Annotated in this window: 107 protein-coding genes, 3 tRNA genes and 7 pseudogenes (2 of these 117 only partly in view); 57 read left to right on the top strand and 60 right to left on the bottom strand. The window is 66.2% G+C overall.

Annotation, left to right across the window (positions count from 1 at the left end; translation table 11 throughout):
* From G6N08_RS14055 to G6N08_RS14040, 4 genes are all read left to right on the top strand, one after another.
* A protein-coding gene (locus tag G6N08_RS14055) for an amidohydrolase family protein (RefSeq protein WP_163758234.1) crosses the window boundary here: on the top strand, positions 1–286 show its end. 905 nt of this gene lie to the left of the window's left edge; only the last 286 of its 1,191 coding nucleotides appear in the window; the start codon falls outside the window, past its left edge; it ends in the stop codon at positions 284–286.
* Between the two features lie 9 nt (positions 287–295).
* Positions 296–2,023, top strand: coding sequence for an N-acyl-D-amino-acid deacylase family protein (locus G6N08_RS14050; RefSeq protein ID WP_163758231.1), 1,728 nt, complete (start codon positions 296–298; stop codon positions 2,021–2,023).
* 65 nt (positions 2,024–2,088) lie between these two features.
* Complete coding sequence (locus tag G6N08_RS14045) at positions 2,089–3,318, top strand: cytochrome P450 (RefSeq protein ID WP_170301283.1); 1,230 nt, start codon at positions 2,089–2,091, stop codon at positions 3,316–3,318.
* A gap of 58 nt (positions 3,319–3,376) precedes the next feature.
* Positions 3,377–4,216, top strand: a complete 840-nt coding sequence (locus tag G6N08_RS14040) for an MOSC domain-containing protein (protein WP_246216762.1) — start codon at positions 3,377–3,379, stop codon at positions 4,214–4,216.
* A 72-nt stretch (positions 4,217–4,288) separates the two neighbouring features.
* On the opposite strand, the gene G6N08_RS14035 is transcribed toward G6N08_RS14040, so the two are convergent.
* From G6N08_RS14035 to cobC, 4 genes are read right to left on the bottom strand one after another with little or no spacing between them, the layout of a single operon-like run.
* Entirely contained in the window at positions 4,289–5,389 is a 1,101-nt protein-coding gene (locus tag G6N08_RS14035; RefSeq protein ID WP_163758229.1) for a bifunctional RNase H/acid phosphatase, read from the bottom strand.
* Positions 5,389–6,123, bottom strand: coding sequence for a zinc ribbon domain-containing protein (locus G6N08_RS14030; protein WP_163758227.1), 735 nt, complete (start codon positions 6,121–6,123; stop codon positions 5,389–5,391). The genes G6N08_RS14035 and G6N08_RS14030 overlap by 1 nt, the downstream gene beginning before the upstream one ends.
* A complete protein-coding gene (locus tag G6N08_RS14025) occupies positions 6,123–7,256 on the bottom strand; it encodes a Nif3-like dinuclear metal center hexameric protein (RefSeq protein ID WP_163758225.1) in 1,134 nt (377 codons plus the stop codon). Before G6N08_RS14025 ends, G6N08_RS14030 begins: the two co-directional genes overlap by 1 nt.
* Entirely contained in the window at positions 7,253–8,296 is a 1,044-nt protein-coding gene (cobC, locus tag G6N08_RS14020; RefSeq protein WP_163758223.1) for an Rv2231c family histidinol phosphate aminotransferase CobC, read from the bottom strand. Before cobC ends, G6N08_RS14025 begins: the two co-directional genes overlap by 4 nt.
* A gap of 85 nt (positions 8,297–8,381) precedes the next feature.
* On the opposite strand from cobC, the gene G6N08_RS14015 reads away from it, so the two are divergent.
* Genes G6N08_RS14015 through G6N08_RS14005 form a run of 3 tightly spaced genes read left to right on the top strand, consistent with a single transcriptional unit; the run spans position 8,382 to position 10,388 of the window.
* Positions 8,382–9,041, top strand: coding sequence for an HAD-IA family hydrolase (locus tag G6N08_RS14015; RefSeq protein ID WP_246216761.1), 660 nt, complete (start codon positions 8,382–8,384; stop codon positions 9,039–9,041).
* Positions 9,042–9,087: 46 nt separating this feature from the next.
* A complete protein-coding gene (locus tag G6N08_RS14010) occupies positions 9,088–9,567 on the top strand; it encodes a low molecular weight protein-tyrosine-phosphatase (RefSeq protein ID WP_371869062.1) in 480 nt (159 codons plus the stop codon).
* Complete coding sequence (locus G6N08_RS14005) at positions 9,567–10,388, top strand: SURF1 family cytochrome oxidase biogenesis protein (protein WP_163758221.1); 822 nt, start codon at positions 9,567–9,569, stop codon at positions 10,386–10,388. The genes G6N08_RS14010 and G6N08_RS14005 overlap by 1 nt, the downstream gene beginning before the upstream one ends.
* On the opposite strand, the gene G6N08_RS14000 is transcribed toward G6N08_RS14005, so the two are convergent.
* The 6 genes from G6N08_RS14000 to G6N08_RS13975 form a co-directional block, all read right to left on the bottom strand.
* Positions 10,321–11,340, bottom strand: coding sequence for a cobalamin biosynthesis protein (locus G6N08_RS14000; RefSeq protein WP_246216844.1), 1,020 nt, complete (start codon positions 11,338–11,340; stop codon positions 10,321–10,323). The two genes, G6N08_RS14005 and G6N08_RS14000, sit on opposite strands and share 68 nt — an antisense overlap.
* Positions 11,341–11,478: 138 nt before the next feature.
* Positions 11,479–12,618, bottom strand: coding sequence for an epoxide hydrolase family protein (locus G6N08_RS13995; RefSeq protein WP_163758217.1), 1,140 nt, complete (start codon positions 12,616–12,618; stop codon positions 11,479–11,481).
* Between the two features lie 145 nt (positions 12,619–12,763).
* A tRNA-Val gene (locus G6N08_RS13990) sits at positions 12,764–12,838 on the bottom strand.
* Between the two features lie 56 nt (positions 12,839–12,894).
* Entirely contained in the window at positions 12,895–13,356 is a 462-nt protein-coding gene (locus G6N08_RS13985) for a peroxiredoxin (RefSeq protein ID WP_163758215.1), read from the bottom strand.
* Positions 13,356–13,781: a DUF3052 domain-containing protein gene (locus tag G6N08_RS13980; RefSeq protein WP_163758213.1), complete on the bottom strand. Its 426-nt coding sequence runs from the start codon at positions 13,779–13,781 to the stop codon at positions 13,356–13,358. The genes G6N08_RS13985 and G6N08_RS13980 overlap by 1 nt, the downstream gene beginning before the upstream one ends.
* Positions 13,782–13,859: 78 nt before the next feature.
* Positions 13,860–14,432 carry an Rv2240c family protein gene (locus G6N08_RS13975; protein ID WP_163758211.1) on the bottom strand — a complete coding sequence of 191 codons (573 nt, stop codon included), beginning with the start codon at positions 14,430–14,432 and terminating at the stop codon, positions 13,860–13,862.
* A 191-nt stretch (positions 14,433–14,623) separates the two neighbouring features.
* Here G6N08_RS13975 and aceE point away from each other — a divergent pair, with 191 nt between their 5' ends.
* The 7 genes from aceE (at position 14,624) to G6N08_RS13940 (ending at position 24,271) form a co-directional block, all read left to right on the top strand.
* A complete protein-coding gene (gene aceE, locus G6N08_RS13970) occupies positions 14,624–17,416 on the top strand; it encodes a pyruvate dehydrogenase (acetyl-transferring), homodimeric type (protein ID WP_163758210.1) in 2,793 nt (930 codons plus the stop codon).
* Positions 17,417–17,508: 92 nt separating this feature from the next.
* Complete coding sequence (locus G6N08_RS13965) at positions 17,509–18,795, top strand: PucR family transcriptional regulator (RefSeq protein ID WP_163758207.1); 1,287 nt, start codon at positions 17,509–17,511, stop codon at positions 18,793–18,795.
* 128 nt (positions 18,796–18,923) lie between these two features.
* Positions 18,924–19,829, top strand: a complete 906-nt coding sequence (locus G6N08_RS13960) for an ACP S-malonyltransferase (RefSeq protein WP_163758206.1) — start codon at positions 18,924–18,926, stop codon at positions 19,827–19,829.
* Positions 19,830–19,916: 87 nt separating this feature from the next.
* Positions 19,917–20,273 carry a meromycolate extension acyl carrier protein AcpM gene (acpM, locus tag G6N08_RS13955; RefSeq protein WP_163758204.1) on the top strand — a complete coding sequence of 119 codons (357 nt, stop codon included), beginning with the start codon at positions 19,917–19,919 and terminating at the stop codon, positions 20,271–20,273.
* Positions 20,270–21,520, top strand: a complete 1,251-nt coding sequence (kasA, locus tag G6N08_RS13950) for a 3-oxoacyl-ACP synthase KasA (protein ID WP_163758202.1) — start codon at positions 20,270–20,272, stop codon at positions 21,518–21,520. The genes acpM and kasA overlap by 4 nt, the downstream gene beginning before the upstream one ends.
* A 26-nt stretch (positions 21,521–21,546) precedes the next feature.
* Positions 21,547–22,824 carry a 3-oxoacyl-ACP synthase KasB gene (gene kasB, locus G6N08_RS13945; RefSeq protein ID WP_163758200.1) on the top strand — a complete coding sequence of 426 codons (1,278 nt, stop codon included), beginning with the start codon at positions 21,547–21,549 and terminating at the stop codon, positions 22,822–22,824.
* Between the two features lie 25 nt (positions 22,825–22,849).
* Positions 22,850–24,271 (top strand): acyl-CoA carboxylase subunit beta, encoded by a 1,422-nt coding sequence (locus G6N08_RS13940; protein WP_163758199.1) that lies wholly within the window; start codon positions 22,850–22,852, stop codon positions 24,269–24,271.
* 58 nt (positions 24,272–24,329) lie between these two features.
* On the opposite strand, the pseudogene G6N08_RS20785 reads toward G6N08_RS13940, so the two are convergent.
* Positions 24,330–24,518: pseudogene (locus G6N08_RS20785) on the bottom strand (FAD-dependent monooxygenase); the annotation flags it as partial.
* Between the two features lie 56 nt (positions 24,519–24,574).
* Entirely contained in the window at positions 24,575–26,107 is a 1,533-nt protein-coding gene (locus G6N08_RS13930) for a glycerol-3-phosphate dehydrogenase/oxidase (RefSeq protein WP_371869027.1), read from the bottom strand.
* A gap of 159 nt (positions 26,108–26,266) precedes the next feature.
* Between G6N08_RS13930 and G6N08_RS13925 the strand changes: the two genes are divergently transcribed.
* Positions 26,267–27,847, top strand: a complete 1,581-nt coding sequence (locus G6N08_RS13925; RefSeq protein WP_163760614.1) for an FAD-binding oxidoreductase — start codon at positions 26,267–26,269, stop codon at positions 27,845–27,847.
* Positions 27,844–28,800 carry a diacylglycerol kinase gene (locus G6N08_RS13920; RefSeq protein ID WP_371869026.1) on the top strand — a complete coding sequence of 319 codons (957 nt, stop codon included), beginning with the start codon at positions 27,844–27,846 and terminating at the stop codon, positions 28,798–28,800. The genes G6N08_RS13925 and G6N08_RS13920 overlap by 4 nt, the downstream gene beginning before the upstream one ends.
* Here the strand turns inward: G6N08_RS13920 and G6N08_RS13915 are convergent.
* Together G6N08_RS13915 and G6N08_RS13910 are read right to left on the bottom strand one after the other, a co-directional pair.
* Positions 28,781–29,293, bottom strand: coding sequence for a DUF3145 domain-containing protein (locus G6N08_RS13915; RefSeq protein ID WP_163758194.1), 513 nt, complete (start codon positions 29,291–29,293; stop codon positions 28,781–28,783). The genes G6N08_RS13920 and G6N08_RS13915 overlap by 20 nt on opposite strands.
* Before the next feature lie 126 nt (positions 29,294–29,419).
* Positions 29,420–30,244, bottom strand: a complete 825-nt coding sequence (locus G6N08_RS13910) for a serine hydrolase domain-containing protein (RefSeq protein ID WP_163758192.1) — start codon at positions 30,242–30,244, stop codon at positions 29,420–29,422.
* A gap of 152 nt (positions 30,245–30,396) precedes the next feature.
* On the opposite strand from G6N08_RS13910, the gene G6N08_RS13905 reads away from it, so the two are divergent.
* Both G6N08_RS13905 and G6N08_RS13900 read left to right on the top strand, forming a co-directional pair.
* Positions 30,397–31,485 (top strand): S-(hydroxymethyl)mycothiol dehydrogenase, encoded by a 1,089-nt coding sequence (locus G6N08_RS13905; RefSeq protein ID WP_163758190.1) that lies wholly within the window; start codon positions 30,397–30,399, stop codon positions 31,483–31,485.
* Positions 31,482–32,105 (top strand): MBL fold metallo-hydrolase, encoded by a 624-nt coding sequence (locus G6N08_RS13900; RefSeq protein ID WP_163758188.1) that lies wholly within the window; start codon positions 31,482–31,484, stop codon positions 32,103–32,105. Before G6N08_RS13905 ends, G6N08_RS13900 begins: the two co-directional genes overlap by 4 nt.
* A 103-nt stretch (positions 32,106–32,208) precedes the next feature.
* On the opposite strand, the gene G6N08_RS13895 is transcribed toward G6N08_RS13900, so the two are convergent.
* A complete protein-coding gene (locus G6N08_RS13895; protein WP_246216759.1) occupies positions 32,209–33,807 on the bottom strand; it encodes an Hsp70 family protein in 1,599 nt (532 codons plus the stop codon).
* 58 nt (positions 33,808–33,865) lie between these two features.
* Positions 33,866–34,939, bottom strand: coding sequence for an NAD(P)H-dependent amine dehydrogenase family protein (locus G6N08_RS13890; protein WP_163758186.1), 1,074 nt, complete (start codon positions 34,937–34,939; stop codon positions 33,866–33,868).
* 534 nt (positions 34,940–35,473) lie between these two features.
* On the opposite strand from G6N08_RS13890, the gene G6N08_RS13885 reads away from it, so the two are divergent.
* The 4 genes from G6N08_RS13885 (at position 35,474) to G6N08_RS13870 (ending at position 38,471) form a co-directional block, all read left to right on the top strand.
* Positions 35,474–36,757: a cytochrome P450 gene (locus tag G6N08_RS13885; protein ID WP_163758184.1), complete on the top strand. Its 1,284-nt coding sequence runs from the start codon at positions 35,474–35,476 to the stop codon at positions 36,755–36,757.
* A gap of 180 nt (positions 36,758–36,937) precedes the next feature.
* Entirely contained in the window at positions 36,938–37,294 is a 357-nt protein-coding gene (locus G6N08_RS13880; protein WP_371869061.1) for a hypothetical protein, read from the top strand.
* Position 37,295: 1 nt separating this feature from the next.
* Positions 37,296–37,535: a hypothetical protein gene (locus G6N08_RS13875; protein WP_163758182.1), complete on the top strand. Its 240-nt coding sequence runs from the start codon at positions 37,296–37,298 to the stop codon at positions 37,533–37,535.
* Between the two features lie 279 nt (positions 37,536–37,814).
* Positions 37,815–38,471 (top strand): cutinase family protein, encoded by a 657-nt coding sequence (locus tag G6N08_RS13870; RefSeq protein WP_218033406.1) that lies wholly within the window; start codon positions 37,815–37,817, stop codon positions 38,469–38,471.
* 136 nt (positions 38,472–38,607) lie between these two features.
* On the opposite strand, the gene G6N08_RS13865 is transcribed toward G6N08_RS13870, so the two are convergent.
* The 4 genes from G6N08_RS13865 to G6N08_RS13850 all read right to left on the bottom strand — a co-directional run bounded on the left by G6N08_RS13865 (position 38,608) and on the right by G6N08_RS13850 (position 42,329).
* Entirely contained in the window at positions 38,608–39,480 is an 873-nt protein-coding gene (locus G6N08_RS13865) for a glycoside hydrolase family 16 protein (protein WP_163758178.1), read from the bottom strand.
* Positions 39,481–39,559: 79 nt separating this feature from the next.
* On the bottom strand, positions 39,560–40,012 hold the full coding sequence (locus G6N08_RS13860) for a VOC family protein (protein WP_163758175.1): 453 nt from the start codon (positions 40,010–40,012) through the stop codon (positions 39,560–39,562).
* Entirely contained in the window at positions 40,009–41,175 is a 1,167-nt protein-coding gene (locus G6N08_RS13855) for a M24 family metallopeptidase (RefSeq protein WP_163758173.1), read from the bottom strand. Before G6N08_RS13855 ends, G6N08_RS13860 begins: the two co-directional genes overlap by 4 nt.
* The gene (locus tag G6N08_RS13850) at positions 41,172–42,329 is read right to left on the bottom strand and encodes a M24 family metallopeptidase (RefSeq protein WP_163760606.1); all 1,158 of its coding nucleotides are present in this window, start codon (positions 42,327–42,329) and stop codon (positions 41,172–41,174) included. The genes G6N08_RS13855 and G6N08_RS13850 overlap by 4 nt, the downstream gene beginning before the upstream one ends.
* Before the next feature lie 211 nt (positions 42,330–42,540).
* Here G6N08_RS13850 and G6N08_RS13845 point away from each other — a divergent pair, with 211 nt between their 5' ends.
* The 4 genes from G6N08_RS13845 to G6N08_RS13830 all read left to right on the top strand — a co-directional run bounded on the left by G6N08_RS13845 (position 42,541) and on the right by G6N08_RS13830 (position 47,447).
* Positions 42,541–43,809 carry a cytochrome P450 gene (locus tag G6N08_RS13845; protein WP_163760604.1) on the top strand — a complete coding sequence of 423 codons (1,269 nt, stop codon included), beginning with the start codon at positions 42,541–42,543 and terminating at the stop codon, positions 43,807–43,809.
* Between the two features lie 177 nt (positions 43,810–43,986).
* Positions 43,987–45,276, top strand: a complete 1,290-nt coding sequence (locus G6N08_RS13840) for an alpha/beta hydrolase (protein ID WP_163758171.1) — start codon at positions 43,987–43,989, stop codon at positions 45,274–45,276.
* A 138-nt stretch (positions 45,277–45,414) separates the two neighbouring features.
* A complete protein-coding gene (locus G6N08_RS13835; protein ID WP_163758169.1) occupies positions 45,415–47,007 on the top strand; it encodes a Na+/H+ antiporter in 1,593 nt (530 codons plus the stop codon).
* A gap of 53 nt (positions 47,008–47,060) precedes the next feature.
* Complete coding sequence (locus tag G6N08_RS13830; protein WP_163758167.1) at positions 47,061–47,447, top strand: DUF2237 family protein; 387 nt, start codon at positions 47,061–47,063, stop codon at positions 47,445–47,447.
* A 49-nt stretch (positions 47,448–47,496) separates the two neighbouring features.
* On the opposite strand, the gene G6N08_RS13825 is transcribed toward G6N08_RS13830, so the two are convergent.
* Complete coding sequence (locus G6N08_RS13825) at positions 47,497–47,892, bottom strand: hypothetical protein (RefSeq protein WP_163758165.1); 396 nt, start codon at positions 47,890–47,892, stop codon at positions 47,497–47,499.
* Positions 47,893–48,135: 243 nt separating this feature from the next.
* Here G6N08_RS13825 and G6N08_RS13820 point away from each other — a divergent pair, with 243 nt between their 5' ends.
* On the top strand, positions 48,136–48,753 hold the full coding sequence (locus tag G6N08_RS13820) for a hypothetical protein (RefSeq protein ID WP_163758163.1): 618 nt from the start codon (positions 48,136–48,138) through the stop codon (positions 48,751–48,753).
* Between the two features lie 2 nt (positions 48,754–48,755).
* On the opposite strand, the pseudogene G6N08_RS13815 reads toward G6N08_RS13820, so the two are convergent.
* A pseudogene (locus G6N08_RS13815) lies at positions 48,756–48,974 on the bottom strand (acyl-CoA dehydrogenase family protein); the annotation flags it as partial.
* A gap of 125 nt (positions 48,975–49,099) precedes the next feature.
* Between G6N08_RS13815 and G6N08_RS13810 the strand changes: the two are divergent.
* Positions 49,100–50,380: an amidohydrolase family protein gene (locus tag G6N08_RS13810; protein WP_163758161.1), complete on the top strand. Its 1,281-nt coding sequence runs from the start codon at positions 49,100–49,102 to the stop codon at positions 50,378–50,380.
* Positions 50,381–50,505: 125 nt separating this feature from the next.
* On the opposite strand, the gene G6N08_RS13805 is transcribed toward G6N08_RS13810, so the two are convergent.
* The 5 genes from G6N08_RS13805 to G6N08_RS13785 all read right to left on the bottom strand — a co-directional run bounded on the left by G6N08_RS13805 (position 50,506) and on the right by G6N08_RS13785 (position 55,685).
* Entirely contained in the window at positions 50,506–50,853 is a 348-nt protein-coding gene (locus G6N08_RS13805) for a VOC family protein (RefSeq protein WP_163758159.1), read from the bottom strand.
* A 295-nt stretch (positions 50,854–51,148) separates the two neighbouring features.
* The gene (locus G6N08_RS13800) at positions 51,149–52,417 is read right to left on the bottom strand and encodes an amidohydrolase family protein (RefSeq protein WP_163758157.1); all 1,269 of its coding nucleotides are present in this window, start codon (positions 52,415–52,417) and stop codon (positions 51,149–51,151) included.
* 39 nt (positions 52,418–52,456) lie between these two features.
* Complete coding sequence (locus tag G6N08_RS13795) at positions 52,457–53,230, bottom strand: class II aldolase/adducin family protein (RefSeq protein ID WP_163758155.1); 774 nt, start codon at positions 53,228–53,230, stop codon at positions 52,457–52,459.
* A complete protein-coding gene (locus G6N08_RS13790) occupies positions 53,217–54,851 on the bottom strand; it encodes a class I adenylate-forming enzyme family protein (RefSeq protein WP_163758153.1) in 1,635 nt (544 codons plus the stop codon). The genes G6N08_RS13795 and G6N08_RS13790 overlap by 14 nt, the downstream gene beginning before the upstream one ends.
* Before the next feature lie 66 nt (positions 54,852–54,917).
* Complete coding sequence (locus G6N08_RS13785) at positions 54,918–55,685, bottom strand: SDR family oxidoreductase (RefSeq protein ID WP_163760602.1); 768 nt, start codon at positions 55,683–55,685, stop codon at positions 54,918–54,920.
* Positions 55,686–55,787: 102 nt separating this feature from the next.
* Between G6N08_RS13785 and G6N08_RS13780 the strand changes: the two genes are divergently transcribed.
* Positions 55,788–56,759, top strand: coding sequence for an aldo/keto reductase (locus tag G6N08_RS13780; RefSeq protein WP_163758151.1), 972 nt, complete (start codon positions 55,788–55,790; stop codon positions 56,757–56,759).
* 33 nt (positions 56,760–56,792) lie between these two features.
* Here G6N08_RS13780 and G6N08_RS13775 read toward each other — a convergent pair whose 3' ends face one another.
* Complete coding sequence (locus G6N08_RS13775) at positions 56,793–58,247, bottom strand: aldehyde dehydrogenase family protein (protein ID WP_163758149.1); 1,455 nt, start codon at positions 58,245–58,247, stop codon at positions 56,793–56,795.
* Between the two features lie 208 nt (positions 58,248–58,455).
* Between G6N08_RS13775 and G6N08_RS13770 the strand changes: the two genes are divergently transcribed.
* The 4 genes from G6N08_RS13770 to G6N08_RS13755 all read left to right on the top strand — a co-directional run bounded on the left by G6N08_RS13770 (position 58,456) and on the right by G6N08_RS13755 (position 62,780).
* On the top strand, positions 58,456–59,310 hold the full coding sequence (locus G6N08_RS13770) for a sulfurtransferase (protein WP_163758147.1): 855 nt from the start codon (positions 58,456–58,458) through the stop codon (positions 59,308–59,310).
* 607 nt (positions 59,311–59,917) lie between these two features.
* Entirely contained in the window at positions 59,918–60,709 is a 792-nt protein-coding gene (locus G6N08_RS13765) for a DUF732 domain-containing protein (RefSeq protein WP_163758144.1), read from the top strand.
* A gap of 260 nt (positions 60,710–60,969) precedes the next feature.
* Positions 60,970–62,094 (top strand): glycoside hydrolase 5 family protein, encoded by a 1,125-nt coding sequence (locus G6N08_RS13760; protein ID WP_163758142.1) that lies wholly within the window; start codon positions 60,970–60,972, stop codon positions 62,092–62,094.
* Positions 62,094–62,780: a Type 1 glutamine amidotransferase-like domain-containing protein gene (locus tag G6N08_RS13755; RefSeq protein ID WP_163758140.1), complete on the top strand. Its 687-nt coding sequence runs from the start codon at positions 62,094–62,096 to the stop codon at positions 62,778–62,780. Before G6N08_RS13760 ends, G6N08_RS13755 begins: the two co-directional genes overlap by 1 nt.
* A gap of 44 nt (positions 62,781–62,824) precedes the next feature.
* On the opposite strand, the gene G6N08_RS13750 is transcribed toward G6N08_RS13755, so the two are convergent.
* Positions 62,825–62,898, bottom strand: a tRNA-Ile gene (locus G6N08_RS13750).
* 5 nt (positions 62,899–62,903) lie between these two features.
* A pseudogene (locus G6N08_RS13745) lies at positions 62,904–63,371 on the bottom strand (tyrosine-type recombinase/integrase).
* Positions 63,372–63,684: 313 nt separating this feature from the next.
* Between G6N08_RS13745 and G6N08_RS13735 the strand changes: the two are divergent.
* The 5 genes and pseudogenes from G6N08_RS13735 (at position 63,685) to G6N08_RS13720 (ending at position 67,652) form a co-directional block, all read left to right on the top strand.
* Positions 63,685–65,022, top strand: a complete 1,338-nt coding sequence (locus G6N08_RS13735; RefSeq protein WP_163758134.1) for a HEPN domain-containing protein — start codon at positions 63,685–63,687, stop codon at positions 65,020–65,022.
* A 100-nt stretch (positions 65,023–65,122) separates the two neighbouring features.
* A complete protein-coding gene (locus G6N08_RS21350) occupies positions 65,123–65,560 on the top strand; it encodes a type I restriction enzyme endonuclease domain-containing protein (RefSeq protein ID WP_371869025.1) in 438 nt (145 codons plus the stop codon).
* Entirely contained in the window at positions 65,539–65,910 is a 372-nt protein-coding gene (locus G6N08_RS13730; protein WP_371869060.1) for a type I restriction enzyme endonuclease domain-containing protein, read from the top strand. Before G6N08_RS21350 ends, G6N08_RS13730 begins: the two co-directional genes overlap by 22 nt.
* Positions 65,868–66,167, top strand: a pseudogene (locus tag G6N08_RS20780) (integrase core domain-containing protein); the annotation flags it as partial. The gene G6N08_RS13730 and the pseudogene G6N08_RS20780, both read left to right, overlap by 43 nt.
* 984 nt (positions 66,168–67,151) lie before the next feature.
* Positions 67,152–67,652, top strand: coding sequence for a hypothetical protein (locus G6N08_RS13720; protein WP_163758127.1), 501 nt, complete (start codon positions 67,152–67,154; stop codon positions 67,650–67,652).
* A 104-nt stretch (positions 67,653–67,756) separates the two neighbouring features.
* Here the strand turns inward: G6N08_RS13720 and G6N08_RS13715 are convergent, their stop codons facing one another.
* The 3 genes from G6N08_RS13715 to G6N08_RS13705 form a co-directional block, all read right to left on the bottom strand.
* Complete coding sequence (locus G6N08_RS13715) at positions 67,757–68,041, bottom strand: ribbon-helix-helix domain-containing protein (protein WP_163758125.1); 285 nt, start codon at positions 68,039–68,041, stop codon at positions 67,757–67,759.
* 2 nt (positions 68,042–68,043) lie between these two features.
* Positions 68,044–68,388, bottom strand: coding sequence for a hypothetical protein (locus G6N08_RS13710; RefSeq protein WP_163758123.1), 345 nt, complete (start codon positions 68,386–68,388; stop codon positions 68,044–68,046).
* A 71-nt stretch (positions 68,389–68,459) separates the two neighbouring features.
* Positions 68,460–68,744: a hypothetical protein gene (locus G6N08_RS13705; protein ID WP_163758121.1), complete on the bottom strand. Its 285-nt coding sequence runs from the start codon at positions 68,742–68,744 to the stop codon at positions 68,460–68,462.
* A gap of 8 nt (positions 68,745–68,752) precedes the next feature.
* Here G6N08_RS13705 and G6N08_RS20775 point away from each other — a divergent pair.
* The 5 genes and pseudogenes from G6N08_RS20775 to G6N08_RS13685 form a co-directional block, all read left to right on the top strand.
* Positions 68,753–69,424 (top strand): annotated as a pseudogene (locus G6N08_RS20775) (SDR family NAD(P)-dependent oxidoreductase); the annotation flags it as partial.
* Between the two features lie 3 nt (positions 69,425–69,427).
* Positions 69,428–69,619 (top strand): annotated as a pseudogene (locus tag G6N08_RS21495) (IS1634 family transposase); the annotation flags it as partial.
* Between the two features lie 275 nt (positions 69,620–69,894).
* Complete coding sequence (locus tag G6N08_RS13695) at positions 69,895–70,413, top strand: hypothetical protein (protein WP_163758117.1); 519 nt, start codon at positions 69,895–69,897, stop codon at positions 70,411–70,413.
* A gap of 22 nt (positions 70,414–70,435) precedes the next feature.
* On the top strand, positions 70,436–70,828 hold the full coding sequence (locus tag G6N08_RS13690; RefSeq protein WP_163758116.1) for a transposase: 393 nt from the start codon (positions 70,436–70,438) through the stop codon (positions 70,826–70,828).
* A gap of 111 nt (positions 70,829–70,939) precedes the next feature.
* Positions 70,940–71,254 (top strand): hypothetical protein, encoded by a 315-nt coding sequence (locus G6N08_RS13685; RefSeq protein ID WP_163758113.1) that lies wholly within the window; start codon positions 70,940–70,942, stop codon positions 71,252–71,254.
* 15 nt (positions 71,255–71,269) lie between these two features.
* Here the strand turns inward: G6N08_RS13685 and G6N08_RS13680 are convergent, their stop codons facing one another.
* The 3 genes from G6N08_RS13680 to G6N08_RS13670 are packed head-to-tail and all read right to left on the bottom strand — an operon-like array spanning position 71,270 to position 74,998.
* Complete coding sequence (locus tag G6N08_RS13680) at positions 71,270–72,106, bottom strand: carboxymuconolactone decarboxylase family protein (protein WP_163758111.1); 837 nt, start codon at positions 72,104–72,106, stop codon at positions 71,270–71,272.
* Positions 72,107–72,113: 7 nt separating this feature from the next.
* A complete protein-coding gene (locus G6N08_RS13675) occupies positions 72,114–73,484 on the bottom strand; it encodes a TldD/PmbA family protein (protein WP_163758109.1) in 1,371 nt (456 codons plus the stop codon).
* Entirely contained in the window at positions 73,481–74,998 is a 1,518-nt protein-coding gene (locus G6N08_RS13670; RefSeq protein ID WP_163758107.1) for a TldD/PmbA family protein, read from the bottom strand. The genes G6N08_RS13675 and G6N08_RS13670 overlap by 4 nt, the downstream gene beginning before the upstream one ends.
* A gap of 32 nt (positions 74,999–75,030) precedes the next feature.
* Here G6N08_RS13670 and G6N08_RS13665 point away from each other — a divergent pair, with 32 nt between their 5' ends.
* The 3 genes from G6N08_RS13665 to G6N08_RS13655 are packed head-to-tail and all read left to right on the top strand — an operon-like array spanning position 75,031 to position 78,054.
* Positions 75,031–75,915, top strand: a complete 885-nt coding sequence (locus tag G6N08_RS13665; RefSeq protein ID WP_163758105.1) for a carbohydrate ABC transporter permease — start codon at positions 75,031–75,033, stop codon at positions 75,913–75,915.
* Complete coding sequence (locus G6N08_RS13660; RefSeq protein WP_163758103.1) at positions 75,902–76,717, top strand: carbohydrate ABC transporter permease; 816 nt, start codon at positions 75,902–75,904, stop codon at positions 76,715–76,717. Before G6N08_RS13665 ends, G6N08_RS13660 begins: the two co-directional genes overlap by 14 nt.
* The gene (locus tag G6N08_RS13655) at positions 76,714–78,054 is read left to right on the top strand and encodes an ABC transporter substrate-binding protein (RefSeq protein WP_163758100.1); all 1,341 of its coding nucleotides are present in this window, start codon (positions 76,714–76,716) and stop codon (positions 78,052–78,054) included. The genes G6N08_RS13660 and G6N08_RS13655 overlap by 4 nt, the downstream gene beginning before the upstream one ends.
* A gap of 62 nt (positions 78,055–78,116) precedes the next feature.
* On the opposite strand, the gene G6N08_RS13650 is transcribed toward G6N08_RS13655, so the two are convergent.
* On the bottom strand, positions 78,117–78,959 hold the full coding sequence (locus G6N08_RS13650; protein WP_174813296.1) for a CbiQ family ECF transporter T component: 843 nt from the start codon (positions 78,957–78,959) through the stop codon (positions 78,117–78,119).
* Positions 78,956–80,914: an ABC transporter ATP-binding protein gene (locus G6N08_RS13645; protein ID WP_163760600.1), complete on the bottom strand. Its 1,959-nt coding sequence runs from the start codon at positions 80,912–80,914 to the stop codon at positions 78,956–78,958. Before G6N08_RS13645 ends, G6N08_RS13650 begins: the two co-directional genes overlap by 4 nt.
* Positions 80,915–81,091: 177 nt before the next feature.
* On the opposite strand from G6N08_RS13645, the gene G6N08_RS13640 reads away from it, so the two are divergent.
* Positions 81,092–81,601, top strand: coding sequence for a MarR family winged helix-turn-helix transcriptional regulator (locus G6N08_RS13640; protein WP_163758098.1), 510 nt, complete (start codon positions 81,092–81,094; stop codon positions 81,599–81,601).
* Positions 81,602–81,691: 90 nt separating this feature from the next.
* Positions 81,692–84,445, top strand: coding sequence for an ATP-binding cassette domain-containing protein (locus tag G6N08_RS13635; protein WP_163758095.1), 2,754 nt, complete (start codon positions 81,692–81,694; stop codon positions 84,443–84,445).
* On the opposite strand, the gene G6N08_RS13630 is transcribed toward G6N08_RS13635, so the two are convergent.
* Entirely contained in the window at positions 84,417–85,571 is a 1,155-nt protein-coding gene (locus tag G6N08_RS13630) for an esterase-like activity of phytase family protein (RefSeq protein WP_163758093.1), read from the bottom strand. The two genes, G6N08_RS13635 and G6N08_RS13630, sit on opposite strands and share 29 nt — an antisense overlap.
* Positions 85,571–85,780 (bottom strand): hypothetical protein, encoded by a 210-nt coding sequence (locus G6N08_RS13625; protein WP_163758091.1) that lies wholly within the window; start codon positions 85,778–85,780, stop codon positions 85,571–85,573. Before G6N08_RS13625 ends, G6N08_RS13630 begins: the two co-directional genes overlap by 1 nt.
* 69 nt (positions 85,781–85,849) lie before the next feature.
* Between G6N08_RS13625 and G6N08_RS13620 the strand changes: the two genes are divergently transcribed.
* Entirely contained in the window at positions 85,850–87,787 is a 1,938-nt protein-coding gene (locus tag G6N08_RS13620; RefSeq protein WP_163758090.1) for an acyl-CoA dehydrogenase family protein, read from the top strand.
* A gap of 106 nt (positions 87,788–87,893) precedes the next feature.
* Here G6N08_RS13620 and G6N08_RS13615 read toward each other — a convergent pair.
* Positions 87,894–87,966: transfer RNA gene (locus tag G6N08_RS13615), tRNA-Asn, on the bottom strand.
* A gap of 134 nt (positions 87,967–88,100) precedes the next feature.
* Here G6N08_RS13615 and G6N08_RS13610 point away from each other — a divergent pair.
* A complete protein-coding gene (locus tag G6N08_RS13610) occupies positions 88,101–88,352 on the top strand; it encodes a hypothetical protein (protein WP_163758088.1) in 252 nt (83 codons plus the stop codon).
* 12 nt (positions 88,353–88,364) lie between these two features.
* Here G6N08_RS13610 and dnaG read toward each other — a convergent pair whose 3' ends face one another.
* The 3 genes from dnaG to G6N08_RS13595 all read right to left on the bottom strand — a co-directional run bounded on the left by dnaG (position 88,365) and on the right by G6N08_RS13595 (position 92,360).
* On the bottom strand, positions 88,365–90,278 hold the full coding sequence (dnaG, locus tag G6N08_RS13605; protein ID WP_163758085.1) for a DNA primase: 1,914 nt from the start codon (positions 90,276–90,278) through the stop codon (positions 88,365–88,367).
* Between the two features lie 64 nt (positions 90,279–90,342).
* Entirely contained in the window at positions 90,343–90,924 is a 582-nt protein-coding gene (locus tag G6N08_RS13600; protein ID WP_163758083.1) for a superoxide dismutase family protein, read from the bottom strand.
* 185 nt (positions 90,925–91,109) lie between these two features.
* Positions 91,110–92,360: a deoxyguanosinetriphosphate triphosphohydrolase gene (locus G6N08_RS13595; protein WP_246216755.1), complete on the bottom strand. Its 1,251-nt coding sequence runs from the start codon at positions 92,358–92,360 to the stop codon at positions 91,110–91,112.
* 139 nt (positions 92,361–92,499) lie between these two features.
* On the opposite strand from G6N08_RS13595, the gene G6N08_RS13590 reads away from it, so the two are divergent.
* Positions 92,500–94,482: a TPM domain-containing protein gene (locus G6N08_RS13590; RefSeq protein WP_163758079.1), complete on the top strand. Its 1,983-nt coding sequence runs from the start codon at positions 92,500–92,502 to the stop codon at positions 94,480–94,482.
* Between the two features lie 36 nt (positions 94,483–94,518).
* Here the strand turns inward: G6N08_RS13590 and G6N08_RS13585 are convergent, their stop codons facing one another.
* The gene (locus tag G6N08_RS13585) at positions 94,519–95,910 is read right to left on the bottom strand and encodes a glycine--tRNA ligase (protein WP_163758077.1); all 1,392 of its coding nucleotides are present in this window, start codon (positions 95,908–95,910) and stop codon (positions 94,519–94,521) included.
* A gap of 181 nt (positions 95,911–96,091) precedes the next feature.
* On the opposite strand from G6N08_RS13585, the gene G6N08_RS13580 reads away from it, so the two are divergent.
* Positions 96,092–96,484: an ArsR/SmtB family transcription factor gene (locus tag G6N08_RS13580; protein ID WP_371869024.1), complete on the top strand. Its 393-nt coding sequence runs from the start codon at positions 96,092–96,094 to the stop codon at positions 96,482–96,484.
* On the top strand, positions 96,481–96,870 hold the full coding sequence (locus G6N08_RS13575) for a Fur family transcriptional regulator (protein WP_163758074.1): 390 nt from the start codon (positions 96,481–96,483) through the stop codon (positions 96,868–96,870). The genes G6N08_RS13580 and G6N08_RS13575 overlap by 4 nt, the downstream gene beginning before the upstream one ends.
* A gap of 48 nt (positions 96,871–96,918) precedes the next feature.
* Here the strand turns inward: G6N08_RS13575 and G6N08_RS13570 are convergent, their stop codons facing one another.
* Genes G6N08_RS13570 through recO form a run of 3 tightly spaced genes read right to left on the bottom strand, consistent with a single transcriptional unit; the run spans position 96,919 to position 99,036 of the window.
* Positions 96,919–97,335 carry a hypothetical protein gene (locus G6N08_RS13570; RefSeq protein WP_163758073.1) on the bottom strand — a complete coding sequence of 139 codons (417 nt, stop codon included), beginning with the start codon at positions 97,333–97,335 and terminating at the stop codon, positions 96,919–96,921.
* A complete protein-coding gene (locus G6N08_RS13565; RefSeq protein WP_163760596.1) occupies positions 97,335–98,240 on the bottom strand; it encodes a decaprenyl diphosphate synthase in 906 nt (301 codons plus the stop codon). The genes G6N08_RS13570 and G6N08_RS13565 overlap by 1 nt, the downstream gene beginning before the upstream one ends.
* On the bottom strand, positions 98,212–99,036 hold the full coding sequence (gene recO, locus G6N08_RS13560) for a DNA repair protein RecO (protein WP_163758071.1): 825 nt from the start codon (positions 99,034–99,036) through the stop codon (positions 98,212–98,214). The genes G6N08_RS13565 and recO overlap by 29 nt, the downstream gene beginning before the upstream one ends.
* A gap of 61 nt (positions 99,037–99,097) precedes the next feature.
* On the opposite strand from recO, the gene G6N08_RS13555 reads away from it, so the two are divergent.
* On the top strand, positions 99,098–100,573 hold the full coding sequence (locus G6N08_RS13555; protein ID WP_163758069.1) for an amidase: 1,476 nt from the start codon (positions 99,098–99,100) through the stop codon (positions 100,571–100,573).
* A 6-nt stretch (positions 100,574–100,579) separates the two neighbouring features.
* Here G6N08_RS13555 and era read toward each other — a convergent pair whose 3' ends face one another.
* From era to hrcA, 9 genes are all read right to left on the bottom strand, one after another.
* Positions 100,580–101,491, bottom strand: coding sequence for a GTPase Era (gene era / locus G6N08_RS13550; protein ID WP_163758067.1), 912 nt, complete (start codon positions 101,489–101,491; stop codon positions 100,580–100,582).
* A gap of 76 nt (positions 101,492–101,567) precedes the next feature.
* Positions 101,568–101,888 carry a cytidine deaminase-like protein gene (locus G6N08_RS13545; protein WP_163758065.1) on the bottom strand — a complete coding sequence of 107 codons (321 nt, stop codon included), beginning with the start codon at positions 101,886–101,888 and terminating at the stop codon, positions 101,568–101,570.
* Entirely contained in the window at positions 101,881–103,155 is a 1,275-nt protein-coding gene (locus G6N08_RS13540) for a hemolysin family protein (protein ID WP_163760594.1), read from the bottom strand. Before G6N08_RS13540 ends, G6N08_RS13545 begins: the two co-directional genes overlap by 8 nt.
* Positions 103,156–103,184: 29 nt before the next feature.
* Positions 103,185–103,721, bottom strand: a complete 537-nt coding sequence (gene ybeY, locus G6N08_RS13535) for an rRNA maturation RNase YbeY (protein WP_163758063.1) — start codon at positions 103,719–103,721, stop codon at positions 103,185–103,187.
* Positions 103,722–103,749: 28 nt separating this feature from the next.
* The gene (locus tag G6N08_RS13530) at positions 103,750–104,799 is read right to left on the bottom strand and encodes a PhoH family protein (protein WP_163758061.1); all 1,050 of its coding nucleotides are present in this window, start codon (positions 104,797–104,799) and stop codon (positions 103,750–103,752) included.
* A 44-nt stretch (positions 104,800–104,843) separates the two neighbouring features.
* Complete coding sequence (locus tag G6N08_RS13525) at positions 104,844–105,395, bottom strand: nuclear transport factor 2 family protein (protein WP_163758059.1); 552 nt, start codon at positions 105,393–105,395, stop codon at positions 104,844–104,846.
* 142 nt (positions 105,396–105,537) lie between these two features.
* The gene (locus tag G6N08_RS13520; protein WP_163758057.1) at positions 105,538–106,284 is read right to left on the bottom strand and encodes a 16S rRNA (uracil(1498)-N(3))-methyltransferase; all 747 of its coding nucleotides are present in this window, start codon (positions 106,282–106,284) and stop codon (positions 105,538–105,540) included.
* Between the two features lie 19 nt (positions 106,285–106,303).
* Positions 106,304–107,455 carry a molecular chaperone DnaJ gene (dnaJ, locus tag G6N08_RS13515; protein ID WP_163758056.1) on the bottom strand — a complete coding sequence of 384 codons (1,152 nt, stop codon included), beginning with the start codon at positions 107,453–107,455 and terminating at the stop codon, positions 106,304–106,306.
* A 60-nt stretch (positions 107,456–107,515) separates the two neighbouring features.
* Entirely contained in the window at positions 107,516–108,547 is a 1,032-nt protein-coding gene (hrcA, locus tag G6N08_RS13510) for a heat-inducible transcriptional repressor HrcA (protein ID WP_163758054.1), read from the bottom strand.
* 179 nt (positions 108,548–108,726) lie between these two features.
* On the opposite strand from hrcA, the gene G6N08_RS13505 reads away from it, so the two are divergent.
* From G6N08_RS13505 to G6N08_RS13495, 3 genes and pseudogenes are all read left to right on the top strand, one after another.
* A complete protein-coding gene (locus G6N08_RS13505) occupies positions 108,727–109,041 on the top strand; it encodes a type II toxin-antitoxin system VapB family antitoxin (RefSeq protein WP_163758052.1) in 315 nt (104 codons plus the stop codon).
* A 74-nt stretch (positions 109,042–109,115) separates the two neighbouring features.
* A complete protein-coding gene (locus G6N08_RS13500) occupies positions 109,116–109,724 on the top strand; it encodes a carboxymuconolactone decarboxylase family protein (protein ID WP_163758050.1) in 609 nt (202 codons plus the stop codon).
* Positions 109,721–110,595 (top strand): annotated as a pseudogene (locus tag G6N08_RS13495) (sigma-70 family RNA polymerase sigma factor). Before G6N08_RS13500 ends, G6N08_RS13495 begins: the two are co-directional and overlap by 4 nt.
* A 23-nt stretch (positions 110,596–110,618) precedes the next feature.
* Here G6N08_RS13495 and G6N08_RS13490 read toward each other — a convergent pair.
* The 3 genes from G6N08_RS13490 to G6N08_RS13480 all read right to left on the bottom strand — a co-directional run.
* Entirely contained in the window at positions 110,619–111,155 is a 537-nt protein-coding gene (locus tag G6N08_RS13490; protein ID WP_163758048.1) for an MTB12 family secreted protein, read from the bottom strand.
* 304 nt (positions 111,156–111,459) lie between these two features.
* A complete protein-coding gene (gene mbtG / locus G6N08_RS13485; RefSeq protein WP_163758045.1) occupies positions 111,460–112,758 on the bottom strand; it encodes an NADPH-dependent L-lysine N(6)-monooxygenase MbtG in 1,299 nt (432 codons plus the stop codon).
* On the bottom strand, positions 112,755–115,343 hold the 3' portion of the coding sequence (locus tag G6N08_RS13480) for a non-ribosomal peptide synthetase (RefSeq protein WP_163760592.1). It continues 1,767 nt past the right edge of the window; the window shows 2,589 of its 4,356 coding nt (coding positions 1,768–4,356); the start codon falls outside the window, past its right edge; the stop codon is at positions 112,755–112,757. The genes mbtG and G6N08_RS13480 overlap by 4 nt, the downstream gene beginning before the upstream one ends.

Genomic DNA, 115,343 nt, shown 5'->3' with positions numbered 1-115,343 from the left:
CTGGACATCCGAGCTGCTGCCCAGCGAGGTGCTGCGGCGCAACTTCTGGTTCTGCTCGATCGATGACCCGCACGCGTTCGGGGCGCTGGACGCCATCGGCGCCGAACGCATCCTCGTCGAAAGTGATTACCCGCACGCCGATTCGACCTGGCCGGACACCCAGGAGGTGGTCGCGCGCAATGTCGCGGGTCTCTCGGCTGATGACGCGGCCCGCATCACCCACCGCAACGCCGCAGAGTTGTTCCGCCATCCGCTGCCGGATAGCAGCTGGCTGGCCGCCATCTAGGGGGTTGGGATGCTCGACCTGCTGATCCGCGACGCCCGAATTGTCGACGGCACCGGCGCGCCCGCCCGCCGCGGCGATGTCGGGGTGCAAGACGGGCGGATCGCCGCCGTCGGTGACATCGACGAGCTGGCGTCGAAAACCATTGATGCACAAGGGCTTACGCTGGCACCGGGTTTCGTGGATTTGCACACCCACTATGACGCGCAGCTGTTCTGGGACCCAACCGCCAGCCCGTCGGTGCAGCACGGCGTCACCACGGTCTTCGGCGGCAACTGCGGGTTCACGCTGGCGCCTGCGGCACCCGAGCAGCACGAGTACCTGACCCGTATGCTGGCCCGGGTCGAGGGCATGCCGCTGGAGGCGCTGCAAGCCGGGCTGGACTGGTGCTGGTCCTCGTTCGGGGACTGGCTCAAACGGCTCGACGGGCACACCGCCGTCAACGCCGGGTTCCTGGTCGGGCATTCGGCGCTGCGGCTGGCCGCGATGGGCGAGGACGGGGTCGGCGCCGCGGCGACACCTGAGCACATCGGGCGGATGGTGGCGCTGCTGCACGAGTCGCTGGCGGCCGGGGCGATGGGGTTTTCGACGTCGCAGTCGCACACCCACAACGACGGCTCCGGGCATCCGGTGCCGTCGCGGGCCGCGTCACGCGAGGAGCTGGTGGCGCTGGCGGGCAGCCTGCGCGACCATCCGGGCACCACGCTGGAAGCGATCATCCCCGGCTGCCTGTCCGGGTTCACCGACGAGGAGATCGCGCTGCTCACCGACATGTCGGTGGCCGCGAACCGGCCGCTGAACTGGAACCTGCTGGGGGTGTCGGCGGCCAACCCCACCGGGCACCAGGGCCAGCTGCGCGCCTGGCAGGCGGCCGCCGAGCGGGGCGGGCGGGTGGTCGCGCTCACCTTGCCGCACGCCATGACGATCCGGCTGTCGTTTCTCACCGGTTTCGTGCTCGACGGTCTGCCGGGCTGGCGCGACATCATGCACCTGCCGGTGCCCGAGCGGCTTCGGGCGCTCGCCGACCCGCAGGTGCGCCGGCGCATGAACGAGGGCGCTCACTCCGAAGCAGCCGGCATCCTGCGCGGCCTGGCGCAGTGGGAGCGGCTGATCATCGCCGAAACCTTCGCCCCGCAAAACGCCGACGCCACCGGGCGCACCGTCGGCGAGGTGGCCGCCGCCCGCGGGGGTGCACCCTTCGACACGCTGTGCGACATTGTCATCGCCGATGAGCTGCGCACCGGGCTGACCCCGCCGCCGACCGGCGATGATCTCGCCGACTGGAAGCTGCGCGCCGAGGTGTGGCACCACCCGGGTGCGGTGATCGGCGGCTCAGACGCCGGGGCGCATCTGGACATGATGTGCGGGGCGATCTACACGACCTCGCTGCTCGGGCGCGGGGTGCGGGAGCACCGGGTGGTCACCCTCGAGGAGGCGGTGCGGCTGATTACCGACGTGCCGGCGCGGCTCTACGGGCTGCGCGAGCGCGGCCGGATCGCGCCCGGCTGGCACGCCGATCTGGTGCTGTTCGACCCGGCCACCGTCGACCACGGGCCCGAGCGCACCCGCTATGACTTGCCCGCCGGCGCCCCCCGGCTGGTCGCCGACGCCGTCGGGATCACCTCGGTGTGGGTCGGCGGTGTCGAGGTATGCCGCGATGGCGTCGCCACCGGCGCCACTCCCGGCACCGTGCTGCGCTCCGGACGCGACACCGAAACCGTGCCGGCCGGGGCGCGCTAGCCGCCCGGGACGATGCGGGCCGTGATCGGCCCGAGGAGGAGGCGGGCAATCGAGATAGGAGCGAGATGACCCACCCGGCTATCGGCCCGGATCTCGACGAGTTCGACCCGGCAGAGCTGCAACAGGGGCTGCTCATGCAGGTCGAAAACGTGCATGAGCGGCTGCGTGAGGCGCGTGAGCGCCATCGCGTCATGCTCGGCAGCCCGTTCAGCGAAACCGCGAGCCAGCAGCTGGGCGCCGACGGTGTGACCGTGCTCGGCTACGACGAGTGCCAGACCGTGCTCACCCACCCCGAGACGTTCTCCTCAGCGATCTACGAGCAGATCATGGGCCCGGTCATGGGCCGCACCCTGCTCGAGCTCGAAGGCAGCGAACATCGGGCCAGCAGAGCATTGGTGTCCCCGTCGTTCCGGGCGGCGCTGCTGGAGCGCTGGCGCAGCGAGCTGGTGGAGGTGGTGGTCGACGAGCTCATCGATCGGTTCGCTTCGCGCGGGCGCGCCGAGCTGGTGCGTGAATTCACCTTCGCGTTCCCCGTGCAGGTGATCGCACGGATCATGGGCCTGCCCCGCCGGGACTATCCGCGGTTTCAGCGGCTTTCCATTGAGCTGCTCAACGTGGTCTACGACTGGGACCGCGGTATCGCCGCGTCGGCGGCGCTGAAGGAGTATCTCGGCGGGGTGCTCGCCCAGCGGCGGCGCGAACCGCAGGACGACCTGATCAGCACCCTGGCCGAATCGGAGATCGACGGCGCCCGGCTCACCGACCCCGAAATCTTCGCGTTCCTGCTGCTGATCCTGCCGGCCGGGGTGGAGACCACCTACCGGGCCTCGGGCAACCTGCTGGTCGCCCTGCTCACCGAGCCGGCGCTGTGGGACGCGGTGCGCGCGGATCGCGGTATGGTCCGCGGCGCCATCGAGGAGGGGCTGCGCTGGGAACCGCCCATCACCTCGGTGATGCGAAGGACAGTGCGCGACTGCGAGCTCGGCGGGGTCGAGATCCCGGCGGGCACCAACGTCAATGTCAGCGTCGCAGCCGCCAATCGCGACCCCACCCGCTACCGGGACCCGGACCGCTTCGACCCCGCCCGTAAGAACATCGCGCACCTGACGTTCGGCGGCGGCCCGCACCTATGCCTGGGTATGCACCTGGCCCGGATGGAAGCGGCCGTCGCGATCAACGCGCTGCTCGACCGGGTGCCGGATCTGCGGCTCGACCCGGCAGCGCCGCCGCCGCGGGTCGTCGGCGTGGCATTCCGTTCGCCGACCGCCCTGCCGGTGCGGTTCACACCGGTGTAGACCGCGCAGCTCACCTACTCCCCCGGTCGGGGCCGCCGCTGTGGTAGGCAGGGTTGAGATGGCTGTCGACCCCGCGGTGCAGATGCGGGTGGTGAGTTTGCATCGCTACCCGGTGAAGTCGATGCTCGGCGAGGACGTGGACAGCGTCGTCGTCGACGAGCGCGGCGTGGTGGGAGATCGGCGGCTGGCGCTGATCGACAGCCTGACCGGGCGGGTCGCCAGCGCGAAACAGCCACGGCTGTGGCGGGATTTGCTGCAGTGCCGCGCCAGCGGGGACCCCGGAGCGGTCCGTATCCGGCTGCCCGACGGAGTCTGTGTGGCCGCCGAGGCACCCGAGACCGACGATTTGCTCAGCCGCGTCGTGCGTCGGCCGGTGCGCATGGTGAGCACGCGCCCGCCAGGGGCCGCCTTGGAACGACCCGACCCGGAGTGCGTGCTGGAACTGGGCGTGGACGCCGAAGTCGACGCTCGCGTTCTGGAGATCGCCCAAGCCACTCCCGGCGACTCCTTCACCGACCTGGCCCCGCTGCACGCGATCACGACGGCCACTGTCGAGCGCATCGGCGTGGAGGCGTTGCGCTACCGGCCCAACCTGGTGATCGCGACACCGCCCGGATTCCCACCCTACGCGGAAAACAACTGGACAGGAAAAGAGTTGACCGTCGGCGAAGCCCGGCTACGTGCCCTGAAACCCACCTCGCGGTGCGCGGTTCCCACGCTCGAGCACGGCGCGCTGCCGGCTGCCCCGCACGCGCTGCGCATACCCCTGGCCGAGAACCGGGTCGACACGGGTTCTGGGCGAGTGCCTTGCGCCGGAGCGTATTTCACGGTACTGACCCCCGGCCTCATCCGCACCGGTGACCCCGTCACCGTGCACGAACAGCCAGTCCGCGCATAGTGGCGAGCCCGCGCCCCGCCGCTCCGCGGCCCGCATCGCCGCCGAATGACCGAGAACCGGATCACGGGTAAATCACGGGTGAAAGGTCTGGTTCACCAGCCGCACCGCCGATGCCCCGTCGGGATAGAACTCGGCGATGCTCAACGACGCCAGATCCAGATGCAGCCGATACAAGATTCCCGGTCCCGCGTCCAGAGCGATGCGCAGCAGCATCTTGATCGGTGTCACATGCGATACCACCAGCACGTTCGTTCCGCCGCGCTCGGCGCTGATCCGGTCGCGCGCCCGGCGCACCCGCACGTAGACGCTGTCGAAGCTCTCACCGCCCGGCGGCGGGATGCTGGTGTCGTGCAACCAGCGCCGATGCAGCTCAGGATCGCGTTGGGCAGCTTCGGCGAAGGTCAGCCCCTCCCAGGCGCCGAAGTCGGTTTCGACCAGGTCGTCGTCGACCGCCACATCCAGGCCCAGGGCCTTGGCGACGACCGCCGCGGTGTCATAACACCGCTGCAGCGGCGAGCTGAACACCGCCGTGATCCCGCCGCGCCGCGCCAGGTAGCGTGCCGCCGCGTCGGCCTGGCGCCAACCCACGTCGGTCAGCGCCGGGTTACCCCGACCCGAATAGCGGCGCTGCACCGACAGCTTCGTCTGGCCGTGCCGCAACAGCAGCAGCCGGGTGGGTGTGCCACGGGCACCGGTCCACCCCGGCGGTGACGGTGTATGGGATGCCGCTGTTTTCGCAGGTTCTGCGATCGACTCTGCGGGTGTCTCCACAGCGGCGGCATCCATCGCCTCGTTGGCCAGCCGATCGGCGTACGCATTGCGTTCCCGCGAAACCCAGGAATAACTGACTTGGTCGAATTTCGACGCCAGCTCGCGGGCTTGGGCATACAGCTGCGCCAGAGCAGGGTGCTTGACCTGCCAGCGCCCGGACATCTGCTCAACCACCAGTTTGGAATCCATCAGTACCGCCACCTCGGTGGCTCCGAGTCTCGCGGCCTCCTCCAAACCGGCGATCAGGCCGCGATATTCGGCGACGTTGTTGGTGGCCCGTCCGATCGCCTTTTTGCTCTCCGCCAGCACTGTGGTGTGGTCGGCAGTCCACACCACTGAGCCGTATCCAGCTGGTCCCGGATTGCCCCGCGACCCGCCATCGGCTTCGACGATGACTTTCACTAACCGAAGTCCTTAACCCGCAACAAGATCGCGCTGCATTCCGGGCAGCGCAGCACGTCGTCCTCGGCTGCTGCTGATATCCGCGCCAGCTCGCCCCGGCCGATTTCAATCCGGCACGCACCACACCGGCCGTTTTCCAACACCCCGGCACCGGGCCCTCCCCGGGCACGCTGCCGTTCGTAGAGAGCGACAAGTTCGGGATCCAGCGCTGCGGTCAACTCCTCACGCCGCAGCACCCGCTGATGGCGGGCCCGGTCAATCTCGGCCAGCGCGGCGTCCAACGCCTGCTGCGCACTGGCCAGCTCACCTTGCAGCTTGGTGATCTCCGCCGATTCGGTATCCTGGCGTTCCTGCAGGTCCTCACGCCGCTCCATCATCTCCAAAAGCGAATCTTCCAGACTGGCCTGGCGGCGTTGCAGGGTTTCCAGCTCATGTTGCAGATCAGACAACTGTTTGGCATCCGTTGCGCCCGAGGCAAGCAACGAGCGGTCCCGCTCTTCGCGGCGGCGCACCGCGTCGATTTCCGACTCGACGCGTGAAATTTCGGCATCCAAGTCCGCCAAAGCGATTCGCGCGGAAGCCAAGCGGTCTTTGGCGGCGGCATGTTCGGCGTGTACACGTTGGTGGTTTTGTTTTTCCGGCAGGTGGGTGAGCCGATGCTGGATCCGGGACAGCTCAGCATCCAACTCCGCCAACTCCAGTAGCGAACGTTGCTGTGCCACAGCTGCTTTCATCAGTGATCTCTCCGGATTTCGTTTGCGAGGTTCCACGGATCGGTGCGGACGGCGCACACCCGGACCGGCAGCTTCGTGCCGAAAGCCGACCTGAGCAGCTCGGCCGCCTGTTCGCACCAGGGGTATTCGCTGGCCCAGTGCGCAACGTCGATGAGGGCGACATCCGAAGCCCGGCGATGTTCGTCAGCCGGATGGTGGCGCAGGTCGGCGGTGACGTAGGCGTGCACACCGCTGGACGCCACAGTAGCCAGCAGCGAGTCCCCGGCTCCGCCGCACACCGCCACGCGTGACACCGGCATCTCGGGGTCGCCGGATGCGCGCACTCCCCACGACGTCGGGGGTAATGCGGCTGCCACCCGAGATACGAAAGCCCGCAACGGTTCCGGGTGCGGCAACGAGCCGATCCGGCCCAGCCCCACATCCCCGGGCAGCGGCGCCAGCGCGAAGACGTCGAACGCCGGCTCCTCGTAGGGGTGTGCGGCGCGGATCGCGGCCACGAGCTGCGCCCGCGCCCGCGCGGGCGCGACGACTTCGACGCGATCCTCGATCACCCGCTCAACGGCGCCCACTTTGCCTACTGTGGGCGACGCCCCGTCGTGCGGGAGGAACTGTCCGGTACCGGTGACGCTCCAGCTGCAGTGCGAATAATCACCGATGTGGCCGGCGCCGGCCTCGAACACGGCCACCCGCACCGCTTCTGCGTGCTCGGGCGGCACGTAGATGACCCATTTGTCGAGATCACCCGCCGGCAGCGGATCGAGCACCTCCTCGACGGTCAGGCCCAGTGTGTGCGCCAGCGCGTCGGACACCCCCGGTGATGCAGCGTCGGCGTTGGTGTGTGCGGTGAACAGGGACCGCCTGGTCCGGATAAGCCGATGCACGAGCGCACCTTTGGGCGTGTCGGCTGCCACGGTGTGCACCCCGCGCAACAGCAGCGGGTGGTGGGCCAGCAGCAGGCCGCGCTCGGGGACTTGGTCGACGACCGCCGGTGTCGGGTCCACCGCAACCGTCACCGACTCCACCACATCCTCGGGGTCTCCGCAGACCAGGCCAACCGCATCCCAGGACTGGGCCAGCCGCGGGGGGTAGGCCTGGTCGAGCACGCCGATCACCTCGGCTAGCCGCACACTCACCTGGTGGCTCCACTCGCCAACTCCCCGGCGATCGCCTCGACCAGCAGCGGCCACTCCGCGCGCACCGCAGCCCGCAAATAGTCCCCTTCCAGCCCGACGAACGTATCACACCGGCGTACCGCGATACCCTTGTCACGCAGCCGAGTTCGCATCAGTTCACCGTCGGGCACGCGGAACAAGACGAACGGTGCCCGTCCCTCAACCACATCGACACCCACCGAGCGCAGGCCAGCCACCATCTGTGTGCGCAACTGCGTCAACCGCGCTGCCTCGGCCGCGGCAGCGGCCACCGCCCGCGGCGCGCAGCAGGCCGCGATCGCCGTCAGCTGCAAAGTGCCCACCGGCCAGTGCGCGCGCCGCGCGGTCAGCCGGGCCAGCACGTCGGGTGAGCCGAGCACATAACCCACCCGCAATCCGGCCAGCGACCACGTCTTGGTCAGGCTGCGCAGCACCAGCACGTCGCCAAGCGAGTCACCGGCCAGCGATTCGGGCTCGCCGGGAACCGCATCGGCGAACGCCTCGTCGACCACCAGGATCCGGCCCGGTCGGCGCAGCGCGAGAATCTCGTCGCGGCTGTGCAGCACCGCGGTCGGGTTGGTGGGGTTGCCGACCACCACGAGATCTGCCTCGTCGGGGGGGCGTGCGCCGGCGAGGCGGAATGGTGGCCGCAGCACCACATGGCAAACCGGCACCCCCGCCGCGGCCAGCACCGTGTCCGGCTCGGTGAACGAGGGCGCGATGATCGCGGCCCGTGTCGGACCCAGATTGGGCAGCAACGCAAAGCCTTCTGCCGCCCCGGCCAGCAGCACGACCTCCTCGCGGGTGCGGCCATGGCGCGCGGCGACGGCGTCGCGCGCATGCCGCTCGTCGTCGCCGCCCGGGTACCGCGCCAGATCCACCAGCCGGGCGGCCAGCCGCTGCGTCAGCCACGCCGGGGGTCGCTCGTGGCGGATGTTGACGGCGAAATCCAGCAGTCCGGGCGCCGCGGCCTGATCGCCGTGGTATCGCGGCGCGGGCGGGCTGGAGTTCAGAATCGTCACAAGGTCAAACAGTAGTGGCCCGCCGGACTGCCCGGCGTCGGGAGCGTGGCCAGACGCCGGCCGGCGCATCGCGGACAATGGAGGGGTGACAGGCGTTGCGGCAGACAGGCCCCAGTTGGTGATCTTCGACCTTGACGGCACTCTCACCGATTCGGCGGACGGGATCGTCTCCAGTTTCCGCCACGCATTGCACCAGGTCGGAGCCCGGGTGCCCGACGGCGACCTGGTCGCTCGCGTTGTCGGCCCACCCGCACACCACACGTTTGCCGCGCTCAAACTCGGCGAGCTCACCGGCCCCGCAGTGGCCGCGTATCGGGCCGACTACAGAACTCGCGGCTGGGCGATGAACAGGGTGTACGACGGGATCGCGGAGCTGCTGTCCGACCTGGGCGCCGCCGGTGTGCGGATGGCGGTCGCGACCTCCAAAGCGGAGCCCACCGCGCGGCGCATCCTGGCCCACTTCGGGCTCGACCGGCACTTCGAGGTCATCGCCGGGGCCAGCAGCGACGGCTCCCGCAGCAGCAAGGCCGAGGTGCTGGCCCACGCGCTGGCCCAACTGCAGCCGCTGCCCGACCGGGTGCTGATGGTCGGCGACCGCCGCCACGACGTCGACGGCGCGGCCGCACACGGTATCGACACGGTGGTGGCGGGCTGGGGCTACGGGCACGCTGATTTCGGTGACGGCGACCTCCAGCCGACGCGCGCCGCCACCGTCGCCGAGCTTCGGGAGGTGCTCGGTGTCTGATTCGACCGACCGGCCGCTGCCGCATCACCGGCGGCACGACCCCCGACTGCACATCACCTTCGTCTGCACCGGCAACATCTGCCGCTCGCCGATGGCTGAGAAGATGTTCGCCCACCAATTGCGGCAGCGTGGACTGGGGGACACGGTGCGGGTCAGCAGTGCCGGTACCGGCAGCTGGCATGTCGGCAACTGCGCCGACGAGCGCGCTGTTCGGGTGTTGCGTGCCCACGGCTACCCCACCGAGCATCGCGCCAGTCAACTTGATAGCGAGCACCTGGCGGCCGATCTGCTGGTCGCGCTGGGCCGCAATCATGTTCGGCTGCTGCGAGACATGGGTGTGGAGGCCGAGCGGATCCGGATGCTGCGGTCTTTCGACCCGCGTTCGGGTGCTTACCCGCTCGACGTCGACGACCCCTATTACGGCGACCACCACGATTTCGAGCGGGTTTTCACCGTCATCGAGGCGGCGCTGCCCGGCCTGCACGACTGGGTTGACGAACGACTGGCCGAAAACGGACACCGCTAATGCGTCGCTTGACGTTGATGTTGCGGCCCGGCTGGCTGGCGCTGACCGTTGTGGTGATCGCTTTCACGTACTTGTGTTTCACTGTGCTTGCGCCCTGGCAATTGGGAAAAAACGCCAAGACATCGCGGCAGAACCAGCGCATCGAGCACTCTTTGAATATCGCGCCGGTGCCTTTGAACACGCTGCTCCCCCAGCAGGATTCGTCAGCACCGGAGGCGGAGTGGCGGCAGGTGACAGCCCGCGGGCATTACCTGGGCGGCACGCCGGTGCTGGCCCGGTTGCGGGTGGCCGAGGGCCAGCCCGCCTTTGAGGTGCTGGCGCCGTTCGCGGTGGATGGTGGTCCTATTGTGCTCGTCGACCGTGGCTATGTGCGCCCCGACCGCGGCTCGCGGGTGCCGCCGATCCCGCCGCCTCCGCAGCAGACGGTCACCATTACGGCGCGGTTGCGCAACTCTGAGCCGCCTGTTGCGGGTAAGGAGCCGTTCTCCACAGACGGTCTCCCACAGGTCTATTCGATCAATATCGATCAAGTCGCGGCGCTGACCAAAGTTCCGCTGGCCGGATCCTATCTGCAACTAGTCGACAACCAGCCCGGCGGACTGGGCGTGGTCGGTGTACCGCGCCTGGATGCGGGACCGTACCTGTCGTACGGCATCCAGTGGATCGCGTTTGGCATCATCGCGCCGATCGGGTTGGGCTACTTCGTGTTTTCTGAAATCCGCGCCCACCGCCGGGAGACGGCGCCGAAGGCAGCTACCCTCGAGGCGCCTGCGATGACCGTCGAGGAAAAGCTCGCCGACCGTTACGGCCGACGCCGCTGAGTTGGTGAACGACGCACAGTGCGAGGACCGCGGCGGCTTGCACCGTCCGCGACAGCGCTACTGCGCGGCGAAGGTCGGCGACCGTGGGTCGCCGACCCTGACCGAGGACGGGCCGCAGCTGCAGTGCGTGGCGATACTGCGTAGGCCCGCCCAGCTGCACGCCCAGCGCCCCGGCGAACGCTGCCTCCACGACGCCGGCATTGGGGCTGGGATGGCGCACGGCGTCACGCCGCCAGGCCCGCACCGCACCCGACCGCGAGCCGTCGACGAGCGGCGCGCACGCCACCACCAGCGCCGCGGTGGCCCGCGCCGGCGCATAGTTGGCTATGTCGTCCAATCGTGCAGCTGCCCAACCAAATCGGGCGTAGCGCGGCGAGTGGTGGCCGATCATGGCGTCCAGGGTGTTCACCGCCCGGTATCCCAGCACTGCGGGGAGGCCGCCGACCGCCGCCCACAGCAATGGTGCGATCTGCGCATCCGAGGTGTTCTCCGCGACCGATTCCAGCGCTGCGCGGGTGAGGCCCGCACCGTCCAGGCTGGACGGGACGCGCCCGCACAGCGTGGGCAGCAGGTTGCGCGCTGCCTCGAGATCGCCGCGGTCGAGCAGGTCCGCCATCGCCAGTCCGGCGCGGGTCAGCGAAGTTCCGCCCAGCGATACCCAGGTCGCGACCGCGGCGGCGGCAGTTGTACACCACCGGCCACGTCGTGCGGCGCTGCCCTGCACCACGACACTCGCCAGCCCCAGCGCGCCGAGCAGGACACCTACGTGCACCATTCCGGCGGTCCTGGTGTCGCGGTAGGTGACTCGCTCTAAAACCGCCGCCGCACGGCCGAACAGCGCGACCGGATGAGCTCGTTGTGGATCGCCCAACAGCAGATCAGCCACATACCCGGCCAGCACCCCGGCGAGGCGGGTTGCCCGCACACCAAACACCCCGGCAGCGTCCCACACGGCCCGTGCGGTCCGCAGCACGAGGACCCAGTGCCAGCGACTGCCGGTCTGCGCGCGTGCAGGCGAGCCCTGAGCGTCGGCGGCCAGGTGACGAATGTGCAACCCGCGACGCATTATCGGCGTGTCGCGTCGGTCGTTTCACACTCGGCGAACATCGGTGAAGAACGCGCGGATGTCCTCGACGAATAGCTCAGGTTGCTCGAACGCGGCGAAGTGTCCACCGCGCGGCATGGCCGTCCAGCGGGTGATGTGGTAGTTCGGCTCGCACCAGCTCCGCGGCGCAGGCAAGATTTCCTTGGGGAAGACGGCGACACCGGTTGGCAACTCGACCCGCCCTGCTGTCGCGAAGCTGTTGAAACTCTCCCAGTACAAGCGCGCCGACGACGCGCCGGTGCCGGTTACCCAGTACACCATCACATTGTCGAGGAGCTCGTCGCGGCTGAGCACGTTCTCGGGATGCCCGTCGCAATCCGTCCACGCCCAGAATTTTTCGACGATCCACGCCATTTGCCCTACCGGCGAATCGACCAATCCGTAGCCCAACGTTTGCGGCCGGGTGGATTGCTGCTTGGAATAGCCCGTACCCCAACGCCGGTGGTGTGCCAACGCGGCCAGCGCCTGCCGCTCTTCCTCGCTCGGATCGGCGACACCTCCCGCCGGCGGCCAGCCGAGCGGCATGTTCAGGTGGATGGCCACGCAGTGACCGCGGTTGCGGCCTATCTGCGTGGTGATCGCTGCACCCCAGTCACCGCCCTGGGCGCCGTAGCGCTGATAGCCGAGACGGCACATGAGCGTCTCCCAGGCCTGCGCGATCCTGCCGACGCCCCACCCGGTCCGGGTCGGTTTGGCCGAGAAACCGTATCCGGGAAGTGAGGGGCAGATGACGTGGAACGCGTCCTCAGCGCGCCCCCCGTATTTGGTCGGATCGGTCAGCGGCTCGATCACTTTGTGAAACTCGACGATCGAGCCGGGCCAGCCGTGGGTGATCAACACCGGGAAGGCGTCCGGATGCGCCGACCGCTGATGGATGAAATGGATGTCCAGGCCGTCGATTTCGGTGATGAAGTGATCGAACCGGTTCAGCGCGGCCTCCCGGGCCCGCCAGTCGTATTCGTCGGCCCAGTACGTGGCAAGGTCACGCGCATAAGCCAGCGGCATTCCCTGGCTCCAGTCATCCACGCATTCGGCGTCCGGCCAGCGCGTGCGCGCCAGACGCGCTCGCAGGTCGTCGAGAATTGCATCGGGGACGTCGATGCGAAACGGCCGCACTTCGGACATGCCGTCCATCATCACCCGCAGCCGGGCCCGGACCGGCCGACATCGCCCCCGTCCGTGCTCCCGGCCGGGGCCTTCCCCGGGGCTGCCCGGCGACGACCGTCTACCCGGTATACCGGAAGCCGGCCATGCCGGCGGCTGGCCGATGTGGTGGGCGCGGACGGGATCGAACCGCCGACCGCTGGTGTGTAAAACCAGAGCTCTGCCACTGAGCTACGCGCCCGTGCCGCGCAGGCTACCAATACCGGGCTGGTCCGGGCGCGGCCATTCACAACGTCTTCACGCCTTCAGCGCCGCCAGCGCATCGCTCCACAGCCGCTGATCGCGGGCTTCTCCCGGCTGCTTCATCTCAGCGAAGCGAATGATCCCCGACCTATCGACGACGAATGTTCCGCGGTTGGAAAACCCGGCGTCCTCGTTGAACACGCCATAAGCCTGGCTCACCGCGCCGTGCGGCCAGAAATCCGACAGCACCGGGAACAAGAAGCCATTCTCGGTTGCCCACACTTTGTGGGTAGGCGGCGGACCCACCGAAATGGTCAGCGCCACGCTCTGGTCGTTTTCGTAATCGGGCAGGTGATCGCGCAGCTCACCGAGTTCACCTTGGCAGATCCCGGTGAAGGCCAGGGGAAAGAACACGAGCAGCACGTTTTTGGCGCCCCGGTAATCGCTGAGGGTGACGGGCTGCTGGTTCTGGTCGCGCAGCGTGAAGTCCGGGGCAGTGGCTCCGACGGGCAGCATCAACGCCGCCCCGCTCGCGATTTCGGCTGCACCAATTGGCTGGCGCTCCAGTCGCCGAGGCTCACCGTTGAGGTCGGCATCAGGCCCGCTGTCGGCGCCGACTCCGCGATCTCGGCTGGGAGGACGTGGCCGGGGCGACCGGTCTTGGGGGTCAGCACCCAGATCACACCGTCTTCGGCGAGCGCGGTGATCGCGTCCATCAGGGTGTCCACCAGGTCGCCGTCACCGTCACGCCACCAGAGCAAAACGACGTCGACAACCTCGTCGGTACTGCCCTCGTCAAGAAGCTCACTACCGCACGCCTCCTCAACGGCGGCTCGGATATTGTCGTCGGTGTCCTCGTCCCAGCCCCACTCCTGGACAACTTGGCCTCGCTGGATGCCCAGCTTGCGGGCGTAGTTCGGGGCGTCATCCGCCGCGACCACCGTGGGACCTCCTTTAACCGTCAATGCGCCCTGATGCGCACTATCGTTGCACAGCAAGACGCCGCTGACATCGCCGACTCAGGAGGAGGCGATGCACAGCTTCGCCGCTTTCGTCTTGGTGTCGTTGAACTGTTCGACCCGCCGGTTGAATTCCGATGTGGAGGCGTGGGTGCTGATGGCATTCGCCACGGCGCGCGCGGCGTCGACATAGGCCCTCAACGCGCCCCGCAGCTCTGACGACAGGGCGTCGCTGAGATTGCCCGCGACCGCGTCGGCGCTGGTGTTCAGCGCATCGATGGCCGGCCCTTCGGTCGGAGCGGTGTCGCGGCCCTGATTGAAGGCCCCGACGAACTCATTCACCTTGTCGGTGGCATTTTTGGCGGTGGTGGCAAGCGATTCGCACACGGTACGCACCGCCCTCTTGGTCAGCGATTCTTGCCGCTGCGACTCACGGATTCTCGACGTCGCCGAGGACGCCGACACCGAGGCGGACACCGAGGCCCGGTAGGCCGGCGCCACCGCGGTGTCGGCCGTCGGCGTGCCGTCGGTGATGGAGGTACACCCGATGATGCCCATCAGCACCACCGCCCCGCAGCCAAGAACCAGTGCCGCCAACCGCTTGCCGCGGCCGCCACACCATCCAATCTGCACAGCCCGTGACGTTACCGGTTCGGGAGTGCCGCTGCCCTGACCTACCCGCCCCGCCACGCTATCAGCGCCTGCCTGCTCTCAATGCCATTACCTGCCCGGTATGCGGGTGCGGCACGATAGGGGGAGAACAGCGGCATGCCCGCGGTCGGAACCCGGGGGAAGCCGATGAACCGCTAACTAAGGAGCGGAAGTTGACTACCGAGTTCGTGCGCCACGATCTGGCCAAAAACTCAAGCAGCACAAACGAACCCGATCGGGTCCGGGTGATCCGTGAAGGTGTCGCATCCTACTTACCCGATATCGACCCCGAGGAGACGTCGGAGTGGCTGGAATCCTTCGACGAGCTGCTGGCCCGTTCCGGCCCGTCACGGGCGCGCTACCTGATCTTGCGGCTCCTCGAGCGCGCCGGCGAGCAGCGGGTGGCCATTCCAGCGCTGACGTCAACCGACTACGTCAACACCATCCCCACCGAGCTGGAGCCCTGGTTTCCCGGTGACGAGGACGTCGAGCGCCGCTACCGCAGGTGGATCCGGTGGAACGCGGCGATCATGGTGCACCGTGCCCAACGGCCCGGTGTCGCGGTAGGCGGCCACATCTCGACCTACGCCTCTTCGGCGACGCTTTACGAGGTGGGTTTCAACCACTTCTTCCGCGGCAAGTCCCATCCCGGCGGCGGCGACCAGGTGTTCATTCAGGGCCACGCATCGCCCGGCATCTACGCGCGGGCCTTCCTGGAAGGCCGACTCAGCGCAGACCAACTCGACGGGTTCCGCCAAGAGCACAGCCATCCCGGGGGCGGGTTGCCGTCGTACCCGCATCCGCGGCTGATGCCCGATTTCTGGGAGTTCCCCACCGTGTCGATGGGGCTAGGCCCGATGAACGCCATCTATCAGGCCCGCTTCAACCACTACCTGCACGACCGGGGCATCAGGGACACCTCCGACCAGCACGTGTGGTGCTTTTTGGGTGACGGCGAGATGGACGAACCCGAAAGCCGGGGACTCGCGCATGTCGCCGCGCTGGAGGGGCTGGACAACCTCACCTTCGTGATCAACTGCAACCTGCAGCGCCTCGACGGGCCGGTGCGCGGTAACGGCAAGATCATCCAGGAGCTGGAGTCGTTCTTCCGGGGTGCCGGATGGAACGTGATCAAGGTGATCTGGGGACGCGAATGGGACGCGCTTTTGCAAGCCGACCGCGACGGGGCCCTGGTCAACCTGATGAACGTCACCCCCGACGGTGACTACCAGACGTACAAGGCCAACGACGGCGGCTACGTGCGTGAGCACTTTTTCGGTCGTGACCCTCGCACCAAAGAATTGGTGAAAAACCTTTCGGATGAAGATATTTGGAACCTGAAACGCGGTGGCCACGACTACCGCAAGGTGTACGCGGCTTACCGCGCCGCGGTCGAGCATAAGGGCCAGCCGACGGTGATCCTGGCCAAAACCATCAAAGGTTACGCACTGGGCAAGCACTTCGAGGGCCGCAACGCGACTCACCAGATGAAAAAACTGACGCTGGAAGATCTCAAGGAATTCCGTGACACCCAAAGGATTCCGATCTCGGATGCGCAGCTGGAAGAAAACCCCTACCTGCCGCCGTACTACCATCCTGGCCCGGATGCCCCCGAAATCCGCTACATGCTCGACCGGCGCCGTGCTCTGGGCGGTTTCGTCCCGGAGCGCCGCACGAAATCCAAGGCGCTGACACTTCCGGGCCGCGACACCTACGCGGCACTGAAGAAAGGTTCGGGGCATCAGGAGGTTGCCACCACTATGGCGACAGTGCGTGTATTCCGAGAAGTATTGCGGGACAAAGAAGTCGGCCCACGTATTGTTCCGATCATCCCCGACGAGGCCCGCACATTCGGAATGGACTCCTGGTTCCCGAACCTCAAGATCTACAACCGCCTGGGCCAGCTATACACGTCGGTCGACGCCGACATGATGCTGGCCTACAAGGAAAGCCAGAGCGGGCAGATCCTGCACGAGGGCATCAACGAAGCCGGCGCAGTCGCCAGCTTCACCGCTGCGGGCACCTCGTATTCGACACACAACGAGCCGATGATCCCCGTCTACATCTTCTACTCGATGTTCGGGTTCCAGCGCACCGGCGATGGATTGTGGGCCGCGGGTGACCAGATGGCACGCGGGTTCCTGCTGGGCGCCACCGCGGGACGCACCACCTTGACCGGTGAAGGTCTGCAGCACGCGGACGGTCACTCGTTGCTGCTCGCCAGCACAAACCCGGCGGTGGTGGCCTACGATCCCGCGTTCGCCTACGAGATCGCCTACATCGTCGAAAGTGGGCTGGCGCGGATGTATGGGGAGAATCCGGAGAACGTCTTCTTCTACATCACCGTCTACAACGAGCCATACGTCCAGCCGCCCGAACCGGATAACCTCGACCCGGAAGGGCTGCTGCGCGGCATCTACCGGTATCGGCCCGCCACCGAGCGCCGCACCAACACGGCTCAGCTGCTGGCGTCCGGAGTGGCGATGCCCTCCGCGCTGAAAGCCGCTGAGATGCTGGCCGCTCAGTGGGATGTGGCAGCCGATGTGTGGTCGGTGACGAGCTGGAGCGAGCTCAACCGAGACGGGGTGGCTGCCGAGACCGAAAAACTGCGCCACCCCGACCGCCCCGCCCGGGTGCCCTATGTCACCAAAGCGCTCTCGGAGTCCGCCGGCCCGGTGGTGGCGGTGTCGGACTGGATGCGCGCGGTTCCCGAGCAGATCCGGCCCTGGGTGCCGTCCACTTACGTCACCCTGGGCACCGACGGGTACGGTTTCTCCGATACCCGAGCCGCCGCACGCCGCTACTTCAACACCGACGCCGAATCGCAAGTGGTTGCGGTGCTCGAAGCGTTGGCATCCGACGGCGCAATCGACCCCTCGGTACCCGCCGCAGCTGCCCGGCAATACCGGATCGACGATGTGCAGGCCGCCTCGCGGCAGACCTCCGATCCGGGTGCCGGTGGGTAACCATCGCGTACCCGACGAGCTTTGGGGCGCCTCTGCACGCGCCATGCGGACCGTTGTGCGCCGAGTCCATAATTTTGCCGTAGGTTTTAGGGGTGACTGACAACCAGTTTGTCCTCCCGCGCTCTCCCCTTGAGCTTTTAGATACGGTGCCGGAGTCGCTGTTACGGCGGCTCAAACAGTATTCGGGCCGGCTGGCCACCGAGGCGGTGTCGGCCATGCAGGAACGGCTGCCGTTCTTCGCCGATCTGGAAGCCTCCCAGCGCGCCAGCGTGGCGCTGGTGGTGCAGACCGCGGTGGTGAACTTCGTCGAGTGGATGCAAAACCCGCACAGCAACGTCAGCTACACCGCGCGCGCGTTTGAGTTGGTACCGCAGGACCTGACTCGGCGGATCGCATTGCGCCAGACCGTCGACATGGTGCGTGTCACCATGGAGTACTTCGAAGAAGTGGTGCCGATGCTGGCGCGCTCCGAGGAGCAACTCACCGCGCTGACCGTGGGCATCCTGAAGTACAGCCGCGATCTGGCCTTCACCGCCGCATCGGCGTATGCCGACGCGGCTGAGGCGCGCGGTGCCTGGGACAGCCGGATGGAGGCCAGCGTGGTGGATGCCGTGGTGCGCGGCGACACCGGACCTGAACTGCTCTCCCGCGCGGCGGCATTGAATTGGGACACCAACGAGCCCGCGACGGTGGTGGTGGGCACCCCGGCTCCCGGCCGCGAACTCTACGCCAGCCAGGACGTGCGGGATATCGCTGCTCGCCATGGCCGCGCGGCGCTCACCGACGTGCACGGCACCTGGCTGGTGGCCATCGTGTCGGGTCAGCTGTCACCAACCGAGAAATTCTTGGGTGACCTGCTGGGCGCGTTCTCCGACGGCCCGGTGGTGATCGGCCCGACAGCGCCGACGCTGACCGCGGCCTACCACAGTGCGCGAGAGGCGATCTCCGGCATCAACGCGGTGGCCGGCTGGAGCGGGGCGCCCCGCCCCGTGCTCGCCCGCGAACTGCTGCCGGAACGTGCCCTGATGGGCGATGCGTCGGCGATCGCCGCATTGCACACCGACATCATGCGGCCATTGGCCGACGCCGGACCGACGCTCACCGAGACACTTGACGTGTACCTCGACTGCGGCGGCGCGATCGAGGCCTGCGCACGCAGGTTGTTCGTTCATCCAAACACGGTGCGCTACCGGCTCAAGCGCATCACCGACTTCACCGGTCGCGATCCGACCCAGCCGCGTGACGCGTATGTGCTTCGCGTGGCTTGCACGGTCAGCCACCTCGCCTATCAGATGCATCATTCCAGCATGGGGTTGAGTGGCGCATCCCAACTGGGTGCGGGTGTTGTCGGCTCATTCGGGCCCCAGCACTCCGAGTGAGAAGTTGCGGCGCGGTATCAAACACATCGCATCGCGGGTGGTTTTGTAGAGTGTCCACAAAAACATAAGACGAGGTTCATAATCTGTTACACCCCGCAAAACCGTCTTCACAGTGTTCTCTTAGACACGTGATAGCGTTGCTCGCCCCCGGACAGGGATCGCAGACCCCGGGAATGCTGGCGCCGTGGCTTGAGCTCCCCGGGGCAACAGAACAGATCGCAGCGTGGTCGTCGGCCAGCGGCCTAGATCTGGCGAGGCTGGGCACTACCGCATCAGCTGAGGAGATCACCGATACCGCCGTCACCCAGCCACTGGTGGTGGCGACCACTTTGCTCGCCTACCAGGAGCTGACCAAACGCGGCATGCTTCCCGAACAACCCATTGTGGCGGGCCATTCGGTCGGTGAAATTGCGGCCTATGCGATCGCCGGTGTGATCTCCGCCGACGACGCCATCGTGCTGGCCGCCACGCGCGGCCGCGAAATGGCCAGGGCATGCGCCAGCGAGCCCACCGGCATGTCCGCGGTGCTCGGCGGTGACGAAGCCGAAGTGCTGGCCCGCCTCGAGCAACTCGACTTGGTGGCGGCAAACCGCAACGGTGCGGGCCAGATCGTCGCAGCCGGCCGGTTGAACGCACTGGACAAACTCGCCGAGGATCCGCCCGCCAAGGCGCGCGTACGCCCGCTGGGCGTGGCCGGAGCGTTCCACACCGAGTACATGGCCAGCGCTCTCAACGGCTATGCGGCCGCGGCTGCCGCAGTGGCGACGGCCCAGCCCAAAGCCACACTGCTGTCCAATCGCGACGGAAAACCGGTATCGTCGGCCAGCGACGCGATGGAGAAGCTGGTCGCCCAGCTGACCCGGCCGGTGCGCTGGGATCTGTGCACCGAAACGCTGCGCCAGCGTCATGTCACGACGGTCGTGGAGTTCCCGCCCGCGGGTACGCTCGCTGGCATCGCCAAGCGTGAACTTCGGGATGCGGTGACGCGCGCCATCAAGTCACCCGCAGATCTCGACGGGTTGGCGGTGCTCTAGGCCTTCAGGGTCAGCGCCCGTCACCACTGACAACCACACATTGCAGATCAGTTCAATATCCACAACATCGATGAAGGGAAGCACGCTGTGCCTGTCACTCAAGAAGAAATCATCGCCGGTCTCGCCGAAATCATCGAAGAGGTAACCGGTATCGAGCCGTCCGAGGTCACCCCGGAGAAGTCGTTTGTCGACGACCTGGATATCGACTCGCTGTCGATGGTCGAAATCGCCGTTCAGACCGAGGACAAGTACGGCGTGAAGATCCCTGACGAGGATCTTGCCGGTCTGCGCACCGTCGGCGACGTTGTCGAGTACATCCAGAAGCTCGAAGAAGAGAATCCCGAGGCCGCCGAGGCCATCCGCGCCAAGATCGAGGCAGAAAACCCGGAGAAGGTCCAGGCAGTCCGGGCACGAATCGCCGAAGCGCAAGCGGAGAACAAGTGACCAAGCCTTCCACTGCTAATGGCGGTTTCCCCAGCGTTGTGGTCACCGCCGTCACGGCGACGACGTCCATCTCGCCGGACATCGAAAGCACGTGGAAGGCGTTGTTAGCCGGCGAGAGCGGCATCCACGTGCTGGAAGACGAATTCGTCAGCAAGTGGGATTTACCGGTCAAGATCGGCGGTCACCTCAAAGAGCCGATCGATAACCATATGGGCCGGCTGGATCTGCGGCGAATGTCGTATGTCCAGCGCATGGCCAAGCTGCTGGGCGGTCAGGTGTGGGAGGCCGCCGGCAACCCCGAAGTCGACCCGGACCGGTTCGCCGTGGTCATCGGCACCGGTTTGGGCGGTGCCGAGCGGATCGTCGAAAGCTACGACCTGATGAACGAGGGCGGGCCCCGCAAGGTGTCTCCGCTGGCCGTTCAAATGATCATGCCCAACGGCGCCGCAGCGGTTGTCGGGCTGCAGCTGGGGGCTCGCGCCGGGGTGATCACCCCGGTGTCAGCCTGTTCGTCGGGTTCGGAAGCCATCGCACACGCGTGGCGGCAGATCATCTTGGGTGACGCCGACATCGCCGTCTGCGGTGGGGTCGAGGGCGGTATCGAAGCGCTTCCCATTGCGGCGTTTTCGATGATGCGGGCGATGTCGACTCGCAATGACGACCCGGAGGGCGCGTCGCGCCCGTTCGACAAGGACCGCGACGGCTTCGTGTTCGGCGAGGCCGGGGCACTCATGGTCATCGAAACCGAGGAACACGCAAAAGCCCGCGGTGCCAAGCCGTTGGCCCGCCTGCTGGGCGCCGGGATCACATCGGACGCCTATCACATGGTGGCGCCCGCTCCCGACGGGGTGCGCGCCGGCAAGGCAATGGTGCGGGCGATGGAACTGGCGGGGCTGTCGCCCAAGGACATTGACCACATCAACGCACATGCCACGGGTACGCCGATCGGCGACACAGCAGAAGCCAACGCCATCCGGGTGGCTGGGTGCGAGCACGCCGCCGTGTATGCCCCCAAGGGTGCGCTGGGGCACTCGATCGGCGCGGTGGGCGCCCTGGAATCGGTGCTTACCGTGTTGACGCTGCGCGACGGCGTCATCCCGCCGACACGGAATTACCAAACGCCTGATCCTGAGATCGATCTGGACATCGTGGCGGGCGAACCCCGGTACGGCGATTACCGTTACGCGATCAACAACTCGTTCGGGTTCGGCGGGCACAACGTCGCGCTGGCCTTCGGGCGGTACTGAAGACGAAAGGAACGTTCGGAACACCAATGGCAACACCGCCAACAGCGTCACAGCTGGCTACCGGAAACGGCTTACCCAATGTGGTGGTCACGGGCATTGCCATGACGACGGCGCTCGCCTCCGACGCCGAAACCACCTGGAAGATGCTGCTCGACGGCCAGAGCGGAATTCGGCGCCTCGACGACCCGTTCGTCGAGGAGTTCGACCTTCCGGTGCGCATCGGCGGACACCTGGTCGAGGAGTTTGATACCCAGCTCACGCGGGTCGAGAACCGCCGAATGGGTTATCTGCAGAAGATGGCCACCGTACTGGGGCGGCGGGTGTGGGACAACGCCGGCGCACCGGAGGTCGACACGAACCGGTTGATGGTGTCCGTCGGCACCGGCATGGGCTCGAGTGAGGAAATGCTCTTCGCCTACGACGACATGCGGGCCCGGGGCATCAAAGCGGTTTCCCCGCTGGCCGTGCAGATGTATATGCCCAACGGCGCGGCTGCCGCGGTCGGACTGGAGCGTCACGCCAAGGCCGGAGTCATCGCGCCGGTGGCGGCGTGCGCGTCGGGCGCCGAAGCCATCGCCCATGCCTGGCAACAAATTGTGCTCGGTGAGGCCGACATCGCGATCTGTGGAGGTGTCGAAACCAAGATTGAGGCGGTGCCGATCGCTGCGTTCGCCCAGATGCGGATTGTGATGTCGACCAACAACGACGACCCGCCCGGAGCTTGCCGTCCGTTCGACAAAGATCGCGACGGTTTCGTGTTCGGGGAAGCCGGGGCGCTGATGGTCATCGAAACCGAGGAGCACGCCAAAGCTCGGGGTGCGCACATCCTGGCCAGGCTGATGGGTGCCAGTATCACGTCTGATGGCTACCACATGGTGGCGCCCGCACCCGATGGTGAGCGTGCCGGCTATGCGATGACGCGGGCCGTCCAGCTGGCCGGCCTCACCCCCGCCGACATCGATCACGTGAACGCGCACGCCACCGGAACCCAGGTCGGCGACCTGGCCGAGGGCAAGGCCATCAACAACGCCCTGGGGCCGCACGGCGGGAACGCGGCGGTGTATGCACCCAAATCGGCGCTCGGTCATTCGGTCGGTGCGGTCGGTGCGGTGGAGTCGATCCTGACCGTGCTGGCGTTGCGGGATCAAATCATTCCGCCCACACTGAACCTGGCGAACCTCGACCCCGACATCGACCTGGACGTGGTGGCGGGCAAACCCCGCCCGGGCAATTACAAGTACGCGGTCAACAACTCGTTCGGGTTCGGCGGGCACAACGTCGCCATTGCCTTCGGGCGGTACTGACCGGAGTCGTGACAGGAGACCTGCGATGACGATCGTGGCCCCCGAGGCGATCGGCGAGTCTCTCGATCCTCGCGATCCGCTACTGCGTCTTTCCACGTTCTTTGACGACGGCAGCGTGACACTGCTGCACGAACGGGACCGCTCCGGGGTGCTGGCCGCGGCGGGCACGGTCAACGGGGTGCGCACCATCGCGTTTTGTACGGACGGCACTGTGATGGGCGGCGCGATGGGTGTCGAGGGCTGTGCGCACATCGTCGACGCCTACGACACCGCCATCGAGGAGCAGAGCCCGATCGTGGGCATCTGGCACTCCGGCGGGGCCCGGCTGGCCGAAGGCGTGCGGGCGCTGCACGCGGTCGGGCTGGTGTTCGAGGCGATGATCCGCGCGTCGGGCTACATTCCGCAGATCTCGGTGGTGGTCGGCTTCGCCGCCGGCGGCGCCGCCTACGGGCCGGCGCTGACCGATGTGGTCGTGATGGCCCCGGAAAGCCGGGTCTTCGTCACCGGACCCGATGTGGTACGCGCCGTCACCGGCGAGGATGTCGACATGGCCTCGCTGGGCGGACCGGAGACCCACCACAAAAAGTCCGGAGTGTGCCACATCGTCGCCGACGACGAACTCGACGCCTATGAGCGCGGTCGCAGGCTAGTCGGATTGTTCTGCCAGCAAGGACATTTCGACCGCACCAAAGCCGAAGCCGGCGATACCGACATCAGCGCGCTGCTACCCGAGTCAGCGCGGCGGGCCTACGATGTACGCCCGATCGTGACCGCGATCCTCGATGATGACACACCTTTCGACGAGTTCCAGGCCAAATGGGCCCCGTCGATGGTCATCGGGCTGGGCCGCCTCGCGGGCCGCACAGTGGGGGTGCTGGCCAACAACCCGCTGCGTCTGGGCGGGTGCCTCAACTCCGAAAGCGCCGAGAAGGCCGCACGTTTCGTGCGGCTGTGCGACGCGTTCGGTATTCCGTTGATCTGCGTGGTCGACGTTCCCGGCTATCTGCCCGGTGTTGACCAGGAGTGGGGCGGGGTGGTGCGTCGCGGCGCCAAACTGCTGCACGCGTTCGGTGAGTGCACCGTGCCACGGGTCACGCTGGTCACTCGAAAGATCTACGGCGGGGCCTACATCGCGATGAACTCCCGATCGTTGGGCGCCACCAAGGTATTCGCCTGGCCCGATGCCGAGGTGGCGGTCATGGGCGCCAAGGCGGCGGTCGGTATCCTGCACAAGAAGAAGCTGGCCGCCGCGCCCGAACACGAGCGCGAGGCGCTGCACGAACAGTTGGCCGCCGAGCACGAGCGCATCGCCGGCGGCGTGGACAGCGCCATCGAGATCGGTGTGGTCGACGAGAAGATCGACCCGGCGCATACCCGCAGCAAGCTCACCGAAGCGCTGGCGGAGGCGCCTCCACGGCGTGGACGCCACAAGAACATTCCGCTGTAGCGTCCAGGCGCCCGAACGGACGCGCATTCGAAGCCACCCCGAAAACCGTTGGCGGTGCACCCAGCCCGCGGCCGCGCAGGAGATCCACGCTGCGAAAGCTCAGGTTACGCGCTTTCGGGTAGATGAAGATTTCACGGCGCTTCTCGACCAGCAGCGAACGAACACCGTGTGGGGCGAGCAGCGCCGACGTGGCTAACCCACCCGCGCCGGCACCGACGATGAGCACAGGAACCCGGGTGACGGTCATGGCGACTCGCCTGTCCTGAGTCCGGACAGCAGCACGACATGCTCGGCGCGGGTACCTCACCGCTGCCGCGCCAAGAACTCCTCGGCCACCGCGGCGGCTCGCTCCCGATCGGCGGGGACCAGGCCGATCCGGGTCCGGCGATCGAGGATGTCGTCGGCATCGAGCGCGCATTCATGGGTCACCGCGTACTCGAACTCCGCACGGATCACGTCGATACCCTCGGCAACCGGGTCAGTGGGCCGGTCGCAGGTGGACGTCGCCACCACATTGGCGGCTTCGGCCCCGTAACGCGCGATCAGCGAGGCCGGCAGACCCGTGGTCGGCCACACCGCCGAGCCGGGATTGGCCGGCGCACCGATGAGCGGAAGATTGCGCGTCCGGCATTCTCCAGCGTCCAGGTGTCGCAGCGCCACGGCGCGATCGACAACATCCTGTGCCATGTGCCGGTACTCGGTAAGTTTGCCGCCGATCACGCTGATAACCCCGGACGGTGATTCGATTACCGCGTGTTGCCGCGAAATATCGGCGGTGCGGCCTTCGCCGGTGTCGATCAGCGGACGCAGCCCCGCATAGGCTCCGATTACGTGGTCGGGCGCCAGAGCCGTTCCCAGCGCGGTGTTCACCGTCTCCAGCAAAAAGGTGATTTCCGCCGAAGTCGGCTCGGGCACATCCGGAACCGGGCCGGGCGCGTCTTCGTCAGTGAGCCCCAGGTAGACGCGGCCCAACTGCTCAGGCATGGCGAACACAAAACGGTTGACTTCACCGGGTATCGGAACCGTAAGCGCTGCAACAGGATTAGAGAATATAGCAGCATCGAAAACAAGATGTGTTCCCCTGCTGGGCCGTAGCTTCAGCGACGGGTCGATGCTATCGGCCCATACCCCGGCTGCGTTGATCACAGCGCACGCGGACACGTCGAACGATTCGCCGCTGCGCTGGTCGGTCAGCCGCACCGAAGTGCCGGTAGCCTCTGATGCCGCCACATAGGTCAGGATCCGTGCACCGTGTTGCGCGGCGGTGCGCGCCACCGCCACAACCAGGCGGGCATCGTCGATGAGCTGACCGTCGTAGGCGAGCAGGCCGCCCTCCAGGCCGTCGCGCCGCACAGCCGGAGTCATGTCGATCACATGTTGCGCGGGAATCCGGCGCGACCGCGGCAGCACTGACGCCGGTGTGCCCGCCAGCACCCGCAGGACATCCCCGGCCAGAAAGCCGCTGCGGATCAGTGCCCGCTGCCCGCGGCCCATCGAGGACAGCAACGGGACAACTTGCGGCATCGCACGAACTAGGTGGGGTGCGTTGCGAGTCATCAGGATTCCGCGTTCGACCGCGCTGCGCCGCGCTATCGTCACGTCGCCGCTCGCCAGATAGCGCAGGCCACCGTGCACCAGTTTGGAACTCCACCGGCTTGTGCCGAACGCCAAATCGTGCTTTTCCACCAGTGCCACCTGCAATCCGCGCGACGCGGCGTCCAGGGCGATACCGGTTCCGGTGATGCCACCGCCGATCACCACCATGTCAAGTCGCTCACCGTCGGCCAGCGCGGCCAGTTCGGCGCTTCGGCGGGCGGCGTTGAGTGCGATGGACATCGGGACGGGTATCCGTTCAGCGGGCAGACCAGCGCGGCGGTGTGCGTCTCGACCACACGCCAAGCGGGATTTCGACCCGGTGATCGGCAACACCATCGCCGCCTGGTGACGCGGGTAATACTGTAACGCATGCCGGACGCTGATGAACTCCTGCCGCCCATGAAATGGGATGCGTGGGGAGATCCACAAGCCGCCACACCACTTTCCGAGAGCATCCGCTCGTTACTGAAACAAGCGCTCGGCGTGTCGGATTCGGGTACAGCCAATATCGAAGCCGATCAGGTGCGGTTGCGCCCGCCGGCACTGTCACCCACCGACCACAACACGTTCACCGAGCTTCTCGGGGCCGGCTACTGTCGCGTCGACGATCACGCCAGGTTGTTGCATGCGGGCGGAAAATCGACCCCAGATCTGCTGCGGCGCAGGAACTTGAGAACGCAGGACGCCCCCGATGCGGTGCTGCTGCCCGGTAATGATGACGACGTCAAAGCTATTCTGGATTACTGCACACGGCGTGGCATCGCGGTCGTCCCGTTCGGCGGCGGCACCAGCGTGGTCGGTGGACTCGACCCCGTCCGCGGGCCGTTCCACGCCGTGGTGTCGCTGGATTTGCGTCGCCTCAATCGGTTGCTGGCCTTCGATGACGTGTCCGGTACGGCGGAGTTCGGCGCGGGCGTCACAGGCCCACGGGCCGAACAGCTGCTCGCCGAGCACGGTTATTCGCTCGGGCATTTCCCGCAAAGCTTCCAGTTCGCCACCCTCGGCGGATTCGCGGCCACACGGTCGTCAGGCCAGAATTCGGCGGGATACGGCCGCTTTGATGACATGGTCTGTGGTTTGCGCGTGATCACTCCGGCCGGTGTGCTGGATCTGGGCCGGGCGCCGGCCTCGGCCGCCGGCCCGGATCTGCGTCACCTGCTGATCGGGTCCGAGGGGGTCTTCGGTGTCATCACCCGGGTCCGGCTGCGGGTGCACCGGGCGCCGGAAGTCATCCGCTACGAAGCGTGGACGTTCCCCGATTTCGCGACAGGCACAGCGGCGCTGCGGGCAGTGGCCCAGACCGGCAGCGGCCCGACTGTCATCCGCCTCTCCGATGAAGCCGAGACGGGGGTCAACCTCGCCACCACCGAGGCCATCGGCAAGCAGCGGATCACGGGAGGCTGTCTGGCCGTCACCGTGTTCGAGGGCACCCGCGCGCATGCCGAAAGCCGGCACGCCGAGACCCGCGCGCTGCTGGCAGCCCATGGCGGCACCTCACTGGGTGAGGGGCCCGCGCAGGCGTGGGAGCGTGGCCGGTTCAGCGCGCCGTATCTGCGGGACTCGCTTTTGGCGGCGGGCGCGCTGTGCGAGACCCTGGAGACTGCCACCGACTGGTCGAACATTGCCGCGCTCAAAGCCGCCGTCACCACCGCGCTGACGACTTCACTGGCCGAATCGGGCACCCCGGCGCTGGTGCTGTGCCACATTTCGCACGTCTACCCCACCGGCGCCTCACTGTATTTCACTGTCGTCGCCGGACAACGCGGGGATCCGATCGACCAGTGGCGCGCCGCCAAAGCGGCCGCCTCCGAGGCGATTATGGCCAGCGGCGGGACTATCACACACCACCACGCCGTCGGAACCGATCACCGGCCGTGGATGCGCGACGAGGTGGGCGACCTGGGTGTCCGGCTGTTGCGGGCGATCAAAGCGACGCTCGATCCTGCCGGGATCCTCAACCCCGGCAAACTGATCCCGTGACCGGGGCGCTGAATCACCACGAGATTGGTCAGGTGACGCTGTTGACCAATCCGGTATCGGGACACGGCAACGCACCGCGTGCCGCGGAAAGGGCACTCGCGCGATTGCGACAACGCGGTGTGGACGTCGTGCAAATCGTTGGCGCCGACGCCGAGCACGCTCGCCGCCTGGTCGGCGACGCGCTCGACCGCGGCACCGACGCCCTGGTGGTCGCCGGCGGCGACGGCGTGATCACCGAGTGCCTGCAGGCGCTGGCGACAACCGATATTCCGCTGGGCATCATCCCCGCGGGTACCGGCAACGACCACGCCCGCGAGTACCAAATCCCCCGGGAGGATCCGGAAGCCGCCGCCGATGTCGTCGCCGCAGGCTGGGCGGAAACCGTTGACTTGGGACAGATCCGCGACCGCCGCGGCGTCACCAAATGGTTCGGCACCGTCGCGGCAACCGGATTCGACTCGCTGGTGAGCGACCGGGCTAACCGGATGCGCTGGCCGCACGGGCGGATGCGCTACAACCTGGCGATGCTGGCCGAGCTGTCGCGGTTGCGGCTGCTGCCGTTCCGGCTGGTGCTCGACGACCGGACGGGCAGTTTGCGAGAAATAAAAGCCGACCTCACGCTGGCGGCTGTCGGTAACACCCGCAGCTACGGCGGGGGCATGCTGATCTGCCCCAACGCCGACCACGCCGACGGCCAGCTCGACATCACCATGGTCCATTGCGCATCGCGGACACGGCTGATCCGGCTGTTCCCCACCGTTTTCACCGGCACACACGTCGACCTCGACGACGTGACCACTGCCCGTGCGCGATCAGTCGCGGTCGACTCCGCCGGTATCAGCGCCTACGCCGATGGCGAGTACGCGTGTCAGCTGCCCGTGACGATTTCCGCTGTGCCAGGTGCCCTGCGCATCTTGCGGCCCCACAGCAGCGTTAACCCACTCCCCGGCTAAGCCACGTCACTTCGCCGGAGTCCCCGCCGTCGCGATAAGCCTCCAGGGCCTCATCCCATGCCGTGCCCAGCACCGAATCCAGCTCGGCGGCAAGCACGTCCGCACCCTGTGCCATCATCGCCCGCAGTCGGTTCTCGCTGACCACGATATCGCCGTTGGCGCTCGTCGACCCACTCCACAACCCCAACTGCGGCGTGTGGCTGAACCGTTGGCCGTCGACCCCCGGACTGGGGTCCTCGGTGACCTCGAACCGCAGCACCGACCACGCGCGCAACGCGTTGGCCAACCGGGCACCGGTACCCACCGGACCAACCCAATTTGTCACCGCGCGCAGCTGTCCCGGCAAGGCTGGTTGCGGGGTCCACATGAGATTCGCCTTGGCCTGCAGAGTCGACGACAACGCCCATTCGACATGCGGGCACACCGCCGCCGGCGACGCGTGGATGTACACCACGCCCGTCGTGACGTCGGCGAATTGGTTCGACGCACGCATCTGCTACTCCTTCGGCTCCAGGACGTCTTCCCCTACGACCCGGTGATCCGATAAGCAGGATGCTGCTGGTCAGCCGATGTATTTGTGTCGTGCGTGTCTATTGTGCCTTGTGGGGCCCCTGTTGCGCTAGTGTGCGCGGTATTCGGATATCACCGCGTCGGACAGCGCCGGCCACAGCGGCAGCGCCCACTCCCCGAATTCGCGGTCGGTGAGCACGACCAACGCCAAGTCGGCCACCGGATCTGCCCAGATGAAGCCGCCCGACTGCCCGAAATGGCCGAATGTGCGCGGCGAGTTGGCCGCGCCGGTCCAATGCGGTGACTTGGCATCGCGGATCTCAAAGCCCAGACCCCAGTCGTTAGGCCGCTGCAGCCCGTAGCCGGGCAAAACCCCGTCGAGGCCGGGGAACTGAACACTGGTCGCTTCGGTGTGCATCTGCGCCGACACCGTCACCGGACGCAGCAGATCCCCGGCGAACGCCGCCAGGTCGGCAACGGTCGAACTGGCACCGAACCCGGCGGCCCAGGCGCCGCCGTGGAGGCGGGAGGCGGTCATGCCCAGCGGTTCGAAGACCGCCTCGGCCAGGTAGCGGGCGAACTCGATATCCGAGGCCTCCTGCACCGTCTCAGCCAGCACCGTGAAGCCGTAGTTGGAATACACCCGGCGAGTGCCCGGTTTGGCCAGCAGGTGAGCGGAGTGCATCGCCAGCCCGGAGGCGTGTGCCAGCAGGTGGCGTACCGTGGCGCCGGGCGGGCCGGCGGCGGTGTCAAGCTCAATAACCCCCTCCTCGACGGCGACCTGTACTGCCCGCGCGACGAGTGGCTTGGTCACCGACGCCAAGTCGAACACACACCCGGTATCACCGTGACTGGCCAGCACACCGGTGGGGCCGACCACCGCGGCGGCAGCGGTGGCCACCGGCCAGTTTTGCAGAGCATCGAGCGCGACCATCGCGCAGGAGCCTATCGGGCGCCGGCGCTCTCTCGGCGCTGCCTCTGGCATGCATCGGCCGCGACGGCAATCGTCCCGGGCACACGGTGGTAGCGGGGCAGGCCGCAGGGTGGGGTGCCCGCTGACGCCGCGGTGCAGATTACGTTGAAACCATGAGCCAGACAGTGCGCGGAGTGATTTCTCGAAAGAAAGGCTTACCCGTCGAGGTGGTCGACATCGTCATCCCGGACCCAGGTCCGGGCGAAGTCGTGGTCGATATCAGCGCGTGCGGGGTCTGTCACACTGATATGACCTACCGCGACGGCGGTATCAACGACGACTACCCCTTCCTGCTCGGCCACGAAGCCGCGGGCACCGTGGAAGCCGTTGGCCCGGGTGTCACCGCGGTCGAACCCGGCGATTTCGTGATCCTCAACTGGCGGGCGGTGTGCGGTCAGTGCCGCGCCTGCAAACGTGGCAGGCCGCAGTACTGCTTCGACACCTTCAATGCTGAGCAGAAGATGACGCTGACCGATGGCACCGAGCTGACTCCGGCGCTGGGCATCGGCGCATTCACCGACAAGACCCTGGTGCACTCCGGCCAATGCACCCGGATCGATCCCCGAGCCGATCCGGCGGTGGCGGGCCTGCTGGGCTGCGGCGTGATGGCCGGACTGGGCGCCGCAGTCAATACCGCCGCGGTGACCCGCGACGACACCGTCGCCGTGATCGGCTGCGGCGGTGTGGGCGATGCTGCGATTGCCGGGTCCGCGCTGGTCGGCGCCAAGCGGATCATCGCGGTCGACACCGACAACACCAAACTGGAGTGGGCGCGCCAGTTCGGCGCGACTCATACCGTCAACGCGCGCGACACCGACGTGGTCACGGCGATTCAGGATCTCACCGGCGGCTTCGGTGCGGACGTCGTGATCGACGCCGTCGGCAGGCCGGAAACCTGGACCCAGGCCTTCTACGCCCGCGATCTCGCCGGAACCGTGGTACTGGTGGGAGTTCCGACACCGGATATGCGGATTGACCTGCCGCTGCTTGACTTCTTCTCCCGTGGCGGCGCGCTGAAATCGTCCTGGTACGGCGACTGCCTGCCCGAGCGTGACTTCCCCACCCTAGTCGACCTCTACCTGCAGGGCCGGCTTCCGCTGGAGAAGTTCGTCTCCGAACGCATCGCGCTCGACGACATCGAAGAAGCCTTCGAGAAAATGCACGCTGGCAAAGTGCTGCGCTCGGTGGTGGTGCTGTCGTGAGCCGCATTGAGCGCGTGGTCACCCACGGCACCTTCGAACTCGACGGCGGTAGTTGGGAAGTCGACAACAACATCTGGATCGTCGGTGACGATTCCGATGTCGTGGTTTTCGATGCCGCCCACACCGCGGCTCCTATCCTGGCGGCCGTCGCCGGGCGTCACGTCGTCGCCGTGGTGTGCACACATGGCCACAACGACCATGTCACCGTGGCTCCCGAACTGGGCACTGCGCTCGACGCGCCGGTGTTGCTGCATCCCGGCGACGAGGTTCTCTGGCGGATGACCCACCCGGACAAGGACTTTCGCGCTGTTTCCGACGGAGACACGCTGCGGGTCGCCGGCATCGAGCTGCAGGCGTCGCACACCCCTGGTCACTCGCCGGGATCGGTGTGCTGGTACGCCCCAGAGCTGGGCGCGGTGTTCAGCGGCGACACGCTGTTTCGCGGCGGGCCGGGGGCGACGGGGCGTTCGTTCTCTGATTTCCCGACGATCCTGGAGTCGATCTCCACCCGGCTGGGCGCCCTCCCGGCCGGCACCGTCGTCTACACCGGTCACGGGGACACCACCACCATCGGCGACGAAATCGTGCACTACCACGAATGGGTGGCCCGCGGCTACTGAGTGCCATTGTCTTGAGCGTGCGCAAACTGCCGGTCTGTTCGGCGTGTCGGCGGGCACACACGCACGCTCGCGGTGACATACCGCCTGATAACTCCGCTGGCACCTACCCAGCGGGCGACTCAGGGATGCTCTGCGGGGGAATCGGCGGTAAGGACGGAAGCGCCGGCGGCTGAGTGGATAGTGGCGACGATGGCGGGTTGGTGTCGTGCGGCAGAGTCACCGCCGGTGTCTGCGGATTTTCGGTGCCCGGCGCACCGGATTCCGGTGCCGGGGCGGCGGGGCCGCCGGACATGTGGCGCAGCATGACGATGATCGCCGCCCCCAGGGCCAACACCACCAAGGCGGTGGCGAGTATCACCACCGCCGGTCGCCGGTACCAGGCCACAGCCCCGGTGCCGGATGCTGGCACGCTGCCGCCGACCGGTTGCGCCGGTCGCCTCGGGCGAACGTCGCCGCGCACCGGCGGGACATCACCGGTGCCGACGGGCGTGGTGGCGGCACTGTCGTCTGACTGCGACCAACTCAGTACCGGTTCGGACGACTTCGGGTCGGCTCTGGATGTGGTCAATGCTTCGGTCGGTGGCGTCACTGCCGTCGGCGCCGGCGCTGTGCGGCTGTCATCGGCGGGACTGCGCGCGGCCAGCAGCGCGGCACCGATCGCGGCCGCGAGGTGCGGCCTGGGGACGGTGATGACTGGAACCCCGAAACGCTGCGAGAGCGTCGTGGTGATCAGCGGGATGCTCGCCTCGCCGCCCACCGCGGCGATGGCCGTCAAGTCGGCTGCGTTGATTCCGGTGCGGTTCAGCACGTCCTTGGTCGCAGCGATGAACCCGTCCAACGGCTGGCGGATGGCGTCCTCCAGGTCGCCGCGGATCAGCCGGATATCCCCCCGCAACCCCGACAGGTCAGCCGTCAGCGTGGTCGCTGTGCTCGAGGAAAGCCGCTCCTTGGCAGCGCGGCAGTCGACCCGCAACCGGTTCAGTGAGCCGATGCCCGACATGCCGGAGGTACCCAACGATGCGGTCACCGACAACTCATCGAGGACATGGGTCAGCAGGGCTTGGTCGACCATGGCCCCGCAGAAGCCCGTATAGCGCACAGCGGTACCGATGGCTTGGTAGCCGGTGCCGGCGTCAAAGAGGCTGATGCTGGATCCGCTGCCCCCGAAATCGCACACGACGATGATCCCGTGGGCGGGCACGCCGGGGTTGACCCGCAGCGCGACCAATGCCGCCGCGGCATCGGACAGCAGCGCCAATCGGTCGGTGGACCAGTCAGTTACGCGTCTCAGCGCGTCCCTCAGTGCGTCGATCGTCGCCGCGTGCCAGTGGGCGGGATAGGCCACCGCCACCGCCTCCGGCGGCGCACGACCGCTGGTCGCTGCAGAGACCAGCGCACGCAACGCATGGGCAAGCAGTGCCTCGCTGCGGTGGATAGTCCCGTCGGCTGCGACGATGCCGGCAGGGTCTTGCATCCGGCCAACGACGTTGGTAATCACCAAGCCACGCTCATGAAGCGCGGGGTTCTCCGATGGCACACCGACTTCGGGGGGACGCTGACGGAACAGGGTCAGCACCGGCTTGCGGGTGAGCGCACGATCGCCGGTCACCGCCGCCAGGTTGGTGGCCCCAATCGAGAGGCCTATCGCCCACGTTGCCGCGTCTGCCATGGTGTCCAATCCACGGGTTGCCTCGGCGTTCATCCTGCACACCGGCCCTTAATGTATTCGGCACTTGCGCGGTTTGCGGCGCCTACGGTGGTTAGCGGATGGTTCCGGCACCGGGGATGAGCGGCAGGTCAAGTGCGGTGACCCAGCCCGGCGGCAGCTCGTTGACCGCCGGCACCGCGTTGAGTGCGCGCATCCCGGTAGCCAGGCACCCGGCGGCGGCCGCATCGCGTCCCGAGCCGTCGGTGAAGCGAAACGCGGTCTCTTGGAAGATGCTGGGTGTTCCTTCGATCTCGACCCGGTAGACGTCGTTGTCGTGCCCGGTGGGCCAATCCGGAGCAGCGTCGTGCCCGATCCGGTTGACGTGTTCGAGCTGGATGCAGGTCCTGCCCCGATAGACGCCGTTGATGGTGAACCGCACCGCAGCAACCTGACCGGGCCGGATGACGCCTTTGGCTGTCGCGCGCTCGGTGGGCGTCACCCAGGTGTCCCAGGTGGTGGTGATCTCGTCGAGCACGATGCCGGCAGCGTGCGCGATCATCGGCACGGTCGCCCCCCACGCCAAGATCAACACATCGCGGTGCTGCAGTACCGGCCGGAACTCAGGCTCGCGGCCGATGCCCATCTCGGTTTCGTAGTCGCCGGTGTAATTGGTGTAGTCCAGCAGCTCGGAGGCTTTGACCTTGTGTACTTCCGAGCACACACCCATCAACGTCAGCGGCAGCAGGTCGTTGGCGAATCCTGGGTCGATGCCGGTAGTGAAGCACGACGACCTGCCCAATTCGCAGGCCTCGGCGATGGGCCGGATCCAACTCGGCGGATTCAGGTGCATGGCCGGCCAAACCCAGGGAGTCATCGCAGTCGAGCAGACATCAATACCCGCCCGCAAAAAACGGGCGATCAGCCCGATGTTGTCCTCGGCGTGTGCGGCGGTCGGACCGTAGTGGACTACCGCGTCGGGCCGCAACGCGATCAAGGCATCGACATCACTGGTTGCGGTGATACCCACTGGCTCGGCTAGTCCGCAGATCTCACCGACGTCGCGACCGGCCTTCTGCGGGTTGCTGACGCCCACACCCACCAGCTCGAAGAGCGGATGGTTGACGATTTCGGGGATCACCATGCTGCCGACGAAACCGGTACCCCACACCACGACCCGTTTGGACATCGGTCACCTCTCCTCCACCCGATCCCGGCTTCCGGCTCACCCTAAGCCGGTGGCTCAGGATTTGACGCCCCGCCTCGAGTCCCGGGGTGGCGAGCGCCTGTTCGCCGCAGCGGTAACGGGGCTGGCGCCGATCGGCCGAGCACCCCGGGACTCGTCGCCTCTCGCGACTCCGGTGTTGACAGTGTGGCTCGACGGTGACGGCAGCCGGACCGCGACGGTACCGATGCGTCTGAGTTCCTGCCCGGTGGCGGGCTTGCCGTGCCCTACGCGACGCCGCGGCGCTGGTCAGACTTTACGCCCCGGGACACTGGACCACGTCGGCGCCAAGCCCAACCACCGCCGCGGCGTGCCGCTGGATCGGTACCCCCCGCCCGAATGCTGCCGCGACAGCGGCCCGCGCTGTGGTGCGCTGGTAGCGCGCAACACCGCCCGAAAACCCTGGCGCCGACTCCCCGGTTCGGCCGTGAAGGGATGCGCAAGCGATCTAGGCTCGGGTCAGCGACTCCTCCTATTCCCTTGACGTGGGCGGGACACATGGGCATCAGCATTCGGGTCAACGGCGCACCACCACCGGACGTGCCCCGTGCCGAGATCGACCTCGGCTCGTGGGATTTTTGGGCTCGTGACGACGATTTCCGCGACGGGGCGTTCACCACGCTGCGGCGCGAAGCGCCGATCGCTTTTTGGGCCGAGCCCGTGCAGCCCGGCTTCGAACAAGGTGCGGGGCACTGGGCGCTGACCAAGTTCGACGACGTCTTCTACGCCAGCCGGCACCCGGAGATCTTCAGCTCAAGTCCCAATATCACGATCAGCGACCAGCCGCCGGAAGTGGCGGAGTTCTTCGGCTCGATGATCGTGCTCGATGACCCGCGCCACCAGCGGTTGCGCTCGATTGTCAGCCGCGCCTTCACCCCCAAGGTGGTGGCCCGCGCCGAGGCGTCGGTCCGGGAACGAGCCCACCGGCTGGTGGCGTCGATGATCACCAACCACCCCGACGGCAGGGGCGAGCTTGTCTCCGAGCTCTCCGGCCCCCTGCCCCTGCAGGTGATTTGCGACATGATGGGCATCCCGGAGGAGCATCATCTGCGAATCTTCCACTGGACCAACGTGATCCTGGGGTTCGGCGACCCCGATCTGGCAACCGATTTCGAGGAGTTCACCAAGGTTTCGTTGGAGATCGGGGGGTATGCCACCGCTCTGGCCGAGGACCGCCGCGCCCATCCCCGTGATGACCTGACCACCGCATTGGTGCAGGCCGAGGTCGACGGCGAGCGGTTGTCGTCGGCTGAGATCGCCTCGTTTTTCATTTTGTTGACGGTGGCCGGAAACGAAACAACACGTAACGCGATCAGCCATGGTGTGCTGGCGCTGACCCGCTATCCCGAACAGCGCGACAAGTGGTGGTCCGATTTCGAGGGTTTGTCGCGCTCGGCGGTGGAGGAGATCGTGCGGTGGTCTTCGCCGGTGGTCTACATGCGGCGCACTCTGACCCAAGACGTCCGCATGCGCGGGACCGCGATGGCGGCCGGCGACAAGGTCACATTGTGGTACTGCTCGGCCAATCGTGACGAGGAAAAGTTTCCCGACCCGTGGACCTTCGACGTAGCGCGCGACCCCAACCCCCATGTCGGCTTCGGGGGTGGCGGCGCACATTTCTGCCTGGGCGCCAACCTGGCCCGCCGCGAGATCAGCGTGGTATTCGATGAGCTGCACCGCCAGATACCCGACATCGTCGCGACTGAGGAACCTGCTCGGCTGCTGTCGCCGTTCATCCATGGCATCAAGACACTGCCAGTCGCCTGGACACCGCCGGCATGAGCGCGCCGCGCGCTGACGGGGACCGCCCGGAGAGATATCGGCAACCGTCGGTCCACGGCATCGTATATTCAGCACAACCACACGAGCGCTGACAACGGAGGCTGACCCGTGAAATCGTTGGCTTTGAGCTTTGCGCTCACCACCGCGGCGATCGCCCTCACGCCGGTCGCGCACGCCGAGATGCAAATCGGCAACTACGCGCTTGAGACCCCCCGCGATCCGGGCCATGCGTGGATTTGGGTCATCAGGGGATGTACCCCCAGCGCACCCGCATGCCTCCATGTGCAGGCGGTGCCCCAGCCCAACGGGCAGGCAGCACCCTACGACGGAAATGCACAGCTGGTCAACGGCCGCTACACCATGAGCGTCGACGTGCCCGATGGTGTGCGCTGCGTGGTCTACTTCCTGCCTTCGCATGACACCTATACCTGGGATGCGGTAACGCTGGCCGGTTCCGTGGAGTCGACGTTCGACGCGAGCTGCGGCGGCGGGCCCGGAGGCACCGTCACCTACCCCTTTCAGCTGGTGCGATGGTGACTTGGAGGTCGGCATCCGCCCGAGTGGGCAAGGCGGTATCAGCTTGACACCCAAGGGTTTCAATTACCCGTTCAATTACCCGTTCAAATACCCGTTCAATTACCCGTTCAAATACCCGCCTACAACGCCGGACATCACGGCTGCGGCCGGCGGGTCGATGACCGAGCCGGTACTCGAGGTCGCGGCTATATCGAAAGGCCGCTGCGGGCACCGATATCCCCTGCGGGCACTGATATCATAGCCCCGCCGCGATTGTCCAGTGAGCCCGGCTGCATGGTGCACTGGAGATCCGGCGGGAGAGAGGATTTCAACCACGAGCGCGATCGCCGGCAGACTAACCAAAGTCTGAGCTTGCGAATGGTTTTCGGCGTGCATTCTGCAGTTATGTGGGTTTCTCACGCGCAGAATGACTGCTCCGCAGGTCTTTTCCGAGTACGGGCCCGTCCTGCGTCCGCTGCGGTGCTGTGTCAACATATGGGGCGTGCACATTCGTCATCTCACTCGTTTCCTCAGCATTGCAGTGGTGACGACTTGGGCGCTGCTGTGTGCGTGGGTTCCGTCCGCATCCGCGCAGCCGTGTCCCGATGTCGAAGTGGTGTTCGCCCGCGGTACCGGCGAGCCGCCCGGTGTCGGCGGCACCGGCCAGGAATTCGTTGACGCCCTGACACCTCGGATCGGCGACAGGTCGATGGCGGTGTATCCGGTGAATTACCCCGCCAGCACCGACTGGCCCACCGCTCTCGACGGTATCCGGGACGCGGGAGGTCATATCGAGGCCACGGCGGCGAACTGTCCCAAGACCAAAATGGTGCTGGGCGGATATTCCCAGGGTGCGGCGGTGATGGGCTACGTCACTTCCGCCGCCGTACCTGACGGACTGCCCGAAGGGATCTCTCCGTCCGACGTGCCCAAACCGATGCCGCCCGAGGTGGCTGACCACGTCGCTGCGGTGACGCTGTTCGGCACACCGTCGAACCGGGTTATGCAGCAGATTGGCGCGCCGCCGATCACTATCGGCCCGCTGTATCAAGCCAAGACCATCGAGTTGTGCGCACCCGACGACCCGGTGTGCTCCGACGGCACGGACTTTGCCGCCCACGGCGCCTATGCGCAGGACGGCATGGTTGACCAGGCGGCTGATTTCGCTGCCAGTCATCTGCAACCCCAGCCGAGATAAGCTGAGGCCAGATGAACGGGCCGGTGCGCCAACAGAATCCGTGGTGGCTGCCGGGTATGTCTGCTGGCCGCGGCACAGCGCTTGAGGGGGCGGCAGTCCCGATCCGGCCGCCGCAGTTACCGCGGTGCGCTACGGGCTACCAGACCCGCACCCAGTCGACAAGCATATCCGCCGGATACGAACCCTGCGCAGCATCGCCGCCGCCCGAACCGCCCACCGCGAGGTTGAGGACCGGAAACATCGTGTAGCCGGGATCGTTGAACGGCCACTTGCGGACCGGATCATTGAGATCCTCGATGCCGGTCGCCGGAACAGTGAAGTACGGTTCCGCGCCCTCGACGTAGTCTTCCCAGAAGTAAAACCCGTTTTGGTCCCAGCGGACACGCCACGTGTGCCAGGCGCCGTCCACCGCGATCGGGTGGGTTTCGAAGGCCGTTCCGGTTGGGTCTGCGTGAACGGTTGTTCCCGAGGGCCACTCTCCGTTGCCATACCATTCGAGGAGATCCACTTCACCGCTGCGGCCAGGGTCGTCGTTGGATAACCACCAGGCAGGCCAGCACCCGGCTGTCAGACAGTTGAGTTTGATCCGGGCTTCCCAGGTCGTGCCGATACCTCCCCGCCAGGTGCCGCTGACCAGGCCGCCGAAATAGCTGTTGCCCTCTTTCGTGGCCCGCAGCACGAGATTGGAATTGCCGTCCAGGAACACGTTTCGTCGACTATCGCGGTATTGGTGAAAGAACTCGGGCCGGTCCCACCCCACCGGGTTCTTGATCGGTGTCCGATGGTTGGACACCGTCCAGTTGGCCGGATTGGGAGCTGAACCGGCGGGGCCGTCAAACTCGTCATGAAAAAGGAACGCTCCGGTCGCCGCGCCGGGGGGTGCGGCCGGTGCCGGCCCTCGGCTCGCCGGTATGCTGCGGCCCGGCGGGCGGGCCCCGGCCCGGGGCGCGGGAGCCGCGGCGGCGACCACACCGATTCCCAGCATCACCATCACATTTCGACGGTTCATCTCAGACACGCTACGAATGAAACCATGTGACCGGATGGGCCGCCCACTGGGGATCCTCAGCAGCTCGCGGGCCCTGCGGCTACGGGCGTGGGGGCAGGGCCCTCAGCCAGGAATCGCTGAGCAGTTCGATGAGTTGACCGTCGGGATCGCGGATCATCGCTGACTGCTCAGACACCGTCTCGGTGACCACCGATCCGCCGAAGCTGTCGACCAGTCGCAGCATGCCGCCGAGATCGGACACGGAAAGAGACAGGTGGGTGAGCCCGACCTGGTCCATGGCGCGTGCCGGCCCGGTGTGCACGGCGTGTTTCGAATAATCGATCAGCTCGAGCACGAATCCGTCCCGGACCAGGTAGGTGGCGTGCACTCCGAGGGGTGTGTCCAGCTGAAGCAGCCGCCCGGTGTCGTCGTCGGGTGGTTCGAGCTCCCACCAGAACCGGAACCCGAGCAGACCCTCGTAAAAGCGTCGCGACCGCTCACGGTTTGCGACGCATAACCCGACATGGTTGAAAACCGTTCGGAAATGAGTCATTCCAGCCTTCCGTAACGAGTGAGTGTCGAGCACGCCGCGTCCTCGATCAGGACCGTTGCCCGCTCCAGGCATCCCCCCACCCCCTCCTCGGCAACCCAGGATTGCACGCTTAACACCATGCCCTCGTCGAGCTTGGCGCCGTGTCCGCGGCCCAGGCCGATCAGCGGCGGCTCAGCGCCCAATCCCAGCCCGTGCGCCAGCGGCACCGGGGGCTCGGGGTTGCCGGTGCTCGCCCAGGCCCGGTACAGGTCGGCCCCGGTGTTGCCCGGACGGCAGGCGGCCAGTAGGGCGTCCATCCCCCGCGCACATCGCGCTGCCACGTCGCTGGTCCCGGGCGGCGCCGAGCACCCGGCCACCCACGTGCGGGCCAAACCGGCCTGATATCCCGCATACAGTGCCCCCGGGGCGAGGACTACCAATTCGCCGTCTCCGATGCGCCGATCCGAGACCAGGTGGCGAAACGTCACCGGCCCGCGGGTGGGGGTGGCAAAGCAGACGCTTTCCGAAGGCGGATAGGGCACCCCCAGCCCGGCCACCCGTTCGTAGTAGACGCCAAGCAGTTCGCGTTCGCTGATGCCCGGCGCCAACGCGTCTGTCAGCGCGCTGAGCGCCGCCTCGGCGATCGCAGCAGCCACCTGATGGCAGATAATCTCTTCGGGTGTCTTGACACGGCGGGCAGATCTCATCACGGCCGCGGCGTCGACCAGTTCGGCCGAGGGGCAGAGTTCGGCAATCAGTGCGGCGAAAACAGGGGTCAGGCCGTCGGTGCCGACCCGCCGCGCTTCCCGCAGCCCCGGGATGCGCGCCAGCGCTGCCATGAGGTTGGCGGGATTCCAGCTCAACGGGTACAGCTCGTCGCGGCCGATCTCCGGCGGCACCCCTTCATCCCAGGTGGAAAGCAGATGCACGCGCGCGGTGTGCCGCAGCACCACGGCAACCGGCGCGAAGGGGAGCACACCGGCGCGGCCCAGTTGGCGCGCGCCGGACACATAGTGCACGTCGCCGACACCGCTGAGCAGCAGGGCATCCAAATCGTGGCGATCCATCCCGGAGAACACCTTTGCGCGCCGCTGCGCGCGCAAGCGAGCGAAATCGACACGGGCACCGTCCTCGAGGCCCATCATTCCGACGAGCACGCCACGGTCACGGGGCACAGGGCTCATGCGGTCAGGCTGTAGGGGTCATACGTGGAGCCGCTCAATTTAACCCATCCGGTATCGGTCACGGCCACAATGTCTTCCGCGCGATAGCCGACTGCCCCGTCGTCCCAGATGACCGGCTCGAGAACCACCACCATACCCGGCTGCATGATCAGCTGCTCATCGAACTTCTCTCCGAAATCTGTTCCAATCAAGGGCATTTCAGCGCTTTCAGTGCCGACACCGTGAGCAAGGTAGAAATGGCTGATCCAGGGCTTAATGCCGTCGTTGGCTTGCGTGGCGGCGGTACACAGCTGCAGCGCCGATGCCCCGGGTTGTAAAACGTCCAGCGCGGCATCGACCACCGCCCGCCAGCGACGGAACTGCTTGACCTGACGGTCATTCGGATCTGCGCCGACAATCCAGGTGCGCCCATAGTCGGAGGCGTACCCCTCCCAGGTGATCCCGGCGTCGACCCAGATCACATCGCCTGACCGCAGGAACCGGTCAGTGGTCACCGTCGGGTAGGCCAGATCACCATGCAGGGTCCACGGTCCCTGCCCGCGTGTCGGGGACATCACCTGCCAGATCGGATCGATGCCACCCGCCGATGCACCCACCTCGAAGACCCGCCGTAAAAACACCGCACTCAAGTCGATCTGGCGGACACCGGGCCGCAGAACGTTCCGCGCCTCGACCATCGCCAACTCGTTGAGCAGCTGAGCGTGCCGGATACAGGCCACTTCATCGGGTGTCTTGATGATCTTGGCCGCGCCTAACACCTCGGCCGCGTCGACCCAGTCGAATTCGGGTAGGCCCCGGCGCATCGCATGGGTCTGGTGGTCGATTCCGATGCGGGCTCCAGCAGCGAAGAGCTCGGCCAGCTCCGCGGCGAACCGCTCCATCCCCTCGTCGAGATCAGGAAAGAGGGGCCCGTGGAGGTGATCGCCGGCAAGCTCGGCGGGCGCCCCGTCCGGGTAGGGGGTGTACAGGTGCGGCGCTGAGCCACCCGTGACCACAATCGCCACCGCGCGAAACAGCGCGGCGTGATCGCCGTCTTGGGCGGGCATCGCGGCACCGGTGGCATAGGCGACCGCGCTCGAGCCGAGCAGAACCAGACCGTCGAGCCCCCGAGCGTCGAGCTGATCCTGCAACCGGGCGAAGCGCTGTGCGCGCATGCGGGCGAGATCGGGCAGGGCCGGGATCGTCTGGCCATCGATGGTCGCTCCCGCCGCCCAGTCCTCGATCACCCTGCCTGCGGAGATCACGGCTTCTCCCACGTCGAAACGCCTAAAATCACAAAGATAGCGTAATAGACTGCGAGCTTAGCGACGGCGCTGTCCTGCGTGGATGGGTTTTACGGATTTTCTTGCGCTGGAGGGTTTTTCGATGAGTACACGTCCCGACGTCGGCGCGGACGCAGTGGTTGATTTCGATCATCATTCCGACGAGTTCAACCAAAACGAGCTGCGGATCAACGCCGAGCTTCGGCGCCGCTGCCCGGTGGCGTGGAACAACCGATACGGCGGATTCTGGTTCGTCACCGGCTACCAGGCGGTGGCACAAATCGCCCGGGACGGCGAGACTTTCGCGCACAAATACCAACCGGACGCCGACGACGGTATCGACTACCAGGGCGAAATGGGAGTGCCGCGGCCCCAAGGTCAGCCCGCGCTGGGCATCGGCGAAGTCGACGGCCCCTACCACCAGGCGTTGCGGCGCGCGCTCGCCCCGTTTTTCTCGCCGGGAGCCGTCGAGCAGATGCGGCCCTTTATGGAGCAGTGCGCGCACTGGTTTCTCGATCAGCGGATCGGCGACGGGCAGATGGACCTCGTGCTGGACTACGCCAGCCCCGTTCCGGCGATCCTGACCATGCGGTTGATGGGCCTGCCCCACGATAACTGGCGGCTCTACGCCAACCTTTTCCACTCGGTCATGGCGGCCCCTCAAGACAGCGACGACTACGCCAAAGCCGTCGCCGAAGTCCCAGCGATGATGGACGACCTACTGAAATTCGCGGCCAGCCGACGACGTGAGCCGCGCGACGACTTGACGAGCTTTCTCGTGCGGTTCGAATTCAACGGCAGACCTCTCGATGATGCGCAGGTGCTCGACATTCTGTGGAACCTCATCGGCGGCGGCGTCGACACCACAACCTCACTGACCGCGCTGAGCCTGTTGCACCTGGGCACCCACCCCCAGCTGCGTCGGCAACTCATCGAGCGCCCGGAGCTGTACCGCACCGCCACCGACGAGTTTCTGCGCTACTTCTCGGTCAACCAGCAACTGAGCCGAACGGTGACGCGCGACGTCGTTGTCGGGGGCCAACGGCTTCGCCGCAACGACCGCGTCATCATCAGTTGGCTGGCCGCCAACCACGACGAGCACGAGTTCGAGCGCCCCGATGACATCGTGCTGGATCGGTCCCCCAACCGCCACCTGGCATTCGGGCTCGGACCGCACCGATGCATCGGATCGCATCTGGCGCGGGCCATGTTCGAGGTGATGGTCCAAACGGTGCTCGACCGCATTCCCGACTACCAGGTCCTGCTCGACGGTGTCGACGAATACCGGGGCAACCCGAGCATGACCGGGCTGGGCCTGCTGCCGGTCACGTTTACTCCTGGCGTCACGCAAGGAGCGTCGCGTCCCTGGTGATCGTCGGCGAAGGAGGCGCTCGGCGGGTGCCCCGGGATCCCGCTTGGCGACGCCGTCGGCGGCATTGCCGGCGCGCTGGCTGTCGCACCCGCGCGTCGCGCACTCCACAACAGCCGCGGCTCTGAGCACCGACGGGTGGCCGGCTTCGCAGCCGCAGGGCCTCATAAGGTGGGCCGGGTGGGAAACGGTCGATTCATCCACATCATCCGGCAAACCGGGGCGTTGGCGGTCGCGGCGCTGGCCGCCGCCTTGACCGTCAACGCCTACCGGCCGCTGGCACGCAACGGATACCCCTCGCTCTATGCGTGGCTTTTCGGCTTGGTCGGCACCGAACTGCCGGTGCAGCTCGTGGCGGCCCAGCTCGCCGGGCTGGCGTTGACGGCGCGGCGGCTGACTCGGCCGGTGCGCACGCTGTCATGGCTGGTAACGGGTGCAGCCGCGGCGGGCTTGCTGAACTTCAGCATCGCCGGCCACCGGGCCAATAGGGTGCTCAGCGCCGCGCTGGACAGCGGCCTGGGGCCCCATCGCCGCACCGACTCGGCGGGTCTGTGGCGCCGGCCGGCCGGCGCCGCCAAGCGGCCCGGGGTGCTGCGCATGATGCGGATCTATCGCGACTATGCCCACGACGCCGACCTCAGCTACGGCCCATACGGCAGGGCTAACCACCTCGACATCTGGCGGCATCCTGCTCTGGACCGAACCGGAAAGGCGCCGGTGCTGGTGCAGATTCCCGGGGGTGCCTGGACGACGGGAAACAAACGCGGACAGGCCCACCCGTTGATGAGCCACCTTGCGGAGCGGGGCTGGGTCTGTGTGGCGATCAACTATCGGCATAGCCCGCGCAACACCTGGCCCGATCACATTGTCGACGTCAAACGCGCCCTGGCCTGGGTCAAGGCGCACATCAGCGACTACGGCGGCGACCCCGACTTCATCGCCATCACCGGCGGATCAGCGGGCGGTCATCTGTCCTCGCTGGCGGCGCTGACTCCCAATGATCCGCAGTTTCAACCGGGATTTGAAACCGCCGACACCCGCGTGCAAGCCGCGGTGCCGTTTTACGGCGTTTATGATTTCACCCGCTTCGACGACGCGATGCATCCGATGATGCCGGGCCTGCTTGTGCGGTCGGTGATCAAACAGCGGCCTGCGACGCATCTGCAGACGTTCCGCACCGCCTCACCGATCACCCATGTCAGCGCCGAGGCTCCCCCCTTCTTCGTTTTGCATGGCCGCAGCGACTCGCTGGTTCCCGTCGAACAGGCGCGCTGCTTCGTGGCACGGCTGCGCGAGGTCAGTCGGCAGCCGGTCGTGTACGCCGAATTGCCGTTGACCCAGCACGCTTTCGACATCCTCGGCTCGGTCCGCGCCGCGCACGCGGCAGTCGCCGTCGAACAATTCCTGGCGGAGATCTATTCGATGCGACACCAGCCGGCGACCGCCGAGCGGAACGCCTCAACCACCTGAGCACATGGCGCCGCCGGCGGTGTTCGCTGCGGCACCGTGGACCGCTGCACCATGAGCACCCTATGGCACTGCGTCCGGCTCGCTGGCGCGGCCTCGCTGTGATCGACAGTCGAGCAGTTCGTACCGGAGGATGTGCTGGTGTTCGGACTTGTCGTTGTCGCTGCGCTTGTTGCCACCGTGGTCGCGGGGACGGTGCTGGGCAAGCGATATCGCGTCGGTCCGCCAGTGTTGCTCATCGTATTCGGAACCCTGCTGGGGCTGATCCCGCCGTTCGGCGGCATCCGCGTCGACGGCGAGATCGTGTTGCTGCTGTTCTTGCCGGCGATCCTGTACTGGGAAAGTCTGAACACCAGTTTCCGCGAGATCCGGGCCAATCTGCGGTTGATCGTGTTGATCAGCGTCGGCCTGGTGATCGCCACCGCGGCCGCGGTGTCGGCGACAGCACGTGCGCTCGGGATGGAACCACACGCGGCGTCGGTACTGGGCGCCGTGCTGTCTCCCACCGATGCAGCTGCGGTAACCGGTCTGGCAAAGCAGCTGCCGCGCCGGCCGCTCACGGTGTTGCGCGCCGAAAGCATCATCAATGACGGCACCGCGCTCGTGCTGTTCAGCGTGACCGTCGCCGTCGCGACCGGCAGCCCCGCAATCGGTCCGGTCGCCCTGGTGGGCCGTTTCGTTGGCGCCTACCTCGGCGGAATCGCCGCCGGGCTCGTGGTGGGCATCGTGGTGACCCGGCTTCGTCGCCGACTTGACGCGCCGCTGGAGGAAGGCGGGATGAGCGTGCTGACGCCGTTCGCGGCGTTTCTGCTCGCTCAGGCCATACATTGCAGCGGCGTGGTCGCCGTGCTGGTGGCCGCCCTGGTCGTCACCTACATCGGGCCGCGCGTGATCCGGGCTCGGTCTCGCCTGCAGACATTCGCCTTCTGGGATCTGTCAACATTTCTGGTCAACGGTTCGCTGTGGGTGTTCGTCGGCGTCCAGATTCCCGCCGCCGTGCGAGGCATATCCGCCGTCGACGGGGGGCTGCGCCGCGCCGCCGCAGTAGCTCTGGCGGTCACCGGCGTCATCATCGCGACGCGGATCGCCTGGATGGAGATCACCGCCCTACTCATCCGCGCCGTGGACGGGCGCGCCGAGCAGTCAACTCGCGGCACCAACTGGCGTGAACGGTTCGTGTTCAGCTGGGCCGGATTCCGCGGCGCGGTGTCGCTTGCTGCGGCGCTGGCCGTTCCGCTGAGCACCCGCAGCGGCGCCGCGTTTCCGGATCGTCACCTGATTGTCTTCGTCGTGTCGGCGGTCATCCTGGTAACGGTCCTCGTCCAGGGCAGCACCCTGCCCGCCGTCGTGCGCTGGGCTCGGATGCCCGACGACACCGCGCACGCTGACGAATTGCAGCTCGCGCGCCGCCGCAGCGCCGAGGCCGCCCTCGACGCGTTGCCGGTGATCGCCCGCCAGGTCGGTGTCAGCCAAGAAATACTCAGCCGGCTGCGAAAAGAATATGAAGAGCACGCAGCACTCGTCACCGCCGGCGCTGGCACCGCGACGGGAAGTGATATGGCCGAGCGCAGCGATCTGGTCCGGCGGGTGCGTCTGGGCGTGCTCGAACAGCGGCGCCGCGCCGTTACCGACCTTCGCGACCGAAACCTCATCGACGACATCGTGCTGCGCGAGTTGCAGTCGGCGATGGACCTGGAGGAGGTGCGATTGCTCGACCCTGCCGACACCGGCTGACCGCACTGGTCTGCCGTGACCGCCCGGTGTGTGGCGAGGCGGATACTGGGGGTGTGGCTGATCGCAATGTGCTGGGCGGTCCCCTGCAACCCTGCGGCACCGACCCGCCCACCGGCTTTTACCGCGACGGCTGCTGCTCGACCGGGCCCGAGGATCTCGGGTTGCACACCATCTGCGCGGTCGTGACGGCCGAGTTCCTGGAACACCAGCGCCTCATCGGCAATGACCTGTCAACACCGCGGCCCGAGTACTGGTTCCCCGGCCTGACCCCTGGCGACCGCTGGTGCGTCACCGCGCGCAACTGGTTGCGCGCCCACCTCGACGGCTGCGCCGCCCCGATCGTGCTGGCGTCCACCCACGAGCGCACCCTCGACGTGGTGCCCTTGGAGGCGCTGCGCCGGTACGCCGTTGACGTGCCCGACGATCCGGGCGGACTGTAAACGCGACCTGCTGCGAAAAAACGCGAAAAAAACGACCGCACCGGACGGTTTAAGGCCGAGTGGGCGACGAACCCACGTTGTCGGAACCGGCCTGACCCGTCAGCGGGTGCAACTGTACCGTCGGCTTTGCCTGTGCTCGCTGCTGGGCGGCCTGAGAGAGCGCGTTGAGCACCGGGTTTTCCTTGACGAGCTGACGTCGTTCTTCCTCGGAAAGCTGGTAGAACGCCCACACGCCCCAGGCGGCGGGCCGCACATACAGTGTCACCTTCTGATGTCGACGGTTACCGCGCGGCAGCACGACCGGGATGGGAACGACCCGGTCCAGCGTCGCCGAACTGACCAGCTCTTGCGAAATCTTGTCCACATCCGCCGAGTCCTGAAGCTCGTAGACCAACGACTGGTGGGGCAGGTGGCCCGGGCCCTGGAGGGCGAGAAACCACGCCATCCGCGTCTCCTTTGGTCGCCGTTATCAGCTAAAGCGTAAAGGAAGCCTGCAGCGCCGATCGCAGCATGGGGGCAGGCCGCGGAAATCGTTGGTCACCGCTGTTGCTGGTTCGGCGGCAGTGGGCAAGCCGATTCACTTGCCTAAGATGCTGGAGTGACTCGGATTCGAGCTATCGTTGCCGTCCGCCGCACTGCGATACCCACGTCAGGTCGGTACCGAGTTTGCTGGAAGGAGCACCGGGCGATGAAGACGTCACTGTCGGCGACCACCGGAGTCGCTGTGGCGATCCCGCTGCTGGCGCTCTCGGCCGCCGGCTGTCACAGTAGCTCGAAGCCCTCGACTGCGACAACGGCCTCGACGCCGCCGAGCGCCGCCAGCCGGGGCACGGCGCCCACATCCGCGAATGCCCCCGCGACCGATTACACCAAGCTGTTGATCCATGCCACAGATATCAACGCACCGGTAACCTTTACGGCGGGTCCGCCGATTCAGAATCCGAATGGCCGGCAGGGTGCGGCCATGACTTTCACCGAGCAGGACGGTGACCACGTGATCCGCGACACCATCCTGATCCTGCCGGATCCCGCCGCTGCGGCCGGTGCGCTCGCCGCGGCAAAAGCTGCGCCACCGCTCGTCGATGCCGGAAAACCGGTTGCGGCGAATGTCGGCGCCGGCGGCACGATCATTTCGGGCAAGTCACCGAATGGAAGTCAGGGAGTGACGACATTGCTGTTCACCGAGGGCAGGGCGTTCGTCACGCTCGAATTCGATGGCCCCAAAGACATCGCGGCACCGACCGATTTCGTCACCGATGTCGGTCGGAAACAAGACGCCGCCATCAAGCAGGGGCTGTCCCCCTAACACGGGACACCCTCGCTGACCCAGCGCATTTCGCCGTTGTCCCTCGGCGAAAACCCCGCAGCGATGTATTGCGAATGTCCGATGCCTGAGCCGAAACTCCACGACCCACTGAGCTGGTAGCCGCCGTTCACCGCGACGCCCCGCCCATTCGGGAAGAACTGGCCGCCTGTCGTGACGCGGTTGTCGTGAGCCGTGAACACCTCGGCGAAACCGTCGCCGGGCCAATGCGCCGGGGCGATTGTTGGGGTGGGCAGCCCACGCGCTCGAGGCCCGACGGTGTCGGCGTGGTCAGGATGAACCACCTAACGTACGCTGATTGATGCATCAATCAGGATGGAGGTTCACCATGGCCGGGCAAGAGACCACGTCGAGCAGTCAAGTTCTGGACCCGTCCAGCGCGCTCATCCGGATGGCAATGGACACCTCGCGCTGGGCGGCGGCGGGGTTGCGCCCTACCACGGAGCATCTTCCCCGGCTGAGCCTGGCCGGGGCGGTGGACGCCGACGGGCACCTCCTCGAACCTCCCGATTTGTGGGACCGCTATCTCGACCCCGCCTTCCGGCCGCGCGCCATGCACATCCGCAAGGACGACCAGGGCCTCGAATATCTCGAGATCGACGGCCGCCCCTCCAAGCTCGTGCGCCGGGGCATGCCGGCGGGCGTCGGCAACATGGACCTCAACGGCGGCCTTTTCCACCCGCGGCGGCCGACTGGTCTTGCCTATGTGGACAACGCCCCATTCGGGGCCATGGATCCCGCCGAACGCGTCGCTCGCCTGCAGCTGGAGAATCTGGAACGGGTCCTGCTCTACCCGACCCTGGGCGTGCTGTGGGTGGCCGAGGTCGATGACGAGCCGCTGACCCAGGCCTATCTGCGCGCCTACAACCGCTTCATCGTCGACTTTTGCGCCGACTCCGGCGGTCGGCTCCTGCCGGTGGCCCAGCTCTCGCTCGGTGACCCTCAGGCGGCGGCGCAGGAGCTGCGCCGGGCGGTGGCAGCCGGTTGCATCGGAGGCTGGACCCCCCCATTCACCATGACCCGCAAACCGCTGGGGCACCCCGATCACGACATCGTCTTCGCGACCGCCCAGGAACTCGGTGTCCCGATCGGCATTCACCCCTCATTCGAACCGAAATGGGCCGCCCCGGGACGCTACGGCCAGATGACCAGCATCGAGTACACCTTCTTCAACAATGTCGTCGCCTCCGACGGCGTGCGCCACGCCTTCACCTCGCTGTTCCAGTTCGGCACCTTCGACAGATTCCCCGACCTGCGGATCGTCCTGCTGGAGGCCGGCGCCACCTGGCTGCCATTTTGGCTGGAGCGGATGGACTCGGTGTATCGCTCTCCGCAGGGTTTCGTGGTGCGCCAAAAGCTCCGGGACCTGCCGAGCACCTACTTTGCCCGGCAGTGTTTCGTCTCGGCCGATCCCGACGAGCCGACGCTGGCGGCGGTCATGGCGGAGCTGGGTTACGACAGGTTCTTCTGGGCTTCGGATTTTCCTCATCCCGACCACATCCCCGATTACGTTCCCGAGCTGGAGAAGACGGTGGCGCAGCTGCCTGCCGAGCACCGGGCCGGCTTTCTCGGTGAGAACGTCCTGGCCGCATACGGCGTGGCCAGCTAACCCGCGTCGGCTGCTCGCCCGGGTCGAGGGGTTCCGGGCGAGCTTTCACCGGCAGGGTCGCACGGGGTCCCGTGCGTTGTCGCTCACCGCCTGTGAACGATCGTCATCGGTGAGATATGTGCACGCTATTCCGGCTGGTTCAGCTCAACGACGTTGCCGAACGGATCGTGCAGGAAGGCCTGATACCCGGCGCCGGGGATGAATGGAACCCGTTGGACCTCGACGCCCTGCTCCTGCAGGTCGGCGACGGCGGCTTCGAGGTCGTCGACGCGGATCGCGAAGTGGGCCGCACCGGGCGGCGGGGTGGCGGACTCCATGAGGTGCACCTGTTGGCCGCCGGCGTCAAGCCAGTACCCGGGGCCGAGATCGGGGCGCGGCAGCTGTGTCATGCCGAGCACGTCGCGATAAAAGGCGAGACCTTTCTGCGCATCGGCGACGCAGATTGCGACATGGTGGACACCGGCTGGCTTCATCGCTCGATTCTGCCTCGGATCCGTGCCAGGGCACAAAGTGCAGGCCGGATGCCTTAGGCGCCGCTCCGGCCAGCGCAGCCGCATCCAACGACACGTCCAGGTCGAGGCACATATCGCCTCGGGTGGTCGCGGAGTGTTCACGCCGGCCGCGCTGACGATGACACTAACTCGAAGGCGGCAACGAAGCGTTCGTCGATCAGCACCGCAAACGGCCGCACCACGCCGAGCCAAGTCAACGCCGGATTCGAACCCGGACTCGGTCTAGCGAGGCCGCACCACTGTCGCTTTCGCGATCTCAGAAAGCCTCGGGATCCCGTTGGATATCGGGCGGAACCGGGTGGCCATACAACCGCGACGCGTTCTCCCAGCTGATTTTGCGAATCACATCCTGGGGAAGCCCGCCAATTTGCTCGTGGATCTTTTGCTGGGTGTGCGGCCAGGTTGAGTCGCAATGCGGATAGTCGGATTCCACCATGATGTTGTCCGCGCCAATCCGGTCATACTGCACGAAGGATGATTTGTCCTCCACTGCGCAAAACCAGAAGTTGCGCAGGAAAACCTCTGCGGGGGTTAAACTCTCACCCAGCGCCGCCCAGGTGCCGTACATCGCGTGATAGCTGAGCATGTGGTCCAGCCGATCCAGCAGCCCGGCCACCCAGCCGATACCGCCTTCGGACAGACAGATCTTGAGGTCGGGGAACCTGCTGGGAAGCCCGGAGTACAGCCAGTCGACCGCCGCCGAAATGGCATAGGCGAAAAACAGCACACCCGGCACATCCGGAGGGGCGTCTTCGGTGGTGGACGGTGAGGAACCAGATGATCCGATATGCAGGTTGACGACGGTGCCGGTTTCGGCGCAAGCGGCCATCATCGGATCCCAGTGACCCGAGTGAATACTCGGCAATCCCAGCATCGCCGGATTCTCGCTGAACGTGACGGCGTGAAATCCACGCTCAGCGTTCTGGTAGATCATCTGAGCGCCGAGCTCAGGGTCAAGCAGCCATGGCAACTGGCAGGGGATGATCCGTTCGGGGTATGACCCCGCCCACACCTCGAGGTGCCAGTCGTTCCATGCCCGGACGCAGGCCAACGCCAGATCACGATCGTTAGTCACCTGCTGCAGCCGCTGGCCGGCGAACCCGGGCAGGAAAGACGGAAAGTTAAGCGACGCATACACACCGTTGAGGTCCATATCGTTGATACGCTCATGGATATCCCATGCACCCCTGCGTATTTCATCGAACCGGACCGGCTCGAAACCATACTCTGACACCGGCCGCCCGACCACGGCGTTGAACCCGACGTTGGGCAGTTTCTGGCCGTCATAAACCCAGGTCTGTCTGCCGTCGTCAGTGTCGACGACTTTGGGAGCGCGATCGGCGAACTTCCGCGGAACCCGTCCGGTGAAGGTATCCGGGGGTTCGACGATGTGATCGTCCACCGAGATCAGCGTATAACGCCGTTTCGCCCGCGGCGGGTCGGGCAAAAACGTGACCGAACGGTCCGTGCCGGTCTTGGCGGTGGTGAAGTTGGGGCTAGCGGCCAGCTCGTCGATCGATTTCATGGTCGGCAATCTCCTTGCGAGATGCGATGTTTGGCGTACTCAGGACAGCACATCAGGATCGGCTTTGATGGTCATCCGCGCTGCCCCCGCCCAGTACACTTCAGCGGCCCGTTCGATCAGCGATGCTTTCATGCCCGCCATGTCGGACCATTTCATCGTCACTGGCTTCTGGCCGGTGAGCATGACGTCGTAGGCCAGCTTGCATACCCGCTCGATCGATGCTGCCCGGTACACGGCTTCGGCCAGGGTGCGACCCGTTGCGATGACGCCGTGGTTGGCCAGGATCGTCAGATTGGCGTTCCCGATCCGCGCCGCGAGATCCGCTGCGCGGGTGGGGCTGTCGATTTCGCCGTCGTAGGTGTCGATTAGGCGCAGGTCATCCACGAACAGCGAACCGGTTTGATGCACGAGTTCGGGCAGCCGGCCCAGTGCGGCGAGCACACACACGTAGTAGGGGTGGTTGTGAATGACCACCCGGGCATCCTGGCGGACCCGGTGCAGTTCGGTATGGATGTGGATCGCCGGCGTGACGTCCCACCGGCCGCGGATCACTTGCGCATCTTGGTCCACCACGCAGATATCGGAGGCGGTGAGTTCCGCCCACCACAGCCCCCACGGATTGACCAGCATGTCCGTTTGCCCGTCGAGCTGCCAGGTGATGTGCCCGGCCATGTTCTCGGCGAACCCGATGGCGGCGAGGTGACGGAAGGCCACTGCCAGTGCTTGCTCATGAGACAGCTCGACCCCGATCGGGGGCATCACTGAGGGTGCCCACACCTCCAGGCCACCCGGGCGCGCGTTAGGTGCATTCATGCTTGGCCTCCATCCTGGCGCGAATATCCTCGCGGAGCTGACTTTTGGCGATCTTGCCCCCGGATGATCGCGGCAGTTCGTCCATCACGATGAGCCGTTCGGGCAGCAATTCCTTGGAAACTCCCAGTGCCACCAGATGCTCGACGAGCTGGGGCAACTCGACCGTCTGGGAATCAGCGAGTTCGATGTAGACGCAGACCTTTTCACCGAACACCGGGTCGGGCATTGCGACCGCTGCCGCGACCGCGATCGACGAGTGGGCCATGACCGCGTCCTCGACCTCGCTGGCGCTGATGTTCTTGCCGCCGCGCAGAATGAAATCCGATGTTCGCCCGGTGACGGTCAGATACCCGTCCGCGTCGATCTGGCAGATGTCGCCCATGCGCATCCACCCGTCGCGGGTGAACAGCTTGTCGTGGTCGGTGCCGCCCAAATAGCCCAGGCTGGTCGCCGGGCCGCGGCACGCGGGCTGACCGTGCCCGGTTGCGGTGACATCGCGATCGCCGTCGAAGAGCCGGACCGCCATTTCGGGCACGATCCGGCCGCTGGTGCGCAGCCGGCGGTGCCGCGAGTCATCGACCGTGGTGGCGCTGAGCAGCCCGGTTTCATTCGAACCATAGAACTGCAGGATCTTGGCGCCGGTGAGCTCTTCAAACTCGGCGGCCGGCCGATACGGCAATGCCTCCCCGCCGGCGAAGACGACACGCAACGAGCTCAGATCGTAATCCAGACGGGAGCGGTCAGCCATCAGCATCGTCAATTGCGTACTCACACAGCACAATACGGTGACCTTGTGCTGCGCGATCGCCTCATATGTCGTCTTTGTCGTGAAACGCTCGAGGATTACCGCAGTGGCGCCCAGGTAGATCGGCGTCGTATGGCTGGTCCAGATCCCGAAACCGAAAGGCGTGGGGATGACGGGCAGGAAGATGTCGTCCGCCGTCAGCAGCCCGTTGGCCACGGCCTTCTGATGAAAGTAGTACCAGCGGTTTTGGGTGTGCACAACCCACTTGGGCAGTCCCGTGGTCCCGGAGGTGGAATTGATGAGGAAAACGTCGTCGGGGCCAAGGGGCCGCTCGGCGCCCAGCGCGGTGGGCGCGGCGTCGATGTGCACGCACAGCTCGCCCGCGTCACTGCCCGAGCCCAGCACCAGCACCGGGAATCCGGCGGTCACTGCCGCGGCGGCCTGCCGTGCAGCTGCGCTGCGCGCTCGGTCGCTGACCAGAAACTTCGGCTGTGCAGTGCGCAGTATCGCCGCGACCTCTCGGCTGCCGGCCCGGGCGCCGACGCCGACGACGACAGCCCCGCAGCGTTCGATCGCCACCAACAGCACGTGGATGGCAGCCGAGTCACCATGCCACACCGCAACCCGATCACCCCGCGATACCCCGACCCCAATGAGCTGCTCCGCTAAATCGCTTGCTGCACAGTCGAATACACGCCAGGTCAGCGAAATGCCGGGGTGATCGACATAGGCGGCGCGACCAGGTGACTGCTCGGCGTTGCGGCGCACCGCATCCGACAGCGTCACATCCGACCACCATCCGGCGGCGCGATACCGCGCCGAGTCCTCGTCGGTGAATGCCGGCGAGCCCATGGTGTTCAGCCCACCGGGGCGCATACCCAGATCATAAGAAAACGAGGCGTCCTGTCGTGCGGGGTTAACGGCTCACCGAGATGCCCGTGGTTATGACCGGCCGCTGCGCAGGATTTCGCCGGAGCCCGCCGGGGCGCCCCGCGCCACGACGACCGGCATCGACGTGGCCGCGTCGGTGCGCAGGATGGTGTGCACCACCTCGATAAGGTCCTCGACGGGCATCAACTTGCCGGGCATGCAGCCGCGCGATAACCACAGCGGGTAGGTCTGCTCGGCGAGCTGGCGATCCCAGCCGGTGCCCATGCCGGTTCGGGCGTCGTCTTCACCGCCGGCGCACTCCCCCACGATCAGACACGTGAAGCCGATGTCCGGGTGTTCGGCGCGCCACGCCTCGACGAGCCGTTCGAGCGCCGCTTTGCTGACACCGTAGGCGCCCAGCCCCGGCCAGGGCGGGCCGAAAGTGCCTGCGACGGAGGAAAGATACACCGCTTTGCCCGCCGACTCCCTCAAATGGGGCACCGCCGCCGCCGTCGCCAGCGCTGCGCCGATGATGTTGGTGTCGAAGACCCGCCGCCACGTATCAGCGTCGGTGTCGACCAGCCGGACCAGCGGGCTGATGGCCGGTGTGTAGATCAGGTTGTCGATACCGCCCAGCGCGGCGGCCGCGTCGCCGATGGCCGAGCGGCACGACGCCTCGTCGGTGACATCGCATTCGATGGCGACGGCGCCCGGCCCGGCTTCTGTCGCCGCGGTCTCGAGACGCTCCCGGCGGCGGGCCATGAGCGCGACCTGATCGCCACGCTGCGCCAGACCCACCCCTATGCAGCGCCCCAGCCCGCTCGAGGCGCCGATCACCACGCTCCTTGACATATCCGCCCTTTCTTGTCACGAGCCGGCTGCAGGCACAGCGTATCGACCGATAACGTTGGGTGTTCTCGGTGATCTCAGTACGGTGGATCTATGAAATATCTCGACGTCGAGGGAATCGGAAAAGTCAGCCGGATCGGGCTGGGCACCTGGCAGTTCGGGTCAATCGAATGGGGCTATGGGGACCGGTACGCCTCCGGCGCCGCCCGGGATATCGTTCAGCGCGCTCTCGCCTTGGGGGTCACGCTGTTCGACACCGCCGAGATCTACGGGCTGGGCAAAAGCGAGCGCATCCTCGGCGAAGCGCTCGGCGACAAGCGCACCGAGGTCGTGGTGGCCAGCAAGATCATGCCGGTCGCCCCGTTCCCGCCGGTGATCAAACAGCGCGAGCGCGCCAGCGCGCGGCGTCTGGGGCTGCAGCGCATCCCGCTCTACCAGATCCACCAGCCCAACCCGGTCGTCCCCGATTCGGTGATCATGCCGGGGATGCGTGACCTGCTCGACAGCGGGGCCATCGGGGCGGCCGGTGTCTCGAACTATTCGCTGGCGCGGTGGCAGAAGGCCGACGCTGCGCTGGGGCGGCCGGTGATCAGCAATCAGGTCCATTTCTCGCTCGCCCATCCCCGCCCGCTCGAGGACCTGGTCCCGTTCGCCGAGCGCGAGAACCGCATCGTGATCGCCTACAGCCCCCTGGCGCAGGGGCTGCTGGGCGGCAAATACGGGGTTGATAACCGGCCCGGCGGCATCCGCGCGGTCAACCCGCTGTTCGGCACCGAGAACCTGCGCCGAATCGAGCCGCTGCTGGGCGCGCTGCGCGACATCGCCGCGCAGGTCGGCGCCAAACCGGCGCAGGTGGCGCTGGCCTGGCTGATCAGCCTGCCCGGGGTGGTGGCCATCCCCGGGGCCTCCAGTGTCGAGCAGCTCGAGTTCAACGCCGCTGCCGCCGATATCGAGTTGAGCGCCGATGCCCGCGACGCGCTCACCGAGGCCGCCCGCGCGTTTCGGCCGGTCCCGATGCGGCGCTTCGTCACCGACCTGGTCCGCCAGCGGCTCGTCCGTCGCTGATGCGGGTGTCGTTGCGCGGCAGGTGATATCCCGTCACAGCTGTGCCCACACGGACTTGGTCTGCAAGTAGGCCTCGATCCCTTCCCGGCCGAATTCATGGCCCCAGCCCGACTGCTTGTAACCGCCGAACGGCACCGCGTGGTCGAACACCAACTGGCAGTTGAGCGTGACGGTTCCGGCCTGCAGCCGCTTCGCGAGGCGATGGGCGCGGCCAAGATTCGTCGTCCACACGGTAGCGGCCAGCCCGTAGCTGGTGTCGTTGGCCATGGCCACGGCCTGGTCGTCGTCGTCGAACGGTAACACGGTGACCACCGGCCCGAAGATCTCCTGCTGATACAGCCGCATCCCGCGGTCGACGTTGGTGAGCACGGTCGGATGCACGAAATAGCCGCGCCGATCCAGCCGGTACCCGCCGGTGACCACCTCGACGCCGTCGCGCTTGCCCTCCTCGATGAAACCCATGACCCGGGTGAGCTGCCTGGCGCTGATCAGCGGGCCGATCTGGCTGCCGTCTTCTTTGGGCCCGCCCAGCTTGAGGGAATTGGCCACCCTGGTGATGCCCGCCACGACCTGCTCGTAGATACTGCGCTGCACGAAGATCCGGGACCCGCACACACAGCCCTGACCGGAGTGCACGAAGATACCCATCGCCGCCATCGGGATCGCCGCACCCAGGTCGGCATCCTCATAGATCAGCACCGGCGATTTGCCGCCGAGTTCGAGCATGACCTTTTTGAGGTTGCCGGCGGATGCCTGCACGATCTGTTTGCCGACCTCGGTGGAGCCGGTGAAGGCGATTTTGTCGACGCCCGGATGCGCGGCCAGCGCCGCACCCGCGGTGTGCCCGTAACCGGTGACGAGGTTGACGACCCCGTCCGGAACGCCGGCTTCGGCGATGATCTTGTCCAGCACCAGCGCCGAAAGCGGGGTTTCCTCAGCCGGTTTGACCACCATGCTGCAGCCCGCGGCCAGGGCCGGCGCAATTTTGGCGCACGCGTTGAACACCGGGCCGTTCCACGGAAAGATCAGCCCCACAACCCCGTACGGTTCTTTGCGGGTGTAGGCGTGCAGACTCGCATAGGCGCCGGAAATCCCACCGGTCATCTGCACGTCATAGGCGGTGCCGTCAAGCTTGGTGCACCAGCCGGCGTAGTAGCGGAAGAACTCGGCGCAGGTAGGAAGGATCGTCTGCGCCTGTGCTAGTGGCATACCCGTGTTGAGCGAATCGAGCTCGGCCAGATCGCCGGTGTGGCGGTCAATCAGATCGGCGATGCGCCACATAATTTTGGCGCGTTCCCGCCCCGGCATGCTCTGCCAGCCACCGGACTCAAAAGATGCCCGGGCGCGGGCAACGGCCTCGTCGACGGCTTCGGCTCCGCCATCGCTGAATTCGGTGATCGGCTCTTCGGTCACCGGGTCAATGACCGTAATGACCTCCCCTGTCCCGGGGCGGTTGCGCATCTCGTCCAGTACTTCCTGCACCGTCACCGTGGATCCCTTCCTGATCACCCGCACGTCACCCCCGGCACGGGACGCCCGGTGCTGAGCACTTGCTTAGCACCGGGGCGGGGCGGGGTCAAGGCCGCGCTCGCACCGAAAAACGAGCCTTCTGGCCGTGAACGCGGTCCTGTCGGGCAGATCGGGCTGTTCGTGCGGCAACGCCGTACACCGCCCGCGGCCGCGCTAGCCTGAGCCGGTGAATACCCGCGCGCGGGTGCTGATCACCGCCGCCGAGCTGGCCACTCGGATCCGGGCCCACCGGCCCGTGAGCCTGCTTGACGTGCGCTGGCGGCTGGCCGAACCCGACGGCTATGCAGCCTATCTGCGCGGTCATCTTCCGGGGGCGGTGTATGTGTCTGTGGAGGAGGACCTCAGCGATCGCGCGGTTACCGGGCGGGGCCGTCACCCACTGCCCGCCGGTGTGCGGGTGCAGGCCGCCGCCCGCCGGTGGGGCCTGCGCCGGGGTGTGCCGATCGTGGTCTATGACGACTGGAATCGAGCCGGTTCCGCGCGGGCCTGGTGGGTGCTCACCGCGGCCGGGCTTTCCGACGTGCGCATACTGGACGGCGGCCTGTCGGCGTGGCGCTCGGCCGGTGGGGCGGTGGAAACCGGCCCGGTCACCCCGAGGCCGGGCAATGTGACTGTGCCGCACAGCGATTTGTCTGCCGGAGCCCGACCGACACTGACTGTGCAGCACGCCGCATCCGCTGACGTGATGCTGCTCGATGCCCGCACACCCGAACGGTTCCGCGGCGAGGTGGAGCCGGTTGATCCGGTCGCCGGTCATATCCCCGGCGCCCGCAACCTGCCTTGCACGGCTGTGCTGGCCAGCGACGGAACGTTTCTCGACGACGACGCGCTCACCCGGCTGCTATCCGGCCACGGCATCACCGGCGACGGTCGTGTCGGAGTGTACTGCGGCTCGGGTATCAGCGCGACCGTCACCATCGCCGCGTTCGCCGCGCTGGGACTCGACGCGGCGCTGTTTCCCGGGTCGTGGTCGGAATGGATTTCCGATCCGGCCCGCCCGGTTGCCCGCGGCCCCGAATAGGTGCGCCACACCCCCGGCTGCGCGAAGCTTCGACAGCCAGGTTTGCGGTGAACCCGAGGCTGAACTGTGTCCGGTCTGCCGCCAGATTCGCTGAACTTGTCACTCACCGCCGCGCGGTGTTGACCTGGCCGGCACCCTCGCTTCGTGCACCGATCACGTCGCGTGCGCAGAGCCGCTAAGCTGACCCTGTCAGTTCCACAAAAGTAGCGGCTTGACCGAAGCGAACTATGTTAAGCCATGGAGGAACATGAAGCGCCCTGCATTCAGTGCTATGTCAGCTGCCGCCTTGACACTGGCCGTAGCGGGGATGATCTCGGCTGCGCCTCTTGCCCAGGCGCGCACCGATATCGAGAGCACCTGCAGAAGCTCCGGCGGCCAATACTCGTCGGAGCAGGTCCAACCGCATTGGGGTGCCGACCCCGTTCTCATCGAGACCTGTTGCACCGGCACCGGCACGTCGGGGAAATGCGTTACCTACCGCGATGGCGTCCCGGGGCCCACCTATGGCGGTAATTAGACCGCGTCGACAACACCGGTCGGCGCTCACGGAGCGAAAAGCGGGGCGGACCGGTAGCTGACGCGCACTGGCAGATTTTAGGCTCGGGGTATGCGCGATCGGGATACGATCGACTCGGAGTTGCGGCGCCTCGCGGCATTGCGCCGCTCAATTCGAGGGCAGCGCGACGAGCTGTGGCGTCGGCAGATCGACGACCTTCTTGATGAACGCCTGGCACAGCGCAGCGAAGACCCAATCGAGACGGTTGACCACCGCCCGATCAAGGTCATCCCCGATGCCTCGTCGCAGGGCCATCACCATGACGGTCACAAGCTTGTCCAGCGCAGGGGTGTGGCACGCCGCTTGGGTGTTGTTGCGGCGCTGCCGCTATCTGTGGCAGCCGTCGCCGCGGTGCTGGTGATGATGTTGGCGGTCCGCGACTCACCTCCGGCGGCCGAGCCGCCGGCACTCGCACCGTCGGGTGCACCGCCCAGTCCGCCGTCGTCAAGTACCCGGCCCGACCGGGCTGCGCCGCAGACTATCGATCGGTCGGCCGATATCGCCGAAAAAGCATTCCTCGATGTGCTCCAACAGCAGGGCGTGCCGGTTCCCAACCGCGCATACGTGCACGACCAGGGGCATGCGGTCTGCGACTTTTTAGCACGCGAGCCCAACTTCGCAGAGGCCGTCCGCCGCGTGCAGCAGTCGTCGATATGGGATGCCACCGAAAGCGCCGAATTCGCTGCTGGTGCCATCGTGTCGTACTGTCCTGAGGTCCAGCCGTCGAGCCCGCAGGAAACCCAGCAGGTGTTCGGAAATGCGCTCTCTGATGTGCAGGCCATCCAGCGCGATCTGGAACGCATCCGCGACGACCTGCACGTGATCCCCGGCTGGCAGCACTGACGTCCTCCGCGCAGGCAAACTGCGCGGGTTCTTGGTGGTGCACTGTATGGGGCTGCGCTGTCGTGCGATGCCGCCTCTGCGACCGGTAGCGCCGCAAACCGCCAACAGGGAAGGTTCGCGCCGGGCGACTCTGTCGCATCACCGCGCTGGCTTTACGCCAGGCGTTGATAGGCGCCACCGACCTCCGCGAGGGCGGATGTCTGCGCTCTCAGCGCCGGTGTGCTTGCGTACTGCGGCCCGACCGGGACTATGGTCACTGCGTGAGGCGCCGAACGGTGCTCAAGCTACCCCTGCTGCTGGCGGCGGGCTCTGCGCTGATCCGGGCACCCCGCGCCGCCGCAGAGCACAGCCGGTGGTCACCTGACCGCGCCAATCGCTGGTATCAAGCACAAGGCTGGCTGGTCGGCGCGAACTACATCACCTCAAACGCCATCAACCAGCTCGAGATGTTTCAGGCCGACACCTTCGACCCCCAGCGCATCGATACCGAGCTCGGCTGGGCCCAGTTGTACGGCCTCAACACTGTGCGGGTTTTCCTGCACGATCAGCTCTGGGCCCAAGACCAGCGAGGCTTCCAACGCCGCCTGGCGCAGTTTGTCACCATTGCGGCGCGCCACTGCATCAAACCGCTCTTTGTCTTCTTCGACTCATGCTGGGATCCGTTCCCCAAACCCGGACGGCAACGCGCACCCAAGCCTGGGGTCCACAATTCCGGTTGGGTGCAAAGCCCGGGCGCTGAACACCTCGATGATCTCGACTACCGCCGAACTCTGCTCAACTATGTCACGGGAGTGTTGAACCAGTTCCGCACGGATGATCGCGTGTTGGGTTGGGACGTGTGGAATGAGCCCGACAATCCTGCGCGCGCGTATCGCACGGTCGAGCGGAAAGACAAGCAGGAGCGTGTCGCCGACCTGCTCTCCTTGGCGTTCGGCTGGGCGCGTTCGGTTGATCCAGCTCAGCCGCTAACCAGTGGGGTGTGGGTTGGTGAGTGGGGAGATCGCCAGCGCCGCAGTGAAATCACCACCATTCAACTGGACAACTCGGACGTCGTCACCTTCCACTGTTATGCGGAACCAGCGGCCTTCGAGGCCCGCATCACCGAACTGTCCCCATTGGGACGGCCGATCCTCTGCACCGAGTATCTGGCTCGGACGCTCGGCAACACCGTTGACGGGATCTTGCCAATTGCGAAGCGGCACAACGTTGGTGCGATCAGTTGGGGTTTAGTCGCCGGCAAAACCCAAACGTACTTTCCCTGGGAATCCTGGGAGCACCCGTACGCGACCGTGCCGAAGCCCTGGTTTCAAGACCTGCTCCAACCCGACGGACGGCCCTACCGGGAGACCGAAATTCACACGATTCGCACGCTGAGCAGGCTCTGATGTCAGTCCAACCGCTCTATCTGCTGGCGGACAGTCAGCTGCTGTTCTGGAAGCGGCAAGACCGACTGTTGCTGGAGTCCGCCTGCGACGGATTGGCCCCGGACACACCACTGGCCGCAGCCTATATCGGCGCCTCCAACGGCGACCGCCCGGAGTTCTACGAGATCTTTGCAGCGGCCGCGGATGCGAGTGGGATCAGCGACCGTCGCATGATTGATTCGGCGTTCGGCCCAGCAGACCGCGCCTTTTTGCAGCGCGCCCAGCTGATCGTCCTGGCGGGCGGCGACGTGCGTCTGGGCTGGAACACGTTCGAGAACACCGGCATGAAGGATGTGATCGTGGACCGGTATGCCCACGGGGCGGTGCTGGTGGGCGTTTCAGCCGGCGCGGTTCAGCTCGGACGCTATGGGATCGTCGGCACATCGGGCTCTCCCGTGACCGAGCTGCTCGAGCTGTTTAAGCTCATCCCCCTGGTCATCGACACCCATGACGAGCGAGCCGGGTGGACACGGCTGTCGCGCACGATCGAATTGCTGAACGGAGCGGCCACCGGGCTGGGAATCCCCTCCGGTGGCGGAGTCATCGTGCACGCGGATACCACCGTCGAGCCCCTGCGCCGTCCCGCGCACGAATTCCGCTTTGTGGGCACTCGCGTGACGCACTCTCTGGTGTGCGCCGGCAGCTGACCGGTTCGGCCGGCCGGCAAAGCCTCTTACCGCTTTTTAAGTCGTGGGGCGGGCGGGACTCGAACCCGCGACCAACGGATTATGAGTCCGCGGCTCTAACCGACTGAGCTACCGCCCCGTGGGTCAACTGGCTGCAGATATGCCTCCATAGTTAACTAGATCCTGGTCGATATACCGCAGTGCTTACGATGGCTTTGCCGAGCGCATCTGCCGCTCCCGCCAGGTCGTCACTGAGCAGGTGGCCATAACGGTCCGAGGTCATGGCCGCTGTGGCGTGTCCTAGAAGCCTCTGCACGATCTTGACATTAGCGCCCGCGCTGATCGCGAGGGATGCCGTGGTGTGTCTCAGCAGTTGCGTCCAGGTCGGTGATGCCAACCGCCTTGCATGCCTTGTCGAACGCTCTGCGGTACTCCTCAATAGGTAGGTGCCCGCCGCGATGGCTTGGGAACACGAGGGCATTGGGCTCGGTTGGCAGCTCGCCGCAGCCACTCCCATACCGGCTCGGGAACGGGCACGTGACGCACCCGGTTCGTCGTCGTGGTGGTCTCGACAATCCCTCTGCCGGTGACATACGTCGCCGATGAGCGGATCGTCAACTCCCGGTCGCCCACATGCCTGCGGCGCAGCGCCGCTGCCTCACCGAAGCGCAGTCCGCAGTAGCCGAGAACCAGGGTCAGCGTCTCGAACCGCTCGGTTGCCCTTGCCAACTGAAGCAGCTCGGCGTGGGTCAGGTCGCGCCGCTCCCGCTCCGTCGCGGTCGGCAAGTCTTCGGCCCGCTTGATCTCGCTGGCCACATTCTCGACGATCTTCCTGGTCCGTTGTGCGTATTTGAGCACTGCGCCCCCTGGAGTGTGAGAACTTTTCTTACTGGTTTCGAGAGGTTCAGTGAGTGAGGTAGAGCCAGTGGGTGGCGAGTTTTGGATGCTCGAGAATCCCAGTTTGCGGGTGCAGGGGAAGTTCACTGCTGAGGTTGGGAAGCAGCCAGAAGCATGTCTTTCCGCCGGCCTGGTCGCTGACCCGCGGGTGCACGTTTTCAACACTCCCTGCGGGGGGAAGGGCGTTGCTTTTTCGGCGGATCCGGCCAAGTCGATCCAGGCGTTTCAGCCGATCACATTGCACGGCCAGCTGGACAGCGGCGAGTCGGTCACATTGCTCGACGCGCAGAACCATGGCGGCGACGGGCAGTTTAGCCCTCCGCCACACTATGTCGCCGGTGCCGCGGTGCTGGGCGCCCACGTGGCCGGTACCGATCAGCCTTACAGCGCCGTGCGGTTCCGCATAGATGACCCATACTGGCTGGCGCATCTTGCCGCAGGTGAATCGAGTGTGGTCGCCGATGATGGGTCCACGCTAAGTGTGGAGGCCTCTGAGGAGGGCAACTGGCTGGTGTACGCCTCATCGACTCCAGTGACGCTGCGGCAACTTGAGATCCGGGTGGTGTCGGGTTGTCTGGTGTTGGCCCAACTGGTCACAGACCAGGATCTGGTCATCCGTGATACACAGGTGCGCGTCGACGCCAATGGACCTTGGCTCACAGTGCACGGCCCAGCATTCTGCGAATCGGCGAATCGTGTCAATCCGGAGACGCTGCTGCCACGTGAAGAGTTGACGGTGGAGCGGTTCGCAAAATGGATCGCGCTCAATGACACTCTCGACGGCCTGGCGTGGGCGGTGGCGAAACCCGTCGAGGGTGTTTTGCAGGTGCAGGCACAAGTGCTCACTTCACTGGTTGAGGGACTACACCGCCGACTGCCGTACGAACAGTCGCGGTTTCCTGACGTGACAAAATCTGCCTTTCAGCGGATTCGTGAAGCTGCGCGGCACGGTGCTGGCGCTCAAGCAAAGGCTGAGGGGCTCGACCGCGAGCAGGTGATGCAGGCAACCCAATTCCTCACCGAGGTAAGTTTCCGGGCTCGTGCCGACGCTGTTGTGGCGAGGGTCAGTGGTGCGGTCCCGGAAATCGTGGAGTCGGTACCTGATCTGCCAGCTCGTCTGACAAAGACTCGAAACCAATTCGCCCATCACCGGCTGCAAGGCAAAGCAAAGAAACCCCTGGCGCTCAGCTATCGCCGGTGGTTGGTAGTCACCACGATTACCCCGTGGCTGCTGCGGAGTCTGCTGCTGCTGCACGCCGGTGTCGACCCGGGCACCCTGCGCGATAGATACCTACAGCATCAGCGCTTCGCGTTCGCCCGCGCCAACCTCGCGCAGCTTCTAAAAGAACTTGGCGAGACCCGGTAGCAGACGCCCAGCCAGGAATCGGTCACTGATCACCAGCGTCGAGATCATTAAACTGGTTTGACGACCCCCTGTCTGTAGCCGAGGCTGAAATCAGCTCGGGATGGTCGGGATGCCGGGCATACTCTTTCTGATGCCCCTGGACGCCGTCGACGATGTGCTGAAGACAGCCCTGCGGCCGGAGTCGCAGGTGGCCGAGTCGGAAAACTGGCGCGCGTACCGCCTTCTAACTGAAGGTGTTCCGGTTGACTTCAGAGCCAGTGATGGCAGCATCCGCGCGGTTGCGGGCACCGCTGACTGGCTGCTGGGCTATCACCCGGGCCTTCCAGAGTTACCGTGCACCAAGGAGACACCGTGTCTGAAGTGCCGATTCATGGCGCACGCGCGTCGCGCAAGGTCGCTGTTTGCCATGTGCGTGCCCGCCGACGAAGCGCTGGCGATCCGCGAAGACGTCGCTTTCATCGAAGCTGTCCGCGCCTCGATCGCCAAGATCGAGGCGCGGACCGCGAGGGCGCCGACATCGAGGCCGAAGTCGACGTAGCCGTCAAACAGATTGTCTCAGAGCATATCTCCAGTACTAGAGTCCTCGATATCTACGCCGAAGCGGGGATGGAACGACCTGACCTGTCGTTGATCGACGAGAATTTCATCGATAAGTTCCGCCAGAGCGATCGCCCAAACCTGCAGATCGAGATGCTCAAGCGTCTGCTTGCGGACGAGATCAAGGCTGTCGGCAAACGAAATCTCGTGGCAGAGCGGACGTTTTCCGAGATGCTCGCCAGCTCAGTCTTGCGGTATCAGAACCATGCTCTGGATGCGGCGGCCGTCGTCGCCGAGCTCGTCGAACTGGCCAAGCAGCTCAAACACGCATGGATAACGGCCCGGAGATGATTTCGCAAGCGTTGCAACAGTTTTGTGACGGAACAGTCGGATTGTCCTACATTCCACCCGGAGCGCCGTGGGACAACGCCTACATCGAATCGTTCAACAGCAGGCTCAGGAAGGAGTGCCTCAACCGCAACCACTGGACCAACCTGCTGGAGGCCCGAGTAGTCATCGGCGACTTCAAGCACGAACATAATCACCGGCACCGTCACTCCGCACTGGGCTACCTCACCCCGGCCGAGTACGCTGCCCAATGCAGCCACACCACACCCCTGTGGCCTGCGAAATCAACTGAATCCAGAACAACAAAACCCGACTCTAGAACCGGGTGGACTCAGTATCGGGGACTCGCCACCGTCGTGGTGCGCCAACAGACGCTCGGCAATGAGTTCCTTGTTGTTCGCCGGCCGAGGGTCCCTGCCACCGAATCCGTGGGTGGCGTTGCGCAAGACTCTCAAGAGCACAGCTGTCGCCCGCTCTGGTTGCAGATGTGCGGGACGCTCTCCCGGAATCCTGACGATGACGTTCTTATCCCGGCGCTGTCTTCGAATGAAGAACCCATCTTGGAAACCTCGGCGACTCTCGACAGCTCGGTCAGCGATCGGCATGAGGATCGCTGCAACGTCATCGGGCATCCTCGTGCGCAGTCGGTCAGCGACCTTCTTTGCGTACTGCAAAGTACACAGCTGCTTGAATCCGCGTCCTCCGATTCGGATTCGATCCGCGTACGTATCGAGCAAAGTATTCATCAATGCTCGTTGGACCGCGTGGTTGCGACCGGAAGCCTGTAGAGCCGTCGTGAGGCCAAAGACTTGGCCGAACGTAAGTAGCCAATGTTGGTGTTCATACGGATCGTATTCGCCGTTTGCATTCCTGAACGTCGTTGGATCGCACAGGTATCGAAACATCTGATTCAGCCGTGTTGTCCACCAGTGGATTGCGTGCCTACATGATGTTGGTGTCAGTTCCACGGGCGGAACCGGATCCATGCGGCCAAACTCCGGCAGCAGTTGCATGGGCTCCATTGGCGAGCTTCTCAGACCGCTGATATCCCTCCCCAGGTTGAACAGGACGGCGAACGGAGGGCGTCCAGTTGGCAGGCACCAGAATCGAGGGCTGAGGCAACCCAGAAGCGGCCCCAGGTAGTGCACTACCCCGATGATCTCTCTATACCACGCGGCCTGGGAATCGAAATAACCTCCTTCCTTTCCACTACATGCCGCCATCGTCTTCAAGGCATCGGGGTCTTGATCAAACCGGAACATGAGTCCGGGCAGCCGCGCTCGTCGAATCAGCAGATCGGTCGAAGAGATCAAATGGACACTCGGATGTGGAAACGCAAGTGCGCCGGAATTTTCGATGGATACTTGTCGGATGTTGTCGTAAGCATGTCGCACGATGCTTATCAACTCGTCACCGTTTGTGGATCTGGCGAGGTCGGCTTGGATCTTGTGAAACGATGCGGTTATGTCCGAGACGTTGGTCATTCTCCGTGTGAGCTGCTCACACAGTTCCGTGTAGAGCCGAACGATCTCGGGATCATCATCGAGCCGAATGACTGGATCGGGAACGTCCTTGAGAAGGTCGAAGCGGTTGGAGGACTCCGTCTCATCGGCGAGATCGCGGAGACTCATAAAGCTGCCGTCATCGACCGACCACACCGACCACCGGTCCTCGCCCAAATGCCGGCCATTGAGCTCCAGATGGCGAAGCAGGCCACGTGGATCGCCGCCAAACAGATCTCCTGAGAGGCGGAGCTTGACTTCCTTCCTCAACTCGCTCCCCCTGCCGCGGGAACCGCCAAACAGCTTGGATTAGGTGACATTGGAGGCGCGATCCGTGGCATCGTGCGTCAGCGACCGCCTGGGTGGCGTTCGAGGTATTCCACGACTGCCTGACGGATCAGTTCTGACTCTGAGCGGGATTCCCCGGCCTTGACCCGCTTTTCGATCTCGACACGCAGAGAAGTGGGGAGCCGGACAGTCACTCCCGGCGTCTTACCCGCCGTCGGGGTGCCTTTGATGGGGCGGCCCATGCGTAGCGTGGCGCCGAACTCCATCGGGCCGCGCACGGTATACGCGCCAGATTCAACAGCGCGGCTCATCTCTTCGTAATCCTTAGCGCTTCTCTTCGCCATGGTCAGATTTCCTCTTCTCTGTCGTACCGGGGGCCGATATACGGTCGTTGCGGCGACAGGTCGCTGCGGAGGTCGATGATGCCGCCAGAGATGTCATAGACCTCGTCAGCGACACGGAGGGTGAGCATCATTGCGTGAAAAACCACCCATGTGTGCCCGTCTTGGTCTTCGGCTGCAACCTCGATCCATGGTTCGTTGTTGACCCTGTTCCCGACAAACATGTAGGTGTCGGCGTCTGCGTAGACGGTGGTGATCCCGTACCGCAGGAGCGGATAGGAGATCACCGCGCGGATCTCATCGCTTGTGATGCTGTGCTGCCAGGCGGAGGGCAGACATTCGATCCGCACCACCTAAAGTGTAATGCACTTTGTAAGTTAGTGCAATACACTTTCTTGCCCCGGATGGCTTTGGGTCCTAGTCAAGCCGAGAAATCCACCAGCAACCCAGGCGAGCTCAGGCCATCTCTGCAGATCCTCGGCTTAACCTTAGGCTCCGCTATTACAAACACGAGGACGCCGCCGAGCATATTCTCGCCGAATGTCACCACGAAGTTCCTTTCATCAACGCGCTGTTGGAGCGCGGCAACGATTTGCGCGGCGGAGAACGCCACCTCACCCCGGAGATGCTCGGTTTCGTGCCACTGCCGTTGAGATCCTGGCTGCGTGACAACAAAGATGTATTCGTCCCCGCGAGTTAGGGTCACGTGCCGCGATGACGCGTGAGACATCCGGATCGATTTTTGTTCGCACCGACAACAGCAACGATCCAGCGAGGAGCCCAATGAAGGACCTGACCGCCAAGACCGCTTTGGTCACCGGCGCATCCGGTGGGATCGGCCGCGCCATCTGTCTGGCGCTGGCCGACGCCGGCGCTGCCGTGGCGGTATGCGGCCGCCAAACCGCTCCCCTGAGCAGGCTTGTCAGCGATCTGGATGCCAAGAACGTTCAGGCTCTCGCTATTTCCGCGGACCTGACACACACCGCTGCGGTAAACAGTCTGATCGAGCGCGCCGAACGCGAACTCGCCCCGATCGACATCCTGGTCAACAACGCCGGCGTCGAGCAACCCGCCGCGTTGACTGACGCCACTCCCGATCAGATCCGAACCATGGTCGAGGTAAACCTGACAGCCGCGATGCTGCTCACCCGCCCGGTGTTGCCCGGCATCCTGGCGCGTGGACGCGGACATGTCGTGTTCGTTTCGTCGGGATTGGCCAAAACCGGAAGTGCCTTCCAGGCGCCCTATTCGGCGACCAAGGCGGCCCTGATCGCGCTCACCCACGCGCTGCGCGCCGAATACCGCCACACCCCGGTCGGTTTCTCAGTCGTATGCCCGGGATTGGTGACCGGTGCCGGCATGTACCAGCGGATGCTCGACAACGGATTCGCCGCCAGTCCGGCCGCGCGCAAACGTACCAAGGACGACCACCCCGTGCACAGTTTCACTAGCCTGCTCGCCGATCTAGCCACCATCTGCGCCAACCAGATCCAGCCCGCCGACGACATGCCAGCATTCACCACGATCACTAACCCCACACCACTGCAGCGGCGCGCCCTCGAACTCCTCGACGTCTCCCACCCGCCTTGGCTACCCGTAGGAGTAAACCCCACCACCCACACCCAAAACCACAGTCCCACGCACACACGCCAACCAGCCAGGGGGAATTTCGGATTAGTAGTCGGAACTTCACTTGACCGTCTTATACTGCTGAGGACAGCCTGAGTAAGACTTAAGAAGAGGATTGGCCTGTGATCGCACAGAGGATGAGGAGTTGCTGTGTTTCTCGGGGTCGTCAGGCCGCTCGGTGGGGTACCGCGACGGTTCTCGGTGGCGGCGCCATTGCGGCTGCGGCCATGCTCGCGGCGGCTGGACCGGCCAGGGCCGACGACACGACACTTATTGACACCGCGACCTCTGACCTCTCCACGGCTGATGGCGACTTGAGTACCGCTTTAAAGGATTTAGGCACCAGCGCCACCCCTTTTGACAAATTCGGCATTGACCAGGCTATCGCCCTGCAACACTTCAGCCTGCTTGAGGATCAGCAGCTGTTGTCTGCTGAAGATTGCCTCATCGCGCACTCCAACCCGATTGAGGCGAGCGTGGTGCAATTGCTTAGCAACGTGTTCGATGAGGCCATCTACCAACAAGCCGTGAACTCACTGGACACCGACCAAGCCTTGGAAGCCGCTGTTGCTGCGACGACAAGTGCAACCGCTGCTCCGTCGGTTGCCGACATTGCAGCAGCGCTTCCTGCGCCTAGCGACTACATCGGCCCGCTGCCTCAGGGGGTCGTGCACGCAGGCGTAGTCGCGTTGGGAGACGCGGCGTTGGCCACCGTTTCGAACACGATCATTGGATTTGGTTGGTGAAGACCGCCAAGATCACCAGCGCGTGACCACCGTCGCCCCGTCGCTGCCGGCCATCGTTGGCTGCGAAGCATTGACTGCGGCAAAGATCGTCGGGGAAACCGCCCACCTGGGCCGGTTCGGCTCCAAGGATGCCTTCGCCCGACTCCATGGCACCGCAGCGCTACTGGTGTGGCCGTCAAACAAACAACGACACCGCCTGTCACGCACCGGGAACCGCCAACTCAACGCCGCTCTGCACCGCATCGCACTGACTCAAGCACACGGTCATCCCCCAGCACATGCGCTGCTGGATCGCCGCAAAAGCAACGGCGATGGCGGCATCAAAGCCCTACGTGTCCTCAAACGCCGCTTCTCCGACATCGTCTACCGGGCAATGCTCACAGACCAAAACCAGTCACAACCCATCGCCGCTTGACAGAGGAGCTAACGGACAGCCCCCCCGGATTCTCGCCACGGGCGTCGTCAAAGGGCATAAGCTGAGCCTGGCCAGGGGACAGTGACCCTCAGGAAAGCACGGGAGGACAGGGTGGTTGGTCGTCGGTTCGCCGGTGTCGGGGCCGCAGTGACGGCGCTGGCGGCTGTAGCGGTGATGACGCCGGCAGTCGGTGTGGCCCAATGCGACCCGAACTGGTCGCGCAACGTGTGGACCGACGTGTGCACACCCCCGCCACCGATGCCGGCCTGGTATCAGTCCCCGCCGCAATACGCGCCGCCGTTTGCGCCGGCGGACGTGCCGCCACCGCCGCCACCGCCGCCCTGGGCCCCGTCGGTCAACCCGGTCTGGGATCCCGGTCATCAGGCGTGGGGCATTTGGGCAGGTTCTGCCTGGATCCCGCTCTGATCACCGACCCCGATATCAGCCAAACACCGTCTGGCCGTCGGCGGTGATCACATACCGCTCGGTGCCCTGCTGAACCCGCGGCGCATCAGCGCCCAGCGATACGGCGATCTTGTTGCTGGCGTTGCGCATCACGTCGAAAGTCAGTTCCACGGCTTCGGCCGCGGAGAACCCGTCTCGCACCGCCGCCGCGACCTGCGGGTCAATGTGCGCCGGCGACCAGATCAGCGCGTCGACATAGCGCAGCGCCGCTTTGTGCCGGTCGGTGAGCAGCCGGGAATTCTCGAACCGCTCGATCTCGCCGTAGAGCCGCTCCGACCCGCCCGCCTTCAGGGCCGTCGTCTCACGCAGCGACCTGCACAACCGGCAATGGTGTTGGCTCGCCCCGCGCAACCGGACCAGCTCGGAGGTCAGCGCATCGAGCGCACGCAACCGTGCGACCGCCGGCAGAAAACCGCTGAACACCGCATCGGACGCGTCACTGGTGTGATCCCAGGCGTCGACCCCATTCACCCAGCTCAGGTATTCGCGGCCGACGTCCAGGGCCTGCAGCCCGGCGCGCACCCGCGGCACGAAGTCGGCGATATACATCTGGGTCACCACACCGAACGTCTTGTCTCCCAGCGCTGCCCACAGCCTTGAGCGCTGCTCGTCGCCGATCAGCGACACATCAACGCTGAACTGCTCGGCGAATTCGGCGACCACGGCCTCGGTATCCGACCCGGGCGCGTCCACCGCAACCTCTACCGGCAGCGGCGGCAGACCAAGTGTCTGGGCACACACCCGCCGCACCAGCGCCGTGAGCCGACCGCCCGCGAGCGCCACCAGCCGCGTCAGCTCCTCGCCCACACCCATTCGGGAATTATTGCGCCTGGCTCACCGAGGACATGTGAAAGTCGGGAATCCGCAGCGACGGCATCGCCGCCCTGGTGGCCCAATCGCCCCATTCCCGCGGCAGGGTCACCTCGCTGACCCCGGCCTCAGTCGCCCGGCGCAGCAAGTCAAGCGGGCTCTCGTTGAACCGGAAATTGTTGACCGCCGCGCTCACCCGGCCGTCCTCGACCAGATACACGCCGTCGCGGGTGAGCCCGGTCAACAGCAGCGTGGTCGGGTCGACCACGCGGATATACCACAGCGTCGTCAACAACAGGCCGCGCTCGGTACCGGCGATCATCTGGTCCAGCCCGGCGTCACCGCCGGTCATCAGCAGATTGTCGGCGGCCACCGCAACCGGGGCGCCGAACTCCCGCGCCGCGCCCCGCGGATAGGCCAGCGCGTTGATGACCCCGTCGCGGATCCAGTCCACCCGCCCGGTATCCATCCCGTTGTCGAACACCGACACCGTTTCCGAGGACCCCGACACCGCAACGAACGGCGAACATTCCAGGCCGGGGGCAAACGGATCGGAGTACAACGTCAGCGGCAACTGTGTCAGCCGCTCCCCTACCCGCGTCCCGCCGCCGGGCGCGGAGAACGCGGTGCGGCCCTCCTGCGCGCCGCGGCCGCTCATCGTCCACGCCATATAGATCATCAGGTCGGCCACCGTCGAGGGCGGCATGATCGTCTCGTAGCGGCCCGCCGGCAACTGCACGGTCCGCCCCGCCCAACCCAGCCGCGTCGACAGCTGCTCAAGCAGCAGATCCGCAGGCACATCGGCGAAATCGGGAGTGCCCACACCCGCCCAGGCGCTGGCGCCGCCGCGTTTGGCGTTGATCTCCACCGATCCGCTGGGCTGGGTGTAGCGACGCCGCAGCCCTGTCGACGACGCCAGAAATGTCGTCTCCACGACGTGATGCGCGAACCCGTACAGCTGGTCGGCGCCGCGGAAGCCCCGACTGAGCGGGCCGCTGATACTCGCGAACACCTCGGCCCCGGTGCCGGAGACCGCATCATCCCAGTCCCCGGGCACATCGGCAGCGCTGATCAGGGGTGCGACGTCGCGCGCCTGCGGCGCAGACCATGCCGCCTGCTGGGACGCGGCCACCAACCCCGGAACCGCCGACGGGTCCACCTCCGCGGAGCGCAGTGAGCCGACGCGGGCGCTATCCCCTTCGCGGACAATCGAAATCACCGTGGTCGTGCGGCTGGTTGACACCCCGTTGGTGGTCATGGAGTTGTTGGCCCAGCGCAGCGACGCCTCGGAGCGGTCGGTGACCAGCACCATGGTCTCGTCGACCCGTCCCCGGGCGGCGGCGTCGAGGGCGATCTCGACGAGCAACTGTGCGCTGATCATCGGCGGGCCTCGGTGCGGGTGTTGAGCACGTTGACGCCGCGGAACAACGCCGACGGGCAGCCGTGGCTGACGGCGGCGACCTGCCCGGGCTGGGCTTTGCCGCAGTTGAAGGCGCCGCCCAGCCGCCATGTCGACGCCCCGCCCACGGCCTCCATGGAGTTCCAAAAATCGGTGGTGGTGGACTGGTAGGCGACGTCGCGCAGTTGCCCGTCCACCCGCCCGCCGCGGATGCGGAAGAAGCGCTGGCCGGTGAACTGAAAGTTGTAGCGCTGCATGTCAATCGACCATGATTTGTCCCCGACGATGTAGATGCCGTCCTCAACGCGGGCGATCAGGTCAGCGGTGCTGAGATCGTCGGGGCTGGGTTGCAGCGACACGTTGGCCATCCGCTGGATCGGCACGTGATGCGGCGAGTCGGCATACGAGCAGCCGTTGGAGCGTGGCTGGCCGAGCCGCAGCGCGAACGCCCGGTCGAGCTGGTAGCCGACGAAGATCCCGTCCCGCACCAGGTCCCAGCTCTGCGCGGCGACCCCTTCGTCGTCGTAACCGACGCTGGCTAAACCGAACTCGACGGTGCGATCGGCGGTGACATTCATCACCGGCGACCCGTAGCGCAGGCTGCCCAGCTTGTCCGGGGTGGCGAACGACGTCCCGGCGTAGGCGGCTTCATATCCGATGGCGCGGTCGTATTCGGTTGCGTGGCCGATGGATTCGTGGATGGTCAGCCACAGGTTGGACGGGTCGATCACCAGGTCGGTCGGGCCCGGCGTCACCGTGGGCGCCTTGACCTTTTCGGCCAGCAGCGACGGTATTTGCGCGAGCTCCTCGGTCCAGTTCCACACCTCGTCGCCGGCCAGCACCTCCCAGCCGCGTGCGGTTGGCGGGGCCAGCGTGCGCATGCTGTCGAAACCGCCCGTCGCGGTGTCGACGGCGACCGCCTCGATCCGCGGCATCAGCCGCACTCGCTGCTGGGTGATCGACGACCCGAACGTGTCGGCGTAGAAGGTGTGTTCCTTGACAGCGGTCAAGGCGGCCGAAACATGATCCACGCCGTCGGCGGCCAGCAACCGGCCCGAATACTCTTGCAGCACCGCGATCTTGTCGGCGGTGGGTACGGTGAACGGGTCGACCTGGTAACTCGACACCCAGGTGGCGTCGGGGTATACCGGCTCGGGCGCCAGCTCGACACGCTCGGTGTTCAGCGGCGCCAGGGTGGTGGCCACCTGCACCGCCCGGCGCGCGGTGTCGGCCGCCACCGGCGGCGCCAGCTCGGCGTGGGAGGCGAACCCCCAGGTGCCGTTGACGATCACCCGCACCGCCAGGCCGAGCTCACGGTCGACGACGGCGGTCTCCAGCTCACCGTCACGCAGCTGGATGTACTCGGTGGTGATGCGGTGGACCCGCAGATCGGCATGACTGGCCCCGGCTGCGGTGGCCGTCGACAGCGCCGCATCGGCCAGCTCCCGGCGCGGCAGTTCCAAGAAATCGGCATCAATCCCTCGGTTCGATGTCACCAGTCCACCGTAACGACCGCTTTAATACACCCATGGCCGAGACCGGGCTATCGCTGAAGCACCGCTCCACCGTGCTGGGGTACGCGCTGCTTGCCCCCAGCCTGTTCGGCGTGGTCGCGTTCCTCGTGCTGCCGATTCTCGTTGTGGTCTGGCTCAGCTTGCACCGCTGGGACCTGCTGGGCCCCATCGAGTATGTCGGGCTGGACAATTGGCGCGCCGTGCTCAGCGACCCGAGCTTCGGCAACTCGCTGCTGGTCACACTGGTGTTCGTGGCCATTGTGGTGCCCGCGCAGACCCTACTGGGCCTGCTGGCCGCGGCGATGCTGGCGCGCGGCCTGCCCGGCAGCGGGGTGTTCCGCGTGCTCTACGTGCTGCCGTGGATCTGCGCGCCGCTGGCGATCGCGGTGTTGTGGCGCTGGATCCTCGCACCCACCGACGGCGCGGTCGCCGCGCTGCTGGGGCATCGTATCGAATGGCTGACCGATCCGCGCCTGGCGCTGCCGGTGGTCTCGGCAGTCGTGGTGTGGACCAACGTCGGCTACGTCGCGTTGTTTTTCCTCGCGGGCATTCTGGCCATCCCCGCTGACATCCACGCCGCCGCACGTGTCGACGGCGCCACCGCCTGGCAGCGTTTCCGGCGCATCACGCTGCCGATGCTGAGACCCACCACGTTCTTCGTGCTTCTCACCGGAATCATCAGCGCTGCACAGGTTTTCGATACTGTCTATGTGTTGACCGGCGGCGGTCCGGCGGGACGCACCGACTTGGTCGCCCACCGTATTTACGTCGAGGCGTTCGAGTCGGCCGCTATCGGGCGGGCTGCGGTGATGTCGATCGTGCTGTTCGCCCTGCTGCTGGGTGTCACTGTCGTCCAACGTCTGTATTTTCGGCGGCGGATCAGCTATGAGCTCACTTAAATCCGCTGTGATCTACGCCGGTCTGCTGGTCGGTGCGCTGATCACGTTGGGGCCGTTCGCTCTCGGGTTGCTGACGTCGTTCACCACAGCGCACCAGTTCGCGACGGGTACGCCGCTGGCCTGGCCGCGGCCCCCGACGTTGGCCAACTATGCACAGCTGATTGGTGCTGGATTCGGCCGGGCGCTGGCCGTCACCGCGGTGATGACGGCGGTGATCGTGCTTGGCCAGCTGAGCTTTTCGGTCCTGGCTTCCTACGCGTTCGCCCGGTTGCAGTTTCCGGGCCGCGACGCCCTGTTTTGGGTGTACGTTGCGACGTTGATGGTGCCTCCGACGGTCACGGTGGTACCGCTGTATCTGATGATGGCTCAACTGGGCCTGCGCAACACGTTCTGGGCGTTGGTGCTGCCGTTCCTGTTCGGCTCACCCTACGCTATTTTTATGCTGCGGGAGTACTTTCGTGCTATACCCGACGACCTGGTCAACGCCGCGCGGCTGGACGGCGCCAATACCCTGGACGTGATCGTGCATGTGGTGGTGCCGTCGAGCCGGCCGGTCCTGGTCACCCTGTTGCTGATCACCGTGGTCTCGCAGTGGAACAATTTCATGTGGCCGCTGGTGATCACCAGCGGACCCAACTGGCGGGTGCTGACGGTGGCGACCGCGGCACTGCAGTCCCGCTATAACGCACAGTGGACGCTGGTGATGGCCGCGACCACACTAGCGATCGTGCCGCTGATCATCGTGTTCGTGGCCCTCCAGCGTCACATCGTGCGGTCTATCGTCGTGACTGGACTGAAATGAGCTGGCGGCCAAAGTATTCCACACTGGTAGCCGTCTCGGTTGTGCTGCTGGCCGTGCTGCTGGGGGCGATGGCGGTGCTGTTGGACGTGTCAGCCCAACCCCGCGGCGGCACGACGATGGTGACGGTGCGGCTGTGGGACGAACAGGTCGCCGCGGCATACCGGCAATCGTTTGAGGAGTTCAGCCGAGCGCATCGCGGCATCGAGGTGCGCACCAATGTGGTACCCTACTCAACCTATTTCAGCACTCTGCGCACCGATGTGGCCGGCGGCAGCGCAGACGACATCTTTTGGCTGTCCAACGCCTACCTCGCCGGCTACGCCGACAGCGGCCGCCTGATGGACATCGGGGCGTTGCTGGGTAGGCCCGCTGTGAAAAGCTGGGAGCCCTCGGTGGTTGCCCAGTTCACCCGCGGCGGGGTGCTGTGGGGTGTGCCGCAGCTAACCGATGCCGGGATCGCGGTCTATTACAACGCGGATCTGCTGGCAGCGTCCGGCATCGACCCGGCCGTGTTGGGGACATTGCGGTGGAGTCCGGGTGAGGATGACACCCTACGCCCGCTGCTGGCCCGGCTGACCATCGATGCCGACGGACATACCGCGGACACACCGGGTTTCGACCCTCTGCGGGTCCGGCAGTGGGGTTACAACGCCGCCAACGACCCCCAAGGCATCTATTTGAACTACATCGGCTCGGCCGGCGGCGTGTTCCAGCGCGGCGACGAGTTCGCATTCGATAATCCGGCTGCCGTCGACGCCTTCCGCTACCTGGTCGGTTTGATCAACCGCGACCACGTGGCACCACCGGCATCGGCAACCAACGACAACGGTGATTTCTGCCGCAATCAGTTCTTGGCCGGCAAAATGGCCCTTTTCCAGTCGGGCACCTACAACCTGGCAACGGTGGCCGAGGAAGCGAAATTCCGCTGGGGTGTGGCGCTGCTGCCCGCCGGCCCGAAAGGCCGCGTCAGCGTCACAAATGGGATTGCTGCAGCGGGTAATTCGGCATCCAAGCATCCTGATGCGGTTCGTCAGGTCCTTGCCTGGATGGGCAGCCAACGGGGTAACACGTACCTGGGACAGCGCGGTATCGCCATTCCGGCGGTCTTGTCGGCTCAGCGTGTTTACTTCGGTTATTGGCATGCCCGGGGTGTCGACGTGACACCGTTCTTCGCGGTACTCGACGGCCCGCGCATCCCGGCTCCTGGCGGAGCGGGTTTCGCTGCGGGATATCAGGCGCTCAAACCGTATTTTGACGAAATGTTCCTCGGACACGCCGATGTCGCGAAAACCCTTCGAAGCGCGCAGCTAGCGGCCAACGCCGCCGCACACCGCTAATCGACACCAGGCGGAACACTCCACGATTTTGCTCAACCCCTTGATACCCGCTCGCCCCGTGATCAGCCACCCAGCGCCAACTCGGCTGCCAGGGCGGCCCCGCATATTGTCGCCGTGATCGAAAGCGCCAGCCAGTCCGGCAGTTTCGGGCGGGACGGGACAGCCGATATCTGACCGATACCCCCGCGCGCCGTGATCGCGTCGCCCATCTCGTCAGCACGTCGCAGCGTCACCGTGACGGCTGTTGCAAGCAGGTCGATCAATTCCAACGCGCGGCGCCTCCGGCGGGCCCGCCGAGTCCGCGGTATTTCCCTCGGCCGTAGCCGGCGAGCAGCATAGAGTACCCGGAATTCGTCGACCAACATCGGAAAAGCACGCAGCGCCAACGCTAGAGCCACAGCCCATTCGTCCACCGGGATCCCCAGCCACCGCAATGGCCGACCCAATGTGGCCACAGCAGGCGCGATTTCGGCGACGTTGGTGGTCCAAGAAACCATCGCGCCCAGGGCGAGCAGCACGATTGACAGCGCGGTGATGCGTAAAAAGTGCAGCAGGCCGCCCAACCCGAGCGAGACGGTGTCCACCCGGATCACCGGATTCCCGCCGGCCAGCGCCGCAGTGAGGCCGCCCAGGGCCAGCAGGATCCACAGCCAGCGCGGCACCGACGGTAGTGCGCCGCGCGGAATGCGCGCAACCCGGCCCGCAGCCAGCACAAAGGCGGCCACCAGGCCGATCGAGACCCACCCTGGGTAAAACGTCAGCAGCACCGAGATACTGGCAACAACGATCAATTTGGTACCGGCCCACAGCTCGTGGACGGGTGAGCGGCCGGGCACCGGGCGCAGCAACACCACCGGCCGCGAGGGCCGGCGGCTCCCGGGGTCGGTCGGTACCGTCGCGGTCACGACACACCTCCGGCGGCGGTCGACGCCGGCTCCAGCATCCCGTCGCTCAGGTGCAGGACACGCGGGCACAGCTCTTCTAGCCCACCGAAGTCGTGGGAAATAACCACCAGCGTCAGACCCCGGTCGCGGCGCAGACTCTCCAGCAGCCGCAACAAACCCCGTGCGGTGCCGGCATCCAGGCCGGCCAGCGGCTCGTCGAGGATCAGCGCGCGGGGTGCACGGGCCAGCAGTCCGGCAAGCACCACCCGACGCATCTGACCACCGCTCAGTTGGTCGATCGGGCGTTTCGCCAGCGCGGCATCCAGTCCCACAACGGCCAGCGCCGACTCCACGCGAGCGTGATCGTCAGGTGGAAAGCCCGCGGCAGAGGCCACGTCCAGGTCGACACGACTGCGCATCAATTGCAGCCGCGCCGCCTGAAAGGCCAGTGCGACCGCACCGACTTGTTCATAGGTCGGGCGCCCGTCAAGCAGACAGCTTCCGCTGGTGGGTATCGTCAGCCCGGCCATGATCCAGGCCAGGGTGGACTTGCCCGAGCCGTTGCCGCCGTGGATCAGGACACCGTCTCCCTGGTGGACCACGAAATTGATGTCGCGCAGCGCAGTTTTCGCCCACGGTGTACCGCTGCCGTATTCATGGCCGACGCCAACGAGCTCCAGCACCGGCGCCTGCCACCGATGATCGACTGGGGGGGTCGCCGCCGGCGCAGGCACATTGTCAACCATCTCGGTGTTGTCCGGTGTGTCGCTGAGGTTGATCGTGCGATCCGCGGACGCGGCCTCGGTGTTGTAGTGCGTGATGTGAACCAGCGCCGTTCGGTGCCGCTTTTTCAAACCGGACAGGATGCTCAGCAGCGCGTCGCGGCCCTGCTGGTCGACCATGCTGGTGACCTCGTCGGCGATCAGCAGCGCCGGCTCGCGCGCCAGTGCCGCGGCCACCGCCAGCCGCTGCAGCTCACCCCCGGACAAACTTCCGGTGTCGCGTTCGGCGAGACCATCCAGCCCGACTTCGGCGAGCAAGCGGTTGACGTCGGTGGCCTTACCCGGCGGCAGTCCCCAGACGACGTCGTCGGCGACGCGGGTGCCCAACACTTGGCTTTCGGGATGCTGCATCACGACCGCGGTGCCGCCGAGCTGACCCAGGCCCACCGCACCGGGCCGCTCGACGCGACCCGATGTCGGCTGGCGGCCGGCCAAGATCAGCATCAGGGTGGTCTTCCCCGACCCGTTGGCGCCGGTGATCGCGATATGTTCGCCGACGTTGACGTCCAAGCTGATGGCGTGCAGCGCATCATGGTCGGTGCGCGGGTAACGGAAAGACACCCGGTCCAGCCGCACCGGAACCGGAGCGATGGGCCCGCTTTCGGCGGGAGCATCCAGTTTGTGCACATTAGGCACGCCGCGCATCCGCTCCAGCACCCGTGACAGCGCCCACCAGCCGATCAACGACACCACCATGATCGACACGATGGAATATCCCAGGAAAAGCCACGGCCAGTAATGCAGCGCAGCCGCAAAGCACCGCTTGAGGTCGTGTGCCGCCGTCACCATCCGAATCCGGGTCAAAACGGCAACGGTTCCGTCCACGTTGGCGGTGACGGCATCGAAGATCAACTTCCGCAGCCGCGCCAGCAAAGCAAGTGCGACGACCCCCACGGCCCCGAAAACCGCGCCGGCACCGAAGGATATGGCGACCACGCTGAGCGTCCCGCGGCGCCGGCGTTTAATGATTCCGGTTAGCCCGCCGATGTACACGCTGTTGACAACCGTCATGAAGCCACCCACGCCGGCGATCAGAAACGCGATCACCCCTGCGGCGACCGTCGCCGCGAGCAGCACCCGCAACCGGTAGCGGTAAGCCAGTAACCCCATCGGTACCGTGCCCAGCAACGCCAGTCCGCCCGCGAAGGGCAAGACCACCGAAACAATTGCGGTCGCGGCGCACAGTGCCGCCATCACCGATGCCTGGGCCAGCTCGCCCGGCCGCAGCGCTCCTCCCGGTCGGGAGGACGAAGCTGCCGCGGCGGTCACTCCACCGATTCTGCCAGTCGCCGAGGCCATCTTCGCCCGCACACACCCACCGCTGGGAGGATGATCGTGGTTCACTGTTCTACATAGCAAAGCTATGCAATGATGGGTATTGTGATATCTTCTGCCCCCGTAAAGCCCGCCGCCGACTACGGGGCAAGCGGCGGGTCCGGTTCAGGCCTGGGTGCGGAGCTGCTGGCGGTGGTGGCGCGGCTTAACCGGCTGGCCACCCAGCGCATCCAGCTGCCGCTGCCGGTCGCACAGGCCCGGCTGTTGTCGACTATCGAAGCCCATGGCGAAGCGCGCATTTGCGACCTGGCCGCTATCGATCACTGCTCCCAGCCCACCATGACCACGCAGGTGCGCCGACTCGAAGACGCTGGCCTGGTCACCCGGACCGTCGATCCCGGTGATGCCCGGGCGGTCCGGATTCGCATTACTCCCGAGGGGGTGCGCACACTCGATCGCGTCCGCGCCGACCGGGCTGCCGCCATCGATCCGCAACTGGCCTGTCTGACGCCGCGGGAGCGCCAAATTCTGGCGGACGCCGTCAGCGTGTTGCGCCGTCTTGTCGAGGATGCCGCACCCGCCTCACCGCACCCCAGCACTCGATGAAAGCCACGTTGTCAGCGCATACTCGGGTGTAGGGCGGGTAGACAACCATCGATCGGCCCAACAGAGCGGGTAACGAAAGGTGACGGTGCAATGCGGACCGAGGCGTCTGCCTCGACGTTGACCGTGTGGGTTGGCGCCGCGAGGTACGTCTTTCCCCCCGGCCGCGACGTCATCGTCGGCCGCGACAGCCGGTGCGATATCCGCCTGGACGAGCTGGACAACAGCGAATGGACGTCGCGCATCCATCTCGTGCTGCGGTTCACCGGTACCCACTGGGTCGCTATCGACCGGAGCCGCAACGGCATCTACCTCGATGGCGTGCGGATGTCGATGGTCAACATCCACGATGGCCAGGTCATCGCCCTCAGTGATCCGCAAGACGGGCCACAGCTGCTGTTCCGGCTCAGCGCGACACCCGAGGCACCAGCCAGGCCCGTCGCCCCGCCGCAGCGGCCAACCATGCCGGTCTCCCCCCTCCCCACTGCGGCGCATCCCATCCCGTCGGCCCGGCCGGCGCCACGCGCCGACAGACCGCCCATCCCGCCGGTTCGATTCACCCTGCCCGCCCGCTTCGCCCAGCCGACAAGCCCGGCAGCGGTCTCACCGCCGGCCGAACCGGCGCAGCGACCCGCCCCGCACCCTGCGGCACCCCCACAACCCACACGGTTGGACGAGCCGATCACTAAGCCGATGCCCCCGCCGGCTGCGCTGTCACCGGCGCCGGTGTCACCCCAGCCGGCGCAGCCGCCGCCTCCGCGGGCAGCGCCGCTTCCGCCCTCCGCGCCGCCGGCGGCCAACCCGCCGCCGCTCCCGGCGGCCTCGGCGCCGCGCCAGACACCCGCTGCCCAGCGAAAAAGTCCAGGTCGTGTCGGCAGAATGGCCGGCGCACTACACCACCTGTTATCGCGTCACCCAGCCGGCCAGCCGGACCAGACACCCACGACAGACCCCTTGCCGGTCATCGATGTTGCCCCGCAGGCGGGCACGGCCCCGCCGGCCGCGCCACCCGCCGACACCGCTGCACCGGAGCCGGCGCCCGAATCGGCTGCGCCGGCAGCAGACTCAGGCATCGCACAACAAGTCGAGAAGCCCGAGCCCGGCGCCCGGTCTGAAACAGCTGCCGCATCAGCGCCGTCCCCTGATCCCGCCACGCCGACGTCACAGGGTGTGCGGGCGTATCGGCTGGGGCTCACCGTCGACGGGCGCCAACTACTCGCCGATGTGTCGCTGAGCGCCCAGCCGGGCACACTGACCGCGGTGGTCGGCCCGTCGAGCACACACAACACTGCGTTGGTGAACCTCCTTGCCGGTGTCGAGCAGCCCACCTCGGGTGAGGTCACCGTCGACGGACATAGCGTGCAAGCTGCGCGCTCACGCGTCGGGATGGTGCCCCATGCGGATCTCGTGCATCGCCAGCTCACTGTCGAACAAGCGTTAGACTATGCCGCCGCAGTGCGGCTGCCTGCTGGCGCTTCTGCCGAGCAACGCCGTCGCGCAGTGGATTGGGTTCTCGCTCAACTGGAGTTGGATCCGTACCGCGCCACCCGTGTCGACCAGCTTTCCGCCGAATGCCGGCAACGCGCATCCCTGGCTGTCGAGCTGCTCACCCGGCCGTCGCTGCTTGTCCTCGATGAACCGATCGCAGAGCTGGATCGGGCGCTCGGACGCGAGATGATGGTGCTGCTGCGGCGGCTCGCCGACCAGGGCCTCGTCGTGGTGGTGGCGACGACGGCGCCAGTTCAGCTGGAGATGTGCGATCAGGTGCTGGTGCTCACCTCCGCGGGTACACCCGCCTTCGTCGGGCCGCCCGCCGGGCTCGCCAAGGCGACGGGTACCACCGACTGGCCGGAGACGCTATCCCGCCTGCGTACCGGCCCGAACGGCACCAACGATGCGGTCCTGACCCGTGCGCAGGCGCCCGAGCCGCCGTCCCGGGCTGCCGCCGCCGAGCCGCTGCCATCCCGGCTCGCCGATCTGGGCTGGTGGCGGCAAACCGCGCTGGTGGCTCGCCGCCAGATTCACCTGATCCTGGCGGCGCCGGGCTATCTGCTGTTCCTGGGGATCCTGCCGGTCGCCCTCGGGACGCTGGTGCTGGCGATACCGGGCCACGCCGGGCTGGGCCGTGCCGACCCCTACGGTGCTAATCCTCATGAAGCCGTTGAGATTTTGGTGCTGCTCAATATCGCCGCGGTGATAATCGGTATCGCGCTGACCATCCGCGACGTGCGCACCGAACGCTGGGTCTACCGGCGGGAGGCAACCGCTGCACTGTCGGCGTCGGCTTATCTCACCGGCAAGGTCATCGTGGTCAGCGCGGCCGCGGCCGCTGAGAGTGCCATCGTGACCGCGATCGTGATCCTGTGCAAAGGCGCGCCGGTGCACGGTGCCGTATTGCTGGGCAGTCCGATCGTCGAGCTTTACCTGGCGGTGGCGGCGACGGCGATCGTGTCGGGGATCGTGGGGCTAGTGCTCTCGGCGCTGGCTCAATCCATGCAGCAGGTCCTGCCCATGGTGGTGCTCGTGGTGTTGGCATCGTTGGTGTTTGCGGGCGGGTTGGTGCCGCTCGTGGGCACGCTGGGGTTCGACCAGATCTCTTGGCTGGTCCCGGCCCAGTGGGGGTTTGCGGCCATGGCGTCGGCGGTGGATCTGCGCAGGGCCGACTTGCTGGCCCGGCATGATGAATTGTGGACGCACTATTCGGGTTGGTGGCTGTTCGACATGGCCGTGTTGCTGTTGTTGGGGGCAGCCGGCATCGGCTTCCTGATGTGGCGGCTACACGCGCCCGGAATCGCCGCGCAACGACGGGTGCAGGCAGCTACATCGCGAGGAACAGAAACTGAGTGAGCTGGGCGGGCGAAAAATTATCGTCGCTGACCAGCACGACCGACCGGCGCCCGTCGGGCAGCTCGGGGCCAACGGTGATGCCTTCGATGTTGTCCAGCGGTGACACCGTGGCGGACAGGTCGGCGACGAGGGCTTTGCGCATCGGCGTCACCGCCGTGCCCGTCAGCGACGGTAGCGCCAACACGTCGGTGGCGGCGCCGACGTCGGCGCGGAATATCCGGACCGCCGGGGCGACGCTCTCGGCACGTTCCAGCACAAGAAACGTCGTGTCGGATAGTGCAACGAGGTCTGTCAGACCGTTGGAGTCGGCGGGCGCGGCGGCCGGCTCCAGCGGATAGGCGTACTGGGCGACCGGCGCCTGGGTATCGACGTCGAATTTGGTGATCCGCGTCAGCGCACCATGACTGCGGTTGGGCGGGTCGCCGTCGTGGTAACCAGGTTGCTCCATTGCGGCGAACACAAACTTGCCGTCGGGTGTCAGCGTCAGCCCTTCCAATACCCGGTTGCGCCGCGGACCGGTGCCGGCCGCTGACATCGCAAGCCCAGCGGGCAATCGGAACTGCCCCAGGTAGCTGCCGTCCAACGCGGCGACCCGGATCCACGGATCCAGCAGCACCGCCCGGCCATCGGTGATTCGCTCCCCCTCAGACGACCAATACAGCCGCTGCCGGACGGCGTCATAAGCGATGCCCTCCGGATCCGGGGGGACAACCGGCGGTGAGCTATCCAGCGACAGGGGCCTGAACGGGTGGCCGGACTCGTCCAGCAACGGGTGCGCGCCGATGAACTCAACCGTGCCCGCTGAGTCAGGCCGTGCTGGGCCGGAGGCGGCGCTAGGCGGTCTGGACGCGTCAATGCTCTTGTCGGGTAACGACAATCGTACGGTGTAGAAGCGTGCCGGGCCGTGTTCGGAGCGGTCGTCGCTGATCACGTAATAGATGTGGCGGCCGGGGTCGTAGCTGATACCCGATAAACCGCCGACGAGTGTGCCGTCGACCGTGGTGGCGTGCGGCACCTGCACCTGACCGAGGTAACGCAACTGTGGTTGAGGCGGGACGGTGGCCGCGGGCGCGCACCCGGCCACGAACAGCCAGCACACCACCAGCAACCGGCTCATCGGCGTCATCACACCACCGTGACGACACGTGAAACGATGTGACCGGTAGTGCCAACCGTGAGCGCAGCGAACAGCAGTTGCCGCGTCGCGGACCACCATGCTGGTTTGCCGGTGCAACGGGCGGTCACGCCGGTGCCGGCAGCTGCCCGCAGCCGGTCCCGGCTGACATTGATGTCGACGTGGTGGACGTCATGTGCTGCCGGCGTCTGCGGGGACATGCTGCCATCTAATCCCACCGGCTGTGCTCGGCCCACTGCGCGGTGGGCGGCAGGCGGTTACCGTCAGGTATGCCGGCAAAGACGACGAATACCGCCGAACACCTGCGCAACACATTGGACGGACGCTGGCGGGACGTGAAAAACCGCATGCGCGAGCAACTGGCCGACGAGGTTTTCCGCCCGCACTACACTCCGAACACGGTTATCGCCCGCACCAAAGTGTCCGAACAGATGAAGATCATGGCGGCCGCGGGCGCCGCCGAAGACGGGTTCCGCAAGGAACACGGCGGTACCGGCAACATCGGCGCGGGGATCACCCAGATACAGATGCTGGCGATGTCGGACCTGTCGTTGATGGTCAAGGCCGGTGTGCAGTGGGGCCTATTTGGTGGCGCCGTTGAAAACCTGGGTACCGAACGCCATCACGCATACCTGAGAAAGATCATCACACTGGAGCTTCGCGGTTGTTTCGCGATGACCGAGACCGGCCACGGCAGCGATGTACAGTCGCTCGAAACGACCGCGACGTACGACCCGGCGACCCAGGAGTTCGTCATCGACTCGCCCACTGCGTCGGCGCGCAAGGACTACATCGGGGGAGCCGCCGAAACCGCAACCATTGCAGCGGTTTTCGCACAGTTGATCACCCCCGAGGACGGTGAGCCGGTCAGCCACGGCGTGCACTGTTTTCTCGTGCCGATCCGTGACGTCGACGGCAACGACCTGCCTGGGGTAACGACCTCAGACAACCTTTACAAGGGCGGTCTTCCGGGCGTGGACAACGGTCGGATCGTGTTCGACCGCGTCCGCATACCGCGGGAAAACCTGCTCAACCGCTACGGGGACGTCGCCGCCGACGGCACTTACAGCTCGCCGATCGAAAGCCCTAATCGCCGGTTTTTCACCATGCTGGGCACGCTGGTGCGCGGGCGGGTCACCGTAGCCGGCAGCGCGGGCGCAGCGGCCCAGGTCGCTTTGGATATCGCCACCCGATACGCGTTGCAGCGCAGACAGTTCAAAGCGCCCGATGACGAGGGCGAGGTGCTGATCATGGACTACCTGGCGCATCAGCGCCGCCTGCTTCCGTTGATCGCCAAATCGTATGCGCTGCAGTTCGCCCAGAACGAGCTGGTCGCCAAACTTCACGACCTGCAGACTTCCGACGCCCCCGATCCCGAGGAACAACGCGAGCTCGACGCCCGCGCCGCGGGGTTGAAAGCTGCTAACACCTGGCATGCGGTCCGCGCTATCCAGGAAGCCCGGGAAGCGTGCGGCGGTGCGGGTTACATGGCGGAGAACCGGCTCATCGCATTGCGCGCCGATACTGACGTGTTCACCACCTTCGAGGGCGACAACCATGTGCTGACCCAGCTGGTGGCCAAGGAACTGTTGACCGCTTACGCCGACGACATCCGCAGCATGAGCCCGGTCGAATGGGTGCGCTTCGCTGCCAACGCGGTCAGCCAGCGTGTACTCAAACGCACTGCAGCCGAGACGATTATCCAAACTATCGTGGACGCCGGCCAGGACAGCGAAGAAGAGGGCAGCCTGTTTAACCGTGGTACCCAGATCAAGATGTTCGAGGACCGCGAGGAGTACCTGCTGTCGTCGGTCGCGCGCCGACTGCAGGCCAGAACCAACGAGATGTCGGCGTTCGAAGCGTTCAACGCGGTGCAGGATCACGTGCTACACGCAGCCCAGGCGCACACCGACCGGGTGGTGCTGGAGGCGTTCGTGGCCGGGATCGACTCGTGTGAGGACGATCAGGCCCGGGAGGTGCTCGGCATGGTTTGTGACCTGTACGTGCTATCGGTGATCGAGGACGATAAGGCCTGGTACATCGAGCACCGGTTTCTCTCCACCGAGCGGGCCAAGGCAGTCACCCGCGGAATCAACGAGCGGTGCCGGACACTGCGGCCGTATGCCGAGACGCTGGTCGATGGCTTCGGGATTCCCGAACAGCTGCGCCACGCCGAGATGCTGCACCCAGAAAACGTGCCCGGCTGAATTCGCCGGCCGTGCTGATACGCCGCCCGGCCGGTCGACGTGCGTCCCCCAAAAGCCCGCCTGCTCATCGCCCGCGCGGGCAATCAGCACCTGGTGCTCAGCCCTGCTCCCCCGGGAGGACTCGAACCTCCAACCCTTCGGTTAACAGCCGAACGCTCTGCCAGTTGAGCTACAGGGGACTATCCTGCCCACGCGGATCGCAGGATGACTCTAGCGTACTTGCGCTCACCGGGGGCCCGCGCCCGCTACCGCGCGCATGTTCACGCACGTAGGGCAGGATGGATCCATCGCACTGTCGTCGGGAGGGAGCGCTTTGATCCGGTATCTCCTTGTGCTGGGACTGGGCTATGTGTTGGGCGCAAGAGCCGGTCGTCGACGCTACGAGCAGATTGTCGGCACATATCGCGCGATTACCAACAACCCCGCTGCCAAGTCGATGATCGAGGCCGGACGTCGCAAGATCGCCAATCGGGTCTCACCCGACCGGCCGCTGGTGACGTTGGCCGAGATCGACAGCAAAACGACCGTCGTGCAACCGCAGCAGCCGAAAAACCCGAGCAATTGAGCACCGACAGCGTCAGGCACTCAGATCATCGCCCGCGGCCTGCTCAAGCAGGCTGCGTCGGTATGCCTCCATCGCGACCAAGTCGCCGAACAGCGCGTGATACTCGTCACCGTGCTCGACCGGTGACATGCGCTGCAGCTTGGATTTCACCTCGGCGATCTGCCTGCCCACCCAGACTTCCTGCAGGCGCGCCAACACCCCCGCGATATACCGCGGCAACCGCTCGTCGTCCTCGACCCGGATCGTCTCCACACCCAGCTCACTGACCAGCGCGGCAGCGGCGGGTGACGTGGTGCGTTGGCGCACCGCCTCAATCCACTGCGCTCCGGTGACACCGGAGGCGGTGCCGCCCGCCTGTTCGATGGCTGTGCGCACCGCCGCATAACCGGGATGGGTGAAGCTCTCGACCGCTAGCGCGTCGAACACCGGACCAGCCAGCGCCGGGTACTGCAGCGCCGATTTGAGCGCCTCCCGCTGCGGCCAGAGCGACGGGTCGCGCGGATCCGGGCGCAGGGCGGCGGGCTCCGGGCCGCCACCCGCTGGTGTCGCCGAGCCACGGCGGACGCGTCCCCCGCGGCTGGGGCTGTGGGGACTTCTCGCCTGGCTGCGCACCCGATCGATAACCTGCCCGACATCGGCCCAGCCCACCCAGCCGGCCAGCTGCCGGGCGTACTCGTCACGCAGGGTGGGATCTTTGATCTTGGCGACCATCGGAACGCAGCGCCGCAGCGCCGCCACCCTGCCCTCGGCGCTATCCAGGTCGACCTCGGCCAAGGCGGTACGAATCGCGAACTCGAACAAGGGAGTTCGCCGCGCCACCAGATCACGCAGCGCACCGTCGCCGCATGCCAGCCGCAGATCGCAGGGATCCATGCCGCCGGGAGCCACGGCAACGAAGGACTGGCCCGCAAGGTTCTGCTCGCCTGCAAACGCTTTGAGCGCCGCGGCGCGACCGGCCGCATCGCCGTCAAACACGTAGATCAGTTCGCCGCGGAAGAAGCTGTCGTCCATCATGAGCCGGCGCAACATCGCCAGGTGCTCATCGCCGAACGCGGTTCCGCAGGACGCGACCGCCGTGGTGACCCCGGCCAGATGCATGGCCATCACGTCGGTATACCCCTCCACGACCACGGCCTGATGCCCCTTGGCGATATCGCGTTTGGCCAAGTCAATGCCGAACAGCGCCGACGACTTCTTGTACAGCGATGTCTCAGGGGTGTTGACGTATTTGGCTTCGATCGGATCGTCGTCGAACAGCCGGCGCGCCCCGAACCCGATCACCTCGCCTGCCGGCGTGCGGATCGGCCACAGCAGCCGCCGGTGGAACCGGTCGATCGGGCCGTGCTTACCGTGGCGCGACAGGCCTGCAGCTTCCAGCTCCTTGAAATCAAAGCCCTTGCGCTGCAGATGCTTTGTCAAGGAATCCCAAGCGGATGGTGCGAAGCCACAGCCGAAGCGTCCGGCGGCGTCGGCGTCGAAATTGCGTTCCGACAGAAACCGCCGCGCCGGCGCCGCCTCCTCGGACTTCAGTGCTGCGGCGTAAAACTCGGCGGCAGCGGTGTTGGCGGCGACCAGCCTGCTGCGCGTACCCCGATCGCGTGGCACGCTGGTCGCCGCACCCGCATAGCTGATCGAGTAGCCGATTCGGTCGGCGAGCTGTTCGACCGCTTCGACAAAGCTGACATGCTCGATTTTTTGAATAAACGCGTACACGTCACCGCCTTCCCCACAGCCGAAACAGTGGAAATGGCCGTGATTAGGCCGGACGTGAAAGGACGGTGTTTTCTCGTTGTGGAACGGGCACAGGCCCTTCAACGAGTCGGCCCCGGCGCGGCGCAGTTGGACATAGTCACCGACGACCTCGTCGATGCGGACCTGCTCGCGGATGGCGGCGATGTCACGATCGGGGATTCGGCGGCCAGCCACCGGCTCAGTGTAGAGCCTTCTGCCCGGTGCTGATGCCCGCCGTCACCACCGATTCCCGTGCGGGTTAGCCGGGGCCAATGACGCCACAGGCCACCCGCTCTTCTGCATCGGGGGTGTATTCGGCGCCGTGGAGCACAAGAGCGGTCTTGCTCCCTGCCAGCAGGTCAGCTCTGGTGAAGGCATCGCTGGTGGTGACCAGCAGCGCAGCCCCGTCGCGCCGCACCTCCAGCGAAGGCAGGTCGCCGCTGGGGGGCATGCCGGTGTGCCCGGGCGCCTGGTAGTGCGGGCCGGCGGAGAGGAAGGCACCAGGCGCTCCACCAGTCGGGGCCGTCGAGTGGGGTTCGCACTTGCCCACCGAGTGGATGTGCATGTCATGGAATCCCGGCCTCAGCATGCCGGTGGCGACCGTCTTGACGGTGATGGTGGCATAGCCGTTGGCGAACTCGAAGGTGGCAGTGGCCACCGGCTGGCCGTCAACGGTTTTGAGCTGGGCCGTGAGTGTCTCGGCTCCAGGCGCCGGATGGGCCGGCGATGCCGGCGAAACATTCTGGGCCGGCGTGGTGCTGATGCGATGTTCGGACATGCACGCAGCTACAAAAAGCGGCAGCAGCGACAGCACGATGCCCGTAAAAGCGGGTTTGCCCATAATCGGGAGCCTAGCCTGGCGACGATGCGCGCCGCGCTGCGGCGCGAGGAGGAGCCGGGCCACAAGACCCCGCCTGGCGACGATGCGCGCCGCGCTGCGGCGCGAGGAGGAGCCGGGCCACAAGACCCCGCCTGGCGACGATGCGCGCCGCGCTGCGGCGGGTTACCCCCCGTGGTCGAACCGGTCTAACCGGCCACGATCCGTTCCAGCCGCCCTTCGGTGTAGGAGGCGATCTGGTCGACGATGACACGCAGCCGGGCACCGTCGTCGGCGGCGGTGTTGAACGCCGGCACAAAAACTGGGTCGAGAGTTTGCGGCGCGCCCGCAAGCAGCCAGGCGGCCACCTGGTGGACCCGTTCGCGCTGCGCGCGCTGACGCTCAAGATGTTGTGGGTCGGACATGATGTACTGCAGCGCCAGGATTTTCAGCACCGCGACCTCGGCACGGACCAGGTCAGGGACCTGCAGGTCGGCCCGATAGCGCGACAGTGGCCCCGAACCCGCGGCCGCGCGGGTGGCCGCTATCGCCGCCGAGGCGAACCGGCCCACCAGTTCACTGGTCAACCGCTTGAGCGCGACCGACGCCGAGAATGTGGCGTCGTACTTACCGACGGCGGCGACCACCGGCAGCTGTGAAAGCCGCTGCGCGGCCGCCCTCAGGTCGTCGGCATCGACCCGCGAGAATTCGGATTCACCCAGCTTGGCCAAGGCGGCGGCCTCGTTGTCGTCAGCGAGCACGCGCAGGTCGATGCGACCCGAGATGACACCGTCCTCGACGTCGTGCACCGAGTAGGCGACATCATCGGCCCAATCCATCACCTGCGCCTCCAGGCAGGCCCGATCCGGTGGCGCTCCCTGGCGGACCCAGGCGGCGGCGTCAGCATCCTCGTCGTAGAAACCGAACTTGTCTCCTCCCTGCGAGCGTGTCCACGGGTATTTGGTGACCGCGTCTAAAGCTGCGCGAGTCAGATTCAATCCCATGCTGCGGCCCTGCGGGTCAACGACTTTAGGCTCCAAGTTGGTAAGGATCCGAAAGTTCTGCGCATTGCTCTCGAAGCCGCCGCAGCCGGAGGCAACCTCGTTAAGCGCCTGTTCCCCGTTGTGCCCGTACGGTGGATGCCCAATGTCATGGGCCAGACCGGCCAGGTCAACCAGGTCGGGGTCACAACCCAGTCCGACCGCCATTCCACGCCCGATCTGCGCCACTTCCAGTGAATGGGTGAGCCGGGTGCGTGGGGTGTCGCTTTCGCGGGGGCCGACGACCTGTGTCTTGTCGGCTAGTCGGCGCAGCGCGGCGCTGTGCAGCACCCGGGCGCGGTCGCGGGCAAAATCGGAGCGGTGCTGGCCGTCGGTGCCCGGAAGACCCGCAGTCTTGGGGGCTTCGCGCACCCGCCGCTGACGGTCGACATCCTGATAGGGATCCTGCTGGTTGCTCACTGAGGACCAGTGTGCCAGGGCGGCCCAGAGATTCCCGCCAACGCGGCGGATTGGTTGACCGGCTGTGGGCCGCGTCGTCGCCCCCCGGGGTCGGTCGCGCGGAAGCGCCTCCAGGTATCGACGCAATAGATTGGCCACTATGCGCATCACCCGCATGCTCGCCGCGGTCCTGGGGCTGGTGATGCTCGGCCTGCTGCTGGCATCGCCCACCGCCGCGCGGCCCCCGTTTCGGCTGCCCGGCTACATCACCGACGACGCGGACGCGTTGACCAGCTCAGGTCGCATCGCAGTGGAGTCGGCGGTGCAGCGACTCTACGCCGACCGCCACATCCGCCTGTGGGTGGTCTATGTCGACACCTTTTCAGAAGACAGTGCTGTGAGCTGGGCCCAAAGCACTCGGCGCGACAGCGATCTGGGTGATTTCGACGCCCTTCTCGCTGTGGCCACCGTCGACCGTGCGTATGCCTTCCTGGTGCCGGCGACGGTACCGAATATCAGCTCGCGTCAAGTCGACGATCTCCGGCGCAACCAGATCGAGCCCGCGCTGCGGCGCGGGGATTGGAGCGGAGCGGCGGTGGCCGCGGCGAACGGGCTCGACAGTCCACCCGGATCGCCCGGGTGGGCACCCCTGCTGATTACGCTGGGCGTCGTCGCCGCCGGGTTGCTGGCTTTGTTGCTGATCATGCGCTATCGGCGCCGGCAGCGGCGCGCCGCCGAGCTAGCCGCGGCGCGCCGGGTCGACCCGACCGACCCGGACGCCCTTGCCGGTGTGCCGCTGGAGACGCTGGACGACCTGTCGCGGCAGATGGTGGTCGACGTCGACAATGCGTTGCGCACCAGCGCCAACGAGCTGGCGCTGGCGGTCGAGGAGTTCGGCGAGCAGCGAACCGAGCCGTTCACCCGCGCGGTGAACAACGCCAAATCAGCACTGGCGCAGGCGTTCACCATCCGGCAGCAACTCGATGACGCGATACCCGAGACTCCCGCACAGCGACGCGAATTGCTGACACGTGTGGTCGTCTCGGCGGCCCGCGCCGATCGGGAACTGGAGTCTCAGCGCCGGGCGTTCGAGCGGCTGCGGGATCTGGTCATCCACGCGCCGTCGCGGCTTGACGGGTTGACCCGGCAGTTTGTTGAGCTGACGGCCCGCATCGGCCCGGCCGAACAACGCCTCGCTGAGTTGCATCAGGAGTTCGACGCAGCCGCACTGACCTCGGTCGCCGACAATGTCGCGACCGCCAAAACGCGGCTGGCCTTCGCCGAGCAGAACATCGGCCGGGCACGCGAGCTGGCCGCGCACCCGGTCAGTGGGCAGCAGGCCGGACTGGTGGACGCTTTTCGCGCTGCCGAGTCGGCGTTGGGGCAAGCCCGCGCCCTGCTCGACGCCGTCGACCACGCATCCACCGATATCCATCACGCCTCCGCCACGTTGCCCTCGACCATCGCCGACATCCAGACCGCCATAGAGCAGGCCACCGCCCAGCTACGGCAAGCCCAATCCGTCGGCGTGCCGCACGCGGGCGAACTTGCCGCCGCGCGCGACGCCGCACTGGAGGCTCTCGACACCGCCCGGGCAAGCGGCTCCACCGATCCCCTGGGGGCGTTTACCCGATTAACCCGGGCCAGCGCGGATCTGGAGCGTCTGCTGGCGACCGTCGCGGAAGAACGGGCTGCCATCGATCGGCTCAACCGGGCGCTGGACCAAGCGCTGTTCACCGCGCAGTCACGGGTGCGCGCGGTTTCCGACTACATCGACACCCGCCGCGGCAGCATCGGACCCGAGGCGCGCACCCGGCTCGCCGAAGCAAACCAACAATTGCAGGCGGCGCACGACAAAAAAGCGAGTAACCCCGCCGAGGCGATCACTCATGCCACCAGCGCATCCGCGTTGGCCGCGCAAGCGCAGTCGTTGGCCAACGCCGACGTCCAGTCCACCGAGCGCGCCTATACCGCGCGCTACGGCAGCAGCGACGCGGGCGCGATGATCGGCGGGATCATCATCGGTGACATCCTCGGCGCGGAACTGCGCGGCGGATTTGGCGGCGGCTGGAGCCCCACCTCCTATGGCGGGTCCTCGGGCGACGACGGCGGCGGTTTGCTGGGAGGCGGCGGGCGGTTCTGAGGTCCGGCCCGATCGCACCGGACGTGTTCACCGAATTCAGCAGCCCCTTAGCCGCTTCGCCAGGTAGTCGGCGACATGGTCGATCGCGACGCGGTCCTGGGCCATGCTGTCGCGCTCGCGGACGGTGACCGCGTGGTCTTCGAGTGACTCGAAATCCACCGTCACGCAAAACGGGGTGCCCACCTCATCCTGGCGCCGATAACGCCGTCCGATGGCGCCGGCGTCGTCGAATTCGACATTCCAGCAGTGGCGGAGCTCGGCGGCCAAATCGCGGGCCTTGGGGCTCAGCTCGGGGTGACGGGACAACGGCAACACCGCGGCCTTGACCGGAGCGAGGCGTGGATCCAGCCGCAGCACGCTGCGCTTATCCATTCCACCTTTCGCGTTGGGGGCCTCGTCCTCGGCATACGCGTCGATCAGAAACGCCATGAACGAGCGGGTCAGGCCCGCCGCCGGTTCGATCACGTACGGCACGTACCGGGTGTCGGTGGCCTGGTCGTAGAAGGACAGGTCCACACCGGAATGCTTTGAGTGGGTGGATAAATCGAAGTCGGTACGGTTGGCCACACCTTCCAGTTCGCCCCACGGATTACCGGCGAAACCGAACTTGTACTCGATGTCGATGGTGCGCGCCGAATAGTGCGACAGCTTCTCTTTGGGGTGTTCCCACAACCTCAGGTTGTCGGGTTTGATCCCGAGGTCGACATACCACTGGCGCCGGTTTTGGACCCAATAATCGAACCACTCCGGCGCTGTCGACGGCTCGACGAAAAACTCCATCTCCATCTGCTCGAATTCGCGGGTGCGGAAGATGAAGTTGCCCGGGGTGATCTCATTACGGAAACTCTTACCCACCTGAGCGATACCGAAAGGTGGCCTTTTGCGCGCGGTCGTCACCACGTTGGCGAAGTTGATGAAGATACCCTGCGCGGTTTCCGGCCGCAGGTAGTGCAGCCCCTCTTCGCTTTCGATCGGCCCGAGGTAGGTCTTGAGCATCATGTTGAATTCGCGCGGTTCGGTCCACCGGCCGGGTTCGCCGGTGTCCGGGTCGCGAATGTCGGCCAGGCCGTTGGGCGGAGGATGTCCGTGCTTGGCTTCGTACTCCTCGATGAGATGGTCGGCGCGGTAGCGTTTGTGGGTGATCAGCGACTCGACCAGCGGATCGTGGAACACATCCACATGGCCCGAGGCTACCCAGACCTCGCGGGGCAGGATGATCGATGAATCGATCCCGACGACGTCGTCGCGGCTCGTGACCACCGTGCGCCACCACTGCCGCTTGATATTTTCCTTGAATTCCACCCCCAACGGCCCGTAATCCCATGCTGATTTGACGCCGCCATAGATTTCGCCGGACGGGTAGACAAATCCGCGCCGTTTGGCCAGGTTCACGACGGTATCGATGACAGACGCCACGAGGTGGTGCACTCCTTAGCCGCAAGGGATCGATCTTGAACAGCATCGTAGGCAGCGGTGAGCGGCTGCGCTGACGAGCATGAGCCATGGTAGCGACCGCAGCGTCACCTTTGACATGCGTGACTATGCATGTGACAGTGGAAACGATGAACAACCTCGACCAGCAGCTTTCCGGTAAGACCGGGTGAGATTCATGTCCCCGCCAATGTCCACCGCCGCCCACGGTGAACTCGACGCTCATGTGGCCGGCAGCCATGAGGACGGGAGATCCTCGTCACCTGATCTTCCGCTACCGCCACCCCGGGAGATTCTCGAGTCCGCTGGTGAGCTTTTGCGCGCTCTGGCCGCGCCGGTGCGGATCGCGATTGTGCTGCAGTTGCGCGAATCCCAGCGCTGCGTCCATGAGCTGGTCGACGCGCTGGGAGTGCCGCAGCCGCTGGTGAGCCAGCATCTGAAAATTCTCAAGGCGGCCGGCGTGGTCACCGGAGAACGGTCCGGCCGGGAGGTGCTCTACCGCCTGGCCGATCATCACCTCGCGCATATCGTCGTCGATGCGGTCGCGCACGCCGGCGAGGATCAGCTATGAGCGGTCCCGGCGTCCGCTCCACCCGGCAACGGGCGGCGATCTCAACGCTGCTGGAGACCCTCGACGATTTCCGGTCCGCCCAGGAATTGCATGAGGAGCTGCGCCGGAGAGGTGAAAACATCGGCCTGACCACGGTGTATCGGACACTGCAGTCGATGTCGGCGGCGGGGCTGGTCGACACGTTGCGCACCGACACCGGCGAGTCGGTGTACCGCCGCTGCTCGGAGCAGCATCACCACCATCTGGTATGCCGTGACTGTGGGTCAACGGTGGAGGTGGGTGACCGCGAAGTGGAGGCATGGGCCGCCGAGGTGGCGGCCAAACACGGATTTTCCGATGTCAGCCACACCATCGAGATCTTCGGCACCTGCTCGGCGTGCCGCTGAGAACAGGGTGTCCCGGCAGCGTGGTATTCATCGGTCCACCCGACAGCACTACCCGGTCAGTGCCCGGCGGATTTCGGCACCTCGGTCAAGCACCAGCAAGACAAGTGTGCGCAGCGCGTCGTCGCTCAACCCGGCGCCGGGAAAGTTGTAGCGCAGCATCACGTCGGCGATTTTGGCGCTGGCGCGCTTCGCAGTTGCCTCGCTGTCCCGCTCCACCAGCGCCACGGTGCCGAGCTGGGTAGTGTTGGCCTGCGCGGTCACCCGATCACGAATCCGCCTGGTCAGCGGTACATCCCACGCCACAACCTGGGTGAGCGACACCAGCTCGAGGCCCTCGGTGATGGTGACCACCCGCAGCGACGCCAGTGTGTGGTTGTGCCGGACAGTCAGCGCGCCGTCGGGTTCCTCCTCGACGGCCAACACCTCGCCGAGCACCGTCACCAACCGCTCTTGCAGGGACGGCATCACGCGCGCCCGAACCGCCGATGACGGGAGGCGTACTCCTCGCAGGCAGCCCACAGATCGCGACGGTCATAGTCGGGCCACAACTTGTCGGAAAAGATGTACTCGGCATACGCCGCCTGCCACAGCATGAAGTTGCTGGACCGCTTTTCGCCCGAGGTCCGCAGTAACAAGTCGACGTCGGGGGTGTCGGGCCGGTAGAGGTGGCGGGCGATCGTGGCCTCCGTGATCCGGTCGGGATTCAGCTTGCCGCCGGCGGCTTCACGCGCGATAGCCCGTGTGGCTTCTGTGATTTCGGTTCTTCCGCCGTAGTTGACGCAGTAGTTGACCGTGATGACGTCGTTGTGCGCGGTCATCTTCTCGGCGATTTCAAGCTCCTTGATGACGCTGCGCCACAACCGGGGCCGCGCACCCACCCACCGGATCCGGACACCCATCGCGTTGAGGTTCTCCCGGCGCCGGCGTACCACATCGCGGTTGAAGCCCATCAAAAAGCGCACCTCCTCGGCGGAACGCTTCCAGTTCTCGGTGGAGAACGCATACAAGCTGAGCCATTTGATTCCCAGTTCGATTGCGCCGCAGGCAATGTCGATCACCACCGCCTCGCCCATCTTGTGGCCCTCGGTGCGGGGCAGTCCGCGCTGGGTGGCCCAGCGGCCATTGCCGTCCATCACGATCGCGACGTGGCCGGGCAGCTGATCGGCCCGGATCCGCGGAGCGGCGGCCTTCGAGATGTGCTGCGGGGGCCGGCGCGGGCCACCATCCGGGGCCGGTGGCAGCTCCGGGAAGACGACTGGCCACGTCGAATTATCGGGGAAGGTGGGGTAATCCTCGGGCGCCGGATCCAGCTGCGGATAATCACGTGCCTTCCGGTCACGCTCAGCCCCGCGCCCTGAGCCGGGACTCATCGCCATGGGCAACATCCTGCCCGACCAGCGGAATCCGATCGTCCGCGGCGTTGTGATCAACCCGACAGGTCCGCTCCACCAGTGGCAATGTCCGCAGTTGCCGTTCCAGATGCCATTGCAGGTGGGCAGCCACCAGCCCGCTGACGTGGCTCCGGTGGGACGCCGGTGCGGCCTGCGCAGTCTCCCAGTCGCCGTCGCGCAGCGCGGCCATCAACTCCAGCACACCCGGTGGTGGTGTGGTGGCACCGGCGGGGCGGCAGTGCGCGCAGACACTGCCGCCGGCGGCGATGTGAAACGCGCGATGCGGACCGGGCAGGGCGCAGCGGGCACATTCAGTCAGCGCCGGTGCCCATCCCGCGATACCCATGGCGCGCAACAGGTAAGCGTCCAGCACCAGCTCGCGGGGCCGTCGTCCGTCGGCCACCGCCCGCAGTGCGCCCACCGTGAGGCGGTGCAACGCCGGCACCGGCGCACGCTCTTCGCCGGCGAGGTGTTCAGCGGTCTCGAGCATTGCGCACGCGCAGGTGTAGCGGCCGTAGTCGCTGACGATGTCGGTGGCGAACGCGTCGATCGAGACGACCTGGGTGACGATGTCGAGGTTGCGCCCCGGGTACAGCTGCACGTCGATATGCGCGAACGGTTCCAGTCGCGCGCCGAACTTACTGCGGGTACGACGTACCCCCTTGGCCACGGCGCGGACCAGCCCGTGATCACGGGTGAGCAGGGTGACGATCCGGTCGGCTTCGCCGAGTTTGTGCTGGCGAAGCACCACCGCCCGGTCCCGGTACAACCGCATCACATCAGTGTGGCATTGTGCTGCGGCAGTATCGGGATGCGCGCCGATACTCTCGATATCGATGACGCACGATTACGCATCCGCCGATCCGCGTTTTCCCACCATCATCGACCAGCTCTACCAACTGGCCAACGGCGAGGTCACTTCCGAGGAGCTGGTGCGCCGTTCGCTGAACGCCATCGACGCCAGTCAACCCACGCTCAACGCGTTCCGCGTGGTGCTCACCGAGTCGGCGCTGGCCGACGCCGCCGAAGCCGACCGGCGCCGGGCCGCCGGTGATACCGCACCGCTGCTGGGCATCCCGATCGCAGTCAAAGACGATGTCGATATCGCGGGAGTGCCAACGGCTTTCGGCACCAATGGCTATGTCGCCCCCGCCGCCGCAGACTCCGAGGTGGTTCGTCGGCTCAAGGCAGCGGGCGCGGTCATCGTCGGCAAAACCAACACTTGCGAACTCGGCCAGTGGCCGTTCACCAGCGGACCCGGGTTCGGCTACACCCGCAATCCCTGGTCACCGCAGCACACCCCGGGCGGATCCTCGGGAGGCAGCGCCGCTGCCGTAGCAGCCGGACTAGTCACCGCCGCGATCGGCTCCGACGGGGCTGGCAGTATCCGCATCCCTGCGGCATGGACACATTTGGTGGGAATCAAGCCGCAACGCGGCCGCATCTCCACCTGGCCGTTACCGGAGTCATTCAACGGCATCACGGTCAACGGTGTGCTGGCCCGTACGGTGGCCGACGCGGCGTTGGTGCTCGACGCCGCGTCCGGCAACGTCGACGGTGATCTGCACAAACCGCCACCGGTGACGGTGTCCGACTATGTGGGCAGCGCACCCGGTCCGCTGCGGATCGCGCTGTCCACCCAGTTCCCGTTCACCGGGTTCCGCCCCACGCTGCACCCGGAGATCCGGGCCGCGCTGCACACTATGGCTCACCAGCTCGAGCTGCTGGGCCACACGGTGATCCCCGGTAACCCGGACTACGGTCTGCGGCTATCGTGGGACTTTCTGGCCCGCTCCACGTCGGGTCTGCTGGACTGGGCCGAACGCCTCGGCGACAGCGTCACCCTGGATCCGCGGACGGTGGCCAATATGCGGATAGGCCGGTTGTTATCCCAGTCAGCGCTGCGCAACGCGCGTGCCCACGAAGCCGCAAACCAACGCAGGGTGAGCTCGATCTTTCGTGTCGTCGACGTGGTGTTGGCCCCGACGACCGCGCAGCCGCCACCGTTGGTGCACACATTTGACAAGCTGAGCGGGCTGGAGACCGACCGCATGATGATCAGGGCATGCCCGGTCACCTGGCCGTGGAACCTGCTGGGATGGCCGTCGATCAACGTTCCCGCGGGGTTCACCGCGCAGGGCCTGCCGATCGGCGTGCAGCTGATGGGTCCGGCCAACAGCGAGGGTCTGCTGGTGTCGCTGGCCGCTGAACTCGAGGCCATTTGCGGCTGGGCCAGCAAACAGCCTGGCATGTGGTGGAATACCGGGACGGGTACGCCCCCGGTTTCCAGCGGACCGCAAACGGTACGCTGACAGCCGTCAAAACCCCAGCCGGCCAAGCTGCTTAGGGTCGCGCTGCCAGTTCTTGGCCACTTTGACGTGCAGGTCCAGGTAAACCCTGGTGCCCAACAGCCTTTCGATCTGACGCCGCGCGGTGCTGCCCACCTCCCGCAGCCGGGCGCCGCCTCGGCCGATGACGATCCCTTTCTGGCTGGGCCGCTCGACGTAGAGCAGTGCACGCACATCGACCAGGTCGTCACGTCCCTCGCGGGGACTGATCTCGTCGATCACCACCGCCAGGGAATGCGGGAGCTCGTCGCCTAATCCCTCCAGGGCGGCCTCGCGGATGAACTCGGCCATCAAGACCTCTTCGGGCTCGTCCGTCAGCTCCCCTTCGGGGTAGTACACCGGGCCAGGGGGCAGCGCGGCGGCCAGCACGTCGATCAGCACGTCGATTCGCTCCCCGGTGAGCGCCGACACCGGCACGACCTCCGCCTCCCGACCGCCCCGGGCTTCGACGAGTTCACTGACCGCGACCAGCTGGGCGGCCACCTGCTCCTTGGACACCTTGTCGATCTTGGTGACGACCAGCACCAGGGTCGTCTGCGGTGCCACAGATCGGATCTGCTCGACGATCCAGCGGTCCCCCGGCCCGATAGCCTCGTCCGCGGGAATGCACAATCCGATCACGTCGACCTGAGCGTAGGTGTCGCGCACCAGGTTGTTGAGGCGCTTTCCCAGCAATGTGCGCGGCCGGTGCAGCCCCGGGGTGTCGACCACGATGAGCTGGAAGTTCTCCGCGTGCACGATTCCGCGAATGGTGTGCCTGGTGGTCTGCGGGCGGGTTGAGGTGATCGCTACTTTGGAACCCACCAGGGCATTTGTCAGCGTGGACTTGCCGGTGTTCGGTCGGCCGACCAAACAGACAAACCCAGACCGGAACTCGCTCACGCTCGTCGGTTCACCGAACGTGCGCACAGGGCGGTTTGCCGTGTGGTTTTCCGCCGTGGATGCACGTTCGGTGCGGTCACTCGGACACCACACCGTCGCGGTCGGTGACGATCACCGCCGCGGTCGGCGTCAGCTCCCGCACCGCGGCGATACCGACATCGTCGGCGGAGCCGCCGACCAGCACGGCGGCCTCCAATCCGGTTGCACCGCTCGACACCGCGGCAGCCACCGCCGCCTGCAGCCCGGTCAGCGTTAGTGCCGAAAGCTGCACCGGCACACCGGTATACGTGCGCCCGTCAACGTCGCGCACCGCCGCCGCGCTTGCGGCGTCGGTGCGCGCCATTGCCGCTCGTGCCAGCGTCACCAATTTGGCGTCTTCGCCAGCCAAGTCAGCCATCGTGACGGGGCTCCTGGCCGTGCGGGCCGTCGGGGTGAACGGGGCTCAACAAGACGGTCCCAACACGGATCCGTCCACGGTGATCCGGCCCGCCCTCGGCGTGCATCCGCAATCCATGCGATATCACTTCGGCGCCGGGCAGCGGAACCCGGCCCAGTTCCACCGCCAGCAGTCCACCCACGGTATCGACCTCGAGATCACCGTCGAAAGCCAGCCCGTACAGCTGCCCAAGATCTTCGATCGGCAGCCGCGCCGACACCCGATAACGGTTGTCGCCTAAGTCTTCTATCGGCGCGGTCTCGGCTCCATCGTATTCGTCGGCGATCTCGCCGACGATCTCCTCGAGGACGTCCTCGATCGTCACCAGCCCGGCGATCGCGCCGTACTCGTCGACCAACAGCGCCATATGGTTGCGGTCACGCTGCATGTCGCGCAGCAGCGCATCCAGCGGCTTGGAGTCCGGCACGAACACCGCGGGCCGCATCATCTGGGCCACGGTGATGTCGCGGCCACCGCTGGTCGAGTAGTACGTCTGCTGCACCAGGTCTTTCAGATATACCACTCCCACAATGTCATCGATGTTCTCCCCAATCACCGGAATGCGGGAATGCCCGCTGCGGACCGCCAAAGAGATCGCCTGTCGTGCCGTTTTGTCCCTTTCGATCCAAATCATCTCGGTCCGCGGCACCATCACTTCGCGCGCCGGCGTGTCGCCGAGCTCGAAGACCGACTGGATCATCCGCCGTTCGTCGGCTGCGACCACGCCGCGCTGTTGCGCCAGGTCGACGACTTCGCGCAGCTCAATCTCAGAGGCGAAGGGCCCGTTGCGAAATCCGCGGCCCGGGGTGAGCGCGTTGCCCACTATCACCAGCAGCCGGCTGATCGGCATCAGCAGCCATGAAATCACCTGCAGCGGAAGAGCTGCCGCTAACGCGATCGAATATGCGTGCTGGCGCCCCAGGGTGCGGGGACCAACACCGATGACAACGAAGCTGGTCACCACCATGATCGCCGCAGCGTCGACCAATCCCCAATCCATGCTGACGTTATGGCGCAGGAAAATCACCAGCAGCGCGGTCGCGGTGATTTCGCAGGTGATTCGCAGCAGCACCACCAAGTTGATGTAACGAGGCCGGTCGGCCATCACCTTCGTCAGCCACACGGCGCCAGGGCGCTCTTCGCGTACCAGCTCCTCAACCCGGGCTACCGATAGCGTGCTGATGGCGGCGTCGATAGCGGCGAACAACCCGCCGAGGCATATCAGCATGATCGCACCGAGCAGGACACCCAACTCGTTCACGGCTCGTCGAAATACCTTGACTTGTCCAGCAACCGGCGATCCTTCTCAGTCTGCCGATCCTGCTCGTAGGCCTCGACCTGAGCGGCGACCCACTCCTCGAGCAAACGATGCTGTAGGGCGAACATCTCCTTTTCCTCGTCCGGCTCGGCGTGGTCATACCCGAGCAGATGCAACACACCGTGGATAGTGAGCAGCGCCAACTCTTGGCCGAGGCTGTGGCCGGCCGCCGCAGCTTGCTCGGCGGCGAATTCCGGGCACAGGACGACATCACCCAGCATGGATGGGCCGGGCTCTGGGGCATCGGGTCGGCCGCCGGGTTCGAGCTCGTCCATCGGGAAACTCATCACATCGGTCGGCCCGGGCAGATCCATCCAACGCATATGCAGATCAGCCATGGCTGCGGGGTCCAGCAGCAGCAAAGAAAGCTCGGCGGCCGGGTTGACGCCCATCTTGGTCAGCACGAACCGCGCGACGCTGATCAGCTCCGTTTCGGAAACGTCGAGGCCGGATTCGTTGGACACCTCGATGCTCACCGACGGGTCCGCCTTTCACACCCCGCAGTCACCGGCGAGGACGGATGCCGGCCGCCCGCCGGGCCGCCCGGTTCATCCCCAGGCCGGGCTCCTCGTGTCTGGCGTAGGCGTCGACGATCTCCGACACCAGCCGGTGGCGTACCACGTCCGCGCTGGTGAGGTGCGCGATGTGGATATCGTCGACATTGCCGAGAATGTCGACCGCCGCTCGCAAACCGGAGGTAGCCCCGCCTGGCAGGTCGATCTGGGTGACGTCGCCAGTGACGACGATTTTGGATCCGAATCCCAGCCGGGTGAGGAACATCTTCATCTGCTCGCCGGTGGTGTTTTGCGCCTCGTCGAGGATGATGAACGCGTCGTTGAGGCTGCGCCCCCGCATGTAGGCGAGCGGCGCCACCTCGATGACCCCGGTAGCCATCAGCTTGGGGATCACCTCGGGGTCCATCATGTCGTAGAGCGCGTCGTACAGCGGGCGCAGATACGGGTCTATCTTCTCGCTCAGTGTGCCCGGCAAAAAGCCGAGACGCTCACCGGCTTCCACTGCGGGTCTCGTAAGGATAATGCGGGTGACCTGCTTGGTCTGTAGTGCGTTGACGGCTTTGGCCATCGCCAGATACGTCTTGCCGGTGCCGGCGGGCCCGATCCCGAAGACGATGGTGTTGGCGTCGATCGCGTCGACGTAGCGCTTCTGGTTGAGCGTTTTGGGTCGAATCGTCTTACCGCGGCGCGACAGGATGTCCAGGGTGAGCACCTCGGCCGGCGATTCGTTACCGGTACCGACGAGCATGGCGACGCTGTGGCGCACCGCCTCGGGTGTCAGCGTCTGGCCGCGGGCCACGATCGCAACCAGTTCGGCGATGACTCGCTCAGCGAGCGCGACATCGGCCGGTTCGCCGGAGAGGGTGACAGCGTTGCCGCGCACGTGCAGGCCGGCGGCCAATACATGCTCGAGGGCGCGCAGATTTTCGTCGGCGGAACCCAGCAGGCCCACGACGAGGTCGGGCGGAACATCGATGCTGCTGCGAACTTGAGTAGACGACGATGACGAGTCAGCAGCGCTGGTGTCGCGGGGCGTCACGTGGTTTCTGATGCCTGCTTTCTGTCGTTTGGGTGGCTGCGCGCTCAGTCTACCGCCGGGGCCCCGGGCTGGTCAGCGCGCAGCACGGTGTTCGCCGGCAGGTCCTTGTCGAGCACTTTGTGAGCTTGGACCGCACCGGTAATAGGCAGCTGTTTCTCGTCGAGCAATCCGACCTGCGCCAACAGCGAAGCCTGGTCCCAGTAGATCCGCTCGTAGGCGATCTTGTCCGCCTCGAATCCCATGACCACCACCACGGGTAGCATGACCGCACGCCCGGTGGGCGCCACGTTCGGCAGGAACGCGGGGATCGGGATGTCATGGGTGAACGACATGATCATCTCGTCGACGACACGATCCGGCCCGACGGTGCGGCACACCGGGATGATCGTGGTGTCGCCGGGCCAGTGCCCGATGAAGTACCTGGTGTAGAAATCCGTCAGCGCGTCCGCGCCCACCCCGCCTGTCATGGTGGGCACATGGGTGACGAACGCCTCGGCGGTCATCGTCGCTATCGTCGCGGCAACATCCTGGGCCACGAACTCGTGGGCGACATGCTCGTCGAAGAGTGCGCTCAGGTCGTAGCCAGTTTCGCTCATCGAACACCGTCCTTCCCGCCAGGCTTCGAGGGTCGCACAGCGGTCGCCGTCGCGCAGGCAGATTGCGCGGTCAGGCGGCGTGCAGAGTTGCGAGTGGCGAGCACGGCATCGACAGGCTCGGCGAAAAGAGGTTCCAGCCGGTTCAGTCCCAGCGCGGGGTCAGCACACCCAGCGCACCTAACGCGACTGCGGCCGCGCTGGACGTCCGCAGTATGGTCGGGCCCAGCCGCACCGCGACGGCGCCCGCGCCGGTCAATGCGGCGATCTCGTCAGGGGCGATACCCCCCTCGGGACCGATCACCAGCATCAGCGATTTCGCTTGGGCTAAAACGAGATCCGCAAGCCGATCAGTCGCCGACTCGTGCAAGACCAGCACTGTGGCGCCGGACGACACCTGCTCACGGATCCGCGTAGTCAGCGTTGCGGTGGACACCGGGCCGTCGACCGGCGGGATGTGCGCGAGCCGCGATTGCCGGGCCGCTGAGCGCGCCACCGCACGCCACCGGCGCAACCCCTTCTCGACACGCGCACCGTCCCAGCGGGCCACACACCGCGCCGCCTGCCACGCCACGAAGGCGTCAGCGCCGGCCTCGGTGGCCAATTCAATCGCCAACTCGGACCGCTCCGACTTGGGCAGCGCCTGCACCACGGTCACCGCCGGCTGCCGGCGCGCCACCTGCCAGCGGTCCAGCACTCTCGCATACAGCCGCCCGCGTCCTGCCTGTTCGACCACGCACCGGGCCAGGCCACCACCGCCGTCGCCGAGCATCAGGTGCTCGCCCGTGCGGATCCGTCGCACGGTGGCGGCGTGAAAGCCTTCGTCGCCGTCGACCGTGGCCACCACACCGGCCTCGGGGAGCGAGTCGACGTAAAACAGCGCAGCCACCATGGCGGGCAGGGCCCGACGACTAGCGTCCCGTGAAAGTTTCGCGCAGTCGGCTGAACAACCCACTGCCTTCGTTGTGCACCGATCGCACCTCGGGCACATCGCGGCTGCGCCGCTTCTTCAGCTCACGCAGTAACTCGATATCGCGTTTGTCCAGATGCGACGGCACCACCACCTCGACGTGCACGTGCAGGTCACCGCGCACGCCCGAGCGCAGGTGCGGCATGCCGTGACCGCGCAGTGTGACAGTCGACCCCGGCTGCGTTCCGGGCGGGATGGTGATCTCCGTCAAGCCGTCGAGAATCGCGTCCACCGTGACGGTGGTGCCCAGCGCAGCATCGACCATCGGCACCGAAATCGTGCAGTGCAGATCGTCACCGTCGCGGACGAACACGTCGTGGGGTTGTTCGTGGACTTCGACGTACAAATCACCGGCCGGCCCTCCCCCGGGCCCGACCTCGCCTTGGGCGGCCAGCCGCACCCGCATCCCATCGGCGACACCGGCGGGAATGTTGACGCTGATCTCCCGGCGCGCCCGTACCCGGCCGTCGCCACCGCACTGGTAGCACGGGTCGAGGATGACTTCCCCTACGCCGCGGCAGGTCGGGCAGGGCCGTGATGTCATCACCTGGCCCAGCAGCGAGCGCTGCACGGTTTGCACCTCTCCGCGCCCGCCGCAGGTGTCACAGCGCACCGGCGATGAACTGCCGTTGGTGCCCTTGCCGTGACACCGGTCGCACAGCACCGCGGTATCGACGGTGACCTGTTTGGTGACGCCGGTGGCGCACTCGTCGAGGCTCAGCCGCATCCGCAGCAGCGAGTCTGCGCCGGCCCGGACCCGGCCCGTGGGACCACGGGAGGCCGTGCCACCGCCGAAGCCCCCGAACCCGCCGCCGAAAAAGGCCTCAAAAACGTCGCCGAGCCCGCCGAAGCCGGGAAATCCGTTACCCGCGCCGCTCTCCAGCGGATCCCCGCCCATATCGACGATGCGACGTTTCTCCGGGTCGGACAGCACCTCGTAGGCGATGCTGACTTCCTTGAATTTCGCCTGCGCTTCTTCGTCGGGATTGACGTCGGGATGCAGCTCGCGCGCCAGCCTGCGATACGCGCGCTTGATCTCCGTCTCGCTCGCGTTTCTGCTCACGCCGAGCAGGCCATAGTAATCGCGTGCCACGCCTGACCTTTCTGGTCCCGCCTCAGGCGACCGTTGACAAATGCTGCAGCGAGTGCGCGGTCACCGAGCACCCAGTACTTCGCCGATGTACATAGCAACCGCAGCGACACTAGCGATAGTTCCCGGATAGTCCATCCGGGTCGGGCCGAGTACACCCATACCCCCGTAAACAGTATCGGAGGTGCCATAAGCCGTGGAAACCATCGAGGCGCCGGCCATCTCCTCTGCTTCGGTCTCATGTCCGATGCGTACCGTGACCTTGCCGGCTTCCTGCTGGGCCGCCAGCAGCCGCAACACCACGACCTGCTCCTCGAGCGCTTCCAGGATCGAACGCAACGAACCACCGAAGTCGGCCGCGTTGCGCGTCAGGTTCGCGGTGCCGCCCATGAGCAGTCGTTCCTCGTTGTGTTCCACCAGTGCTTCCAGCAACACCGTCGCCGCGCGCCCGACGGCGTCGCCCAGGCCGTCGCCGCCGTCAAAATGCCGGGCGAGGTCGGCAATCGCCACCGAAGCCGCCGGCAGCTTTTTGCCTTCCAATGCCTGGCCGAGCAGCTCGCGCAGCCGAGAAAGCTGGTGTTCGTCGAGGACATCGCCGAGTTCGACGATGCGCTGGTCGACCCTGCCGGAGTCGGTGATGACGATCATCAGCAAGCGCGCCGGCGTCAGTGCGATCACTTCGACGTGCCGGACCGTCGACGTTGACAACGTCGGGTACTGCACGATCGCCACCTGACGGGTCAGCTGGGCCAGCAGCCTGACTGCCCGGCGCAACACGTCGTCCAGGTCGACACCGGACTCCAAGAACTTCTGGATGGCACGCCGCTCAGCAACGGATAGCGGCTTAACATCGTCGAGCCGATCGACGAATTCCCGATAGCCCTTCTCGGTGGGCACTCGCCCCGAGCTGGTGTGCGGCTGCGTAATGTAGCCCTCAGCTTCCAGCACCGCCATGTCGTTGCGGATTGTGGCGGAGGAGACCCCCAGGTTATGACGCTCCACCAGCGCCTTCGAGCCGATCGGTTCTTTGGTGGCGACGAAGTCGGCGACGATGGCGCGTAGCACTTCAAAGCGGCGCTCATCAGCACTCGCCATCGAAACCCACCTCCTTGACCGCGTCCATTTTACGGGCCGCAGCAGCGGAGCCAGCGTTTTGGACAACCGCGGGCTGCGCCGGCAGGGCACTGCCATGAGCGAAAGGCTCCTGCCGGCCCGCAGCATCGCCGCGTTAGCCTTACCACCATGGTCAGCCCCACAGCGAGAACCGACCAGGGATGATCTTCAAGGGCGTGCGAGAAGGCAGGCCCTACCCTGACCACGGCCTGTCTTACCGAGACTGGTCGCAGATACCGCCGCGGCAAATCCGGCTCGATGAGCTGGTCACCACGACGACGGTACTGGCGCTGGATCGGCTGTTATCAGAAGACTCTACGTTCTACGGCGACCTGTTCCCGCACGCGGTGAAGTGGAAGGGCGTGGTCTATCTCGAGGACGGGCTGCACCGGGCGGTGCGCGCGGCGCTGCGTAATCGCACGGTGTTGCATGCGCGGGTATTCGACATGGATGGGCCGGGGTACCGGCAGGTTTAATTGCTCGTCGTCACATTCCGCCCGCGACGGGTGTCGAAGTAACAAAGATCGGTGCACCTGTCAGGAGGGAACACATGTCACGGCTTGCCGGAGTCTCCGACCGCGACGCCAGCCTGGGCGCGAAGATCGCCTTCTTCTTCACCCGGCGACGCCTCAAGCAGATGACCGGTCTGGAAACCGCGACCATGCTCGAACCCCTGCGGATGTATGCGCACATCCCTCAGTTGCTCAACGCCTACGGGCGGTTGGAGCTGGCCGAGTCGAAACTGGACATCCTCAGTCCGCGGCACAGGGCGCTCGCCGAACTCAAGGCGGCGACGACGGTGCGTTGCGCGTACTGCATCGACCTCGGTTCGCAGATCGCGCGCGGGTGGGGAATTACCGACGAGGAATTGCTCGCGCTGTCCAACTACCGGAGCGCTTCATGCTTCTCCGATGTCGACAAGCTGATACTGGAGTACGCGACGGCGATCAGCCGCACCCCTGTTGACGTGGGCGATGAGCTTTTCGACAGCCTGCGAGCGCATTTCGACACCGCGCAACTCGTCGCGCTCACCCACGTCATCACGCTGGGCAATCTGCGGGCCCGGTTCAACACCGCGCTGGGCATCGAATCCGCGGGCTTTTCCGACGGGAAGGTGTGCGCGCGGCCCGACACCGGCCGGCACACCGGTGTGATGTGACCGCCGATGCGGCGCTGACCGCGGGTTTCGAGGCAGCACGCCCGCATTTGCGCGCTGTCGCCTACCGCATGCTGGGCTCGATCGACGACGCCGAGGACGCCGTGCAGGAAGCGTGGCTGCGGTTGAGCCGCGGCCGCACTGAGAACCTGGCGAATCTTGAGGCCTGGCTGACGACCGTGGTGGCACGCATTTGCCTGAACACGTTGCGCGCTCGGCGCATCCACTGAGAACGTGTCGCACAGTTACCCGACCCTGTGCTAGATCCGGCCGGCGAGGTCGATCCCGAGCACCGGGCCATGCTGGCCGACGCTGTGGGACTGGCGTTGTGTTGTCCGCGGTGCTGGACACGTTGTCCCCGGAGGAGCGGCTGGTGTTTGTGCTGCACGACGTGTTCGCCGTGCCGTTCGATCAACTCGCTCCGATAGTCGAGCGCTCGCCGGAGGCGACCCGCAAGCTCGCCAGCCGGGCCCGTCGCCGTATCCGGGACGCGGACGTCATTGCAGACACCGACCTCAGGGCCCAGGCTGAGGTGGTGGATGCCTTCTTCGCGGCCGGGCGCGCCGGTGACTTCGACCGGTTGGTGTCGGTGCTGCACCCCGATGTGGTGCTGCGCGGCGACTTCGGTCCGGGAGCGGTCCGCTTCGAGCGGGGTGCGTCGGCGGTGGCCGAACTGGCGCGCGGTTACGCGGCAGCAGAACGAGAAGTGCGCCCCGCTACCGTCCATGGCACCGCGGGGGCGGTCATCGTCGTGCGCGGCCGGCCGGTCGCCGTCATGGGGTTCCTCGTGCGCGAGGGGCAGATCACCGCGATCGACGTACTGGCCGACCCGGCACGCATCGCCCGACTCGACCTCAGCGCGACCGGCCAGTGAGACCCGCCCCGGCGCGGCCGCGGTCAGGCAGTGGCCGCCTGCAACAACGCCACCGCGGACTCGTGCGACATTATCCAGTTCCCACCGTCGTTGACGAACGTGTAGTTCTGGGTAACCGGCGCCGCGAGCTTCGGGCCCGTGATGGTCACGTCAGCGGTGGCATTCGGGCCGGCGGGCTGGATATTCGTCACGTTGAACGACAGCGGAAACTTCCCGTCCCGGTAGGCTTTTCTGAGCTCGTGGTCGGCCGAATGGCCCTCGTCCGGACTGATACCGCCCTGGACCAGATTGGTCTTGGTGGTATACGACACACCAGGATCGGTCACTTGTGTGCAAAGGGCGGATAACTGCTCGGCGCTCGGCAGGTTCGCCGCCGGCGGCTGGTTCGGCGCCGGCGGCGGGTTGGGTGCCGGCGGCGGGTCCAGCGGAATCGGTGCGCTGAGCACGACGGGCTGCACGTGGACCGTCAGCAAGGTACTGCCGACACTACCGGTGGCGCCGGTGGCCGCGGCTCCGACTGCGGCCACCACTGCCATGCTGCTGGCGAAAACTTTGGTCATGGGTGTCCCTTCGATCAGACGACAACGTCGGTATCGGTGCAGGCTAAATCAGGTTTACGCCGGTAGGTGTCGCGGGCTCGAGCGATTGTATTACAACAACCCGACCACCGTTAGCCTGCCGTAATCGCCTTCGTGCCGGCTCCCGGGCTCGCCGGTGGATCGCTTTGTGCGCGATATGTCGCTGCCGGACTGCGCCGCTGGCTTCGCCGAATACCACCCGCCGCCCGGCGTTGCCTCGACGGGAAGCGGCCACAGGCCGTGTTGCTTTGTGGATTGACTAGCGCAAAACCCGGTGCGCCGGTCGTCATCGCAGGGGTTGCTGTTCATCGTTTCTGCTGATCGCGGGTTTATCCGCAGGGGTACTCGCGCGCAGTTCAGCCCCCAGCACCCGATCGGATAGCAGCCCCAGGCAGCTCAGGTTGGGAAATCCGGGCCCCTGGTTGAGCCCGGCCAGGTTCGGCAGGAACAGCTTCGGCGTGACATCGATGACGGATAAGTCGTAGCCGATCGCTTCCTGCACACTGTCCGCGGTCAGTGGCCCACCCAGGCCCAACTCCAGCAGGTCCAGCGCGTCCTGGCTGAACAGCGAGGTGAACCACATCGGGTCGGCGCCCGAGGCGTCGATCACCAGGTCAAAACCGTGCACAGTTTCCAGGTTTTCGCTGCCCCGGTTACTGCTGAGCGTGAGCCTGATCTGCCCGTCGCGCGGGACCGCGTGTGCGACCCGCCCGCGCAGGTGATGGATCCGGTCGTCGGCCAGCAGCGCCTCCTGCACGCTCGCCGAGAACACCCCGCGGTCGGTGCGGGCGATCGCGTCACGACGTTCTTCCAGCGTCAGCGCTGCCCAGTCGGTGGGGTCGGAGAACAGCGAGTTCTCGAAGAAACTCTCGCCGCGGGTGAACAACGTCACCTGCGGGGTGATGACCGTAATAGTCGAAACCCGGTGGTGGAACAGTTCATCGAGAATCGACGCAGCGGTCTCGCCGCCGCCGATCACTGCCACCCGTTCGGCGGTGATGCGGTCGTGCGCGGCAGCACGGTCCCAGAACTGCGCGATCGAAAGGACTCGCGGATTGCCGGGCAACAACGATCGCTCCGCCTGTCCGGGCCCAGTGATCATCAGGGCCTCGGCATACACCGTGGTGTCGTGGGTGTGCACCGCCCAGCGGTCCCCGGCGACTGCGAGCTCGTCCACTTCGCCCTGGACGATGTTCAGGCCGACCTGATCGGCCACCCAACGCAGGTACTGTCCCCATCGACCATGGGTGGGCGCCGGTCTGCCGCGGTCGATCCATTCGGCGAACGACGCGGTGGCGATCAAAAACGACTGCCAGCTGTATCGGGTCATCCGTTCGTCGAGTTCGGCGTTGCGCCGCGGCACCAGCGATGACCGGTAGGGGAAACCGACATCTTTTTCCGGGCTGGTGCCCAGCCGGTGGACCCCGTCGGTCCAGCCGCCACTGGCCTGCCAATTGGCGCCCACCCCGATCCGTTCGACGGCGATGATGTCGGGGGTGTCGATCCCCATGTCGCGTAACACCGATGCCTTGGCCGCAACAGCGACCGCTTTGGCCCCGGCGCCCAGCACCGCCAGTGTCGTCATGTCACCATCCCCTGTAACGCGTCGCTCCACATTTCTTGTAGCGCAGTGACGTCCGCGTCAGTGAGAATGTCGGGCAGCGCCCGCCACTGCGTCACCAGCACCGGCTGATCGTTGCCGCCCAGCACGGCCGCGAACACGGTTAACTCGTGGCGTACTGCGGCGTCGGGCTCCGGGATCGCAGGCATCCCACCGAGCAGTTCGCGGTCCAGCCGCAACCCACCGCCACTGCCGCCGAGGTCGATGCGACCAAGGTAGTTCAGCAACAACTGCGGTCCCGGGAACGCGGCCAGTTGTCGCGCGGTATCCGGCCGCAGGTAACGCAGCAGGCCATAGTCGAGTCCGTCACCGGGGACCATCGCCAGCAGCTCCGCGACCCGCCGTGGGTCGGCCGTATCCACCCGCAGCGGGTAGATGGCGCTGAGCAGTCCCACGGTGTCGCTGGTGTCGGCGCCCTCGACCACTGCATCGGCGCGGCCGTGTGTTTCCAGCGCCAGCAACGGCGCCGGGGTTGGTTGGCCGCGGGTCTGCCGCCACCGGGTGACCATCGCCGATGCCGCCGCAACCAGCAGGTCGAACATCGGCACACCGGAATGCACCAGTCGGCGCGTGGTCCCGGGGTCGATGGCCGCCCACCACACCTGCAAGTCGCGGGCCCGGTCCGAGGCGGCGCACACCCGCCGTTTCCCCAGCGCAGGATCCTCGCCCCGGAGTTGGGACAGCCAGAACGACACGTCACACAGGCGGGCGGCGCGCTCGGTGAGCGCCGCCGCCCACCGCCGGTAACTGGTGTGCTCGCACACCGGCACAACGTGATCTCCCGCCGCCGCGGATAGTGCAGCGTCGAGTTCGCCCAACACCACACGCCACGATGCCAGGTCCATCGCCAGCACGTGGGCGGCCAGCAGGAGCACACTGTGTCCATTCGGGGACCAGAGCCACGCTGCCGCGATCATCGTTCCCCGTTCGGGATCCAGACGGTCGGTCAGGCTTTGGGCGTGTGCCGCGACTGCTGACCGCAGGTCCTGGTCAACACGGATCTCGGTGAGCACCTCGTCGGGCCGGGCCGGACATAGCGTCATCGCGGCACGGTCGAGCCGGCAGCGCAGCACTTCGTGAGCGTCGAGAATGCTGGCCAGCGCAGCCCGGACGTGTTCGCCGCTGATCCCGTCAGGCAGCCGGATGGCTTCGATCTGCGCCAGCCGCCGCGGCTCACCATATTCGTAGAGCCAGTGCGCGTTGGGCAGCAGCGGAATCGGGCCGCCCGTATCGTCGGCCTGCCGGATTCCTGTGCCGGCTTCAGCGTCGATCGCGGCGGCCAACTCGCGGATCGTGGTGCATTCGAGGATCAGCCGGGCCCGCAGCCGGATCCCGCGCCGCCGCGCTGCCTGTACCACCGACAGCGCCATGATGCTGTCCACGCCCAGCTGCAGAAACTCGGTGGTCACATCCACGTCCGGGATGCCGAGCAGTTCAGAGAGCACGTCGGCCAGCGCGGTTTCGGTGGGGGTTTCGGGTATCGCTTGTGGCGCCGTTCCAGCCGCGCTATCAATCGCCGCCAGGGCAGCTTCGTCGACCTTGCCGTTGGCGGTCAACGGGATCGCGTCGACGACGACAATGCGGTGCGGAATCATGTAGCGCGGGAGCCGGGAGCTGAGCAGTTGGCGCAGATCGGCAGGGGAGGGGCCACCGTCGCCATTCATGTCCGTACTCACGACATAGGCGGTCAACCGCGGGCCACCCTGCTGTGTGCGGACCAGCACACCCGCCTGCTGCACAGCCGGGTGCGACTCGAGTGCAGCGGCGATTTCGCCGGGTTCGACGCGATGACCACGGATCTGGACCTGCGTGTCGGCGCGGCCGAGATAGCACAGCGAGCCGTCGGGGTCTCGGCGCACCAGATCCCCGGTACGGTACATCCGCTCACCGGCGGTGAACGGGTCGGCGACGAATCGATGGCTGGTTTCCCCAGGCCGACCGAGATAGCCGCGGGCCACCTGCCCACCGGCCAAATACAGTTCGCCGATCGCCCCATACGCCACTGGCCGCAAAGCCGAGTCCAGGACGTAGCCGCGGGTGGAGCGAGTCGGCCGCCCGATGGACGGTTTCTCGTGTTCGGCGACGGCGGCGACCACCGCTTCCACTGTGGTCTCGGTGGGGCCGTAGCAGTTGTAGGCGGCCAACGGGGTACGGGCACACTCGAAGCGGATGGCCGACCAAGCCGCCGCGCCGACGGCTTCGCCGCCGAGTGCCAGCACCTGCAGGGGCACGCTCGTCAACAAACCACAGGCACGGAGTTGGGCAAACATCGACGGTGTGGTGTCGATCATGTCGACACGGTGCTCGGCGAGGCTGGCTACCAGCGCCTCAGCGTCGGGCTGGGTGTGCTGGTCGACGATGTGCACGGTGTGCCCGTCCAACAACCCCGCCAACGGTTGCCAGGAGGCGTCGAACGCGAACGACCAGGTATGGGCGATACGGAGCGTGCGGCCTAACCGAGCGGCGGCGGGTCGCAGCACGGTGTCGATGTGATCGTCGGCGTACGCACTCAAAGCAGCATGAGTTCCGATGACACCCTTAGGTTCTCC

This window comes from Mycobacterium botniense, assembly GCF_010723305.1.
In the GTDB taxonomy this organism is placed as follows: Bacteria; Actinomycetota; Actinomycetes; order Mycobacteriales; family Mycobacteriaceae; genus Mycobacterium; species Mycobacterium botniense.
Note: the sequence above shows the minus strand (reverse complement) of the source record. Positions and strands in the feature narration are given on the sequence as shown.

Coding starts and splice junctions, on each gene's coding strand:
- G6N08_RS14050 (WP_163758231.1), top strand. CDS start 296: ATGCTCGACCTGCTGATCCGCGACGCCCGAATTGTCGACGGCACCGGC.
- G6N08_RS14045 (WP_170301283.1), top strand. CDS start 2,089: ATGACCCACCCGGCTATCGGCCCGGATCTCGACGAGTTCGACCCGGCA.
- G6N08_RS14040 (WP_246216762.1), top strand. CDS start 3,377: ATGGCTGTCGACCCCGCGGTGCAGATGCGGGTGGTGAGTTTGCATCGC.
- G6N08_RS14030 (WP_163758227.1), bottom strand. CDS start 6,123: ATGAAAGCAGCTGTGGCACAGCAACGTTCGCTACTGGAGTTGGCGGAG.
- G6N08_RS14005 (WP_163758221.1), top strand. CDS start 9,567: ATGCGTCGCTTGACGTTGATGTTGCGGCCCGGCTGGCTGGCGCTGACC.
- G6N08_RS13995 (WP_163758217.1), bottom strand. CDS start 12,618: ATGTCCGAAGTGCGGCCGTTTCGCATCGACGTCCCCGATGCAATTCTC.
- G6N08_RS13985 (WP_163758215.1), bottom strand. CDS start 13,356: ATGCTGCCCGTCGGAGCCACTGCCCCGGACTTCACGCTGCGCGACCAG.
- kasB (WP_163758200.1), top strand. CDS start 21,547: ATGGCAACACCGCCAACAGCGTCACAGCTGGCTACCGGAAACGGCTTA.
- G6N08_RS13940 (WP_163758199.1), top strand. CDS start 22,850: ATGACGATCGTGGCCCCCGAGGCGATCGGCGAGTCTCTCGATCCTCGC.
- G6N08_RS13930 (WP_371869027.1), bottom strand. CDS start 26,107: ATGTCCATCGCACTCAACGCCGCCCGCCGAAGCGCCGAACTGGCCGCG.
- G6N08_RS13925 (WP_163760614.1), top strand. CDS start 26,267: ATGAAATGGGATGCGTGGGGAGATCCACAAGCCGCCACACCACTTTCC.
- G6N08_RS13915 (WP_163758194.1), bottom strand. CDS start 29,293: ATGCGTGCGTCGAACCAATTCGCCGACGTCACGACGGGCGTGGTGTAC.
- G6N08_RS13910 (WP_163758192.1), bottom strand. CDS start 30,244: ATGGTCGCGCTCGATGCTCTGCAAAACTGGCCGGTGGCCACCGCTGCC.
- G6N08_RS13905 (WP_163758190.1), top strand. CDS start 30,397: ATGAGCCAGACAGTGCGCGGAGTGATTTCTCGAAAGAAAGGCTTACCC.
- G6N08_RS13895 (WP_246216759.1), bottom strand. CDS start 33,807: ATGAACGCCGAGGCAACCCGTGGATTGGACACCATGGCAGACGCGGCA.
- G6N08_RS13890 (WP_163758186.1), bottom strand. CDS start 34,939: ATGTCCAAACGGGTCGTGGTGTGGGGTACCGGTTTCGTCGGCAGCATG.
- G6N08_RS13885 (WP_163758184.1), top strand. CDS start 35,474: ATGGGCATCAGCATTCGGGTCAACGGCGCACCACCACCGGACGTGCCC.
- G6N08_RS13880 (WP_371869061.1), top strand. CDS start 36,938: ATGCAAATCGGCAACTACGCGCTTGAGACCCCCCGCGATCCGGGCCAT.
- G6N08_RS13865 (WP_163758178.1), bottom strand. CDS start 39,480: ATGAACCGTCGAAATGTGATGGTGATGCTGGGAATCGGTGTGGTCGCC.
- G6N08_RS13860 (WP_163758175.1), bottom strand. CDS start 40,012: ATGACTCATTTCCGAACGGTTTTCAACCATGTCGGGTTATGCGTCGCA.
- G6N08_RS13855 (WP_163758173.1), bottom strand. CDS start 41,175: ATGAGCCCTGTGCCCCGTGACCGTGGCGTGCTCGTCGGAATGATGGGC.
- G6N08_RS13850 (WP_163760606.1), bottom strand. CDS start 42,329: ATGCGCGCACAGCGCTTCGCCCGGTTGCAGGATCAGCTCGACGCTCGG.
- G6N08_RS13845 (WP_163760604.1), top strand. CDS start 42,541: ATGAGTACACGTCCCGACGTCGGCGCGGACGCAGTGGTTGATTTCGAT.
- G6N08_RS13825 (WP_163758165.1), bottom strand. CDS start 47,892: ATGGCGTGGTTTCTCGCCCTCCAGGGCCCGGGCCACCTGCCCCACCAG.
- G6N08_RS13820 (WP_163758163.1), top strand. CDS start 48,136: ATGAAGACGTCACTGTCGGCGACCACCGGAGTCGCTGTGGCGATCCCG.
- G6N08_RS13810 (WP_163758161.1), top strand. CDS start 49,100: ATGGCCGGGCAAGAGACCACGTCGAGCAGTCAAGTTCTGGACCCGTCC.
- G6N08_RS13805 (WP_163758159.1), bottom strand. CDS start 50,853: ATGAAGCCAGCCGGTGTCCACCATGTCGCAATCTGCGTCGCCGATGCG.
- G6N08_RS13800 (WP_163758157.1), bottom strand. CDS start 52,417: ATGAAATCGATCGACGAGCTGGCCGCTAGCCCCAACTTCACCACCGCC.
- G6N08_RS13795 (WP_163758155.1), bottom strand. CDS start 53,230: ATGAATGCACCTAACGCGCGCCCGGGTGGCCTGGAGGTGTGGGCACCC.
- G6N08_RS13790 (WP_163758153.1), bottom strand. CDS start 54,851: ATGCGCCCCGGTGGGCTGAACACCATGGGCTCGCCGGCATTCACCGAC.
- G6N08_RS13780 (WP_163758151.1), top strand. CDS start 55,788: ATGAAATATCTCGACGTCGAGGGAATCGGAAAAGTCAGCCGGATCGGG.
- G6N08_RS13765 (WP_163758144.1), top strand. CDS start 59,918: ATGCGCGATCGGGATACGATCGACTCGGAGTTGCGGCGCCTCGCGGCA.
- G6N08_RS13755 (WP_163758140.1), top strand. CDS start 62,094: ATGTCAGTCCAACCGCTCTATCTGCTGGCGGACAGTCAGCTGCTGTTC.
- G6N08_RS21350 (WP_371869025.1), top strand. CDS start 65,123: ATGGTCGGGATGCCGGGCATACTCTTTCTGATGCCCCTGGACGCCGTC.
- G6N08_RS13715 (WP_163758125.1), bottom strand. CDS start 68,041: ATGGCGAAGAGAAGCGCTAAGGATTACGAAGAGATGAGCCGCGCTGTT.
- G6N08_RS13695 (WP_163758117.1), top strand. CDS start 69,895: ATGCTCGCGGCGGCTGGACCGGCCAGGGCCGACGACACGACACTTATT.
- G6N08_RS13680 (WP_163758111.1), bottom strand. CDS start 72,106: ATGGGTGTGGGCGAGGAGCTGACGCGGCTGGTGGCGCTCGCGGGCGGT.
- G6N08_RS13675 (WP_163758109.1), bottom strand. CDS start 73,484: ATGATCAGCGCACAGTTGCTCGTCGAGATCGCCCTCGACGCCGCCGCC.
- G6N08_RS13665 (WP_163758105.1), top strand. CDS start 75,031: ATGGCCGAGACCGGGCTATCGCTGAAGCACCGCTCCACCGTGCTGGGG.
- G6N08_RS13660 (WP_163758103.1), top strand. CDS start 75,902: ATGAGCTCACTTAAATCCGCTGTGATCTACGCCGGTCTGCTGGTCGGT.
- G6N08_RS13655 (WP_163758100.1), top strand. CDS start 76,714: ATGAGCTGGCGGCCAAAGTATTCCACACTGGTAGCCGTCTCGGTTGTG.
- G6N08_RS13645 (WP_163760600.1), bottom strand. CDS start 80,914: ATGGCGGCACTGTGCGCCGCGACCGCAATTGTTTCGGTGGTCTTGCCC.
- G6N08_RS13640 (WP_163758098.1), top strand. CDS start 81,092: ATGGGTATTGTGATATCTTCTGCCCCCGTAAAGCCCGCCGCCGACTAC.
- G6N08_RS13635 (WP_163758095.1), top strand. CDS start 81,692: ATGCGGACCGAGGCGTCTGCCTCGACGTTGACCGTGTGGGTTGGCGCC.
- G6N08_RS13630 (WP_163758093.1), bottom strand. CDS start 85,571: ATGACGCCGATGAGCCGGTTGCTGGTGGTGTGCTGGCTGTTCGTGGCC.
- G6N08_RS13625 (WP_163758091.1), bottom strand. CDS start 85,780: ATGTCCCCGCAGACGCCGGCAGCACATGACGTCCACCACGTCGACATC.
- G6N08_RS13620 (WP_163758090.1), top strand. CDS start 85,850: ATGCCGGCAAAGACGACGAATACCGCCGAACACCTGCGCAACACATTG.
- G6N08_RS13600 (WP_163758083.1), bottom strand. CDS start 90,924: ATGGGCAAACCCGCTTTTACGGGCATCGTGCTGTCGCTGCTGCCGCTT.
- G6N08_RS13590 (WP_163758079.1), top strand. CDS start 92,500: ATGCGCATCACCCGCATGCTCGCCGCGGTCCTGGGGCTGGTGATGCTC.
- G6N08_RS13580 (WP_371869024.1), top strand. CDS start 96,092: ATGTCCCCGCCAATGTCCACCGCCGCCCACGGTGAACTCGACGCTCAT.
- G6N08_RS13575 (WP_163758074.1), top strand. CDS start 96,481: ATGAGCGGTCCCGGCGTCCGCTCCACCCGGCAACGGGCGGCGATCTCA.
- G6N08_RS13570 (WP_163758073.1), bottom strand. CDS start 97,335: ATGCCGTCCCTGCAAGAGCGGTTGGTGACGGTGCTCGGCGAGGTGTTG.
- G6N08_RS13565 (WP_163760596.1), bottom strand. CDS start 98,240: ATGAGTCCCGGCTCAGGGCGCGGGGCTGAGCGTGACCGGAAGGCACGT.
- recO (WP_163758071.1), bottom strand. CDS start 99,036: ATGCGGTTGTACCGGGACCGGGCGGTGGTGCTTCGCCAGCACAAACTC.
- G6N08_RS13555 (WP_163758069.1), top strand. CDS start 99,098: ATGACGCACGATTACGCATCCGCCGATCCGCGTTTTCCCACCATCATC.
- G6N08_RS13545 (WP_163758065.1), bottom strand. CDS start 101,888: ATGGCTGACTTGGCTGGCGAAGACGCCAAATTGGTGACGCTGGCACGA.
- G6N08_RS13540 (WP_163760594.1), bottom strand. CDS start 103,155: ATGCTGATATGCCTCGGCGGGTTGTTCGCCGCTATCGACGCCGCCATC.
- G6N08_RS13525 (WP_163758059.1), bottom strand. CDS start 105,395: ATGAGCGAAACTGGCTACGACCTGAGCGCACTCTTCGACGAGCATGTC.
- G6N08_RS13520 (WP_163758057.1), bottom strand. CDS start 106,284: ATGGTGGCTGCGCTGTTTTACGTCGACTCGCTCCCCGAGGCCGGTGTG.
- hrcA (WP_163758054.1), bottom strand. CDS start 108,547: ATGGCGAGTGCTGATGAGCGCCGCTTTGAAGTGCTACGCGCCATCGTC.
- G6N08_RS13505 (WP_163758052.1), top strand. CDS start 108,727: ATGATCTTCAAGGGCGTGCGAGAAGGCAGGCCCTACCCTGACCACGGC.
- G6N08_RS13500 (WP_163758050.1), top strand. CDS start 109,116: ATGTCACGGCTTGCCGGAGTCTCCGACCGCGACGCCAGCCTGGGCGCG.
- G6N08_RS13490 (WP_163758048.1), bottom strand. CDS start 111,155: ATGACCAAAGTTTTCGCCAGCAGCATGGCAGTGGTGGCCGCAGTCGGA.
- mbtG (WP_163758045.1), bottom strand. CDS start 112,758: ATGACGACACTGGCGGTGCTGGGCGCCGGGGCCAAAGCGGTCGCTGTT.